An 84,404-nucleotide genomic window follows, 5' to 3' on the forward strand; every position below is an offset into this window, starting at 1 on the left:
AACCCCCTCAGTCTTGCTAATCTCTTATCCCCCGCCTGTGCGTCCCCGGCCAGTTTGTCGAAGGGCCCCACCGTTCGCGGTGGGGCCCTTCGACATCGTCCGTCTCAGTTGATTTTCGGGAGCTCCCACAGCGACGTCCGGGACGCCGAGGATCAGGAGCACGGTCGCTGCGGTGTGGCGAGCGTCATGGAGACGGCCGTCTCGTACGTCGGCGTCCCGCAGGAGCCGCTTCCAGATGTGGAAGTCGGTGTTGGGGCAAGCCCTACACCGGTTCCGTGTGCCGCGGGGGCTGGCCCGGCCGTCGGGCTCGTCGGTGACGGCGGACTCCGATTCAGGCCACTTCGATGGCGGCCGAGCCCGCCTACGCGGGTCGGACCTCGGTCGCGTCAACAGCCGCTCGTACAGCTCAGCCCCCGGCCGCTGCCGTCGGCTGAGCGATCGCGTTCGCCAGGCTGTCATCCGTCGTAGGGCCGCCCCCAGCGACTGAGCAGACTGCCCGCGCGCGTCGGGTGAAACGCCGGCGGTCCCGGACTCGCCGGGGTGGCGCGCCGTCGGCGCGGTGTTGTGCACCTCGACCCGCAGCCGGTGCCCGTCCACGTCGACCCGTACGGCGACCGCGGCGCTGGGCGGGTGCCGGCGCACGTTGGTCAGTGCCTCCTGCACGACACGGTGCACGGAGGTTTCCGCTTCGGGGGCGTCGCTCTTCGCGGGCCGCCGCGGCGGCGTACATCTGCACGTCCGCCTCTTCTCCGGAGAACGCGGAGACCAGGCGAGCGAGTTCCGCCCGCACCTGACCGGGCCGCACACTGTCGTGGTCGTCCTCGCGCAGGACCCGCACCAGGCGGCGCATCGAGTCCGGCGTCTCCGATCCGGAGCGGGCGATGTTCTGCAGCAGCGGTCCGGCCTGTTCCGGCGCGGTGTGCTGGAGGGTCAGTGCGGCATTGGCCTGGACGATGATGCCGGTGACGTGGCGGGCGACGAAGTCGTGCAGGTCGTGGGCGAGTTCCTACCGGCAGCAAGAAGGAGTGACCGCGCTCCAGCGAGCCTTTTGCCTATGCAGGGCATAGCCCCACCCTCATTTCGGCGGACGGGAGATCGTGGGCCGACCGGCCTCCATCATCTCGGCGACCCGGGCCGTCGTCTCCCGCAGCCACATGTGCGCCGCGTCGTGCATGTGGACCGGATGCCACCACAAGGCCTGCTGGATCGGCACGGCGTCATAGGGCGGTTCCATGATGCGGACGGGTGCGAGTCCGCCCAGCTCGTCGGCGAGACGCCTCTGCAGGAGAGCTACCCGGCGGGTGCCTGCGACCAGGAGTGGCATCAGCTGGAAACTGTCGACGGAGACCGCCACGCGCGGCTCGATGCCGAGCATGGCAATCTGGCGGGCGGCGGAGGCGTCGTAGGCTCGTTGGTACGTCACCCACGGCAGCCGGGCCAGGTCGTCGAGGGTGAGCTGCTCGCCGACCTCGGGGTTGTCGTCCGCGACGAGGAAGACCCAGCTGTCCTGGTAGAGCTCGACCATGGGGAAGCCGCGAATGATGCCGTGGGGCAGCAGTAGCCCGTCCACGGTGCTGAGCAGCGACCCGGTGCTGTCGATGATTTCGTTCGGTACCTGTTTGAACCTGAGCCGGATGCCTGGTGCCTCGGCTTGGATGGTGCGGGCGAGTTCGGTGCCGAAGACGGCAACCGCGTAGTCCGAGGCGATCAGCGTGAACTCATGTTCCTCGCGGGAGGGGTTGAATTCGGCCTGACTGGCGAAGACGCGCTCCAGCAGGTCGCATGCGGTGGTGGTTCGGTCGAGGAGGGCCTGCCCGAGGGCGGTCAGTTCGTACCCTCCGCCCACCCGGGCGAGCAGGTCGTCGTCGAAGTGGCGGCGCAGCCGGGCCAGGGCCGCGCTCATCGCGGGTTGACTGAGCCCGATGCGCCGGCCGGCCCTGGTGACGTTGCGCTCCTGCAGGAGGGCGCGCAGGGCGACGACGAGGTTGAGGTCCAGGCTGGCCAAGTTCACGAAGCGTCCCAGTTCCGGAGTCGGCACCATCGGTATTCACCGGCTGGATTCTTATATACAGGAAATCGATTTCCCTGATTGCAATCTACGGGCCAGATTGGTGGGACCGCAATCGGGAGGACATCTCCGTGAAATCCGCAGCCGCGTCGGCACCATTCGCACCCTTCTCGGGTCCTTTCGCCCTCGGCACTCTCTCCGCCTCGGGCGGAGCCGCGTTCCCCGGCCTCGTGGCGCCGGACGGCCGGGTGCTCGACCTGCGCACGGCACTGGGTGAACCCGCACTGACGACCCTTACGCTCCTGGAGTGCTGGGACGAGACGTTGCCCCGCCTGCACGCCCTCGCGGCGGATCCGGCCGGCGCATGGCTGTCGCTCGATGACCTGCGGGTGCAGGCGCCCGTCGAGCCCCGGCAGATCTTCCAGTCCGGCGCCAACTACCGGCAGCACGTGATCGACCTGGCGGTCGCACACCGCGCCCCGGACGACCCGCGCACCGTCGAGGAGGCCCGCGCCGAGGTCGCGGCGATCATGGACAAGCGGGCCGCCGAGGACCTCCCGTACGTCTTCATCGGCCTGCCGACCACGATCAGCGGTCCCTACGACGACGTGGTGCTGCCCGCTTGGGCCCAGAAGCCCGACTGGGAACTGGAACTGGCCGCGGTGATCTCCCGCCCCGCCTACCGGGTCACCGTGGAGGAGGCGCTGGAGTACGTCGCGGGCTACACCATCGCCAATGACCTGACCGACCGCGCGACCGTCTTCCGCCGGGACATGCCCCCGATCGGCACCGACTGGCTGCGCAGCAAGAACGCCCCCGGCTTCACCCCGCTCGGCCCGTGGATCGTCCCGGCCGGCTCCATCGCCGACCCGTCCGACCTGCAGGTCACCCTGAAACTCAACGGCGAGACCATGCAGGACGAGTCCACCAACGACATGATCTTCGGCGTCGCACGGTTGGTCTCGTACATCTCCCAGACCACCCGACTGCTTCCCGGCGACCTGGTCCTCACCGGCAGCCCGGCAGGCAACGGCATCCACTGGGGCCGGCTGCTGCGCGACGGCGACGTGATGGACGGCTCGGTCACCGGGCTCGGCGCCCAGCGCACCCGCTGTGTCGCGGAGGAGGCCCGATGAGCGCCGACCGTATCGACCGTACGGATCCCGAGGCGGCGATCGCCGAGGCCGCGAAGGCGTACTCGAACTGGGGCCGCTGGGGCGAGGACGACGTGCTCGGCACGCTCAACTTCCTCGACGAGGCCAAGCGCCGCGAGGGCGCAGCCCTGATCCGCGACGGCGTCAGCTTCTCCTTGTCACAGGCCTTCGACATGGACGGCCCGCAGAAAGGCTGGCGGCGGCGTACGAACCCGGTGCACACGATGCTCGCCACCGGCACCGACGCCGCTCTGGGCGGCCAGGGCTTTCCGCACGGTTTCGGTGGCGCCGACGACGTGATCGCCATGCCTCTGCAGTGCTCCACCCAATGGGACGGGCTCGGGCACATCTTCGATCACGGCAAGGCGTGGAACGGCCGCCCGGCGGAGAAGGTCGTCACCTCCGAAGGCGACCTGGTCACCGGCATCGAGCACATGGCTCCGCACGTCGCCGGGCGGGGCGTCCTCCTCGACGTGGGCCTGGTCATCGGCCAGGACGGCGAACTGCCCGACGGCTTCGCCATCACCGAAGAGCACCTGACCGCGACCGCCGTATCGCACGGCGTGACCGTCGGCCGTGGCGACCTGGTCCTCGTGCGCACCGGGCGGCTGGCCCGCGCCCGTCACGAAGGCTGGGGCGACTACGCGGGCGGGCCGGCGCCGGGGCTGAGCTTCAGTACGGCCGGCTGGCTGCACCGGAGCGAGATCGCCGGGATCGCCACCGACACCTGGGGCTTCGAGGTGCGGCCCAACGAGTTCGACCACGCCTTCCAGCCGCTGCACCAGGTCGCCATCCCCCACATCGGCCTGCTCATCGGTGAGATGTGGGACCTCGACGCCCTCGCCGCACATTGCGCCGCCGACGGCCGGTACGAGTTCTGGCTCACCGCCGCTCCCCTGCCCATCACAGGGTCCGTCGGCTCACCGGTGAATCCCATCGCCGTCAAGTAACGCCCTGGACTGCCGGGCGGGCCGCGCCCGGACGGCTACGCCACCCTCGCCCGCCCGGCCCGCAACACCCCCCTTGCCGCTCGAAGTCGCGCGGCACCATCTCAGGGAGAACCCATGAACGACACCCGCCCCCGCACCGTCCTCGTCATAGGCGGCGGCGCGTCCGGCAACGCCGTGACCGTGCTGCTGCGGCGGGCGGGCATCGCCGTGGAACTGATCGAGGCCAAGCCCGACTGGAACGTGCTCGGCTCCGGCATCACCCTCCAGGGCAACGCGCTGCGCGTGCTGCGCGAAGTGGGCGTATGGGACAAGGTCCGGGAGAGCGGCTACGCCGTCGACGCCGTCGGCCTGGCCGCGCCCGACGGGACCGTGTTCCATGTCCAGCAGGACATCCGCACCGGTGGGGACGACCTGCCCCCGATCTTCGGCATGCAGCGGCCCCGGCTCCAGGAGATCCTGTGTGAGGCCGTTCGCGAGAGCGGCGCGACGGTACGTCTTGGCACCACCGCCGAGGAACTGGTCCAGGACGCGTCCGGCGTCACCGCCCGGTTCAGCGACGGCACCGAGGGCCGCTACGACCTTGTCATCGCCGCCGACGGCGTCAACTCCCGCACGCGCGCGATGATCGGCATCAGCGACAAACCCGAACCGACCGGCATGGCCATCTGGCGCGTCCCCGTGCCCCGCCCCGAGGGCGTGGAGCGCATGCAGCTGGCCTACGGCGGAACCTGCTATATCGCCGGCTACTGCCCCACCAGCAAGAACACCATCTACGCCTACCTCGTCGAGGCCAACCGCGACCGCGCCTCCATCGACCCGGCCTCGTACGCGGACGAGATGCGGCGGCTGGCCGCGCCCTACGGGGGTGCGTGGCCGGAGATCGCCGCGAGCATCACCGACCCCGCCCAGGTCAACTACACCTGGTTCGACCGGCTGCTCGTCGAGGGCTCCTGGCACCGCGGCCGGGTCGTCCTGATCGGTGACGCAGCCCACGTCTGTCCCCCCACGCTCGCCCAGGGCGCGGCCATGTCGCTGGAGGACGCCTCCGTACTGGCCGAGATGCTGAGCGAGGAGCAGGACTGGAGTTCCCTCGACGCCCTGCTGACCGGCTTCTACGAACGCCGGATCGGCCGTGTCCGCATGGTGGTCGAAGCGTCCGTGCAACTCGGTCAGTGGCAGCTGGACGGCGTCCGTGACGCCGACGCACCCGGTCTGATGGGCCGCACGATGTCCGTCCTGAAGGAGACCCCGTGAACCCCGTGAGTCCCCAGAACAGCGCACCCACGGTCGACGTCCACGCGCACGTCCTGCTCCCTCAGGTCGAGGACGCCGTCGCCGGACACCCCGGGCTGGCTGCGGCCCGCGATCTCGACGCCCGCCGCAACGGCCCCGAGGCCATCGCCGTCAGCGGCCCGATGTTCCGCGACCGCTTCCCGAAACTGACTGACGTCAAGGCCCGGCTCGCTGCGATGGACGCCTCCGGGATCGACGTCCAGCTGGTCTCGCCCTCTCCCTCGCACTACCACTACTGGGCCGACGAGGACCTGGCCCGTACGGTGTGGGAACTGGCCAACGAGGGCACCGCCGCGCACGTCGCCCAGGCCCCGGAACGGCTGCACGGCCTCGGCCTCGTCCCGCTCCAGCACCCGGGCATCGCCGTCGAAGCCCTCGAACACGCCCTCGGCCTGGGCCTGCGCGGTGTCGAGATCTCAAGCCACGCGCCGGGTCGCGAACTGTCGGACCCCGCATACGAACCGTTCTGGACACGGGCCGAGGAAACCGGCGCGATCCTCTTCCTGCACCCCTTCGGCTGCACGCTCGACGAGCGCCTCAACCGGTGGTACCTGTCCAACACCGTCGGCCAACCGACCGAGAACGCCGTCGCGCTGTCCCATCTGATCTTCTCCGGAGTCCTGGACCGGCACCCGGGGCTGCGCATCGTCGCCGCCCACGGCGGCGGCTATCTGCCCACCCACATCGGCCGCTCCGACCACGCCTGGCTCGCCCGCACCGACACCCGCGGCTGCGCGCACCCGCCCAGCAGCTACCTCAAGCAGCTGTACTTCGACTCCCTTGTCCACGACCCGGACGTCCTGCGCGAGCTGATCCGGGTAGCCGGCCCCGACCGGGTACTGCTCGGCTCCGACTTCCCCTTCGACATGGGCACCGACGACCCGCTCGGCGCTCTGCGCGACGTCACGGACCTGCCCGCCCCCCACTTCCACGCCGTACGCGGCGGCAACGCGGCAGCGCTGCTGCGTCTCACCTGAGGAGCCCGACATGACCAACCGTCTGCTCACCCACCTGCGGCACGTCGACCTCGCCGTGCCGGACTACGACAAGCAGCTCGACTTCTACGCCGGCGTCTGGGGCCTGACCAAGGTCGCCGAAGACTCCGGCATCTCCTTCCTGGCCGCCGAGGGCTCCCCCGAGCAGTACATCGTCCGGCTCCGCAAGGCCGAGGAGAAGCGCCTCGACCTCATCTCCTACGGCGCGGCGAACCCCGCCGACGTGGACACGCTCGCCGAGCAACTCCTCGCGGGTGGAGTGCAGTTGATCTCCCAGCCGGGCAAGGTCGACACCCCCGGCGGCGGCTACGGCTTCCGCTTCTTCGACATCGACGGCCGCACCATCGAGGTCTCGGCCGACGTCGAGGCGCGCCGGCACCGCCGTGTCGAGGAGAAGGAGTCCATTCCCGTCCGTCTCTCGCACGTCGTCCTGAACTCCACCGACATCAACGCCACCCGCGCCTGGTACGAGCAGCACCTCGACTTCCGGCTGTCGGACACGATGAGCATTCCGCACATGGGCGAGGTCATGCACTTCATGCGGATCAGCAACCAGCACCACTCCATGGCCATCGCCAGCGGTCCGCACGCCTCCCTGCAGCACCTCTCCTTCGAGATGCGCGGCATCGACGAGTACATGCGCGGCTCCGGCCGCGTGATGCGCTCCGGCGCCCGCAAGATCTGGGGCCCCGGGCGGCACATGGCGGGCGACAACACCTTCACGTACTTCCTCGACCCGCACGGCAACACCGTGGAGTACACCACCGAGCTCGAAAAGCTGGACGAGGACACCTGGCACCCGCACATCTACGACCTGACGAAGCCCGAGAACGCCGACCAGTGGGGCACGTCCAACCCGATGAACGAGATGATCGCCAAGGAGATGCACAACGACGTCGACCGGGGCGTCTTCGTCGCTCCACCGGTCTGACCCTTTGTCCCCGGGGGCTCGGCGCACTCCCCCGCCCTGCCAGGCCGCCGCGCCCCCGGCCTGTGTCAACCCACCCAGCTCCCTAGGAATGCCATGCGTTTCGCCACGTACGAAGAGCACGGCCGCAGCCGTCTCGCCACCGTCGAGGACGACGGCGCCCTCTACCCCTGCCCCGGCACGGGGACGCTTCTCGACCTGATCCAGGCCGGTCCCGAGGCACTGCGCGAGGCGGGCAACGCAAGCCTGGACGTGCCGCGCGGCCCGCACGTCTCCCAGGTGCGATTGCTGCCGCCGCTCCAACCGCCGTCCGTACGCGACTTCGTCACGTTCGAGGAGCACGTCGAGGGTGTACGGCGAAGCATCGACGGAGTCTCGGGCGCCCCGGACGCCTGGTACGACGCGCCCACCTTCTACTTCACCAACCCCTACGCGGTCATCGGCGCTCACGACGACGTCCCCGTGCCGCCCGGCAGCCAGGTGCTGGACTTCGAACTCGAAGTCGCCGCGGTCATCGGCCGCGAGGGCCGCGACCTCACCCCCGAGCAGGCCCGCGACCACATCATCGGCTACACCATCTACAACGACTGGTCCGCCCGCGACCTCCAAGCCCGCGAGATGCAGGTCAGCCTCGGCCCCTGCAAGGGCAAGGACACCGCCACCACCCTCGGCCCCCACCTCGTCACCGCGGACGAGCTGGAGCCCTACCGCGACAGCGACGGATTCCTGCGACTGGCGCTGACCGCCGAGATCAACGGCGAGGTCGTCGGCAAGGACCTGCTGTCCAACATGAGCTGGACCTTCGAGGAGATGACCGCATACGCCTCCAGGGGCACTTACGTACGCCCCGGCGATGTACTCGGCTCCGGCACCTGCGGCAACGGCGGCTGCCTCGCCGAACTCTGGGGCGTGCGCGGCCGCCAGGACCCGCCACCGCTGAAGCCCGGCGACACCGTCACCCTCACGGTCGAGGGCATCGGCAGCGTCTCCAACACCGTGGTCGCCGGGGCGGACCCAGTGCCCCTGTCGACCGCCCGGAAACGCTCCCGGCTGCGCCCGTAAACCGCGCGGTGGAAACAAGCTGGAGGGCAAGGTCGTCATCGTCACCGGGGCGGCGCGCGGGCAGGGCGCTGCAGCCGACCTCCGACTGAAAGGACCCCGCACGTGAACAAGGTCAGCGCCAGCGCCGCCGAGGCGGTCGCCGACATCCCCGACGGAGCCTCGCTCGCCGTCGGCGGATTCGGGCTGTCCGGCGTACCCGCCACCCTCATCGACGCCCTGCACGCGCAGGGCACCACCAGCCTGAAAGTCGTCTCCAACAACTGCGGCGTGGACGGCCAAGGGCTGGGCGTACTCCTCGCCGACGGCCGGATCAGCCGCGTGTCCGGCAGTTACGTCGGCGAGAACAAGGAATTCGCCCGCCAATACCTCGGCGGAGAGCTGGAGGTCGAACTCGTTCCGCAGGGCACCCTGGCCGAGCGGCTGCGGGCCGGCGGGGCCGGCATTCCGGCCTTCTACACACCGGCAGGCGTGGGCACGCAGGTAGCAGACGGCGGCCTGCCATGGCGTTACGCGGCGGACGGCGGCGTCGCTCTCGCGTCCCCGGCCAAGGAGAGCCGCACCTTCGGCGAACGCGCGTACATCCTCGAACACGGGATCACCACGGACTACGCCCTCGTTCGCGCCCGTCGGGGCGACACCCACGGCAACCTGGTCTTCAACATGGCCGCCGCCAACTTCAACCCGCTGGCCGCCATGGCGGGCCGCATCACCATCGCCGAGGTCGAGGAACTCGTAGAGCCCGGCGCGTTGGCTCCCGACGCGATCCATCTGCCCGGCGTCTTCGTCCAGCGGGTCCTCGCTCTCACGCCCGCACAGGCCGCCGACAAGCCGATCGAACGACGTACGATTTCCGTGCCTCAGGCACGAGAGACGGTGCACAGCTGATGTCCTGGACCCGCGACCAGATGGCCACCCGTGCCGCCGCCGAACTCACCGACGGCTCCTACGTCAATCTCGGCATCGGCCTGCCCACTCTGATTCCGGGCCACCTCCCACCCGGCGTCCACGTCGTCCTCCACTCCGAGAACGGCATCCTCGGCACCGGGCCTTATCCCAGCGAACACGACGTCGACCCCGACCTCATCAACGCCGGCAAGGAAACCGTCACTGTGCTCCCAGGAGCAGCCTTCTTCGACTCGTCCTTGTCCTTCGGGATGATCCGAGGCGGCCACATCGACACCGCGGTGCTCGGTGCCATGCAGGTCTCCGCGACCGGCGACCTCGCCAACTGGATGATCCCCGGCAAGATGATCAAGGGCATGGGCGGCGCAATGGACCTCGTCCACGGTGCCCGCCGCGTCATCGTCCTCATGGACCACACCGCCAAGGACGGCAGCCCCAAGATCCTCGACGAGTGCACACTGCCGCTCACCGGCCGGTCCTGCGTCCACCGCGTCATCACTGACCTGGGCGTCTTCGACCTGACCGACAACGGCTTGGTCCTCGTCGAGACCGCCCCCGGCGCCACCGTCGACGACATCACGGCCGCGACCGCCGCGAAGCTGCACACCGCGGCTTGAGGCTCACCGACCAAAACCGGCCGCCGGACCTCTCGGTGGAGGAGCCCACCCTGACCACCGCCCGAGAGCCCGTCGCAGATGTAGCCGTCACACCACCCTCGGCGGTGCTGATCAGGGCCAACCTGGCACTTTCTGGTCTCAGTTCTGGTCTCATTCACCCCCGTCCGGCGCCGTCCAGAACCTCCATCATCACCCGCTCCACCCCAGGTCAGAACACCCCCGTCCCCCACCGAACCCCCAGACGAAGACTTGGAGAGCGTGTTGGGGGCAACCCCTCACGAGTTCGAATCTCGGATCCTCCGCAGCCGCCTGAACAGGCGAAACGAAGAGCCGAGCCGCGATCACGGCTCGGCTCTTCGACGTGTGTCGGTTGCAGTTTCGGTTGCGCTTATAGGCGATATACAGGGCATCTCGACAAGCAGGCAGGCGCACGCTCCCGTAACTCCCGGCGGACAGTCGGCACAAATCTGCGCCGGGCGGGGCCTACGGAACTTGGCGGTAGATGTCGCGACGGTTGCCAACGGCCAGGACCCACACGATCAGCCGACCGTCCTCAACCGTGTAGACGACCCGGTAGTCGCCGACCCTGAGCCGCCGGCGGGCACTGTGCCCTTGGAGGGCCTTGATGTCGAACGACGCGGCGTCCCCCGCGTCCATCGCCTTCTGGAGCTCGGCGAGGCGGTACAGGATGCGCAGGGCGTCCGGGCGCGGGACCTTGAGCATGTCCCGCTGAGCGTGCGGCGTGAAGCGCGTAACGTACCCCATGAGGTCAGCCCTGATGGGCGCGCAGCAAGGCGGCCATATCTTCGAGGGAGACCGCCCCCTCCACACCCTCGGACTCGGCTTCGTCGGCCAGCTGGTTGAGCCATGCCTCTTCGGCGCTCTCCGCGATCTCACGCAGGCGCTGGTACTCCTGGATGTCGATCACGACGGCTTCCTGCTTGCCACGCCGAGTGATGATCGTCGGAGTTTCCTCCCGACGAGCGCGATCGATGACGTCAGCGAGGTGGCTGCGGACCTCGGCCATGGATTCGATCACCGGATCACTCATGTTATGAATGTAGCAGATGTACACGAGGGGGCGGTGTCTGGGATGCCGAGGCGACATCGATCTCTGCGACAGTCCCGTACGGGAGCGGGCAGGCGATCGCCGGATCACCTTCAGCGCGCCGGCGAGGCCGAAGTCCACGCCCTATCGGAGCCGCCTCCCGATCACGAAGTGGTCCAGCCGGACAACAGTGAGCTGCTGGACGAGACTGACCACCTCAAGCAGGAACGGTGCCACCGCATCGCCCAGGGCACGGCTGTCCGCACATCGCAACACCCATCACTCTGGGCAACCCGGTCGGCGGTCACCTCTCACGTGTGTTCGAATCTCGTATCCCCCGCCTCAGCGGAGACCGCGAGGGTGCCGTACGTCGGCGCACGGGATGACGGGGTCCGGCTTGCTGAACAGCGTGTGAATGCCCGCGACCCACTGGTTGGGCCCATCGCGCCCCCGGTGCTCGCCACTGCCCGATCCGCCGATCGGCGCCGTGTGAACGACGAGGCCGGGAGCGATGATCTTGTCCGTGAGCGAGAGGTCGTTGTCCCAGAGTTCCCGCCAGGGCTCTGCGAGTGCGGCGTTCACTTTGACGGACTTCTTCGCGGCCTCCCGTGAGCCCGCGCGGCACCCGGCGCGCTCGGCCGCTGCCGGTACCGGCGAGGTGTGCGCTGCGGCGCTGCCGGCGGTGAGGGCCAGGGCGGCGATCGCCGCGGGGACGAGCAGCCGCGCCCGGTAACGCCTCACAGTGGTGGCCGCCGCGTCGCGGACGCCCTGCTGATGCGCCGGACTACAGCTGGACCGATGCGCCGGGCTGCTCGGTGATCTTGGTCGTCGCTGCCCGCAGGTGCTCGAGGACCGCGCTCAGGACCGGGTCGCTGCCGGATCCGGCGCGTACGGCCGCGAAGACGTGTCGGGTGGGCGGCGGTCCCGCCGGTGCACGCAGGGCCAGGCCTGGGCGGTGGAGCGGCTGGACCAGGCGCGGGACGAGCGCGACGCCCATGCCCGTCTCGACGAGTGCGGCGAGGGACTGCCAGTCGTTGACGGCATGGCGGATGTCGGGGGTGAAGCCGTTCGCGGCGCACAGGGACCGGGTGATCGCCCCGCAACAGCTGCGGGGATCGCCGACGATCCAGGCGTCGGCCGCCAGGTCCCGCAGCGGTACATACTCCCGCTGCGCACAGGGGTGGGCCTGGGGAAGGGCCAGATCGAGGATGTCGACCAGTAGGTCGATGCGGCGGTAGCGGCGGTCGGTGTGGGGCGGAGCGGCAGCGAAGTCCACGGCCACGGCGATGTCGACCTCACCGCCGTCGAGGCGGGTGAACAGGTCCGGCGGCTCGGCCTCGACGACCGCGATGCGGACCTGCGGGTGGTGCTCGGCCAGGCGTCGCAGGGCATGCGGCAGCAGCCCGGTGATGGCGCTGGAGAAGGCGCCGATGGTCACCGCGCCGCGGCGTCCCTCCTCCCAGGCGGCGAGATCGGCGCGGGCCTGCTCCCATTGCGCGGCGATCACGTCGGCGTGCTCCAGGAGGACGCGTGCCTGTCCGGTCAGCCGGACCCCGCGCCCCTGACGCTCGATCAGCGGAACCCCCACCTCTCGGGACAGCGCCGCCAGCTGCTGCGAGACAGCGGACGGCGTCAGATGCAGGGCCTCGGCGGTGCGGGCCAGGCTGCCGCGGCGGTCCAGCTCCCGCAGCACACCCAGCCGCCGCAGATCAGCAGTGAAGGAATTCCTTATTGGTTCCATCCAGAGAGATTAACTGGACCTGCATGATCGGCCATGCGCACAATCGCTTCAAGCTTCCCGGCCCTGAGGCCGTACCTTCCCTCTGAATGCGAGTGCCCATGACCGAGACCCCGATCGAGCGCGGCTTCCTGGTGCTCCACGGATGGCAGAACCACCGCCCCGCCGGGCACTGGCAGCACTGGCTGGCGGACCGGCTCACAAGTTTGGGGCACGCCGTCGACTATCCCCAGCTGCCCGACCCGGACGACCCTGATCTGGAACAGTGGCTGGCCGAGCTCCGCATGCGGCTCGGTGTGTTGCGCGGACAGCAACGCACTGTCATCTGTCACAGCCTGGCCTGCCTGTTGTGGCTGCATGCCGTGGCCCGCAACGCCGCGCCGGTTCCCGTCGACCGGGTCCTCCTCGTCGCCCCGCCGTCTCCGGGCGTGCTGGAACAGTACGCGGAGGTCGCGGAGTTCACTGCGCCGCCGGTGACGGCCGCGCAACTCTCCGCCGCCGCCAAGTACACCCGGCTCGCCGCCAGCGACAACGACCCCTACTGCCCGGAAGGTGCCGTTGCCATGTACGGCGAACCTCTCGGCCTGCCTGCCGACCTCCTGCCCGGCGCAGGCCACCTTGACCTGGAAGCGGGCTACGGATCCTGGCCCTCACTCCTCGACTGGTGCCTCGCCCCGTCAAACGACGCTCCGATCCAGCACCGCACCGACGCTCCCCGGCATGAGCCGCAGAACATCTGACCGGCCGTGGGACTGGTTACAGCCGTTGGCGCCAAGAGCTCGCGCGGATAGGAGAACACGCCAACGCCGAGCTGCGGCAGTGGGCACCACGTCGGAGGTTCACCGGACGGCGGGAGATCTACGCCGAGACTCACAGGGCGGTCGCCTCTCTTGTCTCCGACCGGGCCGCCAAGCGGCCCACCCGTCGCCGGACGAGCACGGAACTCGTCCTCGCCCGGCGGCCCCCGCCCCCCTGCTGATCACACGCCGGCCGAGCTGCCAGGTCGCACGCCCCGAGCTCAATTCTCGCCAAAGTCGTTACGGGCTGGGGGGTTGCATCGCCGAGCGGGCGAGGCGGGCGAGGCCGGCCCGTATCCGTTGTTCGCCGAGTTCTGGCAGGAGTGCGGCCACGTGTTCGGCGGCCAGGGCGGCGAGCAGGGCGTGGGCGGTGTGTTCGGGGTCGGGGTCGGGTGTGGTGCCCAGCAGGATCGTGGTGTGGCGGTGCCAGAACCGGTAGGCCCCGATCCGGTACCGGGCGCCGACCGCGGCGGTCTCCGAGGTGCGGATGAGAGTCAGGTTCTCCAGCAGATAGTCGAGATAGGCGCTGATGAATGCGGTGAGCCGCTCCTTGTCGGCGGCTCCGGGGCCAAGCGGTGGCGGTCCGTACAGGATCGCTTCCTGCAGTACGCGTTCTCGGGCGTCGAGGAGGGCTGCGGCCAGGCCGGACTTGTCGCCGAAGCGGCGGTACAGGGTGCCCTTGCCGACCCCGGCGGCTGCGGCCACCTGGTCCATGGAGACCGCTTCCACCCCGTGCTCGGCGAACAGCCCGGCGGCCGCCTCCAGCACGGCGGCACGGTTGCGCGCCGAGCGTGCTTGCTCTTTTGGGGGCGGGGTGCGCAGGAGTTCCAGCAGCATTGCGGAATCGGACTGCGGTCCGTTATTGTCATGAGCCACAACCGGACTATAGTCCGATTTCTGAGAGGTAGTGGCATGACCGCACTCATCACACGAGACGAGCTGAAGGCAGCGATCGATGCGGGCAGCGTGACCGTCGTCGACACGCTGGGCGGCGAGTACTACGCCAAGCAGCACCTGCCCGGCGCGCTCACGCTGGTCCGGGCCGACGTCGACGCACAGGCGTCCGCCCTGCTCCCCAACCGCGACGCCGCGATCGTCACCTACTGCTCCAACCCGGCGTGCCCCAACAGCGGACAGGTCGCCGACCGGCTCACCGCTCTTGGCTACACCGACGTCCGCAAGTACCGCGAAGGCATCCAGGACTGGGTGGAGGCCGGCCTCCCCACCGAATCCGCCTGACATCCACCCAGGGGAGGGCAAGGCGCGGAACCCCGCCCTCCCCCGGCAGCCGCACATCCCCGCAGCATGTCGCGCCGAGAGGGCCATCGAGCAGCCAGGAAACCGGCGCAGACAGCGCGCACCGGCCTCGAACCCCGGCCGCTGAGCGGCCGGGGTCCTCGGCATGCCCTGGTCCCGTATCGCTGCACCTTTTGCTCTGCACTTGTTGGACCAGCCGAAGCGAGGGCTCTGATCCAGGTCAGCCGCAGACCGAGGGCAGCCACGTTCCGTTCGCGTCGGCCACCCGGGTGCGCACCTGTTCCAGCCGTTTGAGCAAGGTGTCGAGTTCACCGGACGGGGAGAGATACGTGTCGGGGGAGGACATGAACGCCAGAACCGCGTGGTGGAAGGCGTCCCGCATGGGCGGGGGCATGGCGTCGGAGGCATCCAGACACCGGGTCCCGGTGCCGCGGAGCGTGGCGGCGATCCGGCTGGTCACCTGGTCGGCGGCATAGGTGCTGGGCGGGACCTCGCGATTGGCGGACAGCGGACGCGGCAGGTCATCGGGGGTACTGGCGGCCCACTCCTGCTGTGCCGGGGCAGAGGCGAGAAAGCGCATCAGCTCCTCCGCTTGTGCGGTGGCTCGGAACATCCCGGCGAAGTCCGCCGACACCTCCCATGCGGTCTGGTCGGTCCGGTCGGCCTCCTCGCCGGTGAGGAAACGGGCGGAGGGCAGGTAGTCGCCCCGGGGCGCCGACGCCCTGCCCTCCGGCCGCTCGTACAGGCCGCGGATGAAGGACCCCTGGTGGTCCAGCGCACAGCTGGGAGGCTGCGCGAAGAGGCCCCGGGAGGCCGTCTCGAAGTCGGTGGTGAGGGCTTCGGCGAAGGCCTCGGAGCCCTCACCGGTGAGGATCCGTCCCCAGGCTCGCCAGGCCTCCTCTACCTCGTCGGAGGTCCAGCTGCCAGGCTTGCCGGTGGCCCATTCCGCATAGACGCGGGGGCCCGACCGCTGCAGCAGAATGTCCTCGATCCAGTCGGTTCCGGGCCACCCGGAGGTGGCGTCGTTTCCCATGCCCAAGCACCATGCGTCACCGTCGTCGGCGAGCCGGGTCAGTCGGCCCTGCCGCGACGCGGGGTAGCGCTGGGCGTCGTACCAGACGGTGCTCTTGAGGTCGGCCTTGACCGGGACCCAGTAGACGTTGTTCTCGCCGTTCTCGCCGTTCTCGCCGTTCTCGCCGTTCTCGCCGTTCCCGCCGGTGAGCTCCAGCCGGGGGATCCACGGTTCGCCGTACTCGGCACGCCGCTCGCTGCCGATCACGGAGCCCAGCGGCAGCAGATCACCGCGCGCCGCGTACTCGGCGAGTTCGCCGGGGCTCGGCAGGATCGCGACATCGGGCGGGGTGCCCGCCTGCACTCCGGCCTGGAGCACCTCGCGCTGCGCGGTGGTGCCCTGGTACTCGACACGGATGCCGGTGCGCTCGGTGAAGGTGTCCAGGACCTCACGGAAGACCTTCTCCTCGTCCCCGGTCCAGGAGGCCAGGACGGAGACGCTGCCCGGCGTGGCGGTGGTACGGACCGCGCCGACGACGACGGCGCCGAGAACGACGCCCAGGACCAGCACGAGAACGCTGAACGCGTGCGGGCGCCTCATCGCGACTCGTACCTGTACTCGGCGACACGCGGCTGGAGCCCCCGTACGATCAGGGCGGCGAGCAGCAGCCCGAGAACCGGGGTCCAGCCGGCCAGACCAGCCCGCCAACCGGTGTTCCGCATCTGTGTGCCGACCTCCTCGGCCGTACGCTTGACGGTGCCGCCGACGGCCACCACCTCGGTCCGCGACGAGTCCGCCCGCTGCCAGGCGCTGACGGTCCGGGCGAGATGCTCCCGGCTGCGGTCCATGTCGGACTGGGTTTGCACGGTGAACACGGTCAGCGGCACCACCACGAGCGGTACGAGGGTGGGCGCTCAGCAGCCAAGGGTTGACGCGCCGCCGGAAGCGGCGCCGCACGAAGCGCTGGGTCTCGATGAGCAGCCCGGCCAGCGCGAGGAAGAGCACTCCGGTCACGATCCAGCCCAGCCGGAGCGGCCAGTCGAACGCCGTCTGCCGGTCCAGCGTCCGGCGCTGCTCGGCCTGCAGCGCATCGAGCCGGGCGAGGATGCCGCTGTCCGGGCGGGTCAGCATGCGGTCGGCGTAGTAGAGGTAGGCGGTGCGCAGCCGGGAGTCCGCCTGCGACCGTCCGGCCTGCTCGATCCAGCCGGTGTAGGAGGTGATCAGCCCGACGACGGTCTGCAGGGCCCGTCGCCCCGACTCGCCCGCCACGTTGCTCTGAGCCGCCCGGGCCAGGCTGTTGTTGGCCACCGCGAGCTGGGTGCGGTACGCGGTGCCGGCGCCGACCAGCTCCCCCTGCTCGGTGCGCAGGCTGTCCCGGGCGGCGCTGTTGGCCAGCACCAGCGCGGTCTGGGCCGCGGTCACATCGAGCACGGCGGAGGCGGTGTCGGTACGCAGCGGCGCCGAGCTGCGGTGTACCCCCGCGTATGCCATGACCAAGGCGCTGACGGCTGTGACGGTGAGCGCCAGCAGCGCCGTCAGGCGGAGTGTCAGGGAGCGCCGGGTGCCGCTCATCGGGTCCCGCCCTCTGCGGCGCCGTCGCCCTGCCCGTCGGGCTCTGCCACGGGCCGCCCGCATCTGATGCAGAAGCTCGCGTCCGGGGGCAGCAGCACGTCGCAGTCCGGATTCGGGCAGGAGCGCAGTTGGGCCGGTGCGTGGGACGGGGGTGCCTCGGGTCCCGGGGGAGAATCGAACCGCTCGGGCGGTGTGCCGGTCCGCGGACCGGGCGGGGGCGAAGGGTCGGCCTTGGGCCGGGGCTCGGAGTCCAGGTCGGGTGTGATGGTGGTGTGGCTGCCCACCAGCAGCAACCGCCCCATCCGGACCCCGTCGACCGGCTTTCTGAGGCGCACCAGGCCCGCCGCCGGGTCGGTGATGTCGAGCAGGTCCGCCAGCCGACGCGACATCGTCTGGTCGCCCAGCTGATGGGCGAGCCGGACGGCGTCGGAGAGCCGGACCTCGGTGGTGGCGAGATCGCCGCCTTCGTAGGCGTCATAAGCCTGGGAGATCGCCTGGCCCAGCTTGGTGTAGAGGGTGACGTGCGTCAGGGCGGGGTGCAGTTCGGTGGACGGCCTGGAGTCCTCGGTCCAGTGGACCAGGACGGGGACCGGGTCGGGCGGTGGGACAGCCGCTGATTCGACGAGCACCTGGACGTAGCCGAGCTGGAGATCCTCGTAGCGCGGCGCGCCGTCGGGGTCGGCGTTCAGACAGATCTGGTATTGGCGAGTCTCGTTGCCCCAGGCACTGGTCGGAAACTCCACCGTCCGTACGCTCGCCTGCCGGCCGGTGTCGGTGAGGTCGAGCTCGGTGGGGAACATCTGCTTGAAGAACCGGATACCGCTGCTGGGCAGGAAGCTCACCCGAATCCGAAGATCGGGAACGGCCCGTCCCATGGAGGCACGTACCATCGCCTCGAACTCGGCGGTCAGATCCGAGTCCTTCAGCACCGCGTCCGCGGTGCCGTGCAGCCGGGTGACGATCCGGGTCAGCTCCCGGGCGTCCCAGTCCTGGCCGATGCCCCTGGCGTCGCAGGTGTAGAGCCCCTCGCCGCGGGCGAGTTCGTCTTCCAGGACCCGCGGCAGGCCGTTGTGCTGGCCATCCGTCAGCATGATGGCGTGCCGGATCTGCGCGGAGCAGTCCTCCAGCAGTCGGCGGGTCAGGACGAGCCAGGCACCCATATCGGTGCCGCCGCTCGCATGCAGATGGCGGGCACGGCCGATGGCCTCGGCACGGGTGCGGGCATCGGCCACCGCCAGGGCCCGCCCGGGCGGATAGACCTTCTGGGCCCCGTCGGTGCCCTGGACGATCCCGAACAGGGTGCCGTCGCGCAGCGCGCTCACGGCCGCGACCGTCGCCTCGCGGGCCGCTCGCATCTTCGTCGTGGGATGGCTCATCGAACTCGAGCAGTCGACGACGATGACCTCCGCGGCCATCGGCCCCGCAGTGGGCGCGGCAGCGTCGAGCCCCTGCGTGCGGACGGTGAGAACGGCGTGCTTCCCGTCCCCGGCGGATCCGATCGACAGCTCCTTGTCCTGGCTCGCGGTCAGGGTAATGGCAGGGCCGGAGTGCGGACCGTCCGGTGTCTCAGCCATCGGCTCTCCTCACGCCGTTCGGGGCGCCGTCGCGGCGGCACCGCGAGGGTTGCTCAGCGTCAGCGGGGTTATCTCAGCGTCAGCGGTCGTACCTGGTTGGCGCGGTCGATCAGCGCCCCGTGCTCGTCCCGGTTGGAGGCCTGCCGGGCGAGGTCCCGGAACGACCGTTCCAGCAGCTCCCTGAGTCGCGTCTCGTCCAACGGGCTGCCGAGCAGCCACCCGCCGTCGAGACCGGCCACAGGCTCGGCGGTGCCCACCCAGTGCAGGGCGGACTCTCTGATCTCGGCGGCCAGCCGAACGCGTTCCTCGCCGTCCGGCCGGCCACCGTCCAGCCTCAGTTTCGGGAATTCGTCCAGCGTCCGGCGGACGTCCTCGGCGGAGGGCGGCCGGTCCGCGAGCCAGCCCGCGCTGATCCGGACGGCGGCGAGCCGGGCGGCGTCGCGGTACGGCGAGACGTCCGGTACCAGGCTGAGGACCTGGACGGCGTCGGCGCGGTTCTGCCGGGCGAGGTGGATGCGGGACAGGCCGAAGGCGGCGCTGCCCTCGGAGTGGTCGCGCTGCCATACCGCCTGGTAGAAGCGTTCGGCGAGGGCCATGTCGCCGCGCCGCTCGGCGCAGTAGGCCAGGGCGAGTTTGGGCGCGGGCTCGCCCGGCAGCGCACTGTAGACGGCGTCGAACCAGTCCGCCGCGCGGGTCCTGTCGTCCGGTTCGGGTCCCAGCGCCTTGTGCACAGGGCTCTCCCCGTCCTGCGGGTCCCCGTGGGCGAGCAGCAGCAGGCCGCAGCGCCAGGCGATCCGCCAGTCGTACCGGGCCCGGGCCGCGTCGCTCAGCAGTTGGTACGCGCGTCGGAGTGATTCCGTGGCCGCGTCCAGTGCGCCGCGTGCCAAGGACGCGTCGTGGTTCTGCAGCTCCCGTGCGGCGGCCGGGGCGTCGGTGTGCGGGACCGGTACCGGCAGGCAGGCCGCCACCTGGGCGGGGGACGGCAGACCGGGGTCCAGTGGCGGTGGGCCGTCGGCGGGGCGCAGCCAGTGCCGCAATGGGGGGACGGATCCCAGGCCCGCGTCGAGCAGGGTCGCGTTCGGGGAGAAGACAGCGGACTGCGCGATCTGCTGCTCGCCGGTGGAAAGGGCGCGGATCTCCCGCAGTACGCCCCGCAGTTGCAGCGACATCTCGGCGGCGGTAGAGAAGCGGGCCTGCTGGTGGGGCGAGACCGACCGCTTGATCAGCCGTTCGAAGGATTCCGCGCCGGGGCTGCGAACGGCGGCGGCCATCAACTGCTCAAGCGTCCTGCCCACGGTGTACAGATCGGAAAGTACCGAGAACCCGGAGACCAGCTCCTCCCGTGGCAGATAGCGCTCGGTGGTGACCTGGGGGGACTCGTGGTCGTCGATCCGCCGTACCGCCCCCAGGTCGATGATCTTGATCCGGCCTCCGTGGTGTATCACGTTGTCCGGCTTCATGTCGCAGTAGAGCAGTCCCCGGCCGTGCAGATACTCCAGAGCGTCGAGGATCCGGCAGCCGTAGGCGGCCACATGGTCCAGTCGCAGCCGTCCGCCGAGCACCTGCCGCTGCGCCTCGTGGCTGAGCAGTTCGCTGAGCGAGCGGCCGACCACGAACTCCATCACGATGTAGCCGGTCGCCTTCCAGGTGACGAAGTTGATGATGCGGACGATGTCGGGATGGTCCAGGGCGACCAGGAAGCGGCGCTCCGCCTCGGCGACGCTCAACGCGGTGGAGTCATTGGCGTTGATCAGCCCCTTGAGCGCGACGTAGTGGCCTTCGAGCTGGGTGTCGCGGGCCAGATAGATCCAGCCGAGGCCGCCGTGTGCCACGCAGCCGACCACCTCGTACTGCTCGCCCAGCAGTTCGCCGGGGCGGAGCTGCGGTACGAACGAGTAAGGGTGTCCGCAGCTGTGGCAGTAGCCGGTGGGCTCGGCGGGCTGGCCGCCGTATCCGACGCCGACTGTGGCCGGACAGTCGTCCTTGCCGCAGATCCGGCCGCCTCTGGGCGGCTTGGGATCCGGGACGACCAGATCGGACGGGTCCGGCACGGCGACGGTCGGCAGGGAGATCAGGCCGTCACCGGTGGCTGAGGCGGCCGAGGAGTACGCGGAGTTCGGGGCGGCCGGGACCGGCGGGGTGACCGGGACCGGCGGGGTGACCGGGACGGCCACGGGCGTGCCCGGCGCCACGGCCTGGGCGGGGCGGCCGGAAGCCGGACGGTGGCCGCACTCGTCGCAGAAGCCGGTGGGGGCGATGTTGCCCCGGCAGCCGGGGCGGTCGCAGGCTGTCACCGGGGGCCTCCCGGGTTTCCGGCCGGGCCGGCCGCAGCCGCACGGCGGCCAGAAAGCGCTCGACGGCCTGCTCGGCGGCGGGCAGATCGCAGGGTGCCCGCCACAGCAGGTCATGCGCCCGGCGGTAGTGACCGGCCAGCTCGATGTCCTCGGCGGCGCCCGAGTCACGCAACGCCGTCCGGGAGGCCTCCAACCGTCCGCGCAGCACATCCCGGCGGGCGAGTGCCGTGTCCAGCCGGGTGATCGCCCGGTCGATACGGGAGCGTGCCTTGGCGACATCCTTCAGGTGTCTGCCGAGATCACGCTCAAGCCTCGTCGGACCGGTCGGGGAGCCGCTCGGCTGCCGGGCGGAGATGTGCTCCTGCAGGACGAGCACCCGGGCCACGGCGCGTTCGGCCTGCTCCTCTTCGGCCGCGATCCGGGGCAGCCGGTCGGCCAGCTGCCGCCCCCGGTCAGCGGCCTCGGCGAGCCGGCGGGTGAGCAGCCCCAGCCGGTAGCGGAAGGTCAGCTCCGCCCCGACCTCGCGCAGTCTCTCCTCGTCCGCCGTGTGGAAGACCAGCAGCAGCCGGCTGCCCCGCTCGGCGAGGAGTTCCAGCAGTTCCAGCAGCCCTGGGGGGTCGGGTGCCCGGTCCACGCCGTCCACCACGATGGTGAGCGGCAACATGCTCTCCCGGATGGGTTCCATGAAGGAGCGGCCTGGCCGGGTGCGCAGCCCCATCCGCTCGCAGACCCGCTGGGCGACCTCCGCCGTGGTGCGGCGGGTGACGTCGACGGCGAGATCGAGCGAGCCGACCGCCGGAACGGTGCCGGGCGGAGCCCCGGACATCGAGGTGTCCCCGTCGCCCGGGGACAGCTCCCGGTCGGCAAGCGTGACGGCCCGCCGCAGGGCCGCCGTCCGGGCACTGTCTCCGGGTGCGACACGGCAGGTCTCCACCGGTTCGGCCTCACCGCCCTCGAACCAGCGGGCCAGCCGCTCGGCGAAGGACACGTCTCCGATCCGGTCCACGGCCCGCGAAACGAACGTGTCGTCCACGGCCGATTCACCGGGCACCCACTCGTGGACCCGGGGCAGATGCCGCATCACCGTCTCAGTGGGGATCATGAAGGACAGCCGCAGACCGTCCCGGTCGGTGTACCGGCTGGCCACGATGCCGATGACATGACCGGTCAGCTCATCGGTGACCGCCGCGCCACTGAAGCCGGGACGGACGACCTCGCCCGGCTCCTCCGGGAACATCTGCACCCGTCCGTCCCGCCCGCATCGCCCCGCCAGCCGTGCCCGGAACCACACCCCGTGGTCGAGGCCCGCCGGGAAGCCGTACATATGGACCGCGCGGTGCCAGGTCGGCGGCAGCCGGTGGAGAACGGCCGAGTCGGCCTGCTGCGGGCGCTCCAGCCGCAGCAGCGCCACATCACCGCTCGGGTCACCCCGGTCTCCGCTCTCCGGAATCCATGCCCGGTGGTCCGCCCGTGCGGGAACCGACGCGGCTCCTGGCATTCCCACGAAGTCCACCAGGACCGGCGGGCCGACCGGGACGACATGGGCACAGGTGAGGACCGCATCCAGGCCCAGCAGCACTCCGGCCCCCAGGATCTCCCCGTCATCGCGCCGGATACGTACACGCCAACCCTCATGCACCGTACGGGAATTGACGAGACCTCTGTTCTCCTCCCCCATACCACTGCAGGATACAGACGTCCTACGCGGCCCCCTAGACTTCTGCCTGTCAATAGTCTGTGCGGATAGGGGGCACGACGGGCGAGGCGGCTGACAGGTTCGTGGGGTTCGCGGACGTGGCCCGCCAGGTTCGGCGCGAACGGGAGCTGTCCCGTCTGGACGGTGAGGAGTCTCGTACCTCGCAGTCAATGCCAAGCTCGTCTTCGAGGGGGACGGTCCCGCGGCGGTCCTGCTGCTCGGCCTGGCCGTGGCGTCCTTCCTCGGGCTCGTCAACGGCGCGCTCGCAGGCCCGGCCGGGCCTGCCCCCCTTCATCGTGACGCTGGGTGCGCTGACCGTCATCTACGCCGTGGGCAGGCACTACTCCGACTCCCGCAACTATCCGGTGACCAACGATCCGCTGGTCTTCCGGGGGAACGGCGTCGGCCTCGGCGGCGTCCTCGTCACCTGGGGGACGTTCCTGCTCGTGGGGCTGTACGCGTTCTTCTGGTACGTGCTCACCAGGACGGCCTGGGGCCGGCACATCTACGCCGTCGGCAACGCACCCGAGTCCGCCCGCCTGACCGGCATCAACGTGCGGCGCACAGTCCTGTCGGTCTACGTCACCGCCGGTCTCCTCTACGGCATCGCCGCCTGGCAGGCCCTCGGCCGCATCCCCAACGCCGATCCCAACTCCTACCGGATGGCCGATCTGGAAAGCATCACCGCGGTCGTCATCGGCGCGACCAGCCTCTTCGGCGGCCGGGGCAGCGTCGCCGGAACCCTCATCGGAACGCTCATCGTCACCGTGCTCCGCTCCGGCCTCACCCAGGCGGGCATCGACAGCCTCTACCAGGACGTAGCGACCGGGACCCTCGTCGTCGTCGCGGTTGGCGTCGACAAGGTCCTTCACAGCGGCAGCACACGCTGACACCGACGCGCGACCACTGACCGACCAGCGACAGAGCACTCTCATCGCACCGGGAGACGCCCACCTTGGAACCAGCGGTAGCCGGTATCAGTTCTGGTCCCATTCGCCCCCGTCCAGCGGCGTCCACCAGCCCCTCCACCTACTGCTTCGCCGCTGCCCTCCCTCCGGCTCGCCTACCTCTCCTCTGCGACACCCTGCGCACCAGCCCCGAACTCGCCGACGAGACCGTACACATCGTCAGCGCCTTCCAGATGGCGGACTTCCCCCCACCACGTCGTCGGCTCGCTCTGACACATCGACGACATGATCGGAGCCCACGTCCCCCAGGACGTGTATCTGTGGGCATGCTCGGTGCACGCGGGCCCCAAGAACCCCGGGAGCCCGGACACGTGTCCGGAAGCGGCTGGCACCCTCCCGCCGGGACCCGCGGGCTGTTCGGTGTTCTCAGCGTTCGCGCCGACCGGCTGAGGTTGACCCTCGACCTGGTGGAGGGCCCAGAGTTCTGGGTGTGGAGAGCGAGATGCGCAGCATTGGTGAGATGGCCCGGGACAGCGGACTGAGCGTGAGCGCCCTGCGGTTCTACGACCGTGCCGGCGTGCTGGTCCCTGCCTGGGTGGACCCGGTGAGTGGCTACCGCTGGTACGGCCCCGAGCAGCTTGAAGAGGCCCAGCTGCTGGCCCGGTTGCGCCGAGCCGGTATGCCGTTGGCGGACATTCGGCTGGTGCTGGCCGGCTGGTCCAGTGCGGACACCGACCTGGTGCGGAAGCTGCTTCAGGCGCATCTGCGCCGTCTTGAACTGGGGCTGTCCGATGCCCGCAGTGAGTTCTCCACGGTCCGAGCACTACTCGAACGCAGGGGGAATCCCATGACTTCGCTCCGCACCGCCGCCATCCGGCTGGCTGTCTCCGCACCCGAGCTGGCCGCCGCGTTGGACGCGGTCCGTTTCGCCGCCAGTACCGACCCGGAGCTGCCGATGCTCGGCGGTGTCCTGTTCGACATCGAGGGCGAGGCACTCCATGTCGTGGCCACCGACCGGTACCGGATGGCTGTCGCACAAGCCGGTACCGCCGAGCACGGCGGACCCCGTGTACAGGTCATCGTGCCTGTCCCGCTCGCCGACGCGATGCGGGCGTTGCTGAGTGGCGAGGAACCCGTCGAGCTCGCTGTGGACGGTGACCGCGTGACCCTGGAGACCGGGGACCGGGGCCGTCAGGCGGCCGGCCAGTGCCTCGATCACGACTTCCCTGATTACCGTCGCCTCGTCCACTTGCCGGCCGGGCGCCGCGCCCTCGTCGATGTGCCGGCTTTCCGGGAAGCGGTGAAGACCGGTCCTGTCCGCGCAAGCGAGGCGGGCAAGCCGGACGACGTGTCCTGCGACCTCAGCGTGCTCAAGGTGACGGACGACGGCAAGGTGACCATCTGCGAGGACGGTGACGACGACCAGAACCACGTCGCCGTCAACCGCGAGTTCCTGCTGCACGCGCTCGCCGCCGGAGCCCGAGACCAGCTGATCCTGGAGTTCGGCGCCCCTACCGCGCCCTTGGCGATCCGCCGGCCCGACACTGAGGACACGTTCTCGATACTGATGCCGGTCCGTCTGGAGAACTAGTCCCCCGGGGCACACGTCCTACCGGCCGCCCACCCCGGCGGGAACCGGGGCGCGGCGCTCGCCCCGAAGCAGCTCCACCGACCTTCGTTGCCGACAGCGGGCAGCCGGGCCGTGTAGTCGTGTGCCGACAGCAACACGTGATGCCGGCTCGTCTCACTACTTAGCCTGTTCGGCAACACGGATACGGGGTGCAGGCCACATGTGAGACGTGGCACACCACTTCGACACGAACTGAACGGAGGCGAGAGACCTGGACGGCATGTCAAACGCAGGCGCCTCCAGGACGCCCCAGCAGAGCGCGGCCGTAGGTGGCTTGGGGCCTCGTACGTCCGTACTGATGTCGCTGGTGCTTGCGCTGCTGCTGGGCGCGCTGTCGGTGCTGGTGATGCTTCCGGCGGCCCAGCATCTACGCTCCCTCCAGGACGGCGAGCGGGCTCATGCGACGTTGCATACGAGCGGCGCGTGCATGGCGGGCCAATGCCAGGTCAAGTTCGAGGCCGACGGGCGGACCGTGGTGGCGGATCTGCCGGTAGGCAGCGGCGGCGGCAAGAGCTCTGTCGGCGCTCGACTGACCGTCCGATACCAGGCGGACGATCCACAGGTAGTCGCCCGTGAAGAGGATGTCGGAGGCGGCGGGGCAGCTGTGCTGGCGGTGATGTCGGGCGGGTTCGCCCTGCTCTTCCTGGTGATGTCGGTTGTGGCGGCGATCTTCGTGGCGCGGCAGCGGCGCACGGACTCCATGCCTGGCCGGGCACTTCAGGATGGGCAGGGGCACGGCGACGACTAGGACGGCGCCGCATCGCGCCCCACCCGGCAGGCCTGGACCGTCTGCGGCCCCGCACCGCCTCGGCTCCGCCGAGTGCCGCCACGCCCTTTCGAAGCCGCCCCTTGCTCCCCACAGGGTTGCGGGAACTCCGCGCGTCCTCGGCAGCACACGCCGTGACCTCGGCCGGGGCCACCGGAGCGATGGGTTCCGGTAGGGCTTGGAATCGGCTGGGGCGTGGGCGACAGTTGGGGTGGGGGACAGCACGGGGCCGCGACGGGAGCGAGGTGGCCTGTCATGTCCGTACAATCCCACCGCTCGGGGCGGAGCATCGCGCCCACTCTCTCTCCCAGGCAGTGGCACGAGGAGTACATGGACCTCTTCGAGCAGGCCCCGATGATCTTTGCCGCGCTGAGGGGACCGAGGCACATGGTGGAGACCGCCAACTCGGTGTTCTTCGAGGCGGCGGGATACGGCCGCAAGCGGCTCGGGGTGCCGATCGGCGAGCTGATGCCGGAACTCGTCCCGCAGGGTGTGCTGGACCGGCTCGACGAGGTGTACCGCAGGGGGACCGTGCTCCGCGCCCGGAACTGCCGGCTGGTGCTCGGTGAGCCGGGGGCGCAGCGGGAGAGGTTCTTCGACGTCACGTACGAGCCGCGCCATGACGCGGTCGGCGGGATCGACGGGGTGGTGTTGATCGCCATCGACACCACCGCGTATCACGACGCCCAGCTGCTGGTTCTCGAACAGCGTGCGCTGCTGGAGCAGATTGCGCGCGACGCCCCGCTGAAGGAGATCCTCAGCGGCATGGCCAGGTCGATCGAGGAGCTCTCCCCGGCGATGACCGTGTCGGTGCTGCTCGCCGACGCCGACGGCCGACGGCTGCGGCACGGCGCCGCTCCGGGCCTGCCCGATTTCTACAACGAGGCGATCGACGGTACCGAGATCGGCGACGGAGTCGGCTCCTGCGGCACGGCCGCCCACCGGCGCGCACCGGTGATCGTCACCGATATCGCCACCGACCCCCTGTGGAAGGACTACCGCAGGCTGGCGAAGCGGGCCGGGGTCGCGGCGTGCTGGTCCACGCCGATACTCGCCACCGACGGCCGGCTGCTGGGCACGTTCGCGATGTACCACCGCACCCCCATGGCTCCGGTCGAGAGGGACCTGGCGCTGGGTGCGGCCTTCACCCGCATCGCTGCGCTGGCCATCGAACGGCACCAAGCGGTGGCGGCCGGCCGTGCCGCGCAGGTGCGAGAGAAGGAGGCCCGTGAGGACCTGGCCTTCGTGCTGGACACCAGTACCGCCATCGCACGCGAGCAGCACTACGCCGACAGCCTGCGGTGCCTGGCCCGGCTGGCCGTGCCCCGCCTGGCACCGTTGTGTGCCGTCCACGTGCGGGACGGCGGCCGGATCCGGCGGATCGCCGTCGCCGCCGCTCGGGCTGAGGAAGACCTGTTCGCTTCACCGTGCCTGAGCGACGAGATCGACCAGGCGGTCGCCCGGGTGCTGGCTTCCGGCACCACCGAGAGCCGTCGCCCCGGCGCCCGCCCGGACAGGGTGCCCAGCCGTCCGGGCGCGGGCTACGTGTGCGTGCCGCTGGCTGCCCGCGGACACACCTTCGGCGTACTGACCCTGCTGGCCACCGGCCGTGAGCTGGACGGTCACACCGTTGCCCTGGCCCATGAGCTCGCCCGGCGGGCAGCCACCAGTGCCGACAACGCCCGGCAGTTCACCGACCGGGTCCTGCTCGCCCGTGATCTCCAGGCCGGACTGCTGCCTCCGGAGCTGCCCCCGGTGCCGGGCACCACGCTCGCGGCCTCCTACCATCCCGCCGGCGAGGGCCTCGATGTCGGTGGTGACTTCTACGATGTTTTCCCGCTGCCCGGCGACCGCTGGGCGTTCATGATCGGCGACGTGTGCGGGCGGGGCGCGACGGCGGCCACCACCACCGGCACAGTGCGCCACACCGCGCGGGCCGTCGCCCCTCTCCTCCACGACCCGGTGGCGGTGGTGGCTGCCATCAACGATGCTCTGACCGACCATACGGTGGGGCAGGAGGGCTTCGTTTCCCTGGTGTACGGCGAGCTGCGGCACACCACGTCCCATCTGGCTGTGGCCGTGGTGCGGGCCGGCCATGTACCCCCGCTCGTACGACGCGCCGAGGGCAGCGTGGAGCAGTTCGGCCGACCTGGCGTGCTGCTGGGCCTCGGCTGCGATCCCGAGGGGCCCGCCGAACACGTCGACCTGCACCCGGGGGACTCCCTGGTCCTGGTCACCGACGGCATCACCGAGGCCCGCTCCGCGAGCGGTGAGTTCTTCGGCGAGGAACGTCTGGCCGACGCGCTCACCGGGCACAGGAGCACGGCCCCCACCGCCTCTGCCCTGCTGGAGTCGATCACCGCGGCGGTCACCGCGTTCGCGGGCGACACCACCCGCGACGACCAGGCCACGCTGGTCATATCCGCCATGTGACGGTTCCGCCTGATGGGTCTGTCACATGACGGTCCGCCATGTGACGGTCCGCCATACGGCCGGACGGGGCCGGACTGGGCCGGACTAGGCCGGACGGGTGAAGCCGCCGGGTCGTCTGCGCCGGCTCGCACAGGGACCGGGGCCTGTGGTCGGCGCGGAGAAGGGCCCGGGGCCCCGTCGACCGGGTGAGATCTTGACCGTCAGGCCGCGGCCGGGCTCGGTGTGGCAGGCCCGCCACGCCTCACTCGTCCCACGCTCAGTCCACAGGAACGGTACGTGAGGGGATGGTATCGGTAGAGATAGTATCCACAGGGATACCATCCCCTACGGGAGTCTTGCCATGCGTCGTTTCATCGGGCGGGACCGCGAGCTGAACGTGCTCGGCAACGCCTTGCAGGCGGTTCACGAAGCCGTCGGGTCGCCGAAACCAGGTCAGTGCATCCTCATGCGCGGACGGAGACGGGTCGGCAAGTCCAGCCTCGTCGAGGAATTTCTCCGGCGCACCGGGGCGCCGCACCTCTTCTTCACCGCGGCGGGCGGCACGACGGAGGACGAACTGACGGAGTTGCTCGACGCCGTCGCCAGATCCGCCCTCCAGGATCGGGAACTGTTCTCGGAGGAAGCCCCGGAGCAGTGGAACGCGGCATTCAGGCTGCTCGCGGAGATACTTCCCGACGACGTCCCGAGCGTGGTCGTCATCGACGAGGTTCCGTACCTCATGGACCGCATCGACGCCTTCGAGGGCATGCTCCAGCGGGCATGGGACCGCCTGCTCAGCCGCAAACCCGTACTCCTCCTCCTGGTCGGCTCCGACCTGTCGATGATGGAGGCGCTGAACAGCTACGACCGCCCCTTCCATCAGCGGGGCCGGGAAATGGTGGTGGGGCCGCTGAACCCGGCCGACATCGGCGAGATGCTCGATCTTGAGCCCGCGGCCGCCTTCGATGCCGCCCTGATCACGGGCGGTCTCCCGCTGATCTGCGCGGAGTGGCGGCCGGGAGCGGATGTCTGGGAGTTTCTCCGCGACTCGCTGGACAACCCGATCTCGGCGCTACTGGTCTCCGCCGAGCGGTCACTGGCCGCGGAGTTTCCACCGCAGGCAATGAGCAGGGAAGTCCTACGCGCCATCGGAAGCGGGGAGCGAACCTTCACCAACATCGCGCGCGCCGCGGGCGGCATCGCCCACACCACTCTCACCCGAGCCACTGACGTCCTGACCGGGAAACGGGTGGTGGCAGCCGAACTGCCCCTCTCGCTGAGACCGTCCAAGGAACGCCGCTACCGAGTGGCCGACCCTTACCTCCGGTTCTGGCTCGCGTTTCTGGATCCGCACATGGCGGAGATCGAGCGGATGCGGGGAGATCTCACGCTGAGCCGGATCAAGGAGCAGTGGACGAGCTGGCGGGGCCGCGCGATCGAACCCCTCGTCCGGGAATCCCTCGCCCGCCTCCTGCCGAACGGGCTCTTGCCCGCCACCCCGGCGATCGGCGGGTATTGGACCCGCAGCAACGACGTCGAAATCGACTTGGTGGGCGCCGACCGGCAGCCTGTGGCCAAGGAGTTGCTCTTCCTCGGTTCGGTCAAGTGGCTGGAGCACTCCGCGTTCGACAGCCATGACTTGGCCGCGCTGCAGAAGCACCGGGCGGCGGTCACCGACGAGCCGGTACCGCTCGTGGCGATCTCGCGTAACGGGACCAGCTGTTCCGGGCTCCAAGCGACGTACGGCCCCGAAGAACTGCTCAGCGCTTGGCGCAGGGCGTGAGCAGGGGCTGAGTCCCTGTGGTTGCCGTACTGCCTCGCCGAGGGCAACTCGGCTGGTGCGGTGCACGTGGTGGGCCGTGCCGGCCGAACGGGGCTTGACCTGGGCTTGGCCGGTCAAGCCCCGACGCTTGAGATCCTGAAAAGCGGCAGCCTTTTTCGCGAAGGACAGCGGCCGGTGAGCGAGGTCTGCCGGTTCATCGCTGCGGAGAAGGCCGTCTACCCGGCGGCCCTGCTGTGCCGTGTTCCTGGGCGTGGTCCGCTCCTCGTTCTACGTCTGGCTGGAGGCGGAGGAGGTCCGGCAGGCGCGCAAGCGCGCGGATGAGGCCCTTGCCCACGAGATCACCGTGATCAACCTGGCCTCCGGGGAGCCTACGGTGTCCCGCACGTGCCGAGTCACGCTGCAATAGCCCAAGCAATAACCCTAGAGAACTGAGCCACCCCTGGCAGTACGGGAACCGGGAGCGGCGGCGGCGCCGGTCAGCCTCTGATCCGCTGCCGGATCCAGACGCCGGCGGGCTTGAGCACATCCGTGCCGGCGAAACGGCCGCTCCTGCAGGTGCCTTTCCTGAAGATGTCGCCGTCACCGTCGCCGTCACCGATGCTCCAGTTCGTCCAGCTGATCTTTTTCCTGGCCATCAGGTCGACATATCTCTGAGACATGGCGAAGTCGTTGTCGTAGCCGTCCCACGACTGTGTGCCCCATTCCGTGACGAAAACAGGGAGCTTGGAGGAGGCGCGGTCAAGGGTCTTCAGGAAAGTCTCCCGGTGCGCCGCCGCGTAGAAGTGGTACGTGTACATGATGTTGGAGGCGCGTACCGGGTTGGCGACAACCTCCTTTTCATTGGCGTACTCGGATTCACCGAGCGTGGACCAGCCGCGGGTGCCGACCAGGACCACGCTGTCGGGATCCTGGGCGCGGATCACGGGGATGACCTTCTCGGCATAGCTCTTGATCGACCACCAGCTCCCTTGATACACCTCGTTCACGATCTCGTAGATCACATTGGGCCTGTGCCGATTCCGTGCGACGATCTCCTCGAAGAAGGCCGTTGCATTGCGGAGGCCGCGGTTCGGGTCGCCCGGGTCGACCCAGTGCCAGTCGACAATCACGTACATACCGCGGGCATACGCCATGTCGATCAATCGGTTCGCCAGATCCGTGAACTTCTTTGGATTTCCCGCGTACCCGTCCTTGCCCGCATACGTCGCAATGCGCAGGACGCTCGCACCCCAGTCCTCGGCGAGCACATCCAACATGCCACCGACCAGGCAATCACCGAACCATTGAGTGCCACTCGTGCTCATGCCCCGCAGTTGGACCGGCGTCCCGGCCTCGTTGCACAGACGGGTGCCGCAGACGCGGAGCCTGCCGTGCTTCTCGACCGGAGTCTTCGGCTTTTTCGCGACCTCCTTCTCCTCCGTGGCCTCGACCGGAATCTTGACATCGGCAACGACTCCGGCGGCCTTGTCCCCCGTCAGGCTCACGGCAAGGAGACTGAGCTCGACGGCCATGACAAGGACCACTCCGACAGTCTTGGACAGAAGAAATCGAAACACATTGCGGTATGCATGAAAAATTACGCGGTGTCAACGCGCTTCGCGGAAGCGACGGGAGCGTTCACCCTCATGGAGGCGGCACGGCGAAGCCCCGACGCCTCGGGGCGGGACACCCTTGACCACCTCCGGACGCCCGGACCGATGGAACGTTTACGCCTCGGTCGGGCGCGCCGGCGCAGGGCCGTCTGTGGCCGCTGATCCGGCGGCGCAGCCGTTCGGAGCAGCGTCGCATTTGACTTCAAACCGGGCTGAAGCGCCAGCCTGTCAGTATGAATACAAACCCGCGTTCTTGGGCCACGGGCCAGCCCGTCACCTCGCCGTTCGCCCTCCCGCACGGCGTGTTCGGGCGCCTCGCCGGACGGTTCATGCTGTGGACCAACAAGCAGGACGACGTACTCGACGTTCTGGACGTCCAGCCCGGCGACCGGGTGCTGGAGGTGGGATACGGCCCTGGTGGACTGGTGCGGCTGCTGACCGCTTGCACCGATGCGGCCGTCATCCGGGGCGTGGATCCCTCACCGGAGATGCGCGATGCCGCGACCAGAGCAAACCGCGGCGCGGTCCGCGCCGGCCGCGTCGCGCTGGACCTCGGCACGGCGGATCGCACCGGCCTCGCCGATCGGTGCATGGACCGTGTCGTCTCGGTCAACAACGTGGCCATTTGGCCCGACCTCAAGGCGGGGCTGCGGGAGCTGCGCCGCGTGGTGCGCCCCGGGGGCGTGGTAGTGATCGCCTGGCACGGTGGCGCACGCCCAGGGCGCATTGCCCGGCGACTGCGCCTGACCGACGACGAGTTCAACCGTGTGGAAAGCGCCCTCAGGGAACTCTTCAGCGACGTGACCCGCAGCGAACGACGGAGCCTGGACGTCTTCAAGGCCGTACGATGAACAACCGTACGGTAATCGCCCTTACCCGGTTCCCGCCGACCCATGTCCGCCCGACCCATGTCCGCCCGGCCCGGGGCCTCCGGCCGCGTGGTCGAGCGCACGCATGCCGACGGCGACGAAGGTCCCGGCCGCTGAGCGGCCGGGACCTTCGTCGTTCCGTGGTTCGACGCCATGGGCCCCGGGCGGGGCCCATGGCGTGCTCGGGGCTCAGTGTCAGGCCTGGTCGTCCAGGTAGGAGGCCACCCACGCCAGCGGGGCGTTCCAGTTGATGGTGATCTCGTTCGTGGACCAGGACTCGATGTCGTCCAGGTAGCACTTCGCCGGGGCACAGCCCTTGAGCTTGGTCTGGGCGACCGGGTCGTCGAGCGACGAGTTCGGACCGCCCGCCACGGCGCCGGGGGCCGGCTGCGGCAGCTTGGCGTCCTTCTGCTTGGCCCAGAAGCGGTGGTGCTGGTTGTGCGCGTACCGCTCGCCGTAGCCGGTGACGTACGACAGGCCCATCGGGTTGCGGCCCAGGATGTAGTCCATGCCGCTCGTCACCGCGTCGCGGTACTTGGCGTCGCCGGTGATGTCGTGGGCGGTGGCGAGGACGACCATGTTGTTCAGCACCTGGCCGTTGGAGCCCCACGCGTAGCCGCTGCCACCGGGGGCGTACGGGACGCCGTACGCGGCCTTGCGGGCATCGGCGGCGTAGCGGTCGGCGGCCTTGGTGACGGCCTTCCGTACGGCCTTGGTCTCGGCCTCGCCCAGCTTGTTCGGCACGGTGGCCAGGTCCAGGGCGCCGAGTCCGCCGACCGACTGCCAGGAGATGCCGCCGGCCGGGAAGAGGGCCTTGCTGTCGTTGTGCAGCGGGGACTTGAGCACCGCCTGGCGGTACTCCTTGTCACCGGTGGTGATGAACAGCTCGGACGCGGCCCAGTAGAACTCGTCCTTGACGTCGTAGTCGCTGTAGGCGCCGCCGCCGGTGGCGTCGCCGGGGTCGGCGTACATCTCCGGGTTGGCCTTCGCCGCGTCCCAGGCGGCGCGCGCGGCCTTCAGGGACTTGGCGGCGAACTCCTTGTCGTACGGCTCGAAGAGGCGGGCGGCCTGGGCGGCGGTGGCGGCCAGGTTGAGGGTGGCCGCGGTGGACGGGGCGTGCAACTCGCGCTGGCCCTCGCTCTCGTGGGCCAGCAGCGGCAGCCCGGACCACTGGGCGTCGTGGATCTTGTGGTGGGCCATGCCGGCGAGCTTCTCGCCCTCGGGCACCTGCATCTTCAGCAGGAAGTCCATCTCCCAGCGGGCCTCGTCCAGGATGTCGGGGACGCCGTTGCCCTGCTCGGGCACGACGAGCCGGCCGTCGCCGAGAGCGTCGGCGTCGGCATCCTTCGCGTGCTGGGTGCGCTCGTAACTGGACATCAACTGGGCAACCGAGATACCGCCGTTGACCACGTACTTTCCGAAGTCGCCCGCGTCGTACCAGCCACCGCTGACATCGAGGGTGTAGTCGCACACCTTGGGCTGACAGGGCACCTTCTCGTCGCTCGACGCCGCGCCGTCGACGTGGCCGGCGGGGCGGGCGTACTCCTCGCCCACGAGGTCGGCGTCGATGTCGATGCCGCTGCGGTTGTGGTAGAAGTACGCGAGCGAGTCGGTGCGCAGCTGCGAGTAGAGGTCGTCGGCTATGGTGAACGGCTCGCTCTTCTGACCGTCGACGGTGACGGTGTAGCCCTGCCCGCTCTCGGTGACGTCGCTGAAGTCGAAGGTGTGGACGTTCTCGCCGGCGGACGAGTCCCAACCGGCGGGGGTGGTCATCCCGTGGGCCACTTCCTTGCCACTCGCGTCCTTGAGCGACCAGGCCAGCGGCTTCTTGCTCTTGGTCGCGAACGTGCCCTTCTTGGGGCTCTCGGTCTGGTACCCGACCTGGTTCACGCGCACGGTCGGGGCGGGGCCGGTCTTGGAGGCGGCCGGCTTGGAGATCTGCGGCTTGGCCGCCACTCCGGCCGAGCCGGGCTCGTTACCGAAACCGGAGGCGATGGTGGGGACGGCGATACCGCCGGCCAGAACACCGGCCACGGTCGCGACGGCCAGCCTGCGGCGTCCGCCACGGTTCAGCCGGTCAAGTACACGGGCCATACGGGGGAGCGGGCGAGACACCAGGAGGGTCCTTCCAGGGTGGGGGGGAGAGATCCGCGGTTTTCCAACCGCCCCACCGACACTAGGAGGGGGACCTGGTCTCAATCGCCGTACGCGCGAGTGAAGTTGAGAACCTCCGATCGAACGGTAGGCGCGTACCTCAATTGAGGTACGCGCCGTGCGGGCGCTCGGCGGGACGAGTACCGAGCGATCTTCAAAGAGGCAGAAAGCCACTCCCTGCGACCGCTTCGGGCCGCCACGCCGACCACTCCGGGAACGTGATCCGCACCACGGACACGCTCCCCTTCCTCGACGGAATCGCCCTGTGCCTCATGCGTCCGGCTGACACCGCGGGCACCACACCGTGCTGCGGCTTGCCATACGGGACCGGCGCAGGGGCTTGCCACAGCGCGGGCAGGCCGGGGCGGGGTCGTCGCGGTGGCCGGTGAGCCAGGAGTCGCGGGGCGGGACGCAGCCGGCGGTGACCGCGGAGCGCAAGGTGCGGCGCATGTGGGTGTACAGGCGACGACGGTCGGCCTCGGAGAGATCGCACGCCCGGTTGGTGGGGCGCAGCCTCGCGCGCCACAGGATCTCGTCGGCGAGCAGATTGCCGAGTCCGGCCAGGACGGACTGGTCGGTGAGGACGGTCTTGACTCTGCCGCGGCGTGAAGAGAGCGCGGCCTCGAACTCCTCACGCGCCACCGCCAGCGCGTCGGGGCCCTGATCGGCCAGCAGCCGTGCGACGTCGGAGTCGTCGTCGGCCAGCCAGAGACCCTGGAGCTTGCGCTGGTCGCGGTAGCGGAGCTGACGGTCGGCGCTCACGGTGAACAGGACGCGGTCGTGGGCCTCGGTCACATCGTCGGGATGGCCGCAGACCAGTTGACCGGTCATGCCGAAGTGCAGCATGAGGGTGGGGCCGCCGGTGTGGGCGAGCAGCCACTTCCCGTGCCGCTCCAGCTTGGTCAATCGCCGGCCTTCCAGCGCGTCGCGCAGCCGCCGCGCGCTCACCCCGTGCAATACGCCTGCGTCGCGCACGTCGACGCGTTGGACGACCCTGCCCTTCGCACAGAACTCGAACATCTTCCGGAATCCCTCGACGTCTGGCAGCTCAGGCATGGGATACGTCCTTCGGTCGGCTGATGCCCGGTTCGTCCACGCCCCGCCACGGCCGCCTGATCGTCGAGTCGTCGGTCACATGGCCCGCTGGAGCTGGTCCCGGGACAGTTCTGTCACAGTCGCAGACGCCCCTGTCTCTCATCTGTGTGAGGCGGCCGACCAGGCCGCTGCGGGCCGGAACGGTCCGCGACCGACCGAATGAGACAGAAGGGCGCACATCATGACAACCGAGCAGGCGAACGAGCAGACAAACGAGCAGACGAACAAGGTACTGGAGCTGGTGATCTTCAAACTGAAGGCCGATGTCACCCCTGAGCAGCTGCTCGGCACCGTCGACGCCGTATCGGAATGGGTCGAGGGGCAGCCCGGTTTCGTGTCGCGGGACTTGTCGTACTCGCCGAAGGACGACAAGTGGATCGACGTCGTCTGGTGGCGCAGCCTCAAGGAGGCCGAGTCGGCCGCGACCGCCGCGGAGACCTCCGCTGCGTGTGCGCCGATGTTCGGGCTCATCGACCACGAGTCCGTGCTGATGCTGCACGGGGAGACGGCCATCGCGCCGGCTGCCCGCTGACCCACGACTGGTGCGGGGGCCCGGACGCGTGTGCCGGCCGGGCCCTCACGGGACGAAGAGGAGAGATCAGAGTGGGTGACCATCGGCAAGGGCCCGAGGAGCGCTCGGCCGCGGGAGCGGAGAGAAACGAGCCCCGTCCCCCGGGCCCGGACGTGGACATGGACGAGCTCACCGAGGTGGCGCTGGCCGCCCGGGACGGTGACCCGGGCGCGCTGGAGACGCTGTGCCGGGCGATGCAGCAGCCGATGTACCGGCTGGCGCTGCGGTTCTCCGGAACCCCGGCCGACGCCGAGGACGCCGCCCAGGAGGTGATGATCCACCTGGTGACGCATCTGGGCTCGTTCGAGGGCCGGTCCCGGTTCACCACCTGGGCGTACACCGTCGCGGTGCGCCGGCTGATGCGCACGGCGCGGCGCGGGGCCGAGGCGTCGGTCGCGAGCCCGGAGGCCTTCGCCGCGTTCCTCGACCGGCACACCACCGACCCGGCGTTCGAGCCCGCCGATCATGCCGAGTACCAGGAGCTGTGCGCGGACGTCCGGCTGTCGTGCACCTACGGGATGCTGCTGTGCCTGTCCCGGGAGCAGCGGGTCGCGTACCTGCTCGGTGACCTGCTGCGGTTCACCGACGCCGAGGGCGCCGAGATCTGCGGGATCAGCCGGGCCGCGTTCCGGCAGCGGCTCTCCCGGGCGCGCTCGGTGATGCGCCGGCTGATGCGCGAACGCTGCGGCCTGGTCCGGGCCGCCAACCCGTGCCGCTGCGACCGTCTCGTCCGGGCGAGCGTCGACCTCGGTCTGACCGACCCGGCGGATCCCCGCTGGGCCCGCCATGCCGGGGTCACCCTGCCCATCGAGACCGTCACCGTCGAGACTGCCGCCAAGGAGCTGGACCTCGCGGTCGCGGTGGCCGAGGTCTACCGGTCCGACCCGGCCTTCGACGCACCCCCGACGCTGTGGACCCGTCTGTCGAAGTCCCTCCCCACCCTGGTCGGACCCGCATGAGCACCACGGACGAGACCGAGGTCACCGAGGTCACCGCCCTGCTGGACGCGCTGCTGACCGCCGCGGCCGACGAGGGCACCCGGGACCACTGGGAGCGGTATCTGAAAGGCACCGCTCGGTTCCGTGGCGTGCCGATGGCGGGGGTCCGCGCCTCGGTCCGCTCCCTCTGGCGGACGCGGCGCCTCACCACCTGGTCCGACGCCGACCTGCTCGGGCTGGCCCACCGATGGTTCGCCCGGCCGATGAGCGAGGACAAGATCGCCGCGGTCCTGCTCATCACCGAACACCTCCGCGACCGGCTGCGCAACGACCACATCGACGCACTCGCCCACCCCCTCGCCGAGGGCTGGATCGCGGACTGGAACGTCTGCGACTGGTACGCCACCAAGGCACTGCACACCTTCCTCACCGCCGACAAGGCGCAACTGAGGCCCCGCGCCGAAGCGGTCGCCGCCTGGTCCCGAGCGCCCGGCCTGTGGCAGCGCCGCGCCTGTGTCGTCGCCTTCGTCAAACTGGCCGGGCGCAGCCCGCACCCCTTCCCGGGCTTCGCCGACCTGCTGCTGGACGCGGCCGCCGCGAACCTGGTCAGCAGTGACCGCTTCGCCCACACCGGCCCCGGCTGGCTGCTGCGCGAACTGTCCCGCACAGCGCCCGACCGCGTCGCCGACTTCATCGAAGCTCACCCCGAGCTGTCACCGGAAGCCGTCCGGATGGCCGGCGCCCGGCTCCGCCCGGGCCCCTACCGCCGCCGCTGAACCACCACGGGCGCTCGGCCGCGAACCATCTCTGCCGCCTCTGCCGCCGGTGTCGGACGGTGTCGGGCTCGCGGGCCCTGCGGGTCACCTGGTCATCCCACCCGCGTCCTTCGGACAAGACGGGACGGAACACGGACCGGGCCCGTCGGCACGACGCGGCGGCACGCCGGAATGGGCCGAGCCCCGGGCCATGGTGCGGTCCGGGGCTCGGCTCGATGTTGCGGGAGCGTCAGAGCGCGCCTGACGACTGCCCTTCCGACAGCCGGGACGAGCGCGTGGCCCGTCCGGTATCGGTGAAGCACCGTGCCGGCGGCGTTGGTGTCGGCGTTGCCTTCCCAGCCGCACGCGGCGTTGTTGCACGAACTCGGCCTGGTTCCTCCGGCTGCCCGGGATCACCGTGTGGCACTGGGCGCATTCCTGGGAGGTGCCCGGGGCGGGGACCTCGGCCAGGAGTCCGCCCCGGCGGGCGAGCTTGTAGGCCAGGAGGTGCACGGTCCGTCCCCAGGTTTCGCCGAGGATGGAGCGGTTCAGGCCGGCCTTCTGCGCGACCTGCCTGCCCGGCTGCTCGACTGTGCCCTTCGCGGAGCTGGTCATGTTCGTGATGTGCAGTGCTTCGACGACCACCGTGCCGTACGTGCTGGCGATCGCGGTGGTGGTCTTGTGCTGCCAGTCCTCGCGTCGGCGCTTGGCTGTCGCGCGGATACGAGCGATCCGGTCGTAGGTCTTACTCAGGCGGCGGCTGGTGCGCTCGCCCTTCTTCCGGTGGCTTCTGCGGCGGGCCGCTCGCTGCTCGTAGTGGAGCAGGCGGGCCTCTTCCTTCTTGCTGAGCCAGGGGCCGTGTTCGGTTCATGACAGCACCAGACGCCGCGGCGCTACGACCGGATCAGCTTCACCTCCGCCGTGACAGCACATCGCGGCGCCGGCGCTTCCGCGGCACTTCCAGCGGAGCGCATCGGTCACGCCTACGAAGCCGCGCCGCTCCGCTGAGCCATGGGCGCCAGGCCGCACGACGCCGAGAACCCCTCGGTCTCGATGCCGAGAGCGACGTTCCCGCGCGCCATCTGGTTCGCCATCGCGGCGAACGCGGTGAGCTCGACCAGCGCCGGCGCCCCGAGCTGCTTGAGCAGCCGGGCGGAGAGTTCGTCGGTGACGGTCGGCGGCGTCTGCGACAGCGCCTCGGCGTACTCCATCACGTCGCGCTCCAGCGGCGTGAAGACGTCCGATTCCCGCCAGCGCGGCACCTCGCGGGCCTTGGTCACGTCGAGTCCCTCGTTGTGCGCCTGGAAGTAGGCGAAGTCGAGGCAGAACGAGCAGCCGATCAGGGAGGCCACCGCCATGTGAGCGTAGGACTTCAGGTTCTTGTCGCACTTGTTCCACTTGGCGGCCTTCCGGCCGAGGCTGAAGCCGACCTTGAGCACCGGCCGGTTGTGCCACATCACCCCGAGGGACTCGGGCACCTCGCCGAGCATCTTCTTGCTGGCCTTCTTCACTATGGCGCCGTAGACGCCGGTGATCTCAGCCCTGGGGATCCGGGTGTTGCCGGTCATGTCTCCTCCTCGTCCGCTGGTTTCGACATGGAGACGCCGGCCGGGGCCGGTCTGTGACAGCACGGCGGAAATTTCTCGTCGGCCGGACCTTCATCGACGCCCGGGTCGCCAAGGCCCGCACCGAGGCCGCGAACACCGCGATCAAGCGCCGCGGAGCACCGTGCTGCTCCTCGGCGGCGCCCTGCTCGTCGCGGTCGGCGTCGCCCGGGTATCCGGCCCATGGAGCTGGATGATCTACGAGTCCCGCGACGGCGGCAGGACACTCACCGTACGCCTGCCCGTCGCCCCCGCCGAGGAGCACTGAGCCCCGCGTACGGCGGTACCGAGGATGTGGGTGGCCGACGGCTGCGGGAAGCGGGTCTCGGGGAAGGTGAACCTGTCCACGTCGGTGATCGCGAATCCGGCCGCCGTGATGGCAGTTCGCGTGTCGACGCCGGTACGGCAGCCCCCGAAGAGCAGTGGCCAGAACGTGGCGTCCACGACCCGCTGAACGCGGCGCATGGCCGCCGAGTCGGCCTGTACGTGCTCGAAGAACCGCAGTTGCCCCTCCCGGGCACAGAACCCGGTGGATCCGCGAGCGCCACGGCCTGGTCGCGTACGGAGCACAGCATCAGGCAGACCACGTCCGCCCCAGCCTCGAACCGGGCGCGCGCTGGTGTGCGACATCCCGTGAGTTCCCGTGACTCCTGCTGGACCCAGGCGCCGGAACGGGGACTGCTGCTCCGGGACCGACACCGGTACGGCCCCGCCCGTACCCCCGGCCGAGGTGGACCCACCGCCCCCACCAGGGCAAACGCAGGCCCTGGCCCATCGAGGTCGGGGCCTGCGTCGTGGTCCGGGTCGGTTTCTGGCGCGAGCGGGGCGGAATCACCGTCCTCTCACCGGGTCGCCCTCGTTTCGTCACCCTTTCGGCGGTGGAAACCTGAGTTTTCGCCAAGTACGTGCCGACCGGCCGATTCGTCGCGTTGTGGGATTGGTGGCCCGCATGCCGGGTCTGACCTCAGGGTCGTTCTGGGGAGGCGGGGCGGGAGTGGGCGGCTGGGGCAGGAGGCGGTGGCGGGTGGCGCGAGGCGGGCGGGCGACCTACCTGGGAGTTCGGTGAATACCGGTCAGTACTGGCGATGTGGCGTAATTCACTCGTACAAGGGCTTCGCTCTGTCACCATCAACGCCATCGAAAAACGGGGTCCGGATCGCGGCGGGGGGCGTGCCATGGGGCTGCTCGGCAATGAGCTGGCATTCGCGCACGCCCTGACGGCCCAGGAGCACGAGGGCGTGATGGCCCTCGGAAACCGGAAGCGCTACGCGGCCGGCACCCATCTCATGACAGAGGGCGACTGGTCCAGCCACGTCCTGATCATCCTTGAAGGGTGGGTGACCGTTTCCGTGGTGACGGACCGGGGAGCCACCCGGCTGATACTCGGCCTGCGCGGCCCCGGTGAACTGCTCGGTGAGATGGCCGCGTTGGACCCCCATCCCCGCAGCGCCACCGTGCGCGCGCTGGGCCCGACGGAGGTCCAGGTCATAGCGGGGGACGCGTTCCGCCGTTTTCTCGCCCTGCATCCCCGGGTCAGCGGTCTGGTGATACGCCAGCTCACCTTCCGGCTCCGCAGCGCCGACCAGGAACGGTCCGCGCTCGCCTCCCTCACCGTGCTGCAACGCCTGGCCAGCCGGCTCACCGAACTGTCGAACGGCGCCCACTCCGGCCCCTACACCCCGTCCATACCCGGCCCTTCGCCCGCCGCGGGCCCCGTCGTCCAGCTGGCCCAGGACGAGCTGGCCGCCACCATAGGAGCCACCCGCGAAGCCGTCGCCAAAGCCCTGCGGCTGCTGCGTACCCAGCGCATCGTGCGCACCGGCAACCGCATGGTGGAGATCCTCGACCCCGAGCTGCTCGCCCTCCTCGCGGACGGTCACGGGGATGGTCACGGGGACGGTCTTCAGGAGTAAACCCCCCGCCTCGCCATATACACCACATACAAGCGACTCCCACATGTAATCGGCCGCCGTATGTAAACGGCTACAGACGGCCTTCGTCCCGGGCCCGACGCTGAGGGGACGGCAAGCAGACGCGACGCGTCAGGACAAGGGGGCACGGGGTGGAACACGACGCGATGGATCTCACCGAAGCGCGCTACGAGTTGGTGATCAGCGTCGACGCCCGGCGTTCCGGGGAGTACGACGACATCGACAAGCCCCGTATGCGCGCCCGGATCTACCGGGTGCTGGAGACGGCGTTCGTCCACGCCAAGGTGGCCCGGGACGCCGTACACATGGAGGACCGCGGTGACGGCGTGCTGATGTCGGTGGCCGGCCGGATCGCGGTGACCCGGCTGCTCGGCCTGTGGCTCGTCGAGGTGCACGAGAACCTGCGGGACGAGAACCATGCGCTGCGCGTCCCCCTGGGGCTTCGGGTGGGCATGCACGTCGGCCCGGTCCGGCACGACGACCGGGGCATCAGCGGACGCGCCGTCGACCTCGCCTGCCGCCTCGCCGACTCCCCCGTCGCCCGGCGACTGCTCGACGCCGAGGGGGCCGACCTCGTGCTGGTGACCTCGCAGTCCCTGTACGAGAACGTGGTCAGCGGCGGCGGCAAGTTCATCGAGCCCGCGCACTACTCCTCGGCCCGCCTGGAGCTCAAGGAGGGCGAGGTCACCGCCTGGTTCCACCTTCCCGGGCGGCCCGCTCCGGAGATCCCCGACCCGATACGGGCGTCACAGGGGTCACAAGCGTCACAGGTGTCATCTGCCGAGCCGGACGACGGTCCCACGGACTCCGAAGCCGATGGTGCTGACGTCACCGATGACGCCGACGTCCGTTACACCGTCCACGGCGACATGTCGCAGCACCACGACAACGTCTACCAACAGCCCGTCCACATCGGTCGGATCACCGGCGGCGCCGCGTCGCGGAAGGGCCGATCCGAGTGAGCGACGACCAGCAGGCGGGCGGTTCCCCCGAGGCCACGCCCCAGAAGGCACCCGAGGCCGACAACAAAGCCAGGGCCAGGGACGACCTGCCCCGTCAGGACAAGGACAAGGACAAGGCCGACAGCGGCGACGGCGACAAGGGAGACGCCGGGAACGACGCCTCCGAGCAGGAGAAGGAAAAGGAGGGGGAGAGGGAGAAGGAGAAGGAGAAGGAACGGGAGCTCGCCGCCGGGCGGTTCAAGGAGCACACCCGTGATCCTCTCGGCGAGGAGCAGGGCGAGGACGGGCCCACCGATCTCGCCGCCGCCTCGCGGACGCGTCGCGCCACCCGGATGCTGTTCGATGCCGGCCGGGATCTGCACAGCTTCGACCGCTCGTACTTCGGCAGCGCCCACATCGGCGACATCCACCTGCGGATGGACGCCCGCCAGCCCGGTGCCGGGATGCGCAGCGGCCCCGTGCCCGACGAGGAACTGCGCAGGCTCCGCCGGGTCCATGTGGAACCACAGGGGTACGTACGGCTGCGGAACGCGCTCAGCGCCCGCCGGCTGCTCGTGCTCGGCGCCGCCCCCGGTACCGGACGTACCAGTACCGCGCTCTCACTCCTCGACGAGGTCACCGTCTCCGTGGCGGCCGAGCACGGGGCCGACTCCCGGGTGCGGCGGGTCGATCCGGACGTCGAGGTCCGGCAGTTGGCCGACTCGCTGGCCGACTCCCGGGCCGGTTCCCCGGGCGGCGAGGCCGAGGAGTCGCGGCGCGGCACCGGATATCTACTGGAGCTCTCCCTCACCCGGCCCGGTGCGCTGCCCCCGGACGAGATCGACCTGGACGAGCTCGCCGCGGCCCTGACCCGGTGCGATGCCTACGCGGTGGTCGTCGTCACCGTCGGCTCGGCGGCGAACCCGCTGCTGGCCGGGCGGTACGGCATGCTCTGCCCGCCCGCGCCCACGCAGGAGCTGCTCACCACCCGGCTGCGCGAACGGCTGGAGGACCACACAGCCCGCGCGGACCACGCGGACCACGCGGACCAAGCCGCCCCCACCGCCACGACCCCGGACACCGACGCCCGGCTGGACCAACTACTCACCGACGCCGAGGAACTGGCGGGCCGCAAGGAGGTCGAGGACGCCGTAGGACTGAAGGACCTGCGCCCCGCCGAGGCCGAGCTGCTCGCGTCGCTGCTGGCCGGGCATCTGCTGGGCGAGGTCTCCCACGAGGAGCTGCTGTCCGGGTGCCGGAGCCTCGCCGCCGACCAGGCCCAGGAGTGGTTCGCCGGAGTGGACCGGGCGCTGGCCGCGCTCCCCCCGGAGGGGGAGGGGAGCGCGGGGCGGCCGGGTACGGCGGCCCTGTTCCACCCGGTGGCGTTCCGTATCGCGCTAGCCGTGCTGGGCGGGGCCTCGTACAGCGCCGTGGCGGCCGCCGCCCACCTGCTGACCTGGGAACTGTCCGTACAGTGCGACCCGGAGCACACACCGGCCCGCCCGCTGTTCTGCGACGACCCGGTCACCGATCTGGCGCTCTCGCGCGCCGAACTGACCGACGGCAAGGTCGAGGTGGCCGGTGCCGAGGTGGCGGCACGGCTGATCTGGTACCGGGGTTCCGGCCTGCCGTCCGCGGTGCTGACCGAGCTGTGGGACCGGCACTTCCCCGTCCGCGCCCCGGTCGTACGCTGGCTGCGGCTGCTCGCGGACGATCCGCGCTCCCAGGTGTGGATGCGCGGCGCGGTGGCCGCCGGGGAGCTGTGCGTACGGGACTTCGACCACGGCTACGCGGAACTCGTCCGCCCGCTCGCCGAGGCGGCCACGCCCCGCCGGAGGCTCTTCGCGGCCACCACCCTGGACCAGGCGGCCGGTCACGACTCGCACCGTGACGCCGTACGCAAACTGGTCGGCGACTGGAGCAGGCACGGCACGAAGCCGCTGCGCTGGACCGCGGCGATGGCGCTGGGTTACGGGAACGCCGCGGCCTCGACGGACGACGCCCTGGACGCCCTGGCCCGGATCGGGGTCCGCGACGGCGGGGATCAGCTGGCGATCGCCTCGTTCAACGTCGTACGGCTGCTGGCTCTCCCGGACGGGGCGGCGGTGCTGCGGCGGATGGCCGACTGGACCCAGCACAGGCAGGAGGAGTACCAGGACCTCGGTCTGGTGACCACCGTCCGGCTCGCCATGACCACGGTGGACGAGGTGCTGACCGACGAGCCGGACTCCCCGCTGGGCGAGCACGGCGACTGGCCCCTGCCGCTCGCCCTCGCCGTCACCCGCCCCGAACTCGTGCTCCCCATGGCCGACTTGATATGGACCGCGCTGAACACGGCACGGTCGAAGGACGTGGCCCTCGACGCGCTGGAGAGCCTGCTGCGGTCGGCCGTGCGGAGGGACGGCGCCGAGTGGACGCGGCCGGGGCTGGCGGCGCTGCTGCCCTCGCTGGCGGCCGGGGAGCACGACCGGCGGCGGCTGGACTGGCTGCTGCGCCGAATGATGAACGACCCGGAGAACCCGCTCCCCGACGCGCAGGCACGCGCCCTGTGGTGGCTCGCCGTCACACCACCGGAGCGGACACAGGCACAGGCACAGGCACAGGCACCGACACAAGCAGCAACACCGACCCGGACCCGGACGCGCGAGGAGGAAAGGTATGGCTGAGGACGAGGACGGGGTGGCGGCCGCCGGGCCGGGGCCCGCGGGTCCGTTCCTGCGGGAGTACCCGCCGGCCGGTGGATATCCGCCGGTGAGCGCCCAGAAGGCCTCGGTGCTGTTCTACCGGAACGGCGGCTACAGCGTGATCACCGTCGCCGGTGCCCAGCACGTCGACAAGCGGGCGCTGGCCCGGCCGCACACCGTCTGCGAGATCGCGCTCGGCACCTTCGTGACGACGCTCCAGCTGGAGCTGCCGGCCGCCGGAGGCACCACGTTCTTCAAGGCCGAGGTGGACATCCAGTGGACGGTGACCGATCCCCATCTGGTCGCCGTCGAGGTCGTGACCGATGTCGCCCAGCGGCTCACCGCCCCGGTCCTCGAACGACTGCACGAGGTCACCTCGGGCTACCGGGTGGCCGACGCCGAACAGGCCAACCGCGCCATCACACGCGAGTGCGCGGGCGGTCGCTGGGACGACCTGGGCGCCGAACTCGGCCTGCGCGTACGGCTGTACGTGCGTCTGCGGGTGGACGACCGGACGATCGAGCACGCGGAGGAAGAGCGGGCCGTGCACGCCTCGGCCAAGGTGACCCGGCTGCACCAGGACTCGTTCCGGCGCATGCTCCAGGGCGGGGAACTGGAGCAGCTCAGCTACATGCTGGCGGCGGAGCCCGAGGCGGCCAAGGACTTCCTGGAGAAGATCCGCCAGGAGGGACGACAGGACGAGCGGGAGCGCGTCGACCGGCTGTTCGACATGGTCGCCACCGGCCAGATCCAGTCCAACGACGTGGAGACACAGGCCCTGAACCTCCTCAACCAGGGCCGCCACCCCGTCCAGGGCCCCATCGGCTCGGTGCCCGCCCGTCGGCCCGCCCCGCAGCTGGAGCCGCCTGCCGCCGAACCGTTCACCCCTGACTGGGTCTCGGACGCCCCGCCCTCCCGGAGGGGACGGCAGCCCTACCCGGAACCGGGAGAGGACGCCGAGCCGGAGCCGCCGCGCCGCCGGAGACGCTCCCAGGAGGACGGATGGGCCTGGGCGGAAGAGGACTGATGACTGTCGACGGCGGGGCACGGACCTCCTCCGCCCCGGTCGCGGCGGTGCCGGACGGGGGTCAGCACCGGCAGCACGACCGGGCGGGGGAGCCGCCCGTCGCCGAACGGCCACCGAGTCCGACCGCGCCCTGACGAGCGGCGCGCCACACCCGCACCACTCGCACAACACACCCGACGCAGACAGCGCACACGACACAGACACGCACAAAGAAGCGATAAAACGCGAAATTAGGGGACGTCCGTGGGAAGAGTCAGGGGAAGACGGCAGACAGGAAGGGGCCGGGTGCGCCGCACCGCGCTCTCCGTGCTGGGCGGCGCCGCGGTGCTCGCGTCCCTGCTGGCACCCGCCGGTCATGATCCGGTGCCGGCGGCGGAGTCCGAACCGTCCTTCCCGTCGGTCAACTACGCGGTCGCCGTGGACGAGTCCGCCAGCCTCGCGCCCGAGGACATGAAGGCCGAGAAGGCCGCCGCCACACGGATCGCGCTGGGTGACGTCTCCTCGTCCTCTCATGTCACGGTCTTCGGTTTCGCCGCCGCCGAGTCCGGTGACCAGCGCGCGGTGGACCCCGTGTGCCCGCGAACCACGCTGGACGCGGCGGGCCGCAAGACGCTCGGCACGTGCATCGGCAAGCTGCGCAAGCGTGCGGAGAACGAGGGCACCGGCACCGACTTCCCGAGCGCGATACGTCAGGGAGTGCACGAACTCAGCACCGGCACCGACCCCTCGGAGCCCCGCGTGCTGTTCCTGCTCACCGACGGATACATGGACGTCACCGGCAGCCCCAAGTACGGCGACCCCGCGCACCGTGAGGCCGAGGGCGAACGGCAGTTGGAGCTGGAGCTGAAGAACGCCGCCCGGCAGAAGGTGCAGATCTGGCCGCTCGGCTTCGGCTCCAAGCCGGACAAGGAGCAGCTCGACCGGATGGCCGCCGGCGGCTACCAGAAGGGCTGCGTCGAACTGCCCTCCGCCCGCCCGAAGGCCGAGAAGGTCTCCGGGGCGAAGGATGTCGCCACCACGCTGGAGAGGATCTTCGCCGCCGCCCACTGCCTGCGCCACGAGGAGGGCCCGAGCAAGCGGCCGCCGGCCACCCTGGAGATCGGCATCTCACCGCTGGCGACCGTGGGCAGCATCGTGGTCGACAAGGGCGACCCCGAGGTGCGGATCACCTACCTCGACCCCAGCGGCGACGAGGTGCCCACGTCCGGAACGTACAAGAAGTCGCGCTTCGAGCTGGCGGGCGGCGACGGCACCGGCACCGTGGAGGCACTGAAGATCGTCGACCCGCTGCCCGGCACCTGGCGGGTGAAGGCCGAGGCTCCGGAGGGACACCGCTCCCTGCCCGTCGCCGTCAGCGTGCTGTGGCAGGGCGAGCTGCGCGGCGCCATCACCATGGACCCGCCGTCACCGCAGGCCGGGGAGAAGGTCACGGTGACCATGCGGTTGCAGACGCGCGAGGGCTACGAGATCAAGGACCCGCGCGACTACGCCGGGCTGCGCGTGCGCAGTGAGCTGAGCGGGGACGGTTTCAGCCCGCTGGCGCTGAGCCTCACCGACGACGGCAAGGGGCCCGACAGCGAGGCCAGCGACGGTTCCTTCACCGGTTCCGTCGAGATCCCCGAGAGCGCCGACGGGGCGCTGAAGGTGAGCAGCACCCTGACGGCCTCGGGGCTGAGCGCCGACACCCGCAGCGAGGGCGGCCAGGTCGCGCCCGGTGCGCTGCCCGTCACCACCGCGCTCGACCTGCCCACCGCGGACACCCACCCCGGCGGTACGGTCACCGGCACCCTCGCCGTCACCAACACCAGCGACACCGCGCACACCCTGCGGCTGTCCGTCGCCGACCTGCGGCCCGGTCTGCTCTCGGTCACCCCGGCCGGGATCGAGGTGAAGCCCGGCGAGTCCGGCACCCGGAAGGTGACGGTCGAGGTCGCCCCCGAGGACGTCTTCGGCGACCGCCTCGGCGGCGACGGACTGCGGCTCGCCGGCACCGTCACGGTCGTCGACACCACCGACGACGACCGGACGCTCGTACGATCCCCGCTCTCGGTGCGGGTGACGCCGGAGCCCGGGGTCTGGGACAAGTACTGGTGGGCGTTCCTGCTCGCCGGTCTGGCGGTCGCGGTGGTCACCGCTGCGGCCCTCGCGTGGGTACGGCTGCGCCGCGCCCGCAGGGACCCGTACGGCCTCGTACTGCGGCTGGTCTCCGAGGAGGGCGATGTCCTCGGCGAGCACGAGGCCGGACACGGGCACAAGCAGTGGTACGAGTTCGCCGTCGTCGAAGCCCACCTGAACCCGCGTATCGAGCGGCGCGCCCACGGCCCGTACGCCGTCCGGCGCAACCCCGAGGGCGGGGCGGTCCTGCGCAAGCGGGGCGGCGGGCGGACCCCGGTTCCCGCCCGTGGCCAGGTCCCGCTGACCGACACGCTGAGCCTGGCCCTCGGTGAGGAGACCCGCACTCCGAAGGGCCGCCGACGGCCGCCCTCCGCGGGGCCCGCCGCGGCCCCCGTCGGCGGCCCTTCGACCGGTCCCGGTGGGGGCGGCGGGAGCCCCTACGAGTCGTACCTGTGACGCGCGGGGGAGGGCGGGCCGACGCGTCACCGGCTCGCCCGACCCCCGACGCACCACACCACGCAACACCGCGTCACACAGCGACGTGCCCATCGCACCCCACCGCGGCCGTCGCGCCGCACGCACCCCACGGACGTACCGAGCACGAACCGGCGGCCCCCGGCGGCCGCGCAAGCGGGGAGGAAACCCATGAAGATCTTCCAGCCGATGCTCTTCGTCGGCCTGGGCGGCACCGGTGGCCTGGTCGGCGCCGAACTGGAACGCAAGCTGCGCGGCGAGCTGTGCGGCCCGGACGGCACCGCGCTCAGCCGGCTGACCGGCCACGCCCCCTACCAGCTGCCCGACTGCCTCCAGTTCGTGTACGCGGACTACAGCGAGTCCGACCTCCAGCGGCTGCCGCAGTTCAACGTGGACCCGTCGCTGCGGCCCGCGTACGCCCGTACCTCCAGGGCCACCCACAACCTGCTGCCGAACTTCGACAGTTCACCGGAAGTGACCAAGATGCTCCGGGCGAGCCTGCGCGAGGAGGTCGCCGACTGGCTGCCGCCGCGCATCGACGAGCCGAAGGTCACCCCGCTGCGCAACGGCGCGGGCCAACTGCCCACCGTCGGCCGCGCCGCCCTGTTCGCCACGCTCCGGCACAGCCTCGCCCCCGTCCTGGAGCCGCTCCTCCAGGCGATCGACGCGATCGCCAAGTCGGCCGGTGAGCTGAGCGAACTCGGCGGCGGCAAGGTCAACGGCTGCGACGTGTTCGTCGCCTTCTCGGTGGCCGGGGGCACCGGCGCCGGGATCTTCCTGGACTATCTGCACCTGATCAACCACGCCTTCAAGCTGCGCCGCTTCGACGGCGTGAAGATCTACCCGCTGGTCGTGATGCCGTCGTCGTTCTCCTCGGCCACCGGCGGCGGGCGGGAGGCGGACCTCAACGCGGCCCGTGCGCTGGTCGACCTGTTCCGGCTGGTGGACACGCAGAACGCGCCGTCGGAGGGCGCGGAGATCGGCGACCTCGACCACCACTCCGGGCTCGGCATCCGCTATCCGGGCACGACACCGGTCCGGCTGCGCACCGGCATCCTGCCCACCGGGTTCCTGTTCAGCCCGACCGCTGGCATCCGCCCCGACGACCTGCGCCGCTCCATCGTCTCCCTGGTGATGTCGCTGATCGGCACCGAGCTGGGCGACAGCCGCCCCCGGGGCCGTACGACGGCGACCGACGACGACTTCCAGACCTTCGCCGCCAGCTTCATCAACCGGGGTGTGCAGCGCGGCTCGGTGTCCCCCACCGGGATCGGCCGGCAGGGCGTCTCCACCAGCCTGGTGGCCTCCATGACCGCCCCGATGGACCAGCTGGCCGACCTGGTGGCCGGCCGGCTGCTGCGGGAGGCGGTCACGGATCTCGTGGGGCGGCCGCGTACCGGGCTGCGGGACAACGCCGTACCGCTGATCCGGCAGCTGTTCGCCGACTCCCACCTCGAAGAGCTGTGGGAGCGCAGGCAGTTGGACGTTCCCGAGCCCGATCCGCTGCCGCGCGGCGGCAAGGCCATCGAGCTGGCGCTGAGCGAACGGATCGCGGACATGCAGCGGCAGCTGTCCAGCCTCAGAGCCGTCGCCGACCGTCAGACCGCCACGATGGCCGACCGTTTCGCGCCGCGCGCCGCCATCGACAAGCTCCTCCAGACCGTGGACCCCTTCCTCGCCGAACGCATCGTCAGAGGCGTACCGGACAGCGACGAGCAGATCGCCCGGCTCGGCTTCCTCGGCATGCTGGACCACCGCTCCCGTCACCCCCAGCGCCCGCCGGGGGTGACGGAGCAGCCGCCCAAGACCCCCCGGATCAAGGGCCGGCTGGCCGGTGTGGCACCGGCCCGCTGGGGCGACGACGACGTACAGGCGGCGCTCCAGGAGCAGGACGCCTGGTACCAGTGGCGCAGCCGGACGGTGTGGCACGAGGCCTGGCGGGAACAGCAGCAGCACTGGCAGCCCCAGGCCGACACGGCCGGGGCCGACCTCGGGCGGCTGGTGAACGCCTTCCGCATCCACAGCGACCAGGAGCGCAAGGTCTCCGCGCAGAAGGGCCTCGAACTGTACGAGGACCGCACCGGCATCTCGTACCTGCTGCCGCCGCAGCGCACCCTCAACCACTTCTACGAGGACGTCGTCACCCGGCTCATCCGCAGGGAGGGCCTGCGCGAGCACGACGACGAGGCCGCGCTGCTGCTCAAGCTGGTCGGCGGGGACACCTGGCGCACGGTCCACACCCTCAGCCGCCGCAACCCGGACGGCGCGGTGGCGAACGTCAAGGCCCAGCTGGAGGGCCGCATCACGCGGCTGTTCGCCGAGAGCGGCGAACACCTGGAGGAACGCCCGCTGCTGCCGGCCATGAGCACCCTGCTGGCCGCCGCCGCGGGCGACGCGGACGCCGCCGACCAGGTCAGCAAGGAGGCGCTCGACCTGTTCAGCCGCAAACTGACCGGGCTGCTGCCGGTGGGCTTCACCCCCGAGGGCACCGGGCTGCTGCGGGCCCTCGTCACCTATCCGCGCGTGCAGGCCGTGGAGGAGGTGGAGGAGTTCCTCGGCAAGACGCTCCGGCTGCCCTCGGACGCCCAGAAACCCGTGGAGTACCGGGGAGTGGAGAGCGACTCGATCACCGTGGTGCTCTTCCGCAGCGAGATGAGCCTCACCCAGGTGCCCGAGGCCCGCAAGGTGCTGCGCCAGTGGGCCAGGGCGAAGGACTCCGAACAGGCGCAGGACGTCCTGCGGTGGCGTCAGCGGCTCGGCTTCCGCGACAGCTGGATGGTCAGCGGCGAGGAGGACCGCCGGGTCATCCTGCACCGGCTGCTGTGCTGCATGTGGAACGGCCAGGTGGACGTCGTCGACGGCGAGACGGCGTCCCCGGACCGGGTCCGGCTGCGGCTGTTCCCCGACAAGGGCCCCCAGGTGCCCGGCGTCCGGCTGCGGCTCGTGGACTTCCCCGGCGGCGTGTCGAGCTGGGCGGAGCTGCTGCGTTCGTACGAACGCTGGACCGTCCTCGACGACGAACGGACCGTCGAGGACTACTGCCGTGAACTGATGAGGGCCCAACCGCTGGGCCTGACGAGGAACGGCAGCGAACCGGACCCCCTCTTCGTCGAACTCGTCGAGAAGGTCGCCCCGCGCCAGCTGGAGCTGCTGGCGGACCGCCGCAGGCGCGGCGGCGAGCGGGTCGAGGGATGGGTACGGCCGCTGTGGGAGTTCTGGGCCGAGACCCTCCCGGCCGCCCTGGACACCGAGTTCGCCGACCAGCGCGCCGTCCAGCCGACCCTGCGCACCCTGCTCGAACACGTCCGCGGCGGCACCCCGGAGCCACGCGTCCGCCCGGAACTTCCCGAGGCCCGGCGCGCCCTGCCCGACGAGGACGACTGGGGGACCGCGCCACGCTCCACGGAGGGGTACGGGGGCGACGAGTACCGGGAGGACGAGTACCGGGTCGTCGGCGGCGCCGACGAGCGCGGGGGGCGCATGTCGGCGGACGAGTTCGACGAGAAGTACGGCGTCGGACGCGGCGACCGGCGGGACGGGGACGGGCGGGACGGCCTGAACGGGGGGAGGGGGCGCCGCTACGACCTGGGCGCGACGTACGACGAGAACAAGCGGGACGACCTGAACAGCAGGAACGGCCGCCGCTACGACGTCGACGACACGTACGGCGACAGCCGCCGTGACCGGGGGGATGAGGACAAACGGGACGACCTCGGCGAGCGGCCTCCGGCGCCGTGGGACGAGCCCGGTGACCCGGCGCCGTACGACCGTGCCGACGACCGCGACCGTTCCCGTCGTAACCCCTGGGACGGTGACGCGCAGTGAGTACGCACGACGACTTCGGTGCCGTCATCCATCTGGACCTGCGGGTAGGGGCGGCGGAACTCGACACCCCCGCCGCCCTGCGGGCCAGAGTCGCACGGCAGTTGGGCCGGGCCGGGCTGCCGGAACCCGACGACCCGCTGTTCCTGGTGGTCGACACCCCGGCCGGGCTCACCGACCACCAGCGGCAGTACGAACTGCTCACCGCCTACCGGGCCGTGGGCGAGGTCAGGCTCCTGGTCCTGCTCGTGGGCAGCGCGCCCGGCTCGTACGCCGGTGAGGACGAGGCGTTCCAGCCCGACCGGCGGCTGGTGCGGCCCTCGGTGCTGCGGGCCTCCGGCGCGGCGCTGCTGTGGGCGGGCGACCTGCGCTCGGCCCGTACGGCGCTGGAGCAGCCCACTCCCGACGACCCGGACGCGCTGGCGGTCCTGGTGGACGTGCTGTCGGTCCCGGACGTCTACCTGCGGGTGCTCCAGGACCTCGGCTCGCTGCCCGACGCCGTCGGCGCGCCTGGGGTACGGCTGCTGGAACAGGACCTGCCGCCGGAGGTGCGCGACCGGGCCTGGCGCGACGCGCTCACCCGGTTCGCGGGCGAGGACACCGAACTCGCGCCCACGGTGAACGTCTCCTCCGGAGCCGACCTGCCGGAGCCGCTACGGGGGCTGGTGGCGGGCCGGGGCGGCGGCCGGGACCGGCGGCACCGGGAGCCGGGCGGGGTGGCGGACGACACGTACCTCGCCTGCGCCGAGGCCCTCGGCCACGCCGAGGACGCCCTGACCGGGCTGCGCGCCCTGCCCGGCCTGCTGCGGCCCTCCCGCCGCGAGGCCTTCGAGGCGGACCTCGACCAGGCCCGCCAAGCCCTCGACGACTACCGGGACCTCGTCGGCACGGCCCTGCGCAGCGGCGGCGGCTCCAGCACACCACCGTCCACCGCCGAGGCCGCGGCCCACCTCACCGCCCTCGGCCTGCGCGTGCCCTCCGCCGACGGCGTGGGCGAGCGCATCGGCGATGGCCTGCGCGAGTTCGCCGGGAAACTGCTCGGGCAGGGGCTCGCCCTGCGCTCGGTGGCCCAGCGCTTCACGGGGCTGGCCGGGCGGGTGGAGCCGGTACCGGGGTCCGCGCTGTTGCCGAGGCTGGAGGGGTATTCCGCGGAGGCGGTGGCTTGGCGGGCTGGGGTGGGGGGTGGTGCGGGAGGCCGTGCGGGGGGTCGTGCGGGGCTCGGCGCGGGCATCGACACGGGAGACCATGCAGGGCTCGGCACAGGGAGCGATGCAGGGCTCGGCACGGACTTCGGCGCGGGCAGCCGTGCGGGGTTCGGCGCGGGAAACCCCGCAGGATTCGGCGCGGGGATCGGTACGGAGAGCGGCGTAGAAACCGGCGCGGGCATCAACACGGGGAACCGTCCGGGGTTCGGCGCGGGGGGCCGTGCGGTGCACGGCTCCAGGGCGGCCGACTCGGCAGCAGGGTCGGTGGCCGGGCAGAGGCTCGGGTCCGCGACGGCCGGATCGGCGGCCGCGTCGGCGGCCGGATCGGTCGCCGGGGCACTGGCCGGATCGGCGGCGGGCCCGGTCGCCGGGGCGGCGCCCGCCGCCGTGGCCGGGCCGGTCGCCGCAGCCCTGGCCGGGCTGTTCGGTGCGCTGTGGCAGGGGCCCTTCCTCGTACTGGCGGTCGCCGTCCCGCTGGTGTTCTTCGGCATGGCGAGGCTCGGGGCGTCCCGGCTGCGGGGTGCGGGCCGCCCCGGTCGCTGGGCCGTGGCGCCCCAGGTCGCGGCATGGGGCGGCGCCCTGGCCGGGGCGGTGGTGGCGTACGCCACCGAGCCCCCGCTCTGGCTGAGCGCCACCGGCCTGCTGCTGGGCCTGGGCGTCGCGGCGGAGACGGCGCGGCGGCTCTGGCGGGCGGCGGCGGACTCCTGGGCCCCGGGTCACGCGACCGCCGCGCTCCGGCGGGCCCTGGACGGGCTCGACGCCCTGCTGGCCGAGGCGGTCCGTGAGCACTGGGCCGTCGAGGAGCGCCTGTACTGCGCCGACGCCGCCCGGTCCGTCGCCGGCGTACTGCGGGCGACGGCCGCCGCCGCGGAGGCCGAGGCGGCGCCCGAGCCGAAGCGGCCCACGGCCAACGGCACGTACGGCGTGCACGGCGCCGAGGCGACCGCCGCGGACGACTGGCTCTCCAGCACCTCGGCCCTGGAGACGGACGCCTTCGCCGTATCCGGAGGCAGTTACGAGGGATACGACGGATACGACGGGGACTCCGAGGACGACAACGACTGGGCAAGCGCGTACGCCTGGCAGGACGGCCCCTCCTGGGACGAGCCCGCCGAGCCCACCGGACCCGTCACCTCCCCAGAGAAGAACAACCCCGCCGGGGCTCCCCGCTGGCTGGACCGGGAGACCGGCGAGGGAGGGCCGGAACTGGTCGCCACCCTGGCCGGCGATCTGACGGACGCCGCCCTGGTGGCGATGGCCCCCTACTGGGGTGCCGTCGAACGCGGCCAGGCAGGCACCCTCGCCGTCCGGCGCACCGAGGAACGGGTCCGCGAGCTGCTGTCGACGGCCCGCCGTCACCTGCAGCACAACGGCGTACTGGCCCCGCCCCCGTTCGCCTCCGACCGCCGTACCCGAGCCATCTCGGCGAACCTGCTCGGAACCGACTCGCGCCGGCTGGCCGAACTGGTCGGCACGGAGGCCGACCAGCAGGCCGTCGTGCAGTTGTCCTCGCCCGAGCAGAGCGCCCTGCTCGACCGCAACCCGGCGGCCGCGGTGTGGATCAGATTCGCCCCCGGCGCCGTACGCGACGAGGTCGAGAAGGCCTGGCGGACGACTGGTTCGGTGCAGCCCGAGGAGGCGCTGTGGACCTCGTCGGGACGGTACGCCGGTCTGCTGCGGCTCACCCCGCTGCGGATGGGCGTGGTGGACACCGTCCGGCCCCGCCAGAACGCCGACCCCGACCACCGGACGGACGCGTACGACCAGACGGACACGTACGAGCGAGGGGACGGCGACCGCTGGTGACCCGCATGGCCCACATCCCGCGCCCCAACCCCGTACCCCCACCCCCTTCCTCCTCCCCCTCTCCCACCCCCGCACTCCCGCACGAACGAAAGGACGGCGACCACCGGTGACCAGCCCTCAGCCGGGTGACGCGAAGCTCGCGTTCACCGTCCCCTCGGGGCGGCGCCGCGTCGCCCAGGCCCGCTTCGGCCGTGAGTCCCGCCGCGATCCGCTGCTGCCCCAGCTGATCCGCAACGCCCTGCTCGACGACGGGCGGCAGCCGTGCGTCCAGGTACGCCTGAACACCACCGACGCCGCCAACCCGGCGGCCCGCGCACTGCTGGACACCGAGGCGGGCACCGCCCTGCAGCTGCACCGGGTGCTCGACGGCACGGAGTACGCGGCGCTCTTCCCAAGGCTCATCGGCTACGAGCCGGACGCGGCCGAGCCCTTCCTCCTGTACGCCGCACCGCGCGGCACCGCCACCGCGCGGACCCATGTGATGTCCGCGACCGACCAGCGGGTCTTCACCCGTGACCTGATGCTGGCCCTGTGCCTGCTGGACAGCCAGGGCCTGGTGCCGCGCGGCATCTCGCCCGGCACCGTTCTCTGGGACGGCACCTCGGCCCAGCTCTGGGGGCTGGAGGCGGTGACCCGCGTCGGGCAGCCGAGGAGCCGGTGGGGCCGGGCGCCCTACTGCTCGCCCGAACAGCGCCGGGGCGAGGGGCTCGCCGACTCCCGGGACGCGGTATGGAGCGCGGCCCAGGTGCTCTACCAGCTGGTGACCGGGCGCCCCGGCCACCCCGACCGGGCACCCGCCGACCTCGGCGAACACCGGGTGCTCGCCGAGACGCTGCGGGGTGCCTTCGCCCCGCGGGCGGCGACCCGGCCGACGCCCGCCCAGTTGCTCGACCTCCTGGCGCCGGGTGCCGCCCGACGCGTCACGCTCACCGCGCCCGCCGACGAGACGCACCCGCACCGGGAGGCGTTCGAGCAGGCGCTGAACCTCAAACGCCAGGCCCCCGTCGCCCAGCCCGGCAACGAACCCTCGATGGCTGCCGGGTCGTCTGCCGAGCGGGGCAACGGCGAGGTGCTCTGCCCGTACTGCCTGGAAACCATCCAGCTCGACGTCACCTCGCTCTACGTCACCGACAGCAAGAAGCAGTACCGGCCGCTGGACGTCTCGGGCATCGGCAACCCCCTGCGTCGGCAGGACGTCATGCGCGGCGCCGTCCAGAAGTGCACGGCGGACCGGGACTTCCCCGAGCACTTCATCCCGGTGCCCTACCTCAGCTACGGCCGCCCCCTGACCGTCGCGATGGTCGGCCAGTCCTCCACCGGCAAGAGCCATCTGCTGACCCAGATGATCGCGGAGATCACCGACGGCGGCCTGGAGCCGTTCGGCCTGAAGTGGCAGTCCGTCAACCCGGAGCAGCACGCGCGGTTCGTACGGGAACGGGTGCAGCCCCTGCGGGGCGGCAAGGTCCTCGACCACACCGGCGCCCTCGGCCTGGACGGCTTCGCCCGCTTCGTGGAGTCCCTCCTGATCAGCGACGCCCACGGGCAGGTGCGCCCGGTCGCCTTCTTCGACCTCGGCGGCGAGGACCTCGTACGCACCGACGCGGCACTCCGTTTCCTGCTCGGGATCGACGCCCTGGTCTTCGTCGTCGACCCGGTGCTGGCGCTCCCGCTGCCGCAGCTGGACCACGCCAGGGAACGCTGGGGTGTGGAGGTCAACCGGGACGGCGACCTCGCCTTCGCCACCGTCCTGGACCGGCTGCCGAAGAACGGCCCCTATCTGGACGTGGCGGCCACGATGGTGCTCGGCAAGGCGGACCTCCTGCGGTTCCGGCCCCCCGTCGACCGGTGGCTGGGCCGGGCACCGGCCACCTCCCTCGACCCCGCGCTGATGCTGGAGGAGAGCCGGGACGTCCACGGGCTGCTCCGCCACCACGCCGGCCAGGCATGGCTGCGCCCCTTCGACGCGATCCGCCGCTGCACCCTGCACGTCGCGTCGGCCACCGGCGGCCAGGAGGACCACGGCCGCTACCCGGCGGGGGCGGAACCCCGGCGAGTGCTGGAGCCGCTGCTCGCCCTGCTGGCCATGCACGGGCTGATCGAAGTACCGGGCGGCGCCGAGGCGTTCGCCGGGGGAGAGGCACCGGCGTTCGAAGCGGTGCCGTCGGGTGCGGCCGAAGAATCCGGGGGAACTGTGGGACCTGCCGGACCTGTGGGAGGGAAAGCGAAGTGAGCGACTTCCAGGACTGGAGCCCGGCCTCCGCGGGGCCGGGCGGTGGCGGCGGGCCCGACGGCGGCTCGGTGGACCAGATCGTCTTCCGCTGGGACGGCAACCAGGGCCGCCAGGGCACCGGCATGAAGGCCGTCGCCCACTCCTGCCCGGCCGAGCGCGCCGAGGAACTGGGCCGGGAACTGGGCCCGTTGCTGTGGGTGTCCGGAACGGGCGCCGCACGCCCCAGCGTCGTACGCGTCCTGTCCCGCGACGGCGCCGTCATGCTCGTCCAGCGCCGGCCCACCACCGACCGGTCCGGCCGGCCCAGCACGGTCAGCCATGTCCTGGTCGGCGACCCCGGAACCCTCAAGACCCGTCAGTGTCTCGCCCTCTCGTACGGCGGCTGGGGCCGCCAGGAATCCGCCGAGACCGCCACCGGCGAGCAGGACATGGTCGAGTGCGCGACTCTCGACGCACTGGCACGCAGCCGACTGCCGGACATGCTGAAACGGCTGCCGGAGGTCGAACACGCGCTCATCCTCGTCACCGCCGAGTGGCTGCGCGACCCCACCCAACACGTCTCCCTGCTCACGGAGGAGAAGGCCCAGCCCGGCTGGCCCGACCGCGACAGGGCGCCGCTGCTCTACCTGGGACTCTTCCTCCTCTTCGGCCCCTGGCTGAACCAGGAGTGGACCTTCGCCACCTACGACACGGTGGACACCCACCCCCTGCGCCTGACCTGCGTCCCCCACTGGGAACCGGACACCGGCGGCTCCGCCCCCCTGGCCCGCCTCATGAACCGCACACCGGCCAGCCCCCGCTTCGAACACAGAGCAGCGGCCCGGCTGGTGGAACACCTCCTCGCCCACCCGGGGAACGGCCGCCCCGGCGTCCCCCAACTACTCCACGACCTCCCCAACGGCGCAACCCTGCCCTGGCAGCGGCGAAGCGCCCTCCTCAAACAAATCCTCAGCCCCGACCGCCGCCCCGCCACGGCCCCGACCCCAGAACGGACCGAGGCGACGAGCACCCAGCACACGGAGCCGCATGGGGAGGGCCCCCCGAAACCGCATCCGCAGCCGCACCCTCACTCGAACACGCACCCAGAACCACATTCGGAGCGGCACCCAGCCCCGTACCCACATCCGTCTCCATCTCCGTCTCCGTCTCCGTATCCGTCTCCGCACCCAGAGCCCGCCCCTCGGACTTCTCCCCCAACCGCTCCCCCGCCGACGCCTCCGCACCCCCACCCGCCACTCGCCCACGAGCCGTACACACTCCACCGGGACCTGTGCCGCCACCAACGCGGAAACGGCATGCAACACAGCCTCCTGGTCGCGCAGTTGCGCGAACTCCCCGACGACGTGCTCCTACGCGAACTGCGCACCGGCGAGCTGCCGCCGGCCTCCGTGGACCTGCTCCTGAACGAGCTGGGAAACCAGGACCGCGTCCAACTGCGCCACCCGGACATGCAGCACGAGCTGTGCGCGGAAATGCTCCGCAACAACCTGTACTTCACGCCGTACGGACAGAGCGCGGAACCCGTCTCAAGGACGGCCATGGCCAACCGCGCGGCCGACATCTTCGCCTGGGCCGTCGCCCCACTGGCGCGGGACGAACGCTATCTGCTCGACCTGCGGGAGCTACTGCACCGCATGAGCCTCGACCGCGACCCCGCCGCCGGCAACTGGCTCCAGCAGAGCATCATCACCCCGGCGCACCGCCAGGCCCCCGACCTGCCACCCGTCATCTGGCAACAGCTCCTGCGAGACCTGCTCAGCAAGACCGACAGACCGCCCTCCCCACCCCAGACACCCACGGCATCCCCGAACACCCCCACCACCGCCGGACCGGAACCGCCCACCTTCGGGTCCCGCCTCTCCGAGCAGCTGAACAACCCGGGCTGCGTGATCGGGGCGGCCTTCGGCCTGATCACCGCCGTACTCATCACGATCGTGCTGCTCTTCGTATGACGTACGCTCCGTCCTCCCCTCGGTGGATGAGGAGGCCTGCGCCGTGGAGCGGCGGGCTGTGTGTTCGGCGCGGGCAGGCCGATCGAGGGGACGCCTCGGCCGGCCCAGTGCAAGCCGAGGTGCCTTGGACACTCGTTCGCACTGCCGACGGGGTGCCCGCGCACAAGGCGGCAGCCATGTCAGGCGACGGTGTACTCCGCGTCCCCAAAGTCCGCGACCACACGCAGCCGACCGCCGAGCGCTTCCACATAGGCTCGGAGGGTCGCGACCTCGGCGCGGTCCAGTTCGCCGTGTTCGATCGCGGAGACGCGAGGTGCTGAGACTCCCATGTGCAGGGACAGTCCACGGATGCGGTGATCGGCGTCGACGCGCATGGATGTGAAGTGTCCGTACGACGTCAGTGCCAGGGGGGAGCAAGTCCTCGGCCGTTGCGAGCTGTTCGTTCGGTTTCGCCATGTCGCCCAGCATGTCAGCACGGACCCGGCACTCGGCACCCGAAAGCTAGTTACTGACGGGTAAATTTCGCCAGGACTTCATTACTCCCTCCCCTCACTCCTGCTGTTCGCCAGTCATCAACCGGACGCACTCGGTGACCGCCAAGGCGTGTGCCATCAGCCCTGCCATCGACCTCGGAGAGGCGGGTTCCGTCCCCAGCGGCAGGGCGTCCGTCTGCACTTCCGCATCTTTCGCGGTAGAAATCAGAGTGCAGTCAGAGTATGGTCTGAGTATGGGTATCGCGCACTTGGCATTCGAATCGGAAGCCGTCACGTTCACCGATCTGTCCCGGAACCCGAAGGCCGTGGCAGCCAGGGCTGCCGCCCTGGGATGTCTGCGCATCACGCACCGGGACGCGCCCGATATGGTGCTGACCACGGCCATACACGCAGAGCGCACCGAGGAAAACCTGACCACTGCGTCCCGGCTGTTCCTTGCCTTGCTGAAGCAGGACGACGGCGCCAAGTCGCTCCTGCTCGCGCTGCCCGAGGTGTTCCCATGGGTGCGTCACCTGGACGGCGAGGAGATCCGAGAATTCACTGTTGAGCTCTTGGACGCCCTGTCCGATGCCGCTGAGCTGGGTACCAGGGAGGCTGTGCACCGAGCGATCATCTCGTGGCGAGCGACCGCCCGCATCAACGCCGACCCTGACCAGCTCGGGGAAGCACTCCGTCCGCTGGGTGACGTCGATCTCGGCCCGGTCGAGGTGCACGAGTGAGTCCGAAGAAAGGCGATCGGGTCAGCGTCCCCCCGCTGAGCGGCTGGAACGTCATCCACGGAACGACGGAGGCCGCGACCGGTTGGGAGGAGCTGTGCCGGGTGGCGCTGCCGAACGCGCATCGCTGTCTGGAAGCCCTTCGCACAGACCCGCTGTCGCGTGCCAACTGGAACCGTCAGCACCAGCTTCGCGGCAGGCACGCCACCAGGGAATGGAAGGGCACCGAACTGGAGCAGTGGGAGTACGAGATCACCAGCGGCGGCCGGGTCCGCTACCTGGTCAGCCCGGATACCTCGACTGTGATCCTGGTGTACGCCTCCCCGCGACACCCGAAAGACACCGAGTAGTCTCCGTCGCTCCAAGTGGCTGCAAGGCGGGGTGTGGGCCTCGACCTCCCGACCTCCCCGACGGCCGCGCCGGCCCGGGCTGCACCGGCGCGGCCGTCGGGGTACGTCAGCCCCGCGGCTCCCGCACAACCGCCACCTCACCCGGCGGAACCGTCACCGAACCGCCCGGCACCGGCTTCCCCGACAGCAGTTCCACACCGTCGGCGGCCACCTCGACCTCGCCGCCCCGGCCGCCGTGGTCGATCAGGAAGAGGTAGTCGGCGTCCTCGCCCCGGCGCCGGGCCACCTCGATGCCCTCGGGGGCCGTACGGACGGGCTCGACGCCCGCCTCGGAGCGCATGCGGGTCAGGAGGGTGGTGAGGGTGGCCGGGTCGGGGCGGGTGGCCAGGTACCAGGCGGTGCCCGCGCCGTACGCGTGGCGGGTGACGGCCGGTACGCCGGTCAGGGGGCCGTCCGTGTACGACATGACCGCCTGCGCCCCGGCCAGGTGCACGCGCTCCGACCACAACGTGGCCGTGCCGCCGCCCCCGTCCAGGCCGAGGGACTCGCCCGGCAGCAGCGGGAAGAGCTCGTCGGTCCGTACGCCGAGGGCCTCGCGGAACGCGCCCGGGTAACCCCCCAGCCGTACATGGGCGTTCTCGTCCACCATCCCGCTGTGGAAGCCGACCGCCAGCGTGCCGCCGCGCTCCGCGAAGCCCGTCAGGTTGGCCGCGCCCGCCTCGTCGACGAGGTAGAGGCTGGGGGCGAGGACCAGGCGGTACGCGTCCAGCTCCGCGTCGGGGCGTACGAAGTCCACCGCCACGCCCGCGCGCCAGAGCGGCTCGTACCAGTCGCGTACGAGGTCCTGGAAGCGCACGTTCTCGCTCGGCTGGGAGGGCAGCTCCATGGCCCAACGGGCGTTCCAGTCCCAGACGATGGCGACCTCGGCCGTGCCCGTGCTGCCGCGCACCTCCGCCAGCGCCTTCAGGTCCGCGCCCAGACGCACCACGTCACGCCAGATCTGGCTGTCCGTGCCCGCGTGGGGCAGCATCGCCGAGTGCCACTGCTCGGCGCCCGCCTTGGCGGCCCGCCACTGGAAGTACGCGACACCGTCGGCGCCGTGGGCCACATGGGACAGGGCGTTGCGGTGCAACTCTCCCGCGCGCTTCGCCCGGTTCACCGGCTGCCAGTTGACCGCACCCGTCGAGTGCTCCATCAGCAGCCACGGGCCGCCCGCCAGCGAGCGCACCAGGTCGCCGCTGAGCGCGATGTCGATCTCGGACTCGGGGTCGGCGGACTGGAGGTAGTGGTCGTTCGACACCACGTCCAGCTCCGGGGCCCAGCGCCAGTAGTCGAGGGCGTCGAAGTTGTACATCACCATGAAGTTGGTGGTGGCGGGGATGGCCGGGGCCGCCTCCCGCAGCACGTCCCGTTCCGCCGTGTACAACGACAGCAGCTCGTCCGAGCAGAAGCGGCGCCAGTCCAGCTGGTGGGTGGGGTTGGGGACGGCGCCGGTGGGGCGGGGCGGGAGGATCTCGTCCCAGTCGTAGTACCACTGGCTCCAGAAGGTGGTGCCCCAGGCGTGGTTGAGGGCGGCCAGATCGTCCTCGTACTTCGTCCGCAGCCAGCGCCGGAACGACGCGGCGCTCTCGTCGCAGTAGCAGGCCGCGTTGTGGCAGCCGTACTCGTTGTGGACGTGCCACATCGCCACGGCCGGGTGGTCGGCGTACCGGTCGGCGAGGACGCGGGCGATGCGCAGGGCGGCCTCGCGGTAGGCCGGGCTGGACGGGCAGAAGGTCTGGCGGCTGCCGTACGACAGGGTCCGTCCGTCGTGGTCCACCGGGAGCGCCTCGGGGTGGGCCCGGAAGAACCAGGCGGGTGGCGCGGCAGTCGGGGTGGCCAGGTCGGCGGCGATTCCGCCCGCGTGCAGCAGGTCCAGAATCCGGTCCATGCGCGTGAAGTCGTAGACGCCCTCGGACGGTTCGAGCAGCGCCCAGGAGAAGATGCCGACGCTGACCATGGTCACCCCGGCCTCGCGCATCAGCCGTACGTCCTCGGCCCAGACCTCCTCGGGCCACTGCTCGGGGTTGTAGTCGCCGCCGTACGCGATACCCGGGACGGACAGGGAACGGCTCATCGGTCAACTCCGGACAGAAGGCGACGAGTTGTGGTCACACCCCACTCGTCGAGGGACAACAGACGGTCACTGGACGCCATCAGGCCGCCCGTGGACTCCACGTGGGCGGCCCAGCGTTCACGGGTCTCGACGGCCGGGCGGGCCATCAGGCAGTCGGGGTCGTTGATCCAGAGGCGGCCGTGCTGCCACTGGCGTCCGACGCCGGTGAACTCGGCCGGGTCCTGGCCGGGCTGGCTGTAGTCGTCGGCCTGGGGGCGGCGGTGCGGGGCCGTGTCGGGGCTCACGCGCATGGCGTCGAAGAGCCCGATGGAGGGGAGGACGGGCGCGCCGCAGCCGAGCAGGTACGCGTCCGGGCCGATCGCATCGCGGATCAGCCCGATCCCCGCCCGGTACGCGGACAGGGCGTCCGTGCCGGAGTGCCGGGCGCCGTCCAGGGCGCCCGCGTACAGGAAGTCGACCTTGAAGTAGTCGTAGCCCTCGGAGCGGAGGGTGGCGAAGACCTCGCGCAGATACGCCGCCGCGTCCGGGTGCGTGGTGTCCAGGACGTACAGGTCGTGCCCCCAGTTGCGGCCCGCGTGCAGGGGCGCGCCCCCGGCGTCCCGTACGAGCCACTCGGGGTGCTCGGCGGCGAGCCGGCTCGACGGGTCCACCAGGAACGGTGCCGTCCAGATGCCCGCCCGGCGGCCGGCCGCCCGGATGCGGTCCGCGATCCCCGCGCGGGAGCGGAAGCGGCCGGAGAGGCTGAGCCAGTCGCCGAGGGCGGACTGGTAGCCGTCGTCGATCTGGACGACGTCGATGGGCAGGTCGAGGGTGTCCATCGCACGGAGGTTCTCGTGGATGTCGTCCTCGGTGACCTCGGTGAAGTACTCGTACCAGGAGCACCAGACGGTCGGGGCGGGGCTCGGGGCCGGAAGGCCGAGGCCCTCGGCCCACTCCGCCAGGACCGCCTGGATGCCGCCGGTGTGCGTGAACTCCTTCACCGGCCCGTCCGCGCTGATCTCGGCGAGGGTCCCGGCGGCGCCCCCGTCCCGCACCACCAGCCGGATGGACGGGACTTCGGTGTACGGGTCCGCCGCAGCCCACAGCCGCACCGGCGAGCCGTCGCCCGGGTCGAGCGCGAGCAGCCCCTCCCCCTGGAAGGTCCCCTCGGGGACGGTACGGCCGGGGCGGTAGCAGACCGTCGCCCAGTTGTCGTTGGTCGGGCGGTACGGCCGGTCGCCGAGGGCGTAGGCGCCGCTGGGGCTCCAGGACTGCCAGCCCTCCTCGTGGACGCGGGCGGTGGCCGGTTCCACGGGCACGGAGGTGACCGGGGTGAAGGGGTGGTGCACGGTGTTCTCTTTCACGAATTCACGAAGCGGGCTCAGCCCTTGTTGGCGCCCAGGGTGAGGCCGCTGACGAACTGCCGCTGGAGCAGGAAGTACACGATCAGTGTGGGGATCGCGGTGAGCAGGGCGCCGGCGGCGACCAGGTTGTTGTCGGTGAAGAACTGGCCGGAGAGGTTGTTCAGGGCCGAGGTGATCGGCATGTTCTCGCCGGTCGAGATGAGGACGATGGCCCAGAAGAAGTCGTTGTAGATCCAGATGGAGAGCAGGGTCGCGAGGGCCGCCATCGCCGGCTTGCACAGCGGCAGCACGATCTGCCAGTACAGCCGCCACACCGACGCGCCGTCGACCAGCGCGGCCTCGGTCAGCTCGTGCGGGAGCGTGCGCATGTAGTTGCTGAGCACGAACGCGCAGAAGCCGGACTGGAACGCCACGTGGATGAGGACCAGGCCCAGGGCGGAGTCGTACAGCTTGCCGCTCATGGTGATGCCGGGCAGGTCGATGAGCAGGTACAGCCGGTACAACGGGGTGATGATGACCTGCTGCGGGAGCAGGTTGCCGGCCGTGAAGACCAGCAGCAGGGCCAGGTTGATGCGGAAGTCGAAGCGGCTGACGTAGAAGGCGACCATCGACGACAGGAACAGCGTCAGCAGCACCGCCGGGACCGCGACGATCATTGTGTTCACGAAGTAGTGCGACATGTCGGACTGCGTGAACGCGTTGGTGAAGTTGTCGAAGGTCAGCGTGTCCGGCCAGGACACATAGCCCTTCTCGCTCGTCTCGGCGTACGGCCGCATGGCCGCGTAGACCGCCCAGAGCAGCGGCGCGAGCCAGGACAGCGCCGCGCCGACGAGGAAGATGTGCAGCAGGATCCGGGCGGGACGGACGGGCGCGCGCTTCTTGAGCGCGATGCCCGTGGTGACGGTGGGGGCGCTCACGATCGCCGCTCCTTCCGGAAGGTGGCCACCAGGTACGGGATGATCACGGCGAGCGAGATGAGGAGCAGGACGACCGCGATCGCGGACCCGTATCCGATCCGGCTGGACTCACCGATGATGTTGCTGGTGACGAGGATCGACAGCAGCTCGGTGCCCTCGGCGCCGCCGTTGAAGACGTACACCAGGTCGAAGGCGCGCAGGGCCTCGATGATGGTGACGACGAGGACGACGGTGTTGGTGGGCCGCAGCGTCGGGAAGACGACGTTCTTGAACGTCTGCCACTCGCCGGCCCCGTCCAGCGCGGAGGCTTCCCGCAGCGCGGGGTCGACGCCCTTCAGACCGGCCAGGTAGAGGATCATCATGTAGCCGGTGTGGCGCCAGGAGGCGGCGATGAGGATGGCCCAGAGGTTGAGGTCCGGGTCGCCGATCCAGTCGATGTACTTGCCGGGTTCGTTGGCCCCGATGAGGCTGTTGATCAGGCCGGTGTCGGGGTTGTAGACGAGCTGCCAGACGAACCCGATGACGGCCATGGACATCACGACCGGCAGGAAGAAGGCCGTCTGGTAGACCCGGCTGAAGCGGATCTTCTTGTCCAGCTGCACGGCCAGGAAGAGGCCGAGCGGCGTCGGGACGAGGATCAGCGCCACGAACCAGATGACGTTGTGCTGGACGGCGGGCCAGAACTGCGGGTTCTGCTCGAACAGCAGCTTGAAGTTCTCCAGGCCGACCCACTCGATGGCGTCGAACCCGATGCCGTCCCAGGTGGTGAAGGCGAGCGCGATCGAGGCGAGAGCCGTGACCCAGACGAGCGCGATGTGCAGGATCGTCGGAAGACCCGCCATCAGACCGAGCGTGAGCCGGTCGCGGCGGGTCAGCAGACGGCGGTGGCCGTAGAGGGCCTTGGGGGCGGGCGCAGCGCCCGGAGGCGGCACGTCGGCCGCCTCCGGGATCTCGGTCTTCGTTTCGGTTGTCATGACTGAGCGAAGATCGTCTTCTTCTGGCGCTCGATGGAGGACAGCAGGCTGTCGACGCCCTTGGGGTCACGGACGAACTTCTGCAGCGCGGGCTGCATCACCGTGGAGGTGAAGTCCGGGCGGCTGTCACGGTCCATGAACTGGGTGAGGCTCTTGGCGCCCGCGATCATGTCGTACGCCTTCTTCTGGAGCGGCGTGTACGCCGAGGTGTCCGCCTTGGTGGAGGCGGCGACGACGCTCGGGTCGGACTTGAGGTAGATCTCCTCGGCCGCCGGGCTGCCCAGGTACTCCAGCAGCTTGACCGCGCCCTCCTGGTTCTTCGGGCTCTTGCTGAGCATGAAGCCGTCGGTGGGCGCCTCGACGGTGTCCTGCCCGTACGCCGGGTCGATCTCCGGGAAGGCGAAGAAGTCGAGGTCTTCGAGGTCGGCCTCGTTGGTGAACTGCTGCGCCACGAAGGTGCCCAGCAGGTACATGCCCGCCTTCTTCGCCACGAGGGTCTGTGCGGCGTCCTGCCAGGTACGGCCGGTGGCGCCCTCCTGGTGGTACGGGAGGATCTCGGCCCAGCTGTCGAAGGCGGCGCGCACCTTGGAGTCGGTCCAGGACGCCTTGCCCGCCATCAGCTCGACGTGGAAGTCGTAGCCGTTCTGGCGGAAGTTGATCTGGTCGAAGGTGCCGAGCGCGGGCCAGGCGTCCTTGTCGCCGAAGGCGATCGGGACGAGGTTGTCCTTCTGCATCTGCTTGCAGAGCGCGACGAAGTCGTCCCAGGTGGTGGGCACTTCGTAGCCCTTCTCGGCGAAGACGCTCTTCCGGTAGAAGATCGCCCAGGGGTACGTGTACAGCGGCACGAAGTAGTACTTGCCGTCCTCGCCCTTGCTGAGCCCGTGCATCGCCTCGGGGAAGTTGTCCCCGACCGTCTCCCACACGTCGTCGATCGGGGTGGCGAGGCCCTTGCCCGCGAAGAACTGCATCCGGTAGCCGGCGAACCAGGTGAACACGTCGTCCGGCGTGCCCTGGAGGTAGGAGTTGATCTGCTCCTGGAAGGTGTTCGAGTCCTTGGTGTTGACGTCGACCGTGAGACCCGACTCCTTCTCGAACGCCGCGTAGATGTCCGCGAACGCCTGCTTCGGCACCGGGTCGGACGCCTTGGAGCCGAGGGTGACGGTGTCCGGGTCGGACCCCGCGCTGCTGCCGCCGCAGGCGCTCAGCAGGGGTATACCCGCGCCGAGCACCGCCGCGCCGCCGATGCCGCGCAGCAGGCTTCTGCGGCTGGTGCCCGGGATGGAGAGGCCGGAGGGTGTGGTGTGCATGTCGGCTCCTGGGGGATCGGGGCCCGGTCTTGACGCGTCGCAGGGGGCTGATGGCCTTCGAGCCCTTGACTACTCCGCATCGAAATTGGTCGAAACCAATCAGAAATCAACTGGACCGAACAGAGGGTGGCGTAATAACAGCCGCATGTCCGGTCATACGTCAAGGGCGTGCGTCACCCTTTGTTGAAACGTAATCGACACACCCGGCCGCCACTTTGCCCCCAAACGGCGCGCTTCCAGCGGGGATGGTGGAGTCTCGGGTGTTCCCGGGGCGGAGGCGATGTGCCGGGGTGGCCGATTCGTTATGGGCGAGGTGCCGGTCGGGACCTGGTCGTGACGGCTGGGGCAGCGGAGTTCGGGGGTGGGTCACATGCTCTGGGCCGACCATTCCCGGTCGAGGATCGCGTGAACGATGGAGTCGCGCCACCGGCCGCCCTTGCGGATGTGTTCGCGGATGCGGCCTTCCTCGGTCATCCCAGCGCGCGCCATCGTCTTCGCGGACGCCTCGTTGGCCGGTGACCGAGCACCCCAGATGCGGTGCAAGCCCAGCTCCTCGAAGCCGAAGCCGAGCAGCAGCCGTACCGTCTCCACTCCGTAGCCGAAGCCCCAGACGGCGGGGCTGAGTGCGAACCCCATGGTGGCGCCACGGGTCTGATGCGGGTCCGGGGCCAGACGGCCGAAGCCGATCAGCGTGCCGGTGCCGCGCTCGACGACGGCGAGCGCATACTCCGAACGCGGATCGGCCTTCGCCGTCTCCATGCACCGCGTCACGATCTGCCGGACTTCGTCGCGCGTCCGGGGCTCGAACGACAGGTGCTCGGTCGCGGTCTCGCTGCCATAGATGGCGAACACGGCGTCGGCGTCGGCTTCCTGGAACTCGCGGAGCTCCAGACGCCGACTGAGGCGGTGGACCGGATACATGCCCTGGACTCTACTGGCAGTGCTCAGCGCGGCAGAGCGGGCCTGGTCGGCGGGTAGAGGCCGATTTCCTCGCGCAGGTCGCGGGCGAGGATCGCCGTACAGATGGGCTCGCGGGTGAGCGCTGCCTGGACGCGCTGCGCAGAGACGACGATGCCCCGATTGCGCTGGCTCGGCGGCAGGTCCAGGACGGGGCGGATGGCGTCGGCCGCGCCGTCCAGGCCGTCAGTGTGGGGCCGGATCAGGGCGTGGTGGCATGTTTGTACAGATCAGACCGGTCGGCGTCCGATCGCCAGCAGGTGGGAGCTGGCCGCCAGCAGCTCCGGGTAGGGCTCGGCCATGCGCGCCGCAGTCAGGGCCGACTCGAACAGAGCCGTGTCCCGGAACGACTGGCCGGTGTTCCGCTCGGCCGCGGCGAGCATGGACCAGGCCGGGCCTTCGACGCCGAACACGTCTGCGCCATCGAACCCGGCTACTGCTACCTCGTCGCGCAACTGCTCGCCACTGTGGAAGTAGGCGGCGGTGAATGCCTTCCTTCCGTCGTGGATCTGGCTCGTGAGGATGGAGCCGATGCTCTTCTGCATCGGCTCCTTGTGCAGGTGCGCGAAGGCCGCGTGCTCGAACAGGCTGCTGTACCGGTTGATGCCGGCCGCCGCCAGGAGGCCGCCTGGCTTGAGCACACGGTAAGCCTCGGCGAGGGCCTGGTCGCGGTCAGCGCGTTCGAGCAGGTGGTAGAGCGGGCCCAGGACGAGAACGACATCCTGGGAGGCGTCCGCGGCGGTGAGGTTACGGGCGTCTCCCAGTTCGGCGGTGGCGCCCGTCTGCTTCGCCCGTTCGATATGGCGGGGGATCGGGTCGACCAGGTGGACGGTGTAGCCGTCCTCGATGAGCCATTGGGCGTGGGCGCCGGGGCCGCCTCCGACATCAAGGACCGACGCAGGCGGTTCGGGGAGGCGTCGGCGCAGCAGTTCCTGTGTGCGTACCATCTCCAGCCGCCCATCGGCTGTGACGCTCAGCCGTTCCGCCTCATCGACGGTCTCGGTGTAGAACCTCACGATCTCCGGCGCTAGCTCAGGGCTCGTCATGCGGGCATTCTGGGGGCTCACCGGTGAACCAGTCCAGTGATCGGAAAGACGTATGCCTCTGCTGAAGTACGAGCAGATCGCCGATGACCTGTGCACGCGGATCGCGAACGGCGAGTTCAACCCCGGCGACCTGCTTCCCTCCGGCCGGGACCTGGCCGAGCAGTGGGATGTGTCGCGGGCGACCGTGGTCAAGGCGTACGACGTTCTGCGCCATGACGGCCTGGTGGTCGCCCGGCAGGGTGCCGGGTTCACTGTGGCCGAGACACCGATCGCACGACCTGCGGGCGGACGCCGCGCGGGTTCCACGCGCGTGTCCGGAGGCGCCGCCTACCGGCGTCTTGGGGTCCCGGACCGCGCGGTGCCGCCTGGCCATGTAGTCGATGCGCTGAGTTTGAAGCCAGGCGAAGAAGCCCTGCGCAGGACCCGGCTGGTGCTGCTCGACGATGGATCGCCGCACAGTCTGGTGACGGCCTGGTTTCCGCCTGCGGTCGCGGATGCCGCACCCCGCCTGGCCATGAAGGGGCCGATCGCCGAGGGCACCACGCACTATGTGCGCCGCGTGACGGGCCGCTCCCCGGCAGAGGGCATCGACGCCACCACCGTGCGCCTGGCCACCGACGAGGAAGCTGAACTGCTCGAAGTGGAGACGCCGACGGCGGTGGCTGTCGTGCTACACGCGGCGCTTGACCAGGAACGTCAGCCACTCGTATGTGAAGAGGGCATCACCGCGGCGCATGTGTTCGAGCAGGTCGACCGCTACCCGATGCGCTAGCAAAACCAGCACTCCACTTGACTGGACCGGTCCACCGGTCCAGTCTTTTTGTTGTGCCGTGCTCGCTGGCCGCGTCTCGCGGTCATGCCGTGCCCGGCTGCCGGAAAACGAACCCCGGCGACCGCTGGGCCGCGGTCCCGGGGCGTGGCCGACCTGAATGGAGCAGATCGACAATGCACCTTGTATCACAGCTACTTGCATGGGTCAGGACGGTGCTCTTCGGGCCGCCCGAATCCGGCCGCCCCGCCCCCGGTGCAGGCCCGGAGACCGCCCGGAGCCTGCCGATGCGCCACCCGTCGCCGCAGCAGTGGGACACCGTCCTCGCTCAGGCGCGCTACCACCGGACCCCGCGCCTGTGGCCGCCCGCCGCCGAGGACGATCCCACCGCCGGCCTCGTGCGCGCCTATGCGCCGCCGCTGGAGGAGTGCATGCGGGTGCCCGCACCGGCAGGGGAGGCCCGGTGACCGTGACGGCGTACAAGCCGCGCCTCGGAGACACCGTCGAGGACACCGAGGCCAAGAAGACCGGCAGGATCATGGGATTCGAGGGGCCGTACGTGCAGGTGCGGCCGGTCGGCGGAGGCCGCGAGTGGGACGCCCGCCGGAGAAGCTGCGGCCGGTCACGCTCGCAGAAGCGCTGAGCGCGGGCGTGGCCGTGGCCGTGGCCAACGCTCGGTCCCGAGGGGAGACGCCGTGACGGGGAACACCTCCCTGCCCATCGACGTCGAGACGATGCGCGCCACCGCGGCCCGCCTGCTCGCCGACGACACCGAACCGCTCTCTCCGGATGAGCTGGACACGCTGACGCTCACCCTGCGGGGGCACCTGGAGCTGCTCATCCCCGAAGCCGAGCGAGCCGCGAAGGAGATGCCCGACGACGCCCCCGGTATGGCGGTCCCGGTCGCAGGCGCGCTCGTGTTCGGGGCAGAGGCCCGCAGGGAACTGGACCTCCCGCCCCACCCCGCACTGGACGTCGCCACCAGGTACGCGTGCAGACTCGCCCGCTCTGTGAACACCCTCTGCGACCACCTGGAACAGCTGGGGGGGGGCGGGTACTACCCCCTACCCCACAGGGAAGGGCGCTGAGCACGACAAGTCCACGACACAAAAGGAGAACACCGTGAGGGCAGACGCGATCCACGGGACGGCCGGAGGCGGGGGTGGCGGCGGGGGCGGCGACCCCCTGCCGGGCGAGCCGTGGCCCGGCCCGCCGGAGCCTCCGTCCCCCGACGGCGGCCCGAAGGCCGTCGGCTGACATGCCCCTCCCCGGACTGGAGGAGGGGCGGTCCGCGCTGGGCCGCTCCCTTCTTGAGCGCAAGGACCTGACCGCTGACTGGGTCCCGTCGTTCGTGGCCGTGCCGCGAGCCCCGTTCCTGCCCGAGCTGATGTGGCCGTACGACATGGACAGCGGCACCACGGTCACCGCCGACCTGCGGGACGACCCGGCTGCCTGGTTCGCCCATGCCGACACCGACGTGCCGATCGTGACCCAATGGGACGACGGCACGAGCGACCGGCCGGGCACCGTGCCGACATCGTCGGCGTCCATGCCGTCCGTCGTGTTCCGCATGCTGCGAGACCTGGACGTGCACGCCGGACACCGCGTGCTGGAGATCGGCACGGGCACCGGGTGGAACGCGGCGCTGCTCGCCGACCGGCTCGGCCCCGAGAACGTCGTCACCGTCGAGATCGACCCGGCCGTGGCCGCCGCCGCACGCGACCGGCTCGCCGCCTTCGGGCTGCCGGTCCTCGTCGTGGAGCGGGATGGTGAACTCGGTGACGAGGCGGGCGCTCCGTACGACCGGGTCATCGCGACGGCCGGGCTCCGCCGAGTCCCTCCCGCGTGGATCGAGCAGGTCCGGCCAGGCGGTCTCGTCGTCGCACCGTGGGGCACCCACTACGGCAACCAGGACGCCATCGTGCGCCTCACGGTCGCCGACGACGGCGCGAGCGCGTCAGGTCGCTTCACCGGCCCGGTGGAGTTCATGAAGCTGCGAGCCCACCGCCTGCCATTCGCCGGACACGCGGTGTACGTACCGGACGGCGTGACCGGAGCCGCCCGCTCCACGACGACCGTCACCGAGGACGATCTGCTCGGCGGCGGCCGGTTCGCCGCGACGTCGTTCGCCGTCGGGCTGCGTGTCCGCGACTGCTTCCACCAGGCCGCGCCGAAGCGCGACGGGGCCAGGCCCGTGTGGTTCTACGGGCTCACCGACCGGTCGTGGGCATGCGTCATGTTCCGCGACGGGCACGAGGAAGCCGACGTCTGGCAGTCCGGAGCGCGCAAGCTGTGGGACGAAGTGGTCGCGGCGCTGGACTGGTGGCGGGCATCCGGCGAGCCGGGGTACGAGCGCTTCGGCCTGATCGTCACCGCCGACGGCCGACGGGCGTGGCTCGACCGCTCGTCGGAATCCTGGGAGGTCTGAGCCCTCGCGTCCATGTGGGCCGGCCCCGTCCGTCCGGTACGTCTGTGACGGGTGGGCGGGTGGGCGGGTTTGCCCGCCTGTTCGATCCTTCGGCGGGTGCGACCGTGCGGGACGGGACGGCCTAGCCCACCCGCACATCCTTCTCCACCGTCACCTGGTCGATCTCCGTCGTCCGGACGGTGATCTTCATGGTCCACATGCCGGGCAGCGGCAGCTGGAGGGAGTCGGTGGACCAGTACCCACCCTGGTTCACGAGCTTCGCCTCGATCGGCCCCACGTCCTGCGCCCGCAGGGTGAAGGAGACACGCAGCTCGGGGACCGTGGAGATGCCGCCGTCGAAGTCGTTGTAGACCAGAGCCTGGACGGAGTTCTGGCCGACGCGGCCGGGGGAGAGGTCGATTTGCACCTTGCCGCTGCCGTTGGGGACGCCGGTGTCGAAGGGGATGAGGCTGCTGGAGCCGGTGTTCTCATCGGGCGCCGCGGCCGCCGGGGCCGACTCCGCCGCCGTCTCGGCCTCGGCCCGGCCCGGCAGCGTGACGGTGAGCAGCGTGGTGATCACCAGAACCACGACCCCGATCACGGACTCGGCGAGCACTGAGCGGCGAAGGGCACGGCGGTGCATGTCGTCGGCGGGAGGCGGGGAGGCAGGAGCAGTGTGCACGGTCGCGGGAGTGCCCTCGCCCACCGGCCCTGCTATCGGCCCGCCCACCCGCTCCGGAACCCGCTCCTCCGCCCGCAGCACAACCTGCCGCTCCCCCGCCGCCCCCCACCGCCCCGTCCACTGCCGCGAGGCCCCCGCCGCCACCAGCAGAAGCAGCACCGCGCCCAGCTTGGCGATCAGGATGCGGCCGTACGACGTCGACGTGAACGCCTCCCAGGAGCCGAGGCCGCGCCAGGACTGGTAGACGCCGGTGACGACCAGGATCGTCACAGCGGTGAACGCGAGGCGGGAGAAGCGGGCGACCCCGGTGACCGAGAGGTCCTCGGGGGCGCGATACAGCACGGTGAGCAGTGCCGCCAGGCCGCCCAGCCAGACCGCCATGGCGAGCAGGTGCAGAACGGAGGAGGTCATCGCCACGGGGACCTGGATGCCCGCGGAGGCATGCTCGGCGGCGGCCCAGGTGAGCGCGAGGCCGAGGGAGAGGGCGACACCGCCGACGGTCACGGCCGTCCCGCGGCGCCCGGATTCACGTACGGGAATCCGGCCGCGTACGAAGAAGAACACGAAGCAGAAGGCGCCCGCCAGCAGCGCCAGCCGCCCCACCAGCGCCACCCCCGGCCGGCTCGTCAGCGTCTCGCCCAGGACGGCCGGGGCGAAGGCGTCAGCGAGGCCGCTCCCCCGCTCGTACGGCCCCCGCAGCAGAAGCAGGGCCACCGTCGACACCAGCAGCGCCAGCCAGCCCGCGAGCAGCGGCCTGCGCAGAGGCTCGGACCAGCCGCCGAGGATCGCCGCCATGAAGACGGTGAGGCCGATGAGGAGGGCCAGGCCGCCGTACGCGAGATAGCGGGTGATGTTGTAGAGGGAGGTGACGGCCGGGTCCTCGGTGGGGGCGGCAACAGGGGCGGTGGCGGAGGGTTCGCCGACCGAGAAGAGCAGGACGCCCGCGACGGGGTGGCTGTCCGCCGAGACAATGCGCCAGGCGACGGTGTACGTGCCCTCGTCCAGGTCGTCGGGCAGGGTCACGCGGACCGTGTCGGAACGGTCGTCCGCGTGTTCCGCCTCGCCCGTGTCGAGGGGGCGGTTGTCGGGGCCGATGACCCGCATGGAGTCGTCGAGGAGGCCCACGGACTCGGTGAAGGTGAGGGTGACGTGCCGGGGCGCGGAGTCGAGAACACTTCCGTCGCGCGGGTCGCTGCCCTTGAACGCGGCGTGCGCGGACGCCGTTCCCGCGCCGCCGAGGAGGAGCAGGACCAGCACGGTGCCCAGCAGCACCAGCCGCTGAAGCCCTCGGCGCCCTACACGGGGCCGGTGTCCGGACGTAGCCCCTTCCGCCTCTCCGGCTCCACCATGCCGCCGTCGCCCCTCATCCCTCGGTCGCCTCACATCATGTCCCCGGATCGGCATCGCTGGCCCTGGTTACGTACGCACGAGGTGCCCGTCGGGTTCAAGTGACCGGAGCGGTGACGGTCACCACGTCGGCCACCACCAGGTCATGGCCGTACTCCAGGACCGTCAGCCATCAGCCGCCCATCGCCCGCGCCCATCGCCCGCCGCCTACCGCCCACCGCCCGCTCGGCCGCCGTCAGGACCTGCACAACTCCCTGATCAGATCCGCCCGTTCCGGATAGCGCGCGAGCAACTCCCCGGCCTCCCCGTGCTCGTAACCCTCGTACATGAACCCGGGCGCCATCGTGCACCCGAAGAACGTGAACGCCCCGCCCGCGACGACCCTCGCGCCCATCCAGGTCCCGGCGGGCACGGTGTACTGCACGTGCTGCCCGCCCAGGATGTCGGGCCCGAGCACGACGGTGCGCGAGGAACCGTCCGGCGCGAGGAGCAGCATCCACAGCGGGTCGCCGAGGTAGAAGTGCCAGACCTCGTCGGTCGGGAGGCGGTGGAGCGCCGAGTAGTCGTCGGGCTCGGCGGTGAGCAGGGCGACGATCGCTGTGCCCTCGGGCCGCCCGTCGGCACGCGCGGGCCCCGCCCACGTCTGACGGAAACGCCCGCCCTCACGCGGGATCGGCTCCAACCCGTAATGGGCGACAAGCTCTTCGGGGGTCACCCGCCCAGGCTAGGGTCCATCCGGGGAAGGCCACCTCCCGGATGAAGGCATCGGGGTACTGGCGGGCCCACGGGGTGAGGGGCGCGGGCGGGAGCGCGTAAGGGATCGCGAAGGGGATCGCGAAGGGGATCGCGAAGGGGAAGCTCGCCCCAAGGCGATCACCCACGACATGGGCGATCATCGAAGACATGGACGTCACGCTTCACCTCGCCCAGCAGCCCGAGGCCGACGAACTGCTCGGCCGCAGTCCGCTGGCCGCCCTCGTCGGGATGCTGCTCGACCAGCAGGTCCCGATGGAGTGGGCCTTCGCCGGGCCGTACACCATCGCCCAGCGGCTCGGCACCGACGACCTCGACGCCCACGAGATCGCCGCGCACGACCCCGAGGCCTTCGCACAGCTCCTCTCCACCAAGCCGGCGGTGCACCGCTACCCCGGTTCCATGGCCAAGCGGATCCAGCAACTGTGCCAGTACCTCGTGGAGCACTACGACGGTGACGCGAGCGCCGTGTGGTCCGGCGTGGCCACCGGCCCGGAACTCCTCCGCCGCCTGGGCGACCTCCCCGGCTTCGGCCCTCAGAAGGCCCAGATCTTCCTCGCCCTCCTCGGAAAACAGCTCGGCGTCCGCCCCGAGGGCTGGCGCGAGGCCGCGGGCCCCTACGGCGCCCCCAATTCCTTCCGCTCCGTCGCCGACATCACGGGCCCGGAGTCCCTTGCGAAGGTACGGGCCCACAAGCAGGAACTGAAGGCGGCGGCCAAGGCGGCCAAGGCCGCGAAGCCAAAGGCCTCCGACGGGTAGGCAGACGGTCCGGAGCCAAGCGGCGCAATCCGGAGGGATTGGCAGATTTGGCTCACCCGCGCCCTCCGTAAGGCCTGGTGACAGCCGTCAGAACTGAGCCAAACCTGCCAATCACCGGCCTGGAGACCCTGCAGAGAGCGGCCGAGCCGACGACGTTCGGCGGCGCCCCTTCGCCGTCTCCGGGGCCGGGTGATCCTCAAAGGACTCGCACAGGGGTCCGGCAAGCCGGAGGGAATTCCCGTTCTGCCCGGTTTTACAACGTCATTTCCGGGGTCGCACTCCGCCGCCATGGCTGCGCCCGGAACGTCTCGACCGGTAGGCTTTCCGTGTGATCTTCAAGCGCATCGGAAACGGCCGGCCGTACCCCGACCACGGCCGGGAAAGCACCCGGCAGTGGGCGGACGTCGCGCCGCGCCCGGTCCGCCTCGATCAGCTCGTGACGACCAAGGGCCAGCTCGACCTGGAAACACTGCTCGCCGAGGACTCGACGTTCTACGGCGACCTCTTCGCGCATGTCGTGAAGTGGCAGGGCGACCTGTACCTGGAGGACGGCCTGCACCGCGCCGTACGCGCGGCACTCCAGCAGCGCCAGGTGCTCCACGCCCGCGTGCTCGAACTCGGCTGAGATCTCGACTGAGACCTCGGCTGAGATACATAGACGTACGACCCCGACGGCCCCGCCCGTTGGCCCTTTCGGGTTGCCCTGACCGCCGGTCAATGATCATCTAGTAGGCAACGCCGACCGAGCGCACTACGCTGCGCCCATGAGCATGCTGACTCCCCCCGGCATGGGCGGAAAGTACCGGATCACGGGGGACAAGTACCCCCGGCTGCGCCGCCCCCGGAAGCGTCGCAGGCTTGTGCTCGCGACCATCGCCTCCATGACCGCCGTGGGACTGGTCGGCTGGGGAACCCTGCAGCTCATCGACGTCTTCACCGGCGCCGGCGACCAGGCCGCGGCGGTCGGCCCCAAGGCGGACTGCTCCACCAAGGCGAGCCCGTCCCCCACCGCGTCGCCGAAGGTCCTGCCGCGGCCCGGCCAGATCACGGTCAACGTCCTCAACGCCACGCCCCGCAGCGGCCTCGCCAAGGACACCGCGGAGGAGCTGAAGAAACGCGGCTTCCGCATCGGGGAGATCGGCAACGCGACCGAGGCCTACGACAAGAAGGTCAAGGGTTCCGCGGTACTGCTCGGCGCGAAGGCCGCCACCGACACGGCCCTGCCCGTCCTCGGCACCCAGCTCTCCGGCGCCGAGCTGAAGACGGACGGCCGTACGAAACCGGCCGAGGTCGACTTCATCATCGGCTCCGCCTTCACGTCCCTCACGAAGAAGGCCGACGCCGACAAGGCCCTGGCCGCCCTGACCAAGCCCGCCCCGACGCCGACCGGCACGCCGCAGAAGAGCTGCTGAGGGAGGGCAAGGGAGAGCATCTGAGGGAGCTGCCGAGGGCCGGCCGTACGAAAGCCGGGTACCCCGAGGGCCCCCGCGCACCCCGACGGCTCCGGTAATTACTCCGCCGCCCCGTACAACCGATCCCCCGCGTCCCCCAGCCCCGGCACGATGTACCCGTGCTCGTTCAGCCGCTCGTCGACCGCGGCCGTGACGACCGTGACCGGCGTGCCCGCGAGTTCGCGCTCCATGACCTCGACGCCCTCGGGCGCGGCGAGGAGGACCACTGCGGTGACGTCGTCGGCGCCTCGCTTGATGAGCTCCTGGATCGCCGCGACCAAGGTGCCGCCGGTGGCGAGCATCGGGTCGAGGACGTAGACCTGGCGCCCGGAGAGGTCCTCGGGCATGCGTGAGGCGTACGTCGAGGCCTTGAGCGTCTCCTCGTTGCGGATCATGCCCAGGAAGCCCACCTCGGCGGTCGGCAGCAGCCGGACCATGCCGTCCAGCATGCCGAGGCCGGCCCGCAGGATCGGCACGACCAGCGGGCGCGGATGGGAGAGCTTGACGCCGGTCGTGGGAGAGACCGGGGTCTCGATGTCGACCTGCTCGGTGCGCACGTCCCGCGTGGCCTCGTAGGCGAGCAGCGTGACGAGCTCGTCGGCGAGCCGACGGAAGGTCGCGGAGTCGGTGCGCTGGTCGCGCAGCGTGGTGAGCTTGTGGGCGACCAGGGGGTGGTCGACGACGTGGAGACGCATGGCCACAGGGTATCCGGGCCGTCGCGCCCCACCACCGCCCCGCCCGCGACCTCGACCGTCCCTCCCCGCCGGGCACCGCCCCCGCCATCGCCCTCTCGCCGGCATCAAACCGCCCATCGGAGGGAAAGTGGGAAGAACTGAGCCAGGGTGGTGAGCCGATGCCTGACGTGGACGAGGGGTCCCAGGAAGAGCGGGCGACGGACGCCGAGCGCAGGAGGCGCAGGGCCCAGTTCCTGCGCGAGCTGGCGGAGGCCCGGGAGCTGCGGGCCCGCGTCCAGCCCCGCCGCGCAAAGACGGCCCGCCTGCGGCACGCCATGCGAATGCGCACCTTTCGCTGGTAGCCGGGGGTGGCGGTGCCGAGGTCGAGGGAAGTCCGCGTACGATCACCAACTGGCAGCGACAAGTGCGCAGGTGAGCCGCCCCCAGGAGCGAGTGAGCCGAAGGGGCGCGCCTGTGTCGGGAGGCCGAACGCGCGCAGGCCCGACGAAGGAGGGCTGAGCACGATCGGCCTCCCGACACAGGCTCCGGCGCCCCGGAGGCGAACCGAGCGACAAAAAAAGGGCGCGGGGACACAGCGGGCCGAAGATGTCCCCTGAGCGCTTGGTTTCTGCCACGATTCCGAGTGGGCGGGGCTCGGAGCAGCACTCCCCGCCCACAACCTCCGCCGGGGGGACCCCCAACCGGCACACCTAAGACCAGTGGGAGAGTCACGGTGTACTTCGCCGCACTGCTCGCGCGCACCGAAGACGGGTGGGAAGCGAGCGACACAGAGCTCGACGATGTGGAGACCCTGTCGGATCTGGCCGACCTGGCCCGTGAAGCCTCGCCCGACGACGAGACGGTGCTCGTGCTCCTGGAGCAGGAGGACGCGTGGTTCGGTGTCGTCCGCGTGGACGGCGAGGAGGATCCTCGTATCTACGTCTCGGACGCCGCCGCCGCTGCCCGCAGTTCGTACGGCGAGATCCTGCTCACGGACGAACTGCTCGGAAGGGAGCCAGGCGACGACGGCGCCGACCTGGACGCCCTCGACCTCGACGGCACGGAGGACGGTGAGCCCGAGGCCGACGGCGACGATGACGATGACGACGGCACCGCGGTCGACTCCGCCATGCCGCACGGCCCGGTCGGGGACCGCGAGATCCTCGACGACCTGGGCGTCAGCGAGAAGGAACTGCGCTCACTCGACGCCGACGACGCCCTCTCCGCGATCGCTGAGGCCCTGGGCGCCTCGGAGGTACTGGAGACGGTCCGCTGACCGAGCAGGCCTCGGCGGCGACGACACCGGACCCGGTACGCGCCCCCTGGCGGGCCGCGATGCGGCTCGCCCTCGCCGAGGCCGGCCGGGCGGCCGAGGGCGGTGACGTGCCGGTCGGCGCCGTCGTGCTGTCCGCCGACGGTACGACCGTGCTGGCGGCCGGCCACAACGAGCGCGAGGCGACCGGCGATCCGACCGCCCACGCCGAGGTCCTCGCCATCCGCCGGGCCGCCGACCGGCTCGGCGAGTGGCGGCTGACCGGCTGCACGCTCGTCGTCACCCTCGAACCCTGCACGATGTGCGCGGGCGCCCTCGTGCAGTCCCGGGTCGACCGGCTCGTCTACGGCGCCCGCGACGAGAAGGCCGGCGCGACCGGCTCCCTCTGGGACGTCGTACGCGACCGCCGCCTCAACCACCGCCCCGAGGTAATCGAGGGTGTACTCGCCGACGAGTGCGCCCGCATCCTCACCGACTTCTTCCGCTCCCGCTGACACCGGTCCCGCCGGTCCCGCCGATCCCGATCCCCATTTCCCGTCCCGGACACCGATCCCGCCGAATACCGATTTCAAACCACGCCTCACGTTGCTGTAAGGTCTCCCTCGGTAGCGTGTCCGAGCGGCCGAAGGAGCTCGCCTCGAAAGCGAGTGTGGCGCAAGTCACCGAGGGTTCAAATCCCTCCGCTACCGCCGAAGAAGGGCCCCGCCGTCGAGGCGGGGCCCTTCGTGCTGTCCGAATGCCGCCGGGTGCCGTCCGCGTGCTGTCCGGGACTGGCCTCTCAGGTGTGAAGTGAGGTCGTGGTGGATACGTGATCTTTTGCGAGCCTGCGAACATGTGGCCGAGATACACTCGCCGCCGGCAGCAGGGCCCAGCCCACGGGTACAGGACACGGGGGAGACAGCGGTGGCAGTGCAGGGAAAGAAGATCGCGCTGTACGTGGTCGTCGTCTTCGTGCTCTACGTGATCATCACTGATCCGAAGCAGGCCGCGGACTATGTCCAGATAGGGTTCGAGGGCATTTCGAGTGCCGCGCAGTCCATCGGCGACTTCATGTCGTGGCTCGCCGATGGGGCCGACTGAGCGCCGGACCGCCGTACGACCTCCGGGGAGCACCATGATCCGCCACCTGGTCCTCTTCAAGCTCAACGAGGGTGTCGAGCGTGACGACCCGAGGGTCGTGGAGGGCGTGAAGGCCTTCCGCGCGCTGGGCGACCAGATCGACGAGCTGCGCTTCTGGGAGTGCGACTGGAACACCACCGACCGCCCCATCGCGTACGACTTCGCGATCAACTCGGCGGTCGAGGACCAGGACGCGCTGAAGCGGTACCTGGAGCACCCGGCGCACCAGGCGGGTGTCGCGTTGTGGCGCGAGTTCGCCACGTGGGTGATCGCCGACTACGAGTTCTAGGACGCGCGAGTCCGAGGTCATCGGACCACCACCTCGGAGCCTCCGCCGGAAAGGCGGGGGCTTTCGTGTCTCTCGCCGCTCAACACGACGATTTGCGGTGCTTGATCACAGTGCATATGTCTTGTGATGCTATGACCGCTTTTGACGGATGAGTTGATGGATCACGAGGTGGAGTTGACCGTGACGGCCAGTACTGCGCCTCAGGCCCCGGCGCCCGCCCCCGCACCCACGACCACGACCACGACCACGACCACAGCCAATCCGGCGCCTGCTTCGGCGCCCACTCCGGCATCCACGCCGGCGTTCACGCCCGCTCCCGCCCCCGAGAAGCGCCGGGGCGCCGACACCCGCGCCCTCACCCAGGTCCTCTTCGGCCAGCTCAAGGAGCTCACCCCGGGCACGCCGGAGCACAACCGCGTGCGCGGGGCGCTCATCGAGGCCAACCTCCCCCTCGTACGCTACGCCGCCGCCCGCTTCCGCAGCCGCAACGAGCCGATGGAGGACGTGGTCCAGGTCGGCACGATCGGACTGATCAACGCGATCGACCGGTTCGACCCGGACCGCGGCGTGCAGTTCCCGACCTTCGCGATGCCGACCGTCGTCGGCGAGATCAAGCGGTACTTCCGCGACAACGTCCGCACGGTCCACGTCCCGCGCCGGCTGCACGAGCTGTGGGTCCAGGTGAACAGCGCCACCGAGGACCTCACCACCGCCTTCGGCCGCTCCCCCACCACCGCCGAGATCGCCGAGCGGCTGCGCATCTCCGAGGACGAGGTCCTGTCCTGCATCGAGGCCGGCCGCTCGTACCACGCGACGTCGCTGGAGGCCGCCCAGGAGGGCGACGGGCTCCCGGGGCTCCTCGACCGCCTCGGCTACGAGGACCCGGCCCTGGACGGCGTCGAGCACCGCGACCTCGTACGGCACCTCCTCGTCCAGCTGCCCGAGCGCGAGCAGCGCATCCTGCTCCTGCGCTACTACAACAACCTCACCCAGTCGCAGATCAGCGCCGAACTGGGCGTCTCCCAGATGCATGTGTCGCGCCTGCTCGCCCGCAGCTTCGCCCGCCTGCGCTCGGCCAACAGGATCGAGGCGTGACCGCGAGACGGATGACGCCGGGTCAACCCCCAATCGGGGAGTGGCAGGAGGGGCACGCGGGGCGCACAAGGGCAGGCGGGGCGCACAGCTGGGCCGGGTCGGACGGGGTCCCAGGCCAGGAGGCGTAACCGAAAGTAAGACCGAGGCATCACCGGCGCGAGCGAATCACGTATCGGCTCGCTTTCCGACATTTCTGCACCGAAATACCCTCAGAACCTCAGTTTCCAGGGCTGATCCACCCTCCACATGTCGACATGTCACTACAGCGTGTTGCCGACATGTGACATTCTGCGGGAAGCGCGTTTGCCGCGGCCTCGCAGCCGGTATTCAGGTGGAGGCTGCGTTCCTCACGACGGGAGCGTCCGCCGCGTCCGTCCGCGACCCAAAGGGGGTGGCATGTCCGCAGACCAGGGCAGCTCGAAGGTGCTCACACTCGCCAAGAGCGAGTCCGCGCCCGACGCTCTCCAGGCCCCTCAGGACCCTCAGGACCTTCCGGGTCCCGAGGCCCTTCCGGCTTCGGAAGCCATCGACACCCGCACTCTGTCCCGCTCCCTGTTCCTGCGGCTCGCCGCACTCGACGAGAACAGCCCCGAGCGCGCCTACGTCCGAGACACCCTGATCGAACTCAACCTCCCACTCGTCCGTTACGCCGCCGCCCGCTTCCGGTCGCGCAACGAGCCGATGGAGGACATCGTCCAGGTCGGAACGATCGGCCTGATCAAGGCGATCGACCGCTTCGACTGCGAACGCGGCGTGGAATTCCCGACGTTCGCGATGCCGACGGTCGTGGGCGAGATCAAGCGGTTCTTCCGTGACACGTCCTGGTCGGTACGGGTGCCGCGCCGCCTCCAGGAGCTGCGCCTGGCCCTGACCAAGGCGAGCGACGAGCTCTCCCAGAAGCTCGACCGCTCCCCGACGGTCACCGAACTCGCCTCCGTGCTCGGCGTGTCCGAGGACGACGTGGTCGACGGCCTCGCCGTCGGCAACGCGTACACGGCATCCTCGCTCGACTCACCCGCCCCCGAGGACGACGGCGGCGAGGGCTCGCTCGCCGACCGCCTCGGCTACGAGGACACCGCGCTGGAGGGCGTGGAGTACCGCGAGTCGCTGAAGCCGCTGCTGGCCAAGCTGCCGCCGCGCGAACGCCGGATCATCATGCTCCGCTTCTTCGCCAACATGACGCAGTCCCAGATCGGCGAGGAGGTCGGGATCTCCCAGATGCACGTCTCCCGGCTCCTGACCCGCACGCTGGCCCAGCTGCGCGAGGGTCTCATTTCGGACTGAGGGGTGCCCCGCGCCCCCTGAGGATGCTGTTGGCGAAGTCCGGCCTGTGGCGTGGGCGGACCGACGAGTGGACCATGTGTGGCGGTGCCCGACTCGGAAGCGTGAACACTTCGGGCCGAA

73 protein-coding genes, 1 tRNA gene and 4 pseudogenes are annotated in these 84,404 nt (G+C 70.6%); 49 read left to right on the forward strand and 29 right to left on the reverse strand.

Going from position 1 to position 84,404, the window contains the following annotated elements; all coding sequences use genetic code 11:
• Nucleotides 1-126: 126 nt before the first annotated feature.
• The 3 genes and pseudogenes from ACWD3C_RS27665 to ACWD3C_RS27675 all read right to left on the reverse strand — a co-directional run.
• Nucleotides 127-255 (reverse strand): annotated as a pseudogene (locus ACWD3C_RS27665) (site-specific integrase); the annotation flags it as partial.
• Nucleotides 256-406: 151 nt separating this feature from the next.
• Complete coding sequence (locus ACWD3C_RS27670) at nt 407-991, reverse strand: histidine kinase dimerization/phosphoacceptor domain-containing protein (RefSeq protein ID WP_451148631.1); 585 nt, start codon at nt 989-991, stop codon at nt 407-409.
• Nucleotides 992-1,075: 84 nt separating this feature from the next.
• Entirely contained in the window at nt 1,076-2,011 is a 936-nt protein-coding gene (locus ACWD3C_RS27675; RefSeq protein WP_451148496.1) for a LysR family transcriptional regulator, read from the reverse strand.
• 122 nt (nt 2,012-2,133) lie between these two features.
• Between ACWD3C_RS27675 and ACWD3C_RS27680 the strand changes: the two genes are divergently transcribed.
• From ACWD3C_RS27680 to ACWD3C_RS27715, 8 genes are all read left to right on the forward strand, one after another.
• On the forward strand, nt 2,134-3,144 hold the full coding sequence (locus ACWD3C_RS27680) for a fumarylacetoacetate hydrolase family protein (protein WP_451148633.1): 1,011 nt from the start codon (nt 2,134-2,136) through the stop codon (nt 3,142-3,144).
• A complete protein-coding gene (locus ACWD3C_RS27685; RefSeq protein ID WP_451148498.1) occupies nt 3,141-4,112 on the forward strand; it encodes a cyclase family protein in 972 nt (323 codons plus the stop codon). Before ACWD3C_RS27680 ends, ACWD3C_RS27685 begins: the two co-directional genes overlap by 4 nt.
• Before the next feature lie 114 nt (nt 4,113-4,226).
• Complete coding sequence (locus ACWD3C_RS27690; protein WP_451148500.1) at nt 4,227-5,366, forward strand: FAD-dependent oxidoreductase; 1,140 nt, start codon at nt 4,227-4,229, stop codon at nt 5,364-5,366.
• Nucleotides 5,363-6,382, forward strand: a complete 1,020-nt coding sequence (locus ACWD3C_RS27695; protein ID WP_451148501.1) for an amidohydrolase family protein — start codon at nt 5,363-5,365, stop codon at nt 6,380-6,382. Before ACWD3C_RS27690 ends, ACWD3C_RS27695 begins: the two co-directional genes overlap by 4 nt.
• A 10-nt stretch (nt 6,383-6,392) precedes the next feature.
• Complete coding sequence (locus ACWD3C_RS27700; protein WP_451148503.1) at nt 6,393-7,331, forward strand: VOC family protein; 939 nt, start codon at nt 6,393-6,395, stop codon at nt 7,329-7,331.
• Between the two features lie 93 nt (nt 7,332-7,424).
• Nucleotides 7,425-8,390: a fumarylacetoacetate hydrolase family protein gene (locus tag ACWD3C_RS27705; protein WP_451148505.1), complete on the forward strand. Its 966-nt coding sequence runs from the start codon at nt 7,425-7,427 to the stop codon at nt 8,388-8,390.
• A gap of 102 nt (nt 8,391-8,492) precedes the next feature.
• Complete coding sequence (locus tag ACWD3C_RS27710; RefSeq protein ID WP_451148507.1) at nt 8,493-9,275, forward strand: CoA transferase subunit A; 783 nt, start codon at nt 8,493-8,495, stop codon at nt 9,273-9,275.
• The gene (locus ACWD3C_RS27715) at nt 9,275-9,910 is read left to right on the forward strand and encodes a CoA transferase subunit B (RefSeq protein ID WP_451148509.1); all 636 of its coding nucleotides are present in this window, start codon (nt 9,275-9,277) and stop codon (nt 9,908-9,910) included. Before ACWD3C_RS27710 ends, ACWD3C_RS27715 begins: the two co-directional genes overlap by 1 nt.
• A gap of 483 nt (nt 9,911-10,393) precedes the next feature.
• Here the strand turns inward: ACWD3C_RS27715 and ACWD3C_RS27720 are convergent, their stop codons facing one another.
• The 4 genes from ACWD3C_RS27720 to ACWD3C_RS27735 form a co-directional block, all read right to left on the reverse strand.
• The gene (locus tag ACWD3C_RS27720; protein WP_451148511.1) at nt 10,394-10,675 is read right to left on the reverse strand and encodes a type II toxin-antitoxin system RelE family toxin; all 282 of its coding nucleotides are present in this window, start codon (nt 10,673-10,675) and stop codon (nt 10,394-10,396) included.
• A gap of 4 nt (nt 10,676-10,679) precedes the next feature.
• On the reverse strand, nt 10,680-10,961 hold the full coding sequence (locus ACWD3C_RS27725) for a type II toxin-antitoxin system Phd/YefM family antitoxin (RefSeq protein WP_451148513.1): 282 nt from the start codon (nt 10,959-10,961) through the stop codon (nt 10,680-10,682).
• A gap of 339 nt (nt 10,962-11,300) precedes the next feature.
• Nucleotides 11,301-11,699, reverse strand: a complete 399-nt coding sequence (locus tag ACWD3C_RS27730) for a hypothetical protein (RefSeq protein WP_451148515.1) — start codon at nt 11,697-11,699, stop codon at nt 11,301-11,303.
• A gap of 43 nt (nt 11,700-11,742) precedes the next feature.
• A complete protein-coding gene (locus tag ACWD3C_RS27735) occupies nt 11,743-12,699 on the reverse strand; it encodes a LysR family transcriptional regulator (protein WP_451148517.1) in 957 nt (318 codons plus the stop codon).
• 98 nt (nt 12,700-12,797) lie between these two features.
• On the opposite strand from ACWD3C_RS27735, the gene ACWD3C_RS27740 reads away from it, so the two are divergent.
• Nucleotides 12,798-13,436 carry an alpha/beta hydrolase gene (locus tag ACWD3C_RS27740; protein WP_451148519.1) on the forward strand — a complete coding sequence of 213 codons (639 nt, stop codon included), beginning with the start codon at nt 12,798-12,800 and terminating at the stop codon, nt 13,434-13,436.
• Nucleotides 13,437-13,733: 297 nt separating this feature from the next.
• Here ACWD3C_RS27740 and ACWD3C_RS27745 read toward each other — a convergent pair whose 3' ends face one another.
• Nucleotides 13,734-14,330, reverse strand: a complete 597-nt coding sequence (locus tag ACWD3C_RS27745) for a TetR/AcrR family transcriptional regulator (protein WP_451148521.1) — start codon at nt 14,328-14,330, stop codon at nt 13,734-13,736.
• 75 nt (nt 14,331-14,405) lie between these two features.
• Here ACWD3C_RS27745 and ACWD3C_RS27750 point away from each other — a divergent pair, with 75 nt between their 5' ends.
• Entirely contained in the window at nt 14,406-14,732 is a 327-nt protein-coding gene (locus ACWD3C_RS27750; RefSeq protein ID WP_451148523.1) for a rhodanese-like domain-containing protein, read from the forward strand.
• A 238-nt stretch (nt 14,733-14,970) separates the two neighbouring features.
• Here ACWD3C_RS27750 and ACWD3C_RS27755 read toward each other — a convergent pair whose 3' ends face one another.
• The 4 genes and pseudogenes from ACWD3C_RS27755 to ACWD3C_RS27770 form a co-directional block, all read right to left on the reverse strand.
• A complete protein-coding gene (locus ACWD3C_RS27755) occupies nt 14,971-17,334 on the reverse strand; it encodes an extracellular solute-binding protein (RefSeq protein WP_451148525.1) in 2,364 nt (787 codons plus the stop codon).
• Nucleotides 17,331-18,908 carry a VWA domain-containing protein gene (locus ACWD3C_RS27760; protein ID WP_451148527.1) on the reverse strand — a complete coding sequence of 526 codons (1,578 nt, stop codon included), beginning with the start codon at nt 18,906-18,908 and terminating at the stop codon, nt 17,331-17,333. Before ACWD3C_RS27760 ends, ACWD3C_RS27755 begins: the two co-directional genes overlap by 4 nt.
• A 68-nt stretch (nt 18,909-18,976) precedes the next feature.
• Nucleotides 18,977-21,202 (reverse strand): tetratricopeptide repeat protein, encoded by a 2,226-nt coding sequence (locus ACWD3C_RS27765; protein ID WP_451148529.1) that lies wholly within the window; start codon nt 21,200-21,202, stop codon nt 18,977-18,979.
• 1,159 nt (nt 21,203-22,361) lie between these two features.
• Nucleotides 22,362-22,880 (reverse strand): annotated as a pseudogene (locus tag ACWD3C_RS27770) (trypsin-like peptidase domain-containing protein); the annotation flags it as partial.
• Between the two features lie 314 nt (nt 22,881-23,194).
• Here ACWD3C_RS27770 and ACWD3C_RS27775 point away from each other — a divergent pair.
• The 6 genes from ACWD3C_RS27775 (at nt 23,195) to ACWD3C_RS27800 (ending at nt 30,803) form a co-directional block, all read left to right on the forward strand.
• The gene (locus ACWD3C_RS27775) at nt 23,195-23,788 is read left to right on the forward strand and encodes an ABC transporter permease (RefSeq protein ID WP_451148531.1); all 594 of its coding nucleotides are present in this window, start codon (nt 23,195-23,197) and stop codon (nt 23,786-23,788) included.
• A 520-nt stretch (nt 23,789-24,308) separates the two neighbouring features.
• Nucleotides 24,309-25,397: a DNA polymerase III subunit beta family protein gene (locus tag ACWD3C_RS27780; protein WP_451148533.1), complete on the forward strand. Its 1,089-nt coding sequence runs from the start codon at nt 24,309-24,311 to the stop codon at nt 25,395-25,397.
• Between the two features lie 337 nt (nt 25,398-25,734).
• Entirely contained in the window at nt 25,735-26,184 is a 450-nt protein-coding gene (locus ACWD3C_RS27785; protein ID WP_451148535.1) for a hypothetical protein, read from the forward strand.
• A 273-nt stretch (nt 26,185-26,457) separates the two neighbouring features.
• A complete protein-coding gene (locus ACWD3C_RS27790; RefSeq protein ID WP_451148537.1) occupies nt 26,458-28,635 on the forward strand; it encodes a SpoIIE family protein phosphatase in 2,178 nt (725 codons plus the stop codon).
• A gap of 340 nt (nt 28,636-28,975) precedes the next feature.
• Complete coding sequence (locus tag ACWD3C_RS27795) at nt 28,976-30,397, forward strand: ATP-binding protein (RefSeq protein WP_451148539.1); 1,422 nt, start codon at nt 28,976-28,978, stop codon at nt 30,395-30,397.
• Between the two features lie 238 nt (nt 30,398-30,635).
• Nucleotides 30,636-30,803, forward strand: coding sequence for a hypothetical protein (locus ACWD3C_RS27800; protein ID WP_451148541.1), 168 nt, complete (start codon nt 30,636-30,638; stop codon nt 30,801-30,803).
• A gap of 70 nt (nt 30,804-30,873) precedes the next feature.
• Here ACWD3C_RS27800 and ACWD3C_RS27805 read toward each other — a convergent pair whose 3' ends face one another.
• Entirely contained in the window at nt 30,874-31,908 is a 1,035-nt protein-coding gene (locus ACWD3C_RS27805; protein WP_451148543.1) for a glycoside hydrolase family 5 protein, read from the reverse strand.
• A gap of 314 nt (nt 31,909-32,222) precedes the next feature.
• Here ACWD3C_RS27805 and ACWD3C_RS27810 point away from each other — a divergent pair, with 314 nt between their 5' ends.
• A complete protein-coding gene (locus ACWD3C_RS27810; RefSeq protein WP_451148545.1) occupies nt 32,223-32,840 on the forward strand; it encodes a class I SAM-dependent methyltransferase in 618 nt (205 codons plus the stop codon).
• Between the two features lie 213 nt (nt 32,841-33,053).
• Here the strand turns inward: ACWD3C_RS27810 and ACWD3C_RS27815 are convergent.
• Nucleotides 33,054-34,754: pseudogene (locus tag ACWD3C_RS27815) on the reverse strand (glycoside hydrolase family 9 protein); the annotation flags it as partial.
• Nucleotides 34,755-35,282: 528 nt separating this feature from the next.
• Nucleotides 35,283-36,068, reverse strand: coding sequence for an Fpg/Nei family DNA glycosylase (locus tag ACWD3C_RS27820; protein WP_451148547.1), 786 nt, complete (start codon nt 36,066-36,068; stop codon nt 35,283-35,285).
• Nucleotides 36,069-36,288: 220 nt separating this feature from the next.
• On the opposite strand from ACWD3C_RS27820, the gene ACWD3C_RS27825 reads away from it, so the two are divergent.
• The 3 genes from ACWD3C_RS27825 to ACWD3C_RS27835 all read left to right on the forward strand — a co-directional run bounded on the left by ACWD3C_RS27825 (nt 36,289) and on the right by ACWD3C_RS27835 (nt 38,392).
• Nucleotides 36,289-36,639, forward strand: coding sequence for a hypothetical protein (locus tag ACWD3C_RS27825; protein ID WP_451148549.1), 351 nt, complete (start codon nt 36,289-36,291; stop codon nt 36,637-36,639).
• A gap of 71 nt (nt 36,640-36,710) precedes the next feature.
• On the forward strand, nt 36,711-37,637 hold the full coding sequence (locus ACWD3C_RS27830) for an RNA polymerase sigma factor (protein ID WP_451148551.1): 927 nt from the start codon (nt 36,711-36,713) through the stop codon (nt 37,635-37,637).
• On the forward strand, nt 37,634-38,392 hold the full coding sequence (locus ACWD3C_RS27835; RefSeq protein WP_451148553.1) for a DNA alkylation repair protein: 759 nt from the start codon (nt 37,634-37,636) through the stop codon (nt 38,390-38,392). The genes ACWD3C_RS27830 and ACWD3C_RS27835 overlap by 4 nt, the downstream gene beginning before the upstream one ends.
• Nucleotides 38,393-38,476: 84 nt before the next feature.
• On the opposite strand, the gene ACWD3C_RS27840 is transcribed toward ACWD3C_RS27835, so the two are convergent.
• The 3 genes from ACWD3C_RS27840 to ACWD3C_RS27850 all read right to left on the reverse strand — a co-directional run bounded on the left by ACWD3C_RS27840 (nt 38,477) and on the right by ACWD3C_RS27850 (nt 40,440).
• Nucleotides 38,477-39,196, reverse strand: coding sequence for a transposase (locus tag ACWD3C_RS27840; RefSeq protein ID WP_451148635.1), 720 nt, complete (start codon nt 39,194-39,196; stop codon nt 38,477-38,479).
• Between the two features lie 158 nt (nt 39,197-39,354).
• Nucleotides 39,355-39,939, reverse strand: coding sequence for a carboxymuconolactone decarboxylase family protein (locus ACWD3C_RS27845; RefSeq protein WP_451148555.1), 585 nt, complete (start codon nt 39,937-39,939; stop codon nt 39,355-39,357).
• 234 nt (nt 39,940-40,173) lie between these two features.
• The gene (locus tag ACWD3C_RS27850; protein ID WP_451148557.1) at nt 40,174-40,440 is read right to left on the reverse strand and encodes a hypothetical protein; all 267 of its coding nucleotides are present in this window, start codon (nt 40,438-40,440) and stop codon (nt 40,174-40,176) included.
• A 710-nt stretch (nt 40,441-41,150) separates the two neighbouring features.
• On the opposite strand from ACWD3C_RS27850, the gene ACWD3C_RS27855 reads away from it, so the two are divergent.
• The 10 genes from ACWD3C_RS27855 to ACWD3C_RS27900 all read left to right on the forward strand — a co-directional run bounded on the left by ACWD3C_RS27855 (nt 41,151) and on the right by ACWD3C_RS27900 (nt 60,162).
• Nucleotides 41,151-41,888, forward strand: coding sequence for a Crp/Fnr family transcriptional regulator (locus ACWD3C_RS27855; RefSeq protein WP_451148559.1), 738 nt, complete (start codon nt 41,151-41,153; stop codon nt 41,886-41,888).
• 149 nt (nt 41,889-42,037) lie between these two features.
• Nucleotides 42,038-42,868 (forward strand): hypothetical protein, encoded by an 831-nt coding sequence (locus ACWD3C_RS27860; protein ID WP_451148561.1) that lies wholly within the window; start codon nt 42,038-42,040, stop codon nt 42,866-42,868.
• The gene (locus ACWD3C_RS27865) at nt 42,865-45,513 is read left to right on the forward strand and encodes a hypothetical protein (RefSeq protein WP_451148563.1); all 2,649 of its coding nucleotides are present in this window, start codon (nt 42,865-42,867) and stop codon (nt 45,511-45,513) included. Before ACWD3C_RS27860 ends, ACWD3C_RS27865 begins: the two co-directional genes overlap by 4 nt.
• On the forward strand, nt 45,506-46,558 hold the full coding sequence (locus ACWD3C_RS27870; RefSeq protein WP_451148565.1) for a hypothetical protein: 1,053 nt from the start codon (nt 45,506-45,508) through the stop codon (nt 46,556-46,558). The genes ACWD3C_RS27865 and ACWD3C_RS27870 overlap by 8 nt, the downstream gene beginning before the upstream one ends.
• Nucleotides 46,558-46,692, forward strand: coding sequence for a hypothetical protein (locus tag ACWD3C_RS27875; protein ID WP_451148567.1), 135 nt, complete (start codon nt 46,558-46,560; stop codon nt 46,690-46,692). Before ACWD3C_RS27870 ends, ACWD3C_RS27875 begins: the two co-directional genes overlap by 1 nt.
• 151 nt (nt 46,693-46,843) lie before the next feature.
• Nucleotides 46,844-49,129, forward strand: coding sequence for a VWA domain-containing protein (locus ACWD3C_RS27880; RefSeq protein ID WP_451148569.1), 2,286 nt, complete (start codon nt 46,844-46,846; stop codon nt 49,127-49,129).
• A 189-nt stretch (nt 49,130-49,318) separates the two neighbouring features.
• Nucleotides 49,319-52,972: a tubulin-like doman-containing protein gene (locus ACWD3C_RS27885; RefSeq protein ID WP_451148571.1), complete on the forward strand. Its 3,654-nt coding sequence runs from the start codon at nt 49,319-49,321 to the stop codon at nt 52,970-52,972.
• A complete protein-coding gene (locus ACWD3C_RS27890) occupies nt 52,969-55,980 on the forward strand; it encodes a hypothetical protein (protein WP_451148573.1) in 3,012 nt (1,003 codons plus the stop codon). Before ACWD3C_RS27885 ends, ACWD3C_RS27890 begins: the two co-directional genes overlap by 4 nt.
• A gap of 106 nt (nt 55,981-56,086) precedes the next feature.
• The gene (locus ACWD3C_RS27895; RefSeq protein ID WP_451148575.1) at nt 56,087-58,210 is read left to right on the forward strand and encodes a hypothetical protein; all 2,124 of its coding nucleotides are present in this window, start codon (nt 56,087-56,089) and stop codon (nt 58,208-58,210) included.
• Entirely contained in the window at nt 58,207-60,162 is a 1,956-nt protein-coding gene (locus tag ACWD3C_RS27900) for a hypothetical protein (protein WP_451148577.1), read from the forward strand. Before ACWD3C_RS27895 ends, ACWD3C_RS27900 begins: the two co-directional genes overlap by 4 nt.
• A 179-nt stretch (nt 60,163-60,341) precedes the next feature.
• On the opposite strand, the pseudogene ACWD3C_RS27905 reads toward ACWD3C_RS27900, so the two are convergent.
• Nucleotides 60,342-60,494: pseudogene (locus ACWD3C_RS27905) on the reverse strand (transcriptional regulator); the annotation flags it as partial.
• A 395-nt stretch (nt 60,495-60,889) separates the two neighbouring features.
• Between ACWD3C_RS27905 and ACWD3C_RS27910 the strand changes: the two are divergent.
• Complete coding sequence (locus ACWD3C_RS27910) at nt 60,890-61,375, forward strand: prevent-host-death family protein (protein ID WP_451148579.1); 486 nt, start codon at nt 60,890-60,892, stop codon at nt 61,373-61,375.
• Nucleotides 61,372-61,722 (forward strand): hypothetical protein, encoded by a 351-nt coding sequence (locus ACWD3C_RS27915; protein WP_451148581.1) that lies wholly within the window; start codon nt 61,372-61,374, stop codon nt 61,720-61,722. The genes ACWD3C_RS27910 and ACWD3C_RS27915 overlap by 4 nt, the downstream gene beginning before the upstream one ends.
• Before the next feature lie 106 nt (nt 61,723-61,828).
• Here ACWD3C_RS27915 and ACWD3C_RS27920 read toward each other — a convergent pair whose 3' ends face one another.
• The 7 genes from ACWD3C_RS27920 to ACWD3C_RS27950 all read right to left on the reverse strand — a co-directional run bounded on the left by ACWD3C_RS27920 (nt 61,829) and on the right by ACWD3C_RS27950 (nt 70,382).
• Entirely contained in the window at nt 61,829-63,838 is a 2,010-nt protein-coding gene (locus ACWD3C_RS27920) for a beta-galactosidase (RefSeq protein WP_451148583.1), read from the reverse strand.
• Nucleotides 63,835-65,166, reverse strand: a complete 1,332-nt coding sequence (locus tag ACWD3C_RS27925) for a glycoside hydrolase family 36 protein (RefSeq protein WP_451148637.1) — start codon at nt 65,164-65,166, stop codon at nt 63,835-63,837. Before ACWD3C_RS27925 ends, ACWD3C_RS27920 begins: the two co-directional genes overlap by 4 nt.
• Nucleotides 65,167-65,198: 32 nt before the next feature.
• The gene (locus ACWD3C_RS27930) at nt 65,199-66,098 is read right to left on the reverse strand and encodes a carbohydrate ABC transporter permease (RefSeq protein ID WP_451148585.1); all 900 of its coding nucleotides are present in this window, start codon (nt 66,096-66,098) and stop codon (nt 65,199-65,201) included.
• Nucleotides 66,095-67,072 carry a carbohydrate ABC transporter permease gene (locus ACWD3C_RS27935; protein WP_451148587.1) on the reverse strand — a complete coding sequence of 326 codons (978 nt, stop codon included), beginning with the start codon at nt 67,070-67,072 and terminating at the stop codon, nt 66,095-66,097. The genes ACWD3C_RS27930 and ACWD3C_RS27935 overlap by 4 nt, the downstream gene beginning before the upstream one ends.
• Nucleotides 67,069-68,379 carry an ABC transporter substrate-binding protein gene (locus ACWD3C_RS27940; protein ID WP_451148589.1) on the reverse strand — a complete coding sequence of 437 codons (1,311 nt, stop codon included), beginning with the start codon at nt 68,377-68,379 and terminating at the stop codon, nt 67,069-67,071. The genes ACWD3C_RS27935 and ACWD3C_RS27940 overlap by 4 nt, the downstream gene beginning before the upstream one ends.
• A gap of 366 nt (nt 68,380-68,745) precedes the next feature.
• Entirely contained in the window at nt 68,746-69,300 is a 555-nt protein-coding gene (locus ACWD3C_RS27945; protein ID WP_451148591.1) for a GNAT family N-acetyltransferase, read from the reverse strand.
• Nucleotides 69,301-69,566: 266 nt separating this feature from the next.
• Nucleotides 69,567-70,382 (reverse strand): class I SAM-dependent methyltransferase, encoded by an 816-nt coding sequence (locus ACWD3C_RS27950; protein WP_451148593.1) that lies wholly within the window; start codon nt 70,380-70,382, stop codon nt 69,567-69,569.
• Between the two features lie 52 nt (nt 70,383-70,434).
• Between ACWD3C_RS27950 and ACWD3C_RS27955 the strand changes: the two genes are divergently transcribed.
• The 6 genes from ACWD3C_RS27955 (at nt 70,435) to ACWD3C_RS27980 (ending at nt 73,579) form a co-directional block, all read left to right on the forward strand.
• The gene (locus ACWD3C_RS27955; protein ID WP_451148595.1) at nt 70,435-71,154 is read left to right on the forward strand and encodes a GntR family transcriptional regulator; all 720 of its coding nucleotides are present in this window, start codon (nt 70,435-70,437) and stop codon (nt 71,152-71,154) included.
• 284 nt (nt 71,155-71,438) lie between these two features.
• On the forward strand, nt 71,439-71,618 hold the full coding sequence (locus tag ACWD3C_RS27960; protein ID WP_451148597.1) for a hypothetical protein: 180 nt from the start codon (nt 71,439-71,441) through the stop codon (nt 71,616-71,618).
• Entirely contained in the window at nt 71,615-71,794 is a 180-nt protein-coding gene (locus ACWD3C_RS27965) for a hypothetical protein (protein ID WP_451148599.1), read from the forward strand. Before ACWD3C_RS27960 ends, ACWD3C_RS27965 begins: the two co-directional genes overlap by 4 nt.
• Before the next feature lie 52 nt (nt 71,795-71,846).
• Nucleotides 71,847-72,239 (forward strand): DUF6415 family natural product biosynthesis protein, encoded by a 393-nt coding sequence (locus ACWD3C_RS27970; protein WP_451148601.1) that lies wholly within the window; start codon nt 71,847-71,849, stop codon nt 72,237-72,239.
• A gap of 34 nt (nt 72,240-72,273) precedes the next feature.
• The gene (locus ACWD3C_RS27975; RefSeq protein WP_451148603.1) at nt 72,274-72,408 is read left to right on the forward strand and encodes a hypothetical protein; all 135 of its coding nucleotides are present in this window, start codon (nt 72,274-72,276) and stop codon (nt 72,406-72,408) included.
• Nucleotide 72,409: 1 nt separating this feature from the next.
• Entirely contained in the window at nt 72,410-73,579 is a 1,170-nt protein-coding gene (locus ACWD3C_RS27980; RefSeq protein ID WP_451148605.1) for a methyltransferase domain-containing protein, read from the forward strand.
• 121 nt (nt 73,580-73,700) lie between these two features.
• Here ACWD3C_RS27980 and ACWD3C_RS27985 read toward each other — a convergent pair whose 3' ends face one another.
• Nucleotides 73,701-75,512: a copper resistance CopC/CopD family protein gene (locus ACWD3C_RS27985; protein WP_451148607.1), complete on the reverse strand. Its 1,812-nt coding sequence runs from the start codon at nt 75,510-75,512 to the stop codon at nt 73,701-73,703.
• A 310-nt stretch (nt 75,513-75,822) separates the two neighbouring features.
• Nucleotides 75,823-76,302 carry a cupin domain-containing protein gene (locus ACWD3C_RS27990; protein WP_451148609.1) on the reverse strand — a complete coding sequence of 160 codons (480 nt, stop codon included), beginning with the start codon at nt 76,300-76,302 and terminating at the stop codon, nt 75,823-75,825.
• A gap of 188 nt (nt 76,303-76,490) precedes the next feature.
• Here ACWD3C_RS27990 and ACWD3C_RS27995 point away from each other — a divergent pair, with 188 nt between their 5' ends.
• From ACWD3C_RS27995 to ACWD3C_RS28005, 3 genes are all read left to right on the forward strand, one after another.
• Nucleotides 76,491-77,099, forward strand: a complete 609-nt coding sequence (locus ACWD3C_RS27995) for an HhH-GPD-type base excision DNA repair protein (protein WP_451148611.1) — start codon at nt 76,491-76,493, stop codon at nt 77,097-77,099.
• A 328-nt stretch (nt 77,100-77,427) separates the two neighbouring features.
• Entirely contained in the window at nt 77,428-77,724 is a 297-nt protein-coding gene (locus ACWD3C_RS28000) for a type II toxin-antitoxin system VapB family antitoxin (RefSeq protein WP_003955420.1), read from the forward strand.
• A 139-nt stretch (nt 77,725-77,863) separates the two neighbouring features.
• Nucleotides 77,864-78,511, forward strand: coding sequence for a LytR C-terminal domain-containing protein (locus ACWD3C_RS28005; protein ID WP_451148613.1), 648 nt, complete (start codon nt 77,864-77,866; stop codon nt 78,509-78,511).
• 98 nt (nt 78,512-78,609) lie between these two features.
• On the opposite strand, the gene upp is transcribed toward ACWD3C_RS28005, so the two are convergent.
• Complete coding sequence (gene upp / locus ACWD3C_RS28010; RefSeq protein ID WP_451148615.1) at nt 78,610-79,245, reverse strand: uracil phosphoribosyltransferase; 636 nt, start codon at nt 79,243-79,245, stop codon at nt 78,610-78,612.
• 158 nt (nt 79,246-79,403) lie between these two features.
• Here upp and ACWD3C_RS28015 point away from each other — a divergent pair, with 158 nt between their 5' ends.
• The 8 genes from ACWD3C_RS28015 (at nt 79,404) to ACWD3C_RS28050 (ending at nt 84,284) form a co-directional block, all read left to right on the forward strand.
• Nucleotides 79,404-79,586, forward strand: a complete 183-nt coding sequence (locus tag ACWD3C_RS28015; protein ID WP_451148617.1) for a hypothetical protein — start codon at nt 79,404-79,406, stop codon at nt 79,584-79,586.
• A 371-nt stretch (nt 79,587-79,957) separates the two neighbouring features.
• Nucleotides 79,958-80,500 (forward strand): tRNA adenosine deaminase-associated protein, encoded by a 543-nt coding sequence (locus ACWD3C_RS28020; protein WP_451148619.1) that lies wholly within the window; start codon nt 79,958-79,960, stop codon nt 80,498-80,500.
• Nucleotides 80,501-80,559: 59 nt separating this feature from the next.
• Entirely contained in the window at nt 80,560-80,991 is a 432-nt protein-coding gene (tadA, locus tag ACWD3C_RS28025; protein ID WP_451148621.1) for a tRNA adenosine(34) deaminase TadA, read from the forward strand.
• A 110-nt stretch (nt 80,992-81,101) separates the two neighbouring features.
• Nucleotides 81,102-81,186, forward strand: a tRNA-Ser gene (locus tag ACWD3C_RS28030).
• A 214-nt stretch (nt 81,187-81,400) separates the two neighbouring features.
• Nucleotides 81,401-81,577: a hypothetical protein gene (locus ACWD3C_RS28035; RefSeq protein WP_451148623.1), complete on the forward strand. Its 177-nt coding sequence runs from the start codon at nt 81,401-81,403 to the stop codon at nt 81,575-81,577.
• Nucleotides 81,578-81,611: 34 nt separating this feature from the next.
• Nucleotides 81,612-81,905 carry a Dabb family protein gene (locus ACWD3C_RS28040; RefSeq protein ID WP_451148625.1) on the forward strand — a complete coding sequence of 98 codons (294 nt, stop codon included), beginning with the start codon at nt 81,612-81,614 and terminating at the stop codon, nt 81,903-81,905.
• 156 nt (nt 81,906-82,061) lie between these two features.
• Nucleotides 82,062-83,000 carry an RNA polymerase sigma factor SigF gene (locus ACWD3C_RS28045; RefSeq protein ID WP_451148627.1) on the forward strand — a complete coding sequence of 313 codons (939 nt, stop codon included), beginning with the start codon at nt 82,062-82,064 and terminating at the stop codon, nt 82,998-83,000.
• Between the two features lie 396 nt (nt 83,001-83,396).
• Nucleotides 83,397-84,284: an RNA polymerase sigma factor SigF gene (locus ACWD3C_RS28050; RefSeq protein WP_451148629.1), complete on the forward strand. Its 888-nt coding sequence runs from the start codon at nt 83,397-83,399 to the stop codon at nt 84,282-84,284.
• Nucleotides 84,285-84,404: the final 120 nt, after the last annotated feature.

It is taken from the genome of Streptomyces sp. NPDC002845 (assembly GCF_053591955.1).

What these genes read in the sequence shown, in the direction of transcription:
- ACWD3C_RS27740 (WP_451148519.1), top strand. Translation starts at nt 12,798, where the DNA reads ATGACCGAGACCCCGATCGAGCGCGGCTTCCTGGTGCTCCACGGATGG.
- tadA (WP_451148621.1), top strand. Translation starts at nt 80,560, where the DNA reads ATGCGGCTCGCCCTCGCCGAGGCCGGCCGGGCGGCCGAGGGCGGTGAC.
- ACWD3C_RS27735 (WP_451148517.1), bottom strand. Translation starts at nt 12,699, where the DNA reads ATGGAACCAATAAGGAATTCCTTCACTGCTGATCTGCGGCGGCTGGGT.
- ACWD3C_RS27955 (WP_451148595.1), top strand. Translation starts at nt 70,435, where the DNA reads ATGCCTCTGCTGAAGTACGAGCAGATCGCCGATGACCTGTGCACGCGG.
- ACWD3C_RS27755 (WP_451148525.1), bottom strand. Translation starts at nt 17,334, where the DNA reads ATGAGCGGCACCCGGCGCTCCCTGACACTCCGCCTGACGGCGCTGCTG.
- ACWD3C_RS27700 (WP_451148503.1), top strand. Translation starts at nt 6,393, where the DNA reads ATGACCAACCGTCTGCTCACCCACCTGCGGCACGTCGACCTCGCCGTG.
- ACWD3C_RS27795 (WP_451148539.1), top strand. Translation starts at nt 28,976, where the DNA reads ATGCGTCGTTTCATCGGGCGGGACCGCGAGCTGAACGTGCTCGGCAAC.
- ACWD3C_RS27810 (WP_451148545.1), top strand. Translation starts at nt 32,223, where the DNA reads ATGAATACAAACCCGCGTTCTTGGGCCACGGGCCAGCCCGTCACCTCG.
- ACWD3C_RS27780 (WP_451148533.1), top strand. Translation starts at nt 24,309, where the DNA reads ATGCGCAGCATTGGTGAGATGGCCCGGGACAGCGGACTGAGCGTGAGC.
- ACWD3C_RS27980 (WP_451148605.1), top strand. Translation starts at nt 72,410, where the DNA reads ATGCCCCTCCCCGGACTGGAGGAGGGGCGGTCCGCGCTGGGCCGCTCC.
- ACWD3C_RS27995 (WP_451148611.1), top strand. Translation starts at nt 76,491, where the DNA reads ATGGACGTCACGCTTCACCTCGCCCAGCAGCCCGAGGCCGACGAACTG.
- ACWD3C_RS27940 (WP_451148589.1), bottom strand. Translation starts at nt 68,379, where the DNA reads ATGCACACCACACCCTCCGGCCTCTCCATCCCGGGCACCAGCCGCAGA.
- ACWD3C_RS27960 (WP_451148597.1), top strand. Translation starts at nt 71,439, where the DNA reads ATGCGCCACCCGTCGCCGCAGCAGTGGGACACCGTCCTCGCTCAGGCG.
- ACWD3C_RS27825 (WP_451148549.1), top strand. Translation starts at nt 36,289, where the DNA reads ATGACAACCGAGCAGGCGAACGAGCAGACAAACGAGCAGACGAACAAG.
- ACWD3C_RS27855 (WP_451148559.1), top strand. Translation starts at nt 41,151, where the DNA reads ATGGGGCTGCTCGGCAATGAGCTGGCATTCGCGCACGCCCTGACGGCC.
- ACWD3C_RS27945 (WP_451148591.1), bottom strand. Translation starts at nt 69,300, where the DNA reads ATGTATCCGGTCCACCGCCTCAGTCGGCGTCTGGAGCTCCGCGAGTTC.
- ACWD3C_RS27910 (WP_451148579.1), top strand. Translation starts at nt 60,890, where the DNA reads ATGGGTATCGCGCACTTGGCATTCGAATCGGAAGCCGTCACGTTCACC.
- ACWD3C_RS27950 (WP_451148593.1), bottom strand. Translation starts at nt 70,382, where the DNA reads ATGACGAGCCCTGAGCTAGCGCCGGAGATCGTGAGGTTCTACACCGAG.
- ACWD3C_RS28040 (WP_451148625.1), top strand. Translation starts at nt 81,612, where the DNA reads ATGATCCGCCACCTGGTCCTCTTCAAGCTCAACGAGGGTGTCGAGCGT.
- ACWD3C_RS27805 (WP_451148543.1), bottom strand. Translation starts at nt 31,908, where the DNA reads ATGGCCGTCGAGCTCAGTCTCCTTGCCGTGAGCCTGACGGGGGACAAG.
- ACWD3C_RS27820 (WP_451148547.1), bottom strand. Translation starts at nt 36,068, where the DNA reads ATGCCTGAGCTGCCAGACGTCGAGGGATTCCGGAAGATGTTCGAGTTC.
- ACWD3C_RS28005 (WP_451148613.1), top strand. Translation starts at nt 77,864, where the DNA reads ATGAGCATGCTGACTCCCCCCGGCATGGGCGGAAAGTACCGGATCACG.
- ACWD3C_RS27920 (WP_451148583.1), bottom strand. Translation starts at nt 63,838, where the DNA reads ATGAGCCGTTCCCTGTCCGTCCCGGGTATCGCGTACGGCGGCGACTAC.
- ACWD3C_RS27750 (WP_451148523.1), top strand. Translation starts at nt 14,406, where the DNA reads ATGACCGCACTCATCACACGAGACGAGCTGAAGGCAGCGATCGATGCG.
- ACWD3C_RS27885 (WP_451148571.1), top strand. Translation starts at nt 49,319, where the DNA reads ATGAAGATCTTCCAGCCGATGCTCTTCGTCGGCCTGGGCGGCACCGGT.
- ACWD3C_RS27705 (WP_451148505.1), top strand. Translation starts at nt 7,425, where the DNA reads ATGCGTTTCGCCACGTACGAAGAGCACGGCCGCAGCCGTCTCGCCACC.
- upp (WP_451148615.1), bottom strand. Translation starts at nt 79,245, where the DNA reads ATGCGTCTCCACGTCGTCGACCACCCCCTGGTCGCCCACAAGCTCACC.
- ACWD3C_RS27875 (WP_451148567.1), top strand. Translation starts at nt 46,558, where the DNA reads ATGACTGTCGACGGCGGGGCACGGACCTCCTCCGCCCCGGTCGCGGCG.
- ACWD3C_RS27785 (WP_451148535.1), top strand. Translation starts at nt 25,735, where the DNA reads ATGTCGCTGGTGCTTGCGCTGCTGCTGGGCGCGCTGTCGGTGCTGGTG.
- ACWD3C_RS27715 (WP_451148509.1), top strand. Translation starts at nt 9,275, where the DNA reads ATGTCCTGGACCCGCGACCAGATGGCCACCCGTGCCGCCGCCGAACTC.
- ACWD3C_RS27690 (WP_451148500.1), top strand. Translation starts at nt 4,227, where the DNA reads ATGAACGACACCCGCCCCCGCACCGTCCTCGTCATAGGCGGCGGCGCG.
- ACWD3C_RS27720 (WP_451148511.1), bottom strand. Translation starts at nt 10,675, where the DNA reads ATGGGGTACGTTACGCGCTTCACGCCGCACGCTCAGCGGGACATGCTC.
- ACWD3C_RS28045 (WP_451148627.1), top strand. Translation starts at nt 82,062, where the DNA reads ATGGATCACGAGGTGGAGTTGACCGTGACGGCCAGTACTGCGCCTCAG.
- ACWD3C_RS27845 (WP_451148555.1), bottom strand. Translation starts at nt 39,939, where the DNA reads ATGACCGGCAACACCCGGATCCCCAGGGCTGAGATCACCGGCGTCTAC.
- ACWD3C_RS27790 (WP_451148537.1), top strand. Translation starts at nt 26,458, where the DNA reads ATGTCCGTACAATCCCACCGCTCGGGGCGGAGCATCGCGCCCACTCTC.
- ACWD3C_RS27835 (WP_451148553.1), top strand. Translation starts at nt 37,634, where the DNA reads ATGAGCACCACGGACGAGACCGAGGTCACCGAGGTCACCGCCCTGCTG.
- ACWD3C_RS28050 (WP_451148629.1), top strand. Translation starts at nt 83,397, where the DNA reads ATGTCCGCAGACCAGGGCAGCTCGAAGGTGCTCACACTCGCCAAGAGC.
- ACWD3C_RS27760 (WP_451148527.1), bottom strand. Translation starts at nt 18,908, where the DNA reads ATGGCTGAGACACCGGACGGTCCGCACTCCGGCCCTGCCATTACCCTG.
- ACWD3C_RS27850 (WP_451148557.1), bottom strand. Translation starts at nt 40,440, where the DNA reads ATGCGCCGCGTTCAGCGGGTCGTGGACGCCACGTTCTGGCCACTGCTC.
- ACWD3C_RS27870 (WP_451148565.1), top strand. Translation starts at nt 45,506, where the DNA reads ATGGCTGAGGACGAGGACGGGGTGGCGGCCGCCGGGCCGGGGCCCGCG.
- ACWD3C_RS27935 (WP_451148587.1), bottom strand. Translation starts at nt 67,072, where the DNA reads ATGACAACCGAAACGAAGACCGAGATCCCGGAGGCGGCCGACGTGCCG.
- ACWD3C_RS27685 (WP_451148498.1), top strand. Translation starts at nt 3,141, where the DNA reads ATGAGCGCCGACCGTATCGACCGTACGGATCCCGAGGCGGCGATCGCC.
- ACWD3C_RS27745 (WP_451148521.1), bottom strand. Translation starts at nt 14,330, where the DNA reads ATGCTGCTGGAACTCCTGCGCACCCCGCCCCCAAAAGAGCAAGCACGC.
- ACWD3C_RS28015 (WP_451148617.1), top strand. Translation starts at nt 79,404, where the DNA reads ATGCCTGACGTGGACGAGGGGTCCCAGGAAGAGCGGGCGACGGACGCC.
- ACWD3C_RS27725 (WP_451148513.1), bottom strand. Translation starts at nt 10,961, where the DNA reads ATGAGTGATCCGGTGATCGAATCCATGGCCGAGGTCCGCAGCCACCTC.